This window comes from Aneurinibacillus terranovensis DSM 18919, assembly GCF_000430625.1.
GTDB classification, from domain to species: domain Bacteria; phylum Bacillota; class Bacilli; order Aneurinibacillales; family Aneurinibacillaceae; genus Aneurinibacillus_B; species Aneurinibacillus_B terranovensis.
In genome coordinates this window covers 1-96978 of the sequence record NZ_AUMJ01000019.1, presented here as the reverse complement: position 1 = coordinate 96978, position 96978 = coordinate 1, and the positions used below count along the sequence as shown (strand labels likewise).

At 44.8% G+C, this 96978-nt stretch carries 92 protein-coding genes and 1 other annotated feature; of the genes, 12 read left to right on the top strand and 80 right to left on the bottom strand.

Features of this window, described 5'->3' with window-relative positions:
* Positions 1-276 precede the first annotated feature (276 nt).
* Entirely contained in the window at positions 277-933 is a 657-nt protein-coding gene (locus tag H525_RS0105200; RefSeq protein ID WP_027415332.1) for a M15 family metallopeptidase, read from the bottom strand.
* Between the two features lie 161 nt (positions 934-1094).
* On the bottom strand, positions 1095-1739 hold the full coding sequence (gene phoU, locus H525_RS0105195; RefSeq protein ID WP_027415331.1) for a phosphate signaling complex protein PhoU: 645 nt from the start codon (positions 1737-1739) through the stop codon (positions 1095-1097).
* Between the two features lie 281 nt (positions 1740-2020).
* On the opposite strand from phoU, the gene ftsW reads away from it, so the two are divergent.
* Positions 2021-3193, top strand: a complete 1173-nt coding sequence (gene ftsW / locus H525_RS0105190; protein ID WP_035100048.1) for a putative lipid II flippase FtsW — start codon at positions 2021-2023, stop codon at positions 3191-3193.
* Between the two features lie 79 nt (positions 3194-3272).
* On the opposite strand, the gene selA is transcribed toward ftsW, so the two are convergent.
* Positions 3273-4694 (bottom strand): L-seryl-tRNA(Sec) selenium transferase, encoded by a 1422-nt coding sequence (selA, locus tag H525_RS0105185; RefSeq protein ID WP_027415329.1) that lies wholly within the window; start codon positions 4692-4694, stop codon positions 3273-3275.
* A 54-nt stretch (positions 4695-4748) separates the two neighbouring features.
* A complete protein-coding gene (selD, locus tag H525_RS22885; RefSeq protein WP_081413238.1) occupies positions 4749-5801 on the bottom strand; it encodes a selenide, water dikinase SelD in 1053 nt (350 codons plus the stop codon).
* Between the two features lie 72 nt (positions 5802-5873).
* Between selD and mnmH the strand changes: the two genes are divergently transcribed.
* Both mnmH and H525_RS28920 read left to right on the top strand, forming a co-directional pair.
* A complete protein-coding gene (gene mnmH, locus H525_RS0105175; protein WP_035100040.1) occupies positions 5874-6926 on the top strand; it encodes a tRNA 2-selenouridine(34) synthase MnmH in 1053 nt (350 codons plus the stop codon).
* A 195-nt stretch (positions 6927-7121) separates the two neighbouring features.
* Positions 7122-7253, top strand: a complete 132-nt coding sequence (locus tag H525_RS28920) for a hypothetical protein (RefSeq protein WP_281172574.1) — start codon at positions 7122-7124, stop codon at positions 7251-7253.
* 74 nt (positions 7254-7327) lie between these two features.
* On the opposite strand, the gene tuf is transcribed toward H525_RS28920, so the two are convergent.
* The 38 genes from tuf to H525_RS22880 all read right to left on the bottom strand — a co-directional run bounded on the left by tuf (position 7328) and on the right by H525_RS22880 (position 47243).
* Complete coding sequence (gene tuf / locus H525_RS0105170; RefSeq protein WP_027415327.1) at positions 7328-8518, bottom strand: elongation factor Tu; 1191 nt, start codon at positions 8516-8518, stop codon at positions 7328-7330.
* 131 nt (positions 8519-8649) lie between these two features.
* Entirely contained in the window at positions 8650-10731 is a 2082-nt protein-coding gene (fusA, locus tag H525_RS0105165) for an elongation factor G (RefSeq protein WP_027415326.1), read from the bottom strand.
* A 68-nt stretch (positions 10732-10799) separates the two neighbouring features.
* A complete protein-coding gene (gene rpsG, locus H525_RS0105160; RefSeq protein ID WP_027415325.1) occupies positions 10800-11270 on the bottom strand; it encodes a 30S ribosomal protein S7 in 471 nt (156 codons plus the stop codon).
* A gap of 41 nt (positions 11271-11311) precedes the next feature.
* The gene (gene rpsL, locus H525_RS0105155) at positions 11312-11734 is read right to left on the bottom strand and encodes a 30S ribosomal protein S12 (RefSeq protein ID WP_027415324.1); all 423 of its coding nucleotides are present in this window, start codon (positions 11732-11734) and stop codon (positions 11312-11314) included.
* 152 nt (positions 11735-11886) lie between these two features.
* Positions 11887-12132, bottom strand: coding sequence for a 50S ribosomal protein L7ae-like protein (locus H525_RS0105150; RefSeq protein ID WP_027415323.1), 246 nt, complete (start codon positions 12130-12132; stop codon positions 11887-11889).
* A gap of 83 nt (positions 12133-12215) precedes the next feature.
* A complete protein-coding gene (gene rpoC, locus H525_RS0105145) occupies positions 12216-15857 on the bottom strand; it encodes a DNA-directed RNA polymerase subunit beta' (protein ID WP_027415322.1) in 3642 nt (1213 codons plus the stop codon).
* A gap of 36 nt (positions 15858-15893) precedes the next feature.
* Entirely contained in the window at positions 15894-19421 is a 3528-nt protein-coding gene (rpoB, locus tag H525_RS0105140; protein ID WP_027415321.1) for a DNA-directed RNA polymerase subunit beta, read from the bottom strand.
* A gap of 259 nt (positions 19422-19680) precedes the next feature.
* A complete protein-coding gene (locus H525_RS0105135; RefSeq protein WP_035100031.1) occupies positions 19681-20280 on the bottom strand; it encodes a class I SAM-dependent methyltransferase in 600 nt (199 codons plus the stop codon).
* A 169-nt stretch (positions 20281-20449) separates the two neighbouring features.
* Positions 20450-20815, bottom strand: coding sequence for a 50S ribosomal protein L7/L12 (gene rplL / locus H525_RS0105130; RefSeq protein ID WP_027415319.1), 366 nt, complete (start codon positions 20813-20815; stop codon positions 20450-20452).
* Positions 20816-20845: 30 nt separating this feature from the next.
* Positions 20846-21343, bottom strand: a complete 498-nt coding sequence (rplJ, locus tag H525_RS0105125) for a 50S ribosomal protein L10 (RefSeq protein ID WP_027415318.1) — start codon at positions 21341-21343, stop codon at positions 20846-20848.
* A gap of 24 nt (positions 21344-21367) precedes the next feature.
* Positions 21368-21496, bottom strand: a sequence feature (ribosomal protein L10 leader region).
* A gap of 45 nt (positions 21497-21541) precedes the next feature.
* Entirely contained in the window at positions 21542-22237 is a 696-nt protein-coding gene (gene rplA, locus H525_RS0105120) for a 50S ribosomal protein L1 (protein WP_027415317.1), read from the bottom strand.
* Positions 22238-22357: 120 nt separating this feature from the next.
* Complete coding sequence (gene rplK / locus H525_RS0105115) at positions 22358-22783, bottom strand: 50S ribosomal protein L11 (protein ID WP_027415316.1); 426 nt, start codon at positions 22781-22783, stop codon at positions 22358-22360.
* Between the two features lie 106 nt (positions 22784-22889).
* Positions 22890-23423, bottom strand: a complete 534-nt coding sequence (gene nusG, locus H525_RS0105110; RefSeq protein WP_027415315.1) for a transcription termination/antitermination protein NusG — start codon at positions 23421-23423, stop codon at positions 22890-22892.
* Between the two features lie 39 nt (positions 23424-23462).
* Complete coding sequence (gene secE / locus H525_RS0105105) at positions 23463-23672, bottom strand: preprotein translocase subunit SecE (protein ID WP_027415314.1); 210 nt, start codon at positions 23670-23672, stop codon at positions 23463-23465.
* Between the two features lie 38 nt (positions 23673-23710).
* Positions 23711-23860 (bottom strand): 50S ribosomal protein L33, encoded by a 150-nt coding sequence (gene rpmG / locus H525_RS26045; RefSeq protein ID WP_081413237.1) that lies wholly within the window; start codon positions 23858-23860, stop codon positions 23711-23713.
* A 710-nt stretch (positions 23861-24570) separates the two neighbouring features.
* Positions 24571-25209 carry an RNA polymerase sporulation sigma factor SigH gene (sigH, locus tag H525_RS0105100; protein WP_027415313.1) on the bottom strand — a complete coding sequence of 213 codons (639 nt, stop codon included), beginning with the start codon at positions 25207-25209 and terminating at the stop codon, positions 24571-24573.
* Between the two features lie 73 nt (positions 25210-25282).
* Positions 25283-25795, bottom strand: coding sequence for an NYN domain-containing protein (locus H525_RS0105095; protein WP_027415312.1), 513 nt, complete (start codon positions 25793-25795; stop codon positions 25283-25285).
* Positions 25796-25892: 97 nt separating this feature from the next.
* Positions 25893-26639 (bottom strand): 23S rRNA (guanosine(2251)-2'-O)-methyltransferase RlmB, encoded by a 747-nt coding sequence (gene rlmB, locus H525_RS0105090; RefSeq protein WP_027415311.1) that lies wholly within the window; start codon positions 26637-26639, stop codon positions 25893-25895.
* A 14-nt stretch (positions 26640-26653) separates the two neighbouring features.
* Positions 26654-27094 (bottom strand): Mini-ribonuclease 3, encoded by a 441-nt coding sequence (locus H525_RS0105085; RefSeq protein ID WP_051330813.1) that lies wholly within the window; start codon positions 27092-27094, stop codon positions 26654-26656.
* Between the two features lie 39 nt (positions 27095-27133).
* Entirely contained in the window at positions 27134-28546 is a 1413-nt protein-coding gene (cysS, locus tag H525_RS0105080) for a cysteine--tRNA ligase (protein ID WP_027415309.1), read from the bottom strand.
* A gap of 17 nt (positions 28547-28563) precedes the next feature.
* Positions 28564-29211, bottom strand: coding sequence for a serine O-acetyltransferase (cysE, locus tag H525_RS0105075; protein ID WP_027415308.1), 648 nt, complete (start codon positions 29209-29211; stop codon positions 28564-28566).
* Positions 29212-29593: 382 nt separating this feature from the next.
* Entirely contained in the window at positions 29594-31069 is a 1476-nt protein-coding gene (gene gltX, locus H525_RS0105070; protein ID WP_027415307.1) for a glutamate--tRNA ligase, read from the bottom strand.
* Between the two features lie 136 nt (positions 31070-31205).
* Positions 31206-31688: a 2-C-methyl-D-erythritol 2,4-cyclodiphosphate synthase gene (gene ispF, locus H525_RS0105065; protein WP_027415306.1), complete on the bottom strand. Its 483-nt coding sequence runs from the start codon at positions 31686-31688 to the stop codon at positions 31206-31208.
* 14 nt (positions 31689-31702) lie between these two features.
* Positions 31703-32380 carry a 2-C-methyl-D-erythritol 4-phosphate cytidylyltransferase gene (gene ispD, locus H525_RS0105060; RefSeq protein WP_027415305.1) on the bottom strand — a complete coding sequence of 226 codons (678 nt, stop codon included), beginning with the start codon at positions 32378-32380 and terminating at the stop codon, positions 31703-31705.
* 42 nt (positions 32381-32422) lie between these two features.
* A complete protein-coding gene (locus H525_RS0105055; RefSeq protein ID WP_027415304.1) occupies positions 32423-33520 on the bottom strand; it encodes a PIN/TRAM domain-containing protein in 1098 nt (365 codons plus the stop codon).
* A gap of 111 nt (positions 33521-33631) precedes the next feature.
* On the bottom strand, positions 33632-34111 hold the full coding sequence (locus H525_RS0105050; protein ID WP_027415303.1) for a CarD family transcriptional regulator: 480 nt from the start codon (positions 34109-34111) through the stop codon (positions 33632-33634).
* A 200-nt stretch (positions 34112-34311) separates the two neighbouring features.
* Positions 34312-35040 (bottom strand): CDP-diacylglycerol--serine O-phosphatidyltransferase, encoded by a 729-nt coding sequence (pssA, locus tag H525_RS0105045; protein WP_027415302.1) that lies wholly within the window; start codon positions 35038-35040, stop codon positions 34312-34314.
* A 44-nt stretch (positions 35041-35084) separates the two neighbouring features.
* The gene (disA, locus tag H525_RS0105040; RefSeq protein ID WP_027415301.1) at positions 35085-36164 is read right to left on the bottom strand and encodes a DNA integrity scanning diadenylate cyclase DisA; all 1080 of its coding nucleotides are present in this window, start codon (positions 36162-36164) and stop codon (positions 35085-35087) included.
* Between the two features lies 1 nt (position 36165).
* Positions 36166-37536: a DNA repair protein RadA gene (radA, locus tag H525_RS0105035; RefSeq protein ID WP_027415300.1), complete on the bottom strand. Its 1371-nt coding sequence runs from the start codon at positions 37534-37536 to the stop codon at positions 36166-36168.
* A gap of 178 nt (positions 37537-37714) precedes the next feature.
* Positions 37715-40168 (bottom strand): ATP-dependent Clp protease ATP-binding subunit, encoded by a 2454-nt coding sequence (locus H525_RS0105030; RefSeq protein ID WP_027415299.1) that lies wholly within the window; start codon positions 40166-40168, stop codon positions 37715-37717.
* 23 nt (positions 40169-40191) lie between these two features.
* The gene (mcsB, locus tag H525_RS0105025; RefSeq protein ID WP_027415298.1) at positions 40192-41262 is read right to left on the bottom strand and encodes a protein-arginine kinase McsB; all 1071 of its coding nucleotides are present in this window, start codon (positions 41260-41262) and stop codon (positions 40192-40194) included.
* An 11-nt stretch (positions 41263-41273) separates the two neighbouring features.
* A complete protein-coding gene (gene mcsA, locus H525_RS0105020) occupies positions 41274-41795 on the bottom strand; it encodes a protein-arginine kinase activator protein McsA (protein WP_027415297.1) in 522 nt (173 codons plus the stop codon).
* 34 nt (positions 41796-41829) lie between these two features.
* Entirely contained in the window at positions 41830-42288 is a 459-nt protein-coding gene (locus H525_RS0105015) for a CtsR family transcriptional regulator (RefSeq protein WP_027415296.1), read from the bottom strand.
* A gap of 245 nt (positions 42289-42533) precedes the next feature.
* On the bottom strand, positions 42534-43283 hold the full coding sequence (gene pstB / locus H525_RS0105010; RefSeq protein ID WP_027415295.1) for a phosphate ABC transporter ATP-binding protein PstB: 750 nt from the start codon (positions 43281-43283) through the stop codon (positions 42534-42536).
* 15 nt (positions 43284-43298) lie between these two features.
* Positions 43299-44177, bottom strand: a complete 879-nt coding sequence (gene pstA / locus H525_RS0105005; protein WP_169728841.1) for a phosphate ABC transporter permease PstA — start codon at positions 44175-44177, stop codon at positions 43299-43301.
* A complete protein-coding gene (pstC, locus tag H525_RS0105000; protein ID WP_027415293.1) occupies positions 44177-45100 on the bottom strand; it encodes a phosphate ABC transporter permease subunit PstC in 924 nt (307 codons plus the stop codon). Before pstC ends, pstA begins: the two co-directional genes overlap by 1 nt.
* An 80-nt stretch (positions 45101-45180) precedes the next feature.
* Positions 45181-46305 carry a phosphate ABC transporter substrate-binding protein PstS gene (pstS, locus tag H525_RS0104995; protein WP_211236974.1) on the bottom strand — a complete coding sequence of 375 codons (1125 nt, stop codon included), beginning with the start codon at positions 46303-46305 and terminating at the stop codon, positions 45181-45183.
* Positions 46306-46688: 383 nt separating this feature from the next.
* Positions 46689-47243 carry an ABC transporter permease gene (locus H525_RS22880; protein WP_245590404.1) on the bottom strand — a complete coding sequence of 185 codons (555 nt, stop codon included), beginning with the start codon at positions 47241-47243 and terminating at the stop codon, positions 46689-46691.
* A 12-nt stretch (positions 47244-47255) separates the two neighbouring features.
* Between H525_RS22880 and H525_RS26040 the strand changes: the two genes are divergently transcribed.
* A complete protein-coding gene (locus tag H525_RS26040; RefSeq protein WP_425387653.1) occupies positions 47256-47921 on the top strand; it encodes an ExeA family protein in 666 nt (221 codons plus the stop codon).
* Positions 47922-48024: 103 nt separating this feature from the next.
* Here H525_RS26040 and H525_RS0104980 read toward each other — a convergent pair whose 3' ends face one another.
* A complete protein-coding gene (locus H525_RS0104980; RefSeq protein WP_155837146.1) occupies positions 48025-48273 on the bottom strand; it encodes a hypothetical protein in 249 nt (82 codons plus the stop codon).
* 34 nt (positions 48274-48307) lie between these two features.
* On the opposite strand from H525_RS0104980, the gene H525_RS29320 reads away from it, so the two are divergent.
* Positions 48308-48574 (top strand): transposase, encoded by a 267-nt coding sequence (locus tag H525_RS29320; protein ID WP_162142469.1) that lies wholly within the window; start codon positions 48308-48310, stop codon positions 48572-48574.
* Here the strand turns inward: H525_RS29320 and H525_RS26995 are convergent.
* The 5 genes from H525_RS26995 to H525_RS0104955 all read right to left on the bottom strand — a co-directional run bounded on the left by H525_RS26995 (position 48498) and on the right by H525_RS0104955 (position 56382).
* Positions 48498-48725: a hypothetical protein gene (locus H525_RS26995; protein ID WP_155837143.1), complete on the bottom strand. Its 228-nt coding sequence runs from the start codon at positions 48723-48725 to the stop codon at positions 48498-48500. The two genes, H525_RS29320 and H525_RS26995, sit on opposite strands and share 77 nt — an antisense overlap.
* Positions 48726-48776: 51 nt before the next feature.
* Positions 48777-50537 (bottom strand): methyl-accepting chemotaxis protein, encoded by a 1761-nt coding sequence (locus H525_RS0104970; RefSeq protein WP_027415289.1) that lies wholly within the window; start codon positions 50535-50537, stop codon positions 48777-48779.
* A gap of 158 nt (positions 50538-50695) precedes the next feature.
* On the bottom strand, positions 50696-52267 hold the full coding sequence (locus H525_RS22870) for a purine-cytosine permease family protein (protein WP_155837148.1): 1572 nt from the start codon (positions 52265-52267) through the stop codon (positions 50696-50698).
* A 99-nt stretch (positions 52268-52366) separates the two neighbouring features.
* Positions 52367-54337, bottom strand: a complete 1971-nt coding sequence (locus H525_RS0104960) for a hydantoinase B/oxoprolinase family protein (RefSeq protein ID WP_027415288.1) — start codon at positions 54335-54337, stop codon at positions 52367-52369.
* A complete protein-coding gene (locus H525_RS0104955) occupies positions 54337-56382 on the bottom strand; it encodes a hydantoinase/oxoprolinase family protein (protein ID WP_027415287.1) in 2046 nt (681 codons plus the stop codon). The genes H525_RS0104960 and H525_RS0104955 overlap by 1 nt, the downstream gene beginning before the upstream one ends.
* Positions 56383-56575: 193 nt before the next feature.
* On the opposite strand from H525_RS0104955, the gene H525_RS22860 reads away from it, so the two are divergent.
* Positions 56576-57763, top strand: a complete 1188-nt coding sequence (locus H525_RS22860) for a DDE transposase (protein ID WP_425387654.1) — start codon at positions 56576-56578, stop codon at positions 57761-57763.
* Between the two features lie 99 nt (positions 57764-57862).
* Here H525_RS22860 and H525_RS29315 read toward each other — a convergent pair whose 3' ends face one another.
* The 5 genes from H525_RS29315 to H525_RS22855 form a co-directional block, all read right to left on the bottom strand.
* On the bottom strand, positions 57863-58051 hold the full coding sequence (locus tag H525_RS29315) for a hypothetical protein (RefSeq protein WP_211236973.1): 189 nt from the start codon (positions 58049-58051) through the stop codon (positions 57863-57865).
* 274 nt (positions 58052-58325) lie between these two features.
* Positions 58326-58646, bottom strand: coding sequence for a DUF3870 domain-containing protein (locus H525_RS0104940; RefSeq protein ID WP_027415286.1), 321 nt, complete (start codon positions 58644-58646; stop codon positions 58326-58328).
* Positions 58647-58684: 38 nt separating this feature from the next.
* Positions 58685-60127, bottom strand: coding sequence for an aldehyde dehydrogenase family protein (locus H525_RS0104935; RefSeq protein WP_027415285.1), 1443 nt, complete (start codon positions 60125-60127; stop codon positions 58685-58687).
* Between the two features lie 46 nt (positions 60128-60173).
* Positions 60174-61505, bottom strand: coding sequence for a 4-aminobutyrate--2-oxoglutarate transaminase (gene gabT, locus H525_RS0104930; RefSeq protein ID WP_027415284.1), 1332 nt, complete (start codon positions 61503-61505; stop codon positions 60174-60176).
* Positions 61502-63223, bottom strand: coding sequence for a sigma-54 interaction domain-containing protein (locus tag H525_RS22855; protein ID WP_051330812.1), 1722 nt, complete (start codon positions 63221-63223; stop codon positions 61502-61504). The genes gabT and H525_RS22855 overlap by 4 nt, the downstream gene beginning before the upstream one ends.
* A gap of 510 nt (positions 63224-63733) precedes the next feature.
* Here H525_RS22855 and H525_RS0104920 point away from each other — a divergent pair.
* The 5 genes from H525_RS0104920 to H525_RS0104905 all read left to right on the top strand — a co-directional run bounded on the left by H525_RS0104920 (position 63734) and on the right by H525_RS0104905 (position 66984).
* Entirely contained in the window at positions 63734-64981 is a 1248-nt protein-coding gene (locus tag H525_RS0104920; protein ID WP_081413231.1) for a CaiB/BaiF CoA transferase family protein, read from the top strand.
* 43 nt (positions 64982-65024) lie between these two features.
* A complete protein-coding gene (locus H525_RS0104915; RefSeq protein ID WP_027415282.1) occupies positions 65025-66233 on the top strand; it encodes an acyl-CoA dehydrogenase family protein in 1209 nt (402 codons plus the stop codon).
* 114 nt (positions 66234-66347) lie between these two features.
* Positions 66348-66509: a hypothetical protein gene (locus H525_RS26985; protein ID WP_155837139.1), complete on the top strand. Its 162-nt coding sequence runs from the start codon at positions 66348-66350 to the stop codon at positions 66507-66509.
* 84 nt (positions 66510-66593) lie between these two features.
* Positions 66594-66755: a transposase gene (locus H525_RS26030; RefSeq protein ID WP_081413230.1), complete on the top strand. Its 162-nt coding sequence runs from the start codon at positions 66594-66596 to the stop codon at positions 66753-66755.
* Between the two features lie 46 nt (positions 66756-66801).
* Positions 66802-66984: a hypothetical protein gene (locus H525_RS0104905; RefSeq protein WP_027415281.1), complete on the top strand. Its 183-nt coding sequence runs from the start codon at positions 66802-66804 to the stop codon at positions 66982-66984.
* 177 nt (positions 66985-67161) lie between these two features.
* On the opposite strand, the gene yunB is transcribed toward H525_RS0104905, so the two are convergent.
* Positions 67162-67899, bottom strand: coding sequence for a sporulation protein YunB (gene yunB / locus H525_RS22845; RefSeq protein WP_051330811.1), 738 nt, complete (start codon positions 67897-67899; stop codon positions 67162-67164).
* A gap of 189 nt (positions 67900-68088) precedes the next feature.
* Here yunB and H525_RS28915 point away from each other — a divergent pair, with 189 nt between their 5' ends.
* Complete coding sequence (locus H525_RS28915) at positions 68089-68220, top strand: hypothetical protein (RefSeq protein WP_281172573.1); 132 nt, start codon at positions 68089-68091, stop codon at positions 68218-68220.
* A gap of 157 nt (positions 68221-68377) precedes the next feature.
* Here H525_RS28915 and manA read toward each other — a convergent pair whose 3' ends face one another.
* The 26 genes from manA to H525_RS0104755 all read right to left on the bottom strand — a co-directional run bounded on the left by manA (position 68378) and on the right by H525_RS0104755 (position 96798).
* The gene (gene manA / locus H525_RS0104890; protein ID WP_027415280.1) at positions 68378-69337 is read right to left on the bottom strand and encodes a mannose-6-phosphate isomerase, class I; all 960 of its coding nucleotides are present in this window, start codon (positions 69335-69337) and stop codon (positions 68378-68380) included.
* Positions 69338-69459: 122 nt separating this feature from the next.
* Entirely contained in the window at positions 69460-69912 is a 453-nt protein-coding gene (locus H525_RS28910; protein WP_027415279.1) for a PTS sugar transporter subunit IIA, read from the bottom strand.
* Between the two features lie 20 nt (positions 69913-69932).
* Positions 69933-71327, bottom strand: coding sequence for a PTS fructose transporter subunit IIC (locus tag H525_RS0104880; protein WP_027415278.1), 1395 nt, complete (start codon positions 71325-71327; stop codon positions 69933-69935).
* A gap of 141 nt (positions 71328-71468) precedes the next feature.
* Positions 71469-72572 carry a BglG family transcription antiterminator gene (locus tag H525_RS0104870; RefSeq protein WP_155837136.1) on the bottom strand — a complete coding sequence of 368 codons (1104 nt, stop codon included), beginning with the start codon at positions 72570-72572 and terminating at the stop codon, positions 71469-71471.
* A gap of 11 nt (positions 72573-72583) precedes the next feature.
* Positions 72584-73387, bottom strand: coding sequence for a BglG family transcription antiterminator (locus H525_RS0104865; RefSeq protein WP_027415276.1), 804 nt, complete (start codon positions 73385-73387; stop codon positions 72584-72586).
* A 410-nt stretch (positions 73388-73797) separates the two neighbouring features.
* Positions 73798-74709 (bottom strand): ROK family protein, encoded by a 912-nt coding sequence (locus H525_RS0104860; protein WP_035100012.1) that lies wholly within the window; start codon positions 74707-74709, stop codon positions 73798-73800.
* Positions 74710-74791: 82 nt separating this feature from the next.
* Complete coding sequence (locus H525_RS0104855; RefSeq protein WP_027415274.1) at positions 74792-76186, bottom strand: glycoside hydrolase family 1 protein; 1395 nt, start codon at positions 76184-76186, stop codon at positions 74792-74794.
* Positions 76187-76206: 20 nt separating this feature from the next.
* Complete coding sequence (locus tag H525_RS0104850) at positions 76207-76515, bottom strand: PTS sugar transporter subunit IIA (RefSeq protein ID WP_027415273.1); 309 nt, start codon at positions 76513-76515, stop codon at positions 76207-76209.
* Complete coding sequence (gene celB, locus H525_RS0104845; RefSeq protein ID WP_035100009.1) at positions 76515-77879, bottom strand: PTS cellobiose transporter subunit IIC; 1365 nt, start codon at positions 77877-77879, stop codon at positions 76515-76517. The genes H525_RS0104850 and celB overlap by 1 nt, the downstream gene beginning before the upstream one ends.
* A gap of 90 nt (positions 77880-77969) precedes the next feature.
* Positions 77970-78278 (bottom strand): PTS sugar transporter subunit IIB, encoded by a 309-nt coding sequence (locus H525_RS0104840; RefSeq protein ID WP_027415271.1) that lies wholly within the window; start codon positions 78276-78278, stop codon positions 77970-77972.
* Between the two features lie 275 nt (positions 78279-78553).
* Positions 78554-81301 carry a sigma-54-dependent transcriptional regulator gene (locus H525_RS0104835; RefSeq protein ID WP_027415270.1) on the bottom strand — a complete coding sequence of 916 codons (2748 nt, stop codon included), beginning with the start codon at positions 81299-81301 and terminating at the stop codon, positions 78554-78556.
* 170 nt (positions 81302-81471) lie between these two features.
* On the bottom strand, positions 81472-82218 hold the full coding sequence (map, locus tag H525_RS0104830) for a type I methionyl aminopeptidase (protein ID WP_027415269.1): 747 nt from the start codon (positions 82216-82218) through the stop codon (positions 81472-81474).
* Between the two features lie 64 nt (positions 82219-82282).
* A complete protein-coding gene (locus H525_RS0104825) occupies positions 82283-83389 on the bottom strand; it encodes a cytochrome d ubiquinol oxidase subunit II (protein WP_027415268.1) in 1107 nt (368 codons plus the stop codon).
* A gap of 16 nt (positions 83390-83405) precedes the next feature.
* Positions 83406-84743, bottom strand: a complete 1338-nt coding sequence (locus H525_RS0104820; protein ID WP_027415267.1) for a cytochrome ubiquinol oxidase subunit I — start codon at positions 84741-84743, stop codon at positions 83406-83408.
* 174 nt (positions 84744-84917) lie between these two features.
* Positions 84918-86315: an FAD-dependent thymidylate synthase gene (locus H525_RS0104810; protein ID WP_027415266.1), complete on the bottom strand. Its 1398-nt coding sequence runs from the start codon at positions 86313-86315 to the stop codon at positions 84918-84920.
* A gap of 48 nt (positions 86316-86363) precedes the next feature.
* On the bottom strand, positions 86364-87455 hold the full coding sequence (locus tag H525_RS0104805) for an HD-GYP domain-containing protein (protein ID WP_027415265.1): 1092 nt from the start codon (positions 87453-87455) through the stop codon (positions 86364-86366).
* A gap of 86 nt (positions 87456-87541) precedes the next feature.
* Positions 87542-87844 (bottom strand): YunC family protein, encoded by a 303-nt coding sequence (locus H525_RS0104800; protein ID WP_027415264.1) that lies wholly within the window; start codon positions 87842-87844, stop codon positions 87542-87544.
* 82 nt (positions 87845-87926) lie between these two features.
* Positions 87927-88181, bottom strand: a complete 255-nt coding sequence (locus H525_RS0104795; protein ID WP_027415263.1) for a DUF6154 family protein — start codon at positions 88179-88181, stop codon at positions 87927-87929.
* 20 nt (positions 88182-88201) lie between these two features.
* The gene (locus H525_RS0104790; protein ID WP_027415262.1) at positions 88202-89638 is read right to left on the bottom strand and encodes a bifunctional metallophosphatase/5'-nucleotidase; all 1437 of its coding nucleotides are present in this window, start codon (positions 89636-89638) and stop codon (positions 88202-88204) included.
* Between the two features lie 10 nt (positions 89639-89648).
* Positions 89649-90464 carry a sulfite exporter TauE/SafE family protein gene (locus H525_RS0104785; RefSeq protein ID WP_027415261.1) on the bottom strand — a complete coding sequence of 272 codons (816 nt, stop codon included), beginning with the start codon at positions 90462-90464 and terminating at the stop codon, positions 89649-89651.
* A gap of 434 nt (positions 90465-90898) precedes the next feature.
* Entirely contained in the window at positions 90899-92296 is a 1398-nt protein-coding gene (sufB, locus tag H525_RS0104780; RefSeq protein ID WP_027415260.1) for a Fe-S cluster assembly protein SufB, read from the bottom strand.
* A gap of 27 nt (positions 92297-92323) precedes the next feature.
* Complete coding sequence (gene sufU, locus H525_RS0104775; RefSeq protein ID WP_027415259.1) at positions 92324-92776, bottom strand: Fe-S cluster assembly sulfur transfer protein SufU; 453 nt, start codon at positions 92774-92776, stop codon at positions 92324-92326.
* A complete protein-coding gene (locus H525_RS0104770) occupies positions 92763-93986 on the bottom strand; it encodes a cysteine desulfurase (protein ID WP_027415258.1) in 1224 nt (407 codons plus the stop codon). The genes sufU and H525_RS0104770 overlap by 14 nt, the downstream gene beginning before the upstream one ends.
* The gene (gene sufD, locus H525_RS0104765) at positions 93986-95281 is read right to left on the bottom strand and encodes a Fe-S cluster assembly protein SufD (RefSeq protein ID WP_027415257.1); all 1296 of its coding nucleotides are present in this window, start codon (positions 95279-95281) and stop codon (positions 93986-93988) included. The genes H525_RS0104770 and sufD overlap by 1 nt, the downstream gene beginning before the upstream one ends.
* Positions 95282-95297: 16 nt before the next feature.
* Positions 95298-96086: a Fe-S cluster assembly ATPase SufC gene (sufC, locus tag H525_RS0104760; protein ID WP_027415256.1), complete on the bottom strand. Its 789-nt coding sequence runs from the start codon at positions 96084-96086 to the stop codon at positions 95298-95300.
* 229 nt (positions 96087-96315) lie between these two features.
* Entirely contained in the window at positions 96316-96798 is a 483-nt protein-coding gene (locus H525_RS0104755) for a hypothetical protein (protein WP_211236972.1), read from the bottom strand.
* Between the last annotated feature and the right edge of the window lie 180 nt (positions 96799-96978).

Below are 96978 nucleotides of genomic sequence, written 5' to 3'. Positions count from 1 at the left end.
AAATCCAGAATTGTATCTGGGTTATATCGCACATTTGGCATTTCACTGTTCAGTTTTCAAGGAACTTGTTTTGAACCGCATTGTTTTTAAATTCGTAACAGCGACTTTTTTATCTTATCAAATACACTTCGTTATGTCAACTGTTTTTTAAAACTTTTTTATCGGTGCCCTTTTTCTTTTATAAAAGCGACGAAAGATAATTTATCACGAATTACCCAACCTTTACTATAGGTAATTGGAATTAATTATTACAAAAAGCTTTTTACAGTGATTTTCTTACCGTACTTTTTTTTCAAAATGCATGTAGTCGCGGGTACTTTTCCATTCACCTCCCCAGATCCATCCTCTTTTTTTAAAAGCATTGTAGCAAACATCTCCTTTGGTTATCATCCCTTTTCTAATCACTCTTCGATTAGCGTAGCTGCTTGCAAGAGGTGGATCTATTGTCGTTCCTGTTATCTGGGGATTTTGAACAGGATTTATATCTACAGCAGCCCCGTAGCTGTGCCTTGATAACGTCCTTGTTCCAGCGATCATTCTTGTATTGAAAGCTGATGAATTATTGTTTCCCATTGATAATTCATCCGAACCGTGATAATCATCCACTAAACCGGCTTTTTCTATCGGGTATTTTTTTTGATAAAGCTCTTCAAAAATGTCGAACACTTCTTTTGCCAGCTTTTTATTGACAATAAGCTCCCCGCGGTGTTCCTTATTGTCAAACCCTATGTACCTGACCCTAACGTACGATAACTGATTCATTTTTACCGGACTGTCCTTAGTATAAGAAACTCCCCATATTTTATTTTGTATTTTTGCCGGAATTGGACCATACCCTATATTCACCGGTACTGTCCTTGCAGCAAATATAGGGTATGCTGTGGTCATAAACGTCAATGTTAAAACAATAACTTTGTATATATTTTTTTTCATGTTTTCCTCCGTTTTCTAAAAAAGTGTAATGGGAAAGATGAGATCGTTGGATTCCGATAATATTATTCCTCGCTTTGCAGTAACATCCTTTTTAATGCAAAAAAAGAGCAGGCGGCGTGAGACCGTTCTGCTCTTATACGTTTCGTTTTTAAAGATCTTCTTCAGGTATTTAAATCGGCAATGTTTCCGGTGGCAATATAGACGGTCCATTCGCCGATATTCGTCGCGTGGTCGCCAATGCGTTCCAGTGTCTGGATTAATTTGATAAGCTGGACACCTTCTGTAACATAATCAGGGTTATTTCTCATGCTTGTTTCTAAATACGTAAAGCAATTGCTGTAATACCGATCAATTACATCATCCATCATATCAAGTGACCGACTTTCTTGTGTATTGAAAGTTTCCAGCATGTCTACGCTCACCTGAATAATCTCTTTCACTTTCTCAGCCATAGCCGGAATGTCAAAAAGGGGAATTGTAAACGGCCTGGCTTCCAGACGCACAACAACCTTGGCGATTTCAACCGCCAAATCTCCAATTCGCTCCAAGTCGGTCACGATTTTCAGATAAGAACCAATGCTGCGCAAATCAGTGGCAACCGGCGCCTGTAATGCAATCAGGCTAAGACTCATTTTAAATATTTTCTCAGCAAGAACGTTTAGCTTTTCATCACGTACAATGACAGTTTTAGCAAGAGCCAGATCATGTTCTTCAAGGGATTTCCATGCCTGTGTAAACCCTTCACAAGCAACGGAAGCCATATGAGAAACTTCCTTTTTTAACTCTTCAATATGTTGCTTTTGCATACCATCCCACCATTCTGCAGTTTCTGTATTTAAGCCTATCGACTGGCTTATTCAATCAAAATAAAATTATAGAAAGTTAGGGTCGATCACATTCGTCCATATTACAACAAAAGTATTAACTGATTATTAACCCAATGTTAACCTATTAATAAAGCTTATAAAATATTATATGTTTTTCTTGTCTGTATTATTTAAAAAAATCCTGATATACAAGCAATAGTATAGTACACTAGTAGTGATAAATTCTATAGGCAAACAGCTTTACCAGTATGGAGGAATGTATGAAAACGAGGGGTAGGCCTGATTTTTTACTTCTTACGTTAACGTTTATACTTGTTGGATTCGGCATCGTAATGGTTTATAGTGCCAGTTCTGTCTATGCTCTGTATGCCAAATTTACAAACCATGATTCTACCTACTTTATGAAAAGACAGCTGTTGTGGGCTTTGTTTGGAACGGCGGGCATGTTTTTCACAATGAACATTCCTTATACTACCTATAAAAAATATTTTGCACACATTATGGTTTTTTCATTTTTCATTTTGCTTGCCGTACTTATTCCCGGGATTGGTTCTGTCCATAAAGGGGCACGAAGTTGGATCGACTTTGGTCCGGTTATGCTGCAGCCCGCTGAATTTGCTAAGATGGCCTTAATTATTTACCTTGCAGGGATCATTTCAAAAAAAGGTGAGGTTTTTCGGAGCTTTCAAAAGGGATTGCTGCCGGCGATGGTGATCGTAGGCCTGTTTTTTTGTGTCATTGTTGTTCAACCAGACTTTGGTTCTGCGGCGATTTTATTGTTAACAGCGGTTGCTGTCATTTTCGCCGGCGGGGCGAACTTAAAACATTTGTGTCTCATTGGGCTTCCACTCGCTGCGTTCTCCATTATATTTATTTTTTCTTCGGATTATCGAAAGAGCCGTCTGTTTAATTTTCGCGACCCGTGGAACGACGGATTTGGCGGACTTGGTGACGGGTATCAACTTGTGCACTCTTTCTTTGCCCTTGCCCATGGCGGCATAACCGGGGCCGGATTTGGAAAGAGCATTGAGAAGTTTCTTTACCTTCCGGAAGTACAAACTGATTTTATCTTTTCAATTATTGCAGAAGAACTCGGGTTTATCGGTGCCGCTATTTTTATTATTGTTTATCTCTTTTTTATTTGGCGTATTCTAACGATTACCCTTCGCCTAAAAGACGTATTCACCAATCTGGTCGGCATTGGAGTCGTGAGCATGATTTTTATCCAGGCCTTTATTAATATCGGTGGGGTTATCGGTGCGATTCCGATTACAGGGGTACCGCTTCCTTTTATTAGCTATGGAGGGTCTTCGCTTCTGTTGAATATGCTAAGCATGGGAGTCATTTTAAGTATCTCGCGGGAAGCCTATAAACAAAAAGTGAAAACATTGATTCCTTCCGAGCAGCCATCACACGGCTCTATCCGAGCCTAAAGGTAATTTCTGCTTTATTCATATACTAAAAAAAAGCGAACCGGCCTACAAGGCATGACTGGTTCGCTTTTTTACGTATTTACACTGCGCGGCTGATGGCCTGGACGATTCGTTCAATGTCCCGGGGCTGAACGGTCCGAAAATCAAAGATAAGCCAGTCCTCTTGTATACGTGCGATGATTGTCGGACGTCCCTGACGAAGCTTCCGTTCAAGCGATGATGTTGTGACATGGTTCAGGCGAATCGCTGCTACCCACGTTGGGAGAGTCACGCCAGGCAAGGTTCCTCCGCCTACTTCAGAAACGCCTTCCCTTATCTCCATATCGAAATCATCCATTTTATCCTGCAGCTGCACAGCAAAGGAGCGGGCCCGCTGCTTTATTTCCTCTTCTGGGCAGAGAATATCGCGCAGGACCGGAATTTCAGCAACAGACCTTTCGGGATTAAGGTAGGCAATCAGCGTTGCTTCAAGCGCGGCTAACGTTACCTTGTCCACCCGGAGTACCCGTGCCAGCTGATTCCTTTTCAGAGCTTCAATATATTTCTTTTTACCGGCGATAATCCCAGCTTGTGGACCGCCAAGGAGTTTGTCTCCACTAAATGAAATAATATCAACCCCTGCCTGAATGGAGGCCGATGCCACCGGCTCATTGCCAATCCCGTGAACCGCTAAATCGTACAACGCTCCACTCCCGAGATCTTCATACACCGGGATATTGTGGGCCTGGCCAATCTCCACCAACTCTTCCACCGTCACCTCACGAGTGAATCCCATCACTTTAAAATTGCTTGTATGAACTTTTAATAATAAGGCGGTTTCCGGTGTGATATGACGTTCATAATCATACGGATGCGTTTTATTCGTCGTACCTACTTCACGAAGAAAGGCTCCACTCTCTGCCATAATCTCCGATACGCGAAATGAACCGCCGATCTCCACAATTTGACCTCGGGAAACCAGCACTTCTTTACCTTTAGCCATTTCGCGCAAAACAATAAAAACGGCAGCCGCATTATTGTTAACCACCATTGCGGCTTCCGCTCCGGTTAACCGGGTAATTAGACGCTCCACATGGCTGTGTCTGGAACCCCTGGTCCCTTCCTCCAGATTAAATTCCAGATTCGTATAAGACTGCGCGGCTTCTACCATACGTTCAACCGCATCCTGAGACAATACGGCACGTCCGAGATTTGTATGTAAAATAACTCCTGTCGCATTGATAACAGGAATCAGATGAGGGGAATATAGTTCAAGCATTCTTTGTTCCAGAAGCGGAATCCAGTATTCCACGTTCTTATATATGTTTGATTCAGCGGAACCGGTCCCGTTCAGAATATGTGCCCGTTCTTCCTCTACGATTTGCTGAATAAACGGGAGCGTCTCGCTTGCACTCAACCCTTGACGCTCCCTCCAGCTCACAATCTCGGGCCTATTCAATAAGGTATGAACTGCGGGTAACCGGCGAAGCTGCTCCATTTGCTGCCTAGTCCATTCGCTCATACGATCATGCTCCTACACGTTCTTATCGCTACTGATTTACGTATGCCCTATCTGTTATCGAACTACGATTTTACCCGGATGTTCATCGGTTACGCTGGCGATGATGCTTGCGTGCGTTACTCCGGCGGCATGCAAAGCCGCCAGCAAGCCTTCCGCTTCATCATGCGGTACACTCAGGGCCAATCCCCCGGATGTAACAGCATCACAAAGAATCCACTGCTGAATCTCATCCAACGTTTCAGGATACGTGATACTATTCTCAATCCATGCGTGATTCGCCTTCGTTCCACCGGGAACCGAACCTTTTTCAGCAAGTTCCCTGGTTCGTGCAAGCACGGGGACTTGTTCGGCAAAGACGTTCATTCCCACCCGGCTTCCTTCCGCCATTTCCTTTAAATGCCCGAGCAGGCCAAAGCCTGTGATATCGGTTGAGGAATTCACGGTAAAATGAGCGGCCACTTCCGCAGCCGTTTTGTTTAATGCTGCCATCACTTGCGAAACCCTGTCAATTTCATCAGGCTCAAGCATGTTCCGTTTAATCGCCGTCGTTTGAATTCCGACCCCGATTGGCTTCGTGAGAATAATGGAATCTCCCGGCTTCGCGTTATGATTGGTCCAAACATTATTCGGATGGACAAATCCGGTGACAGCCATCCCAAATTTCGGTTCCTGGTCATCGATGGAGTGTCCGCCCAAGATCACTGCCCCAGCTTCCGTGACTTTATCTGACGCACCGCGCAAAATATCTGCTAAAATAGATGGGTCTAATTTTTTAATGGGGAAGCCTACAATATTAAGGACAGTCGCCGGTTTACCTCCCATGGCATATACGTCACTCAATGCATTGGCCGCGGCAATTTGTCCAAAAAGATACGGATCGTCTACAATAGGAGTAAAATAGTCTACCGTTTGGACAAGCGCCAGGTCTTCATTTAGTTTATATACACCGGCATCATCCGGAACATCCAGACCTACCAAAACATTGGGATTCACTGTGGACTGCACAGGTAAATGACACAAGACTTGTGTCAGGTCGGCAGGGCCGATTTTGCAGCCTCAGCCAGCTTTGCTTGAAAGGGACGTAAGTTTAATTAACTCTTGACTCACCCAATATCACTCCTTCCTTTGTTTACTACTATATCACATGAGAAGCTTCGTTTAAAAAGGAGATGGACTCGTTTGTTTTCTCGAGACATAACAGTAGATACAATAGCCGCAAACAACAAAAAATATGTATTGATCGATGTACGCAGCCCGGGAGAATACAAGGAAGCAACCATACCAGGCGCTGTAAATGTTCCCCTATTTACGGATGATGAACGGGCCATCATTGGAACTACGTATAAAAATGAGGGGAAGAATCAGGCCAAATGGAAAGGGATGGAGATCGTCTCTCCTAAGCTTCCCAAGTTAATGCAGGAAATTAAAAATTATGTGAACGCTGAACAGGAACCGGTATTGTTTTGCTGGCGCGGCGGAATGCGCAGTATGTCAATGGCCACGTTTGCTGCAATGTCCGGGCTTCCCATTCAACGGCTGCAAGGAGGATATCGCTCCTACCGGCAATATGTAACGGAGCATTTATCATCCGAACTGCTTCCCAGGAAAACATATGCTCTTCATGGAATGACGGGTGTAGGTAAAACCCTTATTTTAAACCAGCTTGCTCGATGGGGAGAGCCGGTGCTTGATTTGGAAGAATACGCAGGCCATCGCGGTTCCGTTTTCGGTTCTGTCGGCATTAAGGAAAAAAATCAAAAAATGTTTGATGCGCTCTTATTCACCAGCCTAATGGATATAAAAAGCCGGGGGTTTTCGCACATGTTTATGGAAGCGGAAAGCCGCCGTATCGGCCGGATCGTGGTTCCGGAATTTATGATGGAGGCGAAGGCAAACGGCGTCCACTTTCTGGTCAAAGCCCCTGTCGAACTGCGTGTAGAACGGATTTACCAGGACTATATTGAACCGAACAAGGATGAAGAATGGTTCTTCCGCAAAGTTAGTGAAGCTTACCAATTGATTGCCAAACGGATGGAAACTTCTGCCCGCAATGACTGCTATCGCTACCTGATTGAACGAAAATACCGCCATTTTATTCGTACACTGCTTACGGTTTATTACGACCCAAGATATACCCACAAAGAAGAGGCGTATTCGGGTGAATTCATATCCATTGATGCAGCTAATATCGAACGGGCAGCCAGGGAAATCCAGAGCTATGCAAAACAATAAAGGATCGCCTGACTAGCGCCAAAACCAAAGGTACAGGCGATAGTCTTAGTTGAACGCATGCGTAAAGAGGCATATACATCTTTATCCACTAAGAAAAACTCGCGGGCGTTGCCGCTCGTCCTTTTTCTGCAGGGTAGCGAAACGGCCGCTTAGTGACCGAAGGTCGGACCGACAAAACATCCGGGTATCTCAAGGATGGGGACAATTGTCGGTCTGATCGACCTTCCGGCCACACGCTCCACATCGAAAAAGAAACGTTCGGCACACCCCCGTGAGTTTTTCTCAGGTGACCAATGGAAGAAAGTATATGTTGCTTTAACACTGTAAAGCAACATATACTTTCCTTAACGATAAAAAAGATCCGGCTTTACGCCGAATCTTTTTTATTTGCCTAAGCAAAATTATTTAATGATAGTAGCAACCGCGCCGGCACCAACTGTACGTCCGCCTTCACGAATAGCAAAGCGAGTACCTTCTTCCATAGCGATAGAACTAATGAGTTCAACAGTGATCTCAACGTTATCGCCAGGCATAACCATTTCAGTTCCTTCTGGAAGTTTGATGATGCCAGTTACGTCCGTTGTACGGAAGTAGAACTGAGGACGGTAGTTAGCAAAGAATGGAGTATGACGTCCACCCTCTTCTTTAGAAAGAACGTAGATTTGTGCAGTAAACGTAGTGTGCGGTTTTACAGAACCCGGCTTAGCAAGTACCTGTCCACGCTCGATCTCAGAACGGTCAACACCACGGAGAAGCGCACCGATGTTATCACCAGCTTGAGCTTGGTCAAGAAGTTTACGGAACATCTCTACACCAGTAACCGTTGTAGTTTTAGGTTCTTCAGTAAGACCAAGGATTTCAACTTGGTCACCAACTTTTACAATACCACGTTCTACACGACCGGTAGCAACCGTACCACGACCTGTGATAGAGAATACGTCCTCTACAGGGAGCAAGAAAGGTTGGTCAACCGCACGTTCCGGGGTTGGGATGTAAGAATCAACCGCATCCATCAATTCAATGATGCGTTGTGCCCATTCGCCAGTTGGGTTTTCAAGCGCTTCTTTAGCGGAACCTTTAACAACCGGGATGTCATCGCCAGGGAATTCGTATTCAGAAAGAAGATCACGAATTTCCATTTCAACAAGTTCAAGCAATTCCTCATCGTCAACCATGTCACATTTGTTCATGAATACAACGATGTAAGGAACGCCTACTTGGCGGGAAAGAAGGATGTGCTCACGAGTTTGAGGCATTGGGCCGTCAGCAGCAGATACCACGAGGATAGCGCCGTCCATTTGAGCCGCACCTGTGATCATGTTTTTAACATAGTCGGCGTGGCCTGGGCAGTCAACGTGTGCATAGTGACGGTTGTCTGTTTCATACTCAACGTGTGCAGTAGAGATCGTGATTCCACGCTCACGCTCTTCAGGAGCCGCGTCAATTGAACCGTAATCCATAGCTTTTGCTTTACCAGACTGAGAAAGTACAGTCGTAATAGCAGCTGTTAAAGTTGTTTTACCGTGGTCAACGTGACCGATAGTACCAATGTTTACGTGCGGTTTATTCCGCTCAAATTTTTCTTTAGCCATTTGGAAAAAAGCCTCCTTAAAAGGTTGGTTAAGAAATTAAGTATAGTGACAAGAAAGGTTTAAACAGCAAGGAATATCCATTACACATTTTAAACCTTTCTTGATAAACAATAAAGGTTTTTATGTTAAAATTAAAGACCTTTAGCTTTTTTAATAATTTCTTCCGCGATGTTTTTAGGCACTTCTTCATAATGATCGAAATGCATGCTGTACGTACCGCGTCCCTGTGTACGGGAACGAAGATTTGTCGCATATCCGAACATCTCGGAAAGTGGAACGAAAGCATGAACAACCTGTGCGTTACCGCGCGCCTCCATACCTTCAATACGCCCACGACGGGAACTCACATCACCCATAATGTCACCCATGTATTCTTCCGGAACAACAACTTCAACCTTCATTATAGGTTCAAGGATAGCAGGGTTAGATTTCTTACCAGCTTCTTTTAAAGCCATCGAACCGGCAATTTTAAACGCCATTTCAGAGGAGTCAACATCATGGTAGCTACCGTCTACAAGAGTAGCTTTAAGGTCAAGGATCGGATACCCGGCGAGAACCCCATTTTGCATCGCTTCCTCAATACCAGCTTGAACTGGAGCAATGTATTCACGAGGAACGGCTCCTCCGACAATTTTGTTCTCAAATACAAATCCGGTACCAGGTTCAACCGGTTCGAATTCAACCACAACGTGACCGTATTGTCCGCGGCCACCGGATTGGCGAACAAACTTGCCTTCAACTTTGGCGCCCTGACGGAAGGTTTCTTTATAAGCAACCTGAGGAGCACCAACGTTAGCTTCCACTTTGAATTCACGCTTCATGCGGTCAACAATGATATCAAGGTGGAGTTCACCCATACCGGCAATGATGGTTTGTCCTGTTTCTTGATCAGTATACGTTTTGAACGTTGGATCTTCCTCAGCAAGTTTTGCAAGAGCCATCCCCATTTTATCCTGGTCAGCCTTTGTTTTAGGCTCGATAGCAATTCTGATAACAGGCTCAGGGAATTCCATAGATTCAAGAATTACAGGATTTTTCTCATCACAAAGAGTATCTCCAGTAGTGGTATCTTTCAGACCTACGCCTGCTGCAATATCACCGGAATAAATCGTTTTAATTTCTGCACGGTGGTTCGCATGCATTTGCAGAATACGGCCAATACGTTCACGTTTGCCCTTTGTAGAGTTGAGTACGTATGAGCCGGATTCAAGCGTACCGGAGTAAACACGGAAGAATGTTAACTTACCAACATATGGGTCAGTCATGATTTTGAAGGCAAGTGCAGCGAATGCAGCTTCATCATCAGATTCACGTGTTACTTCCTCATTTGTATCTGGAACAACACCTTTAATCGCCGGAATATCAAGTGGCGATGGAAGGTAATCAATAACAGCATCAAGCATCGGCTGAACGCCCTTGTTTTTAAATGCTGAACCGCAGGTTACAGGAAAGAATTGAACGCTGATCGTTGCTTTACGAATCGCTTTTTTAAGTTCTTCATTTGTAACCTCTTCACCTTCGAGGTATTTCATCATCAGTTCTTCATCGAATTCAGCTACTGCTTCAATCAGTTGACCGCGAAGTTCTTCTGCCTGGCTTTGATAGTCAGCCGGGAAGCCATCTGTAATTTCAATGTCAGTACCGAGATCATTTGTATAGATGTATGTCTTTTGCTCAACAAGATCGATGATGCCACGGTATTGATCCTCTGCACCGATCGGAAGTTGAATTGGATGTGCGTTTGCTTGAAGACGTTCTTTCAATGTGCGCACAGAGTACAGGAAATCTGCACCGATTTTGTCCATTTTGTTGACGAACACGATACGCGGTACACCGTATGTCGTAGCCTGGCGCCATACGGTTTCAGTTTGTGGCTCTACGCCAGACTGTGCATCAAGAACAGCAACTGCACCATCAAGTACACGAAGGGAGCGTTCTACTTCAACGGTGAAGTCTACGTGTCCGGGTGTATCAATGATGTTAACACGGTGGCCGTGCCACTGGGCGGTCGTAGCAGCGGAAGTAATGGTAATTCCACGTTCCTGTTCCTGCTCCATCCAGTCCATCGTAGCAGCGCCTTCATGAACCTCACCAATCTTATGAACGCGACCGGTATAGAAAAGAATCCGTTCTGTTGTCGTCGTTTTACCGGCGTCGATGTGAGCCATGATACCGATATTACGAGTTTTAGCTAAGGGGAATTCGCGTCCCATTGAATATTGGCCCCTTTCAAGTTAAATAAAAAGTGTGCAAGTAAAAGCGGCCAAACGCCGCTTTACTTCTACCAGCGGTAATGAGCAAATGCTTTGTTTGCTTCCGCCATTTTGTGTGTATCTTCACGTTTCTTAACAGCAGCGCCGGTATTATTGGCAGCGTCAAGAATCTCGCTGGCAAGACGTTGTTCCATTGTTTTCTCACCGCGTTTGCGCGCATACTCCACTAACCAACGAAGTCCAAGAGTAGTGCGGCGTTCAGGGCGAACTTCAACCGGAACCTGATAGTTGGCACCCCCGACACGGCGGGCACGAACTTCAAGAACTGGCATGATGTTTTTCATTGCTTCTTCAAAAACTTCCATCGCATCGCGACCGCTGCGTTCTTGAACAAGATTGAAAGCACCATACAGAATTTGCTGAGAAACTCCTCGCTTACCATCAACCATCATTCGGTTGATTAGGCGAGTTACTAATTTGCTGTTATATATCGGGTCAGGTAAAACATCACGACGAGGTACTGGGCCTTTACGTGGCATTCAATTCCCCTCCTTTACTTTCAAATTTGAATAAAAGTTTTTTATGCTTTAGGAGCTTTAGGGCGTTTTGAACCGTATTTAGAACGTGATTGCATACGGTTTTGTACACCCGCTGTATCTAAAGCGCCGCGTACGATTTTGTAACGTACACCAGGCAAGTCTTTAACACGGCCGCCACGAACAAGAACCACGCTGTGCTCTTGAAGATTATGGCCAATACCAGGAATATACGCAGTTACCTCGATACCGTTCGTTAAACGTACACGAGCATATTTACGTAAAGCTGAGTTCGGTTTTTTTGGTGTCATCGTACCAACACGAGTACATACCCCACGCTTTTGTGGAGAATTCAGGTTGGTCATCTCCTTTTTCATACTGTTGTACCCTTTAGTAAGAGCTGGAGATTTTGATTTATATTCTTTGCTTTCGCGACCTTTGCGCACGAGTTGATTAATAGTCGGCATCCGTCGCACCTCCTTCCAATGCTGTACATTTTAAGACCACAGGTCCTGGTGGTTCATGAAACTGCAAATGAAAAGTTTTTGCCTCTGTGTATTTACCGAAACTAACGGCAAATACACAGATTTAAGCAAAAACAGAATGTAGCTTACATATACTATTTTATAGCAACCACCGCTGCTCCCACATCAATTCCACATGCCGCTCCAAGACGGCGCATCGAATCAACGTAGTGAATAGGCAGACCTTTCTCTTTACAGAGCAAAATCACTTTACTTAAAACCCTTGCATCCGCATCTTTCGCAATGATGACTTCAGATACTGAATCCATCTCAATGGCCCGATACGTTTGCTTTGTGCCAATCACAACATTTTTAGCCTGCTCTACTTTTTCATAAGACATTTTCATATCCTCCAAAGTACAGGTATTAGGCACACTTCGATATCATATCACCTGTCACCATCTGTGTCAACAAGGTTTATGAATTATTTTTCTACCATCACCGTTTCCGTTTCTTCATCAAGCGAAGGTATCCCTTTGGCTTCCTCTTTATTCGGCATAAAATCATGCTTCAGCTTGATGTTGCGATACGGATTCATACCCGTACCGGCTGGTACCAGCTTACCAATGATAACATTTTCTTTCAGGCCAAGTAGGCGGTCAACTTTCCCTTTAATTGCGGCATCTGTCAGGACACGCGTTGTCTCCTGGAAGGAAGCGGCGGACAGGAAGGAATCCGTTTCAAGCGATGCCTTGGTGATCCCAAGAAGAACCGGACGGGCAACCGCAGGGCTTTTTCCTTCCCAAAGAACCTTTTTGTTAGCTTCTTCAAACTCGTGAATTTCCACATAAGCCCCTGGAAGTAAATCTGTATCGCCGTTATCAACCACACGCACTTTACGAAGCATCTGACGGATCATAACCTCTACGTGCTTGTCGTTAATCTCAACCCCCTGCATACGATACACTTTCTGTACTTCCTGCAGGATGTAGTACTGCACGCCGCGCATACCGCGAACTTTCAGCATTTCTTTCGGGTCAATCGAGCCTTCCGTTAATTCTTCTCCTATGTCGACCTTACTTCCAACGGATACCTTCAAACGGGAACCGTATGGTATCTGATATACTTTATTTTCCGTTTCTCCGCGAATTTCGACTTCACGACGGTCTTTTCCTTCCCGTATATCAATAACTTCACCCTCAATTTCAGTAATAACCGCCTGACCTTTCGGGTTACGGGCTTCAAAAAGCTCCTGAATACGCGGCAGACCTTGCGTGATATCGTCACCGGCTACCCCGCCTGTATGGAAGGTGCGCATCGTAAGCTGTGTACCCGGTTCACCGATGGACTGTGCTGCAATAATACCGACAGCTTCCCCGACATCCACTTTCTTTCCGGTGGCAAGGTTGCGTCCGTAGCATTTTTTACACACGCCATGCTGAGTGCGACAGCCGATAACAGAACGAATCATTACCCTTTTTATATCTGCGGCGATGATTTGATCGGCAATATCCTCATCAATCAATTCGTTGCGGCCAACAATCAGCTCACCAGTTTCCGGATGGCGCACGGTTTCAAACGCGTAGCGCCCAACGAGACGATCGTACAAATCTTCGATCACTTCGTTGCCGTCACGAATCGCCTGAGCCGGAACTCCTTTATCCGTTCCACAGTCTTCTTCACGTACAATAACGTCCTGGGCAACGTCTACAAGGCGGCGTGTCAGGTAACCTGAGTCAGCCGTACGAAGCGCCGTATCGGCCAAACCTTTACGGGCACCGTGCGTGGAAATAAAGTATTCCAACACCGTCAGACCTTCACGGAAGTTCGATTTAATCGGCAGCTCGATGATACGGCCGGACGGATTCGCCATTAGGCCGCGCATACCCGCCAACTGGGTAATCTGGGATACGTTACCGCGGGCACCGGATGTCGCCATCATGTTGATAGAATTAAACTTATCGAGCGATTCCATGAGCACTTTCGTAACATCGTCTTTCGCTTTACTCCAGATGGAGATAACGCGGTCATAGCGTTCGTTTTCCGTAATGAGACCCCGGCGGAACTGCTGCATGACCATCTCAACTTTTTTCTCCGCTTCATTGAGAATTTCGTGCTTCTCATCCGGTGTGGTAATATCTGCGACCGCAACGGTTATACCTGCTTGCGTTGAATATTTAAAGCCGTTTGCTTTGATTTTATCAAGGATAACGGATGTCTGCGTGGTGCCGAAACGACGGAAGCATTCCGCAATGATGGTTCCGAGGAAGCTTTTCTTAACGGCATCCTGTTCAGGCAGTTGCTTAATAAATTCCTTTACATCGACACCTTTTTCGAAAATAAAGAACTTATCCGGCACCTGTTTTTGCAAATTGCTCTTTGTCGGCTCGTTAATATACGGCAATTCCGGCGGGAAAATTTCATTAAAAATGAGTTTTCCAACCGTTGTAACGAGCAAAGCGCCCTGCTGTTCAGGTGTAAATGACGTTTTGTTTAAATTTTTAGCCGGTACGGCAATGCGCGTATGCAAAGTAATATGGCTGTTCGCATAAGCGGAAATCGCCTGATTTACATTTGGGAAGAGACTTCCTTCACCAGGGGCGTTTTTGTCTTCCATTGTAAGATAATATGTTCCAAGCACCATATCCTGAGAAGGTGTGACGACAGGTTTTCCATCTTTCGGGTTCAGGATATTCTGTGCAGCAAGCATAAGAATCCGGGCTTCCGCCTGTGCTTCGGCAGATAACGGTACGTGGACAGCCATTTGGTCACCGTCAAAGTCAGCATTGTACGCCGTACATACAAGCGGGTGCAGACGGATGGCGCGCCCTTCAACCAGTGTGGGTTCAAATGCCTGAATTCCAAGTCTGTGCAGGGTTGGTGCACGGTTTAAGAGAACCGGATGCTCTTTAATGACATCCTCTAACACATCCCACACTTCAGGGTGGATGCGTTCTACTTTGCGTTTGGCCGATTTAATATTGTGAGCAAGACCTTTCGCTACAAGTTCCTTCATCACAAATGGTTTAAACAATTCCAGTGCCATTTCTTTCGGCAGACCGCACTGGTACATCTGTAAATGAGGCCCTACGACGATAACGGAACGGCCGGAATAGTCAACGCGTTTACCAAGCAGGTTCTGGCGGAAACGTCCTTGCTTCCCTTTCAACATATGGCTGAGAGATTTCAACGGACGATTTCCCGGACCTGTTACCGGACGGCCGCGGCGTCCGTTATCGATCAGAGCGTCCACCGCTTCCTGCAGCATTCTTTTCTCATTCTGGACAATGATATCAGGCGCTCCCAGATCAAGCAGACGCTTTAAACGGTTATTCCTGTTGATCACACGGCGGTATAAATCATTTAAGTCGGAAGTCGCAAAGCGTCCGCCGTCTAATTGCACCATCGGACGCAATTCAGGCGGGATCACGGGAAGCACATCAAAAACCATCCATTCCGGGCGATTTCCGGAATTGCGGAAGGCTTCCAGTACTTCCAGCCGCTTAATAACACGGCTGCGGCGCTGACCCTGAGCTGTTTTCAATTCTTCTTTCAGATAGTCCACTTCTTTGTCGAGGTCGATTTCTGAGAGTAATCGTTTAATTGATTCAGCGCCCATTGAGGCCTGGAAAGCAGAACCGTATTTTTCACGATAGGTACGGTATTCTTTTTCCGATAAAAGCTGCTTTTTCTCCAGCGGTGTTTCCCCCGGGTCGGTTACTACATAGGAAGCAAAATAAATGACTTCCTCAAGGGAACGCGGGGACATGTCAAGGACAAGCCCCATTCTGCTCGGGATTCCTTTAAAAAACCAGATGTGAGAAACAGGGGCAGCCAGTTCAATGTGCCCCATGCGCTCACGGCGAACTTTAGCCCGTGTGACTTCAACGCCGCAGCGGTCACAAACAACGCCTTTATAACGAACACGCTTGTACTTCCCGCAGTGACATTCCCAGTCCTTCGTCGGACCAAAAATCTTTTCGCAGAACAAGCCTTCTTTTTCCGGTTTTAACGTCCGGTAGTTAATCGTTTCAGGCTTCTTCACCTCACCAAAAGACCAGGAACGAATCTTATCCGGTGAAGCCAGGCCGATTTTCATATACTCGAAATTATTCACATCTAACAAGGCGCATACCTCCCAATACTTCCCGGTTTAATCCTTTTACTCCTCAGTACCGCTCAAGTTCAGGTTTAACTTCTCACCAGATGTATCTTCATCTTCATCGATATCGCGCATCTCGATTTCCTGCTCATCGCCCGAGAGTATCTTCACGTCCATACCTAAACTTTGCAACTCTTTAATTAAAACTTTAAAGGATTCCGGTACACCAGGTTCCGGTACATTTTCCCCTTTAACAATGGATTCGTATGTTTTTACACGACCCACAACGTCATCCGATTTGACAGTAAGAATTTCCTGCAGGGTATAGGCTGCTCCATAAGCCTCAAGCGCCCAAACCTCCATCTCACCAAAACGCTGGCCGCCGAACTGGGCTTTACCGCCAAGAGGCTGCTGCGTAACAAGTGAGTAAGGCCCTGTAGAGCGGGCATGAATTTTATCGTCAACCATATGCGCCAGCTTAATCATATACATCACGCCGACGGTTACTGTGCGGTCAAACGGTTCACCCGTACGCCCGTCAAAAAGAATCGTTTTACCGGTTCGGCTTAAGCCTGCTTCTTCCAATGCATCGAACACATCCATCTCGCGTGCCCCGTCAAATACAGGTGTAGCGATATGAATACCGAGAGCCCGTGCGGCCATTCCCAGGTGAACCTCCAGCGCTTGCCCGATGTTCATCCTTGACGGTACGCCCAGCGGATTCAATACAACCTGTACAGGTGTGCCATCCGGCATAAACGGCATGTCTTCTTCCGGCAAAATGCGGGCGATAACCCCTTTATTACCATGGCGTCCGGCCATTTTGTCACCTACGGAAATTTTACGTTTTTGCGCAATATAGACACGAACAAGTTGATTGACACCCGGCGGTAATTCATCTCCGTTATCCCGCGTAAACACTTTAACGTCTACGATAATACCGGATCCACCGTGTGGCACACGAAGGGACGTATCGCGAACTTCACGGGCTTTTTCACCGAAAATAGCATGCAGGAGGCGTTCTTCCGCCGTTAATTCAGTTACACCTTTAGGCGTTACTTTTCCTACAAGAATATCGCCATCGTTAATTTCCGCCCCCACGCGGATAATGCCGCGCTCATCGAGGTTACGCAGGGCGTCTTCCCCTACATTCGGAATATCGCGGGTAATTTCTTCAGGCCCAAGCTTTGTATCACGGGCTTCCGCTTCGTATTCTTCAATATGAATCGAAGTATAAACATCTTCTTTTACGAGTTTTTCGCTGAGAAGAATCGCGTCTTCATAGTTATAACCTTCCCAGGTCATAAAAGCTACGACTACGTTACGGCCAAGAGCCAATTCCCCTTTTTCGGTGGAAGGACCGTCAGCAATAATATCTCCTACTTCTACAACTTCACCTTTTTTAATAATCGGGCGCTGATTAATACACGTCCCCTGATTGGAGCGCTCGAATTTATGAAGTTTGTATTTGTCAATATCACCCATGATTGTTTTTCCGTCCACTTCTTCCTGACGGCGCACCCAAATTTCACGTGCGGTGACACGTTCCACCACACCCGGATGACGGACAACGATAGCCACCCCTGAATCTTTGGCTGCTTTATGTTCCATACCAGTACCGATAAACGGCGCTTCCGGAATCAGAAGCGGTACGGCCTGCCGTTGCATGTTAGAACCCATGAGGGCGCGGTTTGCGTCGTCATTTTCCAGGAATGGAATCATCGCGGTAGCAACCGACACTACCTGCCTCGGAGAAACGTCCATGAAGTCAACCTTATCGCGCGGAACCGTAACGATTTCACCGCGGCGGCGGCAGATAACCGTTTCATTGATGAATTCTCCATCTTCCGTGATAGGCGCGTTGGCCTGCGCTACATTAAATACATCCTCTTCATCCGCCGTCAGGTAATCAATTTCCATCGTAACGCGTCCGGTTTCCGGGTCGATCTTACGGCGCGGCGTTTCGATAAAGCCGTACTCATTAATTCTTGCATAGCTTGATAATGAGTTGATAAGACCAATGTTCGGACCTTCCGGCGTTTCAATCGGACACATACGGCCATAGTGGGAGTGATGAACGTCACGCACTTCAAACCCCGCACGTTCCCGTGTAAGACCACCTGGTCCCAGTGCGGACAAACGGCGCTTGTGCGTTAATTCGGCAAGCGGATTGGTCTGGTCCATAAACTGGGAAAGTTGTGAACTGCCGAAAAATTCCTTAATAGACGCAATCACCGGACGGATATTGATAAGAGCCTGCGGTGTAATCGCGTTGGCATCTTGGATGGACATCCGCTCGCGAACGACACGTTCCATACGGGACAATCCAATGCGGAATTGGTTCTGGAGCAGTTCTCCGACCGAACGCAAACGGCGGTTGCCAAGATGGTCAATATCATCTGTTGAACCAATGCCATGCAGCAGATTAAGAAAGTAATTAATAGACGAAATAATATCAGCCGGCGTAATGTGCTTAACAGTTTTATCAATAATACCGTTTGCGATGACTTTAATCACTTTACCGTCCTCGATGGGCGAGAAAATTTTAATCGCCTGAAGACGGAACTCATCTTCCAGTACGCCACCGCGCGGACGAACGTTAACAAACCCAACATTTTCTTCAATGTAGGGAAGAATCCGGTCAAGCAAACGTCGATCCACAATATCACCGGCTTGCGCAATAATTTCACCGGTTGATTCGTCAACCAACGTTTCCGCCAAACGTTGATTATATAGCCTTGTTTTGATATGTAGCTTCTTGTTAATCTTATAGCGACCAACATTTGCCAGATCATATCGTTTTGGATCAAAGAACCGTGAGATTAAAAGGCTCTTCGCGTTCTCTACTGTAGGCGGCTCACCCGGGCGCAATCTTTCGTAGATTTCAATCAGCGCCTTCTCCGTAGAGTCCGTATTGTCTTTCTCCAGTGTATTTTTAATAAATTCATCTTCACCAAGAAGATTGAGAATTTCTACATCTGTACCAAATCCTAAAGCACGCAAAAGAACCGTAACGGGTATTTTCCTTGTACGGTCGATACGGACATAAATAATATCCTTGGCATCCGTTTCAAGTTCGAGCCAGGCTCCACGATTTGGAATCACCGTTGCCGTATACGCTTGTTTTCCATTCTTATCTACTTTTGTGCTGAAATACACGCTGGGAGAACGAACAAGCTGACTAACAATAACCCTCTCAGCTCCGTTTATCACGAACGTACCCGTCTCCGTCATAAGCGGGAAATCACCCATAAACACTTCTTGTTCTTTGACTTCTCCCGTTTCTTTGTTAATGAGACGAACTTTTACACGCAGTGGAGCAGCATACGTCACATCTCGTTCTTTCGATTCATCGACGGAATACTTAGGTTCTCCTAAACTATAGTCAATGAACTCCAGTACAAGATTCCCCGTAAAATCCTGAATTGGAGAAATATCCTGGAACATTTCCCGCAATCCTTCATCAAGAAACCACTGATATGATTTCTGCTGGATTTCAATCAGGTTTGGTAATTCCATTACCTCTTGAATTCTCGCGTAACTGCGACGCTGGCGATGACGTCCACTCTGAATTAGATGACCTGCCAACTTATTCACCTCTCAAACCGAGTTTTTGCACAAAAAAGAACAAAGTCTCCTATGTAGAAGACTTTACTATTATTTTGAATAACCGGTACGTAATATTATATAATGATTAACATAAAGTAATATTTCCATACCTGTTATTACTCCCTTAATTCCTAATAAAAAAAGGTTGACTTTTTATGCAATTTATTTCTCTACCTCAACACTACAGTGGCATTATATAACGATATCATAATCATTTTTATAAGTCAATAAAGAAAACTTATTCTTTTATCGCTTTAAAAACAGAATATCCTTTCTTTTTGGCGACTTCCTCTACAGAAGAGTATTCTTCAGTGAGCTTGGCGAATGCGGAAGGCGCTCCCTGTTTTTTCTGAATCACGACCCACAGCGCGCCCCCGCTTTTTAAAAACCGGTTCGCCTCTTCAAAAATACCATGAACAACTTGCTTCCCCGCCCGGATTGGAGGGTTGGTGAGAATCACGTCGAAAGTTTCCCCCTCTTTCAAAGCGGCAAACCTATCGCTGACCATTGCGCATGCATTCGTGATTCCGTTTAGCTTAAGATTGTCATTGGCAAGTTTAACGGCACGTTCATTGATATCCAACATTTTTACCGATCCATGCGGAGTAAGAGAAGCCGCCGATAAACCAATAGGCCCATATCCGCAGCCCACATCAAGAACATCCATTCCGTCCCTAATGTCCATCGATTCAATAAGCAATACACTGCCAAAATCAATGCGGTTTTTCGAAAATACGCCGCTGTCGGTTTTAAACTTAAATTCTCTTCCACGCAGTGTAAAAGTAAACGCCTGTTCCTTGCTGTCGGATTCCGGTTGATTCGTAAAGTAATGTTCCATCCACATCACCACTCTTATTAAATCGTTAATGATTTCTATACTTATTTCTATGATTACTTCTATATTATAAGCCGGTACGCCGAGCTCCAAACCTGCAGTATTCGTCATTGTTGAAATATAAAAAGTCTGACGCATAAAATGCGCCAGACTTTCTATCGTCTATAGCAAACTACTTCAGTTCTACAGATGCGCCAGCTTCTTCAAGCTTAGCTTTCATAGCTTCTGCATCTTCTTTAGAGGCGCCTTCCTTAACGTTAGCAGGAGCGCCGTCAACCATAGCTTTTGCTTCTTTCAAGCCAAGGCCAGTGATTTCGCGAACCACTTTGATAACGTTGATTTTAGAAGCACCTGCGCTAGTAAGCACAACTGTGAATTCTGTTTGTTCCGCTTCAGCAGCGCCGCCAGCAGCACCGCCAACTACAGCTACAGGAGCAGCAGCAGTTACGCCGAACTCTTCTTCAATTGCTTTAACAAGATCATTCAGTTCAAGAACGGACATGCCTTTAATGGCTTCAAGAATTTGTTCTTTACTCATTATATTTAGTCCTCCTAACAGGGTATGGAATTAGGCCTCTTGGCCTTCTTTTTGATCTGCAACAGCTTTAACAGCAAGAGCAAAGTTGCGCATAGGTGCCTGGAGCACGCTAAGCAGCATAGAAAGTAAACCTTCGCGGTTTGGAAGACTTGCGATAGCTTTCACTTCCGCAGCATCCATCACTTTGCCTTCTAATACACCAGCCTTGATTTCCAACGCTTCGTTTGTTTTGGCAAAATCAGACAATACTTTCGCAGCAGCCATTTCATCTTCCATGCTGAACGCAATGGCAGTAGGCCCTGTAAGGTATTGATCAAGTTCAGTTAACTCAACTTCTGCAGTAGCACGGCGAGCCAGCGTATTTTTGTATACTTTGAAATCTACACCTGCTTCACGGCAGAGTTTACGGAGTTGGGTAACTTGCGCTACGTTTAATCCGCGGTAATCAGTTAGAACTGAGCTTTTGCTTGCGCGGAATTTCTCAACAATCTCGCCCACGGTTTGTACTTTTTCTTCACGTACGGACATTTTTACACCTCCTGTAGCATGAGATCTTGCATCAAAAAAGCCTCCGCAGACATGCGAAGGCTTCAGAATTTATATCATTCAAGCACCTCGGAAGGAAATTAAGTTAGGCTCACACCTGACACCTTCTGTCTACGGTAACGGCATATTCTTTTATCAACAAGAAAAATTATATCATTTTAGAAAGCACAGGTCAACAAATTATTTTGCAACGCCGGCTACATTCACGCGAACACCAGGGCCCATCGTAGAGCTCACCGTAATGTTCTTCATGTACACACCTTTAGCAGCAGCAGGCTTCGCTTTAATAAGCGCATCAGTAATAGCGTTGAAGTTTTCCACGAGTTTCTCAACATCGAAAGAAACTTTACCGATTGGAGCGTGGATATTTCCTGCTTTATCAGTACGGTATTCGATTTTACCTGCTTTAATTTCATTGACAGCTTTTTCAACTTCAAAAGTTACCGTACCAGTCTTAGGGTTCGGCATTAAACCTTTAGGTCCGAGCACGCGGCCAAGACGTCCAACCGTACCCATCATATCCGGTGTAGCAACGACTACATCAAAATCAAACCAACCTTGTTGGATTTTATTGATGTATTCTTCATCACCTACATAGTCAGCACCGGCTGCTTCCGCTTCTTTGGCTTTATCGCCTTTTGCGAATACGAGCACGCGCTGCGTTTTCCCTGTTCCATTCGGAAGCACAACAGCTCCACGAATTTGCTGGTCGTTTTTACGAGGATCAACGCCCAGACGGAAAGCTACCTCAACAGTTTCATCAAACTTAGCTTTAGAAGCTTTCTTCACAAGTTCAAGTGCTTCATTTGCATCGTACAGAGCAGTACGGTCAACAAGCTTTGCAGCTTCTGCATAATTCTTACCTTTTTTAGCCACTTCTAACATCCTCCTCATTGTGGTAATAGCGGTTTTACCTCCCACGAAACAGGGTTGCGATACGGATAAAAAGCCGCAAACACAACCCCTTCGGTAGAACCTGTCTTATTCAGCAGGGAATTAGTCTTCGATTGTAATACCCATGCTGCGAGCTGTACCTTCAACCATGCGCATAGCAGACTCAACGTTTGCAGCATTTAGGTCAGGCATTTTAAGTTCAGCAATTTCACGAACTTTATCACGCTTAACAGTTGCAACTTTTGTTTTATTAGGAACACTCGAACCGGACTCAATACCTGCCGCTTTTTTAAGCAGAACAGCTGCCGGAGGAGTTTTAGTAATAAACGTAAAAGAACGGTCTTCAAATACCGTAATCTCAACAGGAATAATAAGACCGGCCTGTTCTTGCGTACGCGCATTGAATTCCTTACAAAAACCCATAATGTTTACGCCGGCTTGACCAAGCGCAGGACCAACCGGTGGTGCCGGGTTTGCTTTCCCTGCAGGGATTTGAAGTTTAACCATTTTAATTACTTTTTTCGCCATGTAATCCACCTCCTAAAAACGAACTAAAGAAAGAAAATCTTCTATGTTAAGAGAAACCTAAACAAATTTGAAAATACCATATGGGGAAAAGTATTTCAAGTCTATTTTATAATTTAGCCACCTGAGTGAAATCCAGCTCCACTGGCGTTTCTCTCCCAAACATATCAACAAGAACTTTAACTTTGCGCTTGTCTATCTGAATTTCTTCGATAGAGCCAACCATGTTGGCAAACGGCCCTTCTTTTACTTTGACCATTTCTTTCAGCACAAAGTCGACGCGGGGCGCACTGTCTTCCACACCCATTTGCTTCATAATCGAGGCAACTTCTTCAGGAAGCAGAGGCGTTGGCTTTGAGCCCGCACCTGCCGAACCAACAAATCCTGTTACACCTGGTGTATTCCGAACAACATACCATGAATCGTCCGTCATAGCCATTTCAACGAGGACATATCCCGGAAAAACCTTTTTCGTTACGACTTTTTTCTTGCCGTCACGCACTTCGGTCTCTTCCTCCGTCGGAATCATGACGCGGAAGATCTTATCTTCCATTCCCATCGATTCGACACGTTTTTCGAGGTTTGTTTTGACTTTATTCTCATAACCTGAATAAGTATGAACAACATACCAGTGTTTTTCCATGATTTGAGGACAAACAGGTGTCCTTAACCCCCCTAACGATTATTTCCCGATTTTAAACAAAAGACCTAACAATTGGGAAATACCTAAATCAATCACAGCGAAGAAGATTGCCAGTGCTGCAACCGTCACGATAACGACCAAAGTGTAAGAGATAAGCTCTTTACGCGTTGGCCAGGTGACTTTTTTCAATTCGGTTACGGCTTCTTTAAAGAAAGCCGGTCCGCGTTTGAGTTTTTCTATGAAACTCATAACGCACCCCCCATTACATTCAAGCTCATCAACTTAACCTAGCGAGTCTCGCGATGAAGAGTATGGTCGTTGCAGAATTTGCAATGCTTCTTCATCTCAATGCGGTCTGGATGCTTACGTTTATTTTTGTTTGTGGTATAGTTGCGTTGTTTGCACTCGGTGCACGCTAAAGTCACAATTACCCGCATGATGTTACACCTCCCACAGAATTAGACATGGCGTTATATCGCCGATCCTTTATAATAGCATCTAGTAAAACCGTGTTTATGACACGGCTACCTCCAATACTTTATCACAATGGAAATTTAGTGTCAAATAAAATCCGATGTCCAATTCTAACATTTACTACGTCCAAGCATCGCATGCTAAACATTGTTGCCCTTAAAAGGCTGCTTAATACGCGATAATGCACCCAATCCGTACAAGATTCATCAGAATCCGTTTATTTTTGCAGAGTTTTCTCTTGCAGAGAAGCCTTACCCGGCCGTGCTTCCCTTCCATCTGAGGCGGCCCGAAACATCTGGGTAGCTAGAAGATGCAGTCAGTCGGGCATAAAAGCACCTCCAAACTTCAGCGAAGCACTTGGTAGCGGAAAAAAAGTAAAAATAAAGGGATTTCAATGCATCTGCGAACGTCTTCCCTTCTTCCCTTCTTCCCTTCTTCTACTGCAACGTGTAGGCGTGGTCAACGTAGATTTTAGAGGTAGTCTGCAATGGAATGGGCCGATTTTATTTTTTGCTTTCTTCCCGTTACTCAGTGTAATGACAGTTTACCACCGACTCTGAAATTTACATTCAGGCTATGCCCATACGTTGCAGTAGCACATGAACGCGAACAGACGCAAAAGGTGCAAAAAAACAGGGCCATTGCCCTGTTATGTGAATAGAGAATCAATTTGTTATACCTGTGAAACTTCACGTACTTCCAGATAACGTTCAAGCTTTCTTTTTACACGCTGCAGCGCATTATCTATCGATTTCACATGACGGCTTAAATCGACAGCGATTTCCTGATAGGAACGACCATCGAGATAAAGCAAAAGAACCTGCTGTTCCAAATCGCTCAAAAGTTCACTCATTTTATCTTCGATGTCATCATATTCTTCCTGGTTAATGATAAGCTCCTCAGGATCCGTTGCACGTGTTCCACAGATAACATCCAGCAAAGTACGATCAGAATCTTCATCATAAATCGGCTTGTCCAGTGAAACATAGGAGTTCAGCGGAATATGCTTCTGCCTGGTCGCCGTTTTAATCGCTGTGATAATCTGACGAGTAATACACAATTCGGCAAATGCTTTGAAGGAAGCAAGCTTGTCTCCACGAAAATCCCGAATTGATTTATACAGGCCAATCATACCTTCCTGCACAATATCTTCACGGTCCGCACCAATTAAAAAATAAGATCTTGCCTTTGCCCGAACAAAGTTCTTGTACTTATTAATCAAGTATTCCAGTGCATCACTATCGCCCAAACGTATGAGGTCTACGATGTCTTCATCGTAAAGAATTTCAAATCGGTTATGGTCTGTGCTCAAACATCATCCCTCCGACCCGCGGCATGCAAGATAAAGACATTATACATTATGTAATCTTCCAACGTCAACCAAATCAATGTTCGCCTCGACGCCACTTTTCAAAGATTTTTTGCAAGTCTTCACTCAACACAAGCCTGCCGCCCGGAGATCCCTGCTTCGTTTCTTCTACTTTCTCACTGATATTCCGCCGGACCTGCTTTACATCATTCCACAGTTCACGGGCCGATTTACGCAGCGCCCCATAACCGAATGTAACCCTCTGCTCTGTATAATCCGACGTTGCCACATATATTTGCCGCTGGCGGTGGGATAACTCACGGACAAGGCGTTCAATCATTTCATCGGCGGTCTCTTTTTCCCGCGTATAGCGGATGTCGATTCCATACTGTTTGACCCTTTTTCCTACCCCCTTGACATTATATGCGTCAAAGATAACGATAATTCGTATTCCGGTATACCCCTGATAATCGGCAAGCATGGAAAGAAGCTCGTCACGTGCTTCCTCCAGGCTTTCTTCTTTCTTTTTCTGCAGCTTCGCCCAATCACCGATCACATTGTATCCGTCAACGATTAGTATTTCTTCCATTCCCCGTTCCCCTTTTTAGCGTGTAATAACGATATCCTTTCTTACACGCATACGTGCAACTAAGGCTATTGCCTGCGGCTTGTCAGTAGCCAAGTTTTTAGCGGGACAGGGGGTGACGCTGCCGGTATACTTCGTACATCAGCAAGGCCGCAGCCACAGAAGCGTTAAGGGATGTTACATGTCCCACCATAGGCAATTGGACAGTAAAATCACATTTTTCTTTGACCAGCCGACTCATGCCCTTTCCTTCACTGCCTATGACAAGGGCAATCCCCATATCCAATCTCGCCTCTCTGAACTCTTCTTTCCCCGAAGCGTCTGTGCCAACGACCCATATATTGCGTTCCTTCAAAAGGTCAATCGTCTGGGCAATATTCACGACACGGGCAACCGGGACATATTCAATCGCTCCCGCTGATGCTTTGGCAACGGTAGAAGTAAGGCCTGCGGAACGCCTCTTCGGTATGATTACACCGTGCACTCCGGTGGCGTCCGCTGTGCGAAGCACGGATCCCAGATTATGTGGGTCTTCGACTTCATCGAGTATGATCAGAAAAGGTGGTTCGCCAGCTTCCTCCGCCCTCCTCAGGAGATCTTCTATTTCTGCATATTGATGTGCAGCAATAAAAGCCAGAACCCCCTGGTGACTCTCACCCTCTGCCGCCTGGTCCAGCTTTTTGCGGGGAACGATTTGAACAGTGACACCCGCTTCTTTCGCCAGCACCATCACTTGCCCCGTCGTTCCCTTCTGCGAACCTTCCGCTATCCATATTTTATTAATCGGTCTTCCGGAGCGAAGCGCTTCAAGCACCGGATTCTTGCCTACAATGTATTCACTCATAATATAAACTCCTCATACTAGATGATGTTGTCCGGTTTGCCCGAAGGCTTTGCCGCTCCATGTTCTACCCATTCAAGCGCATAGGTCAGAATTTCATCCAAACGGGTCTCTTGCCCGGTCAGATAAAGCAGGCCGAGCAGCGCTTCGAATCCCGTACTCAATCGGTAGTCAGCGACCTCTGCATTTTTAGGCATGGTCGCTGACTTCGCATTCCGGCCCCTTCGGAGGACGGCCTGTTCTTCCTCACTTAATCTGTCCCATATTCCGTGGACGATAGAAGCCTGGGCCTTGGCCGAAACGTATCGCACAGCCATACGCTGCAGCTGGTTAGGTTTTACTTCCCCTGCTGCAATTAAATGCTGGCGAACCCGTAGCTCAAGAACCGCGTCTCCCATATAAGCTAGCGCCAATGAATTTAATTGGCGCGGATCCCTTTTTTGTTTATCCTGCTTCATCATATCCCCTGTTCATTCCCTATTTTCCCGGCAATTTTCCCCCTATTTACGATGCCAGCGTACGCCTTGGGGCGTATCCTCCAGCACAATCCCCATTTGCTGCAATTGATCCCTTATCTCATCAGCACGGGCAAAGTTTCGGTTTTTGCGCGCCTCTCCACGTTCTACTATTAACTTTTCAACATCTTCATCCGATGGGCCGCGGCCATTCTCTTCTGCTTCCCCAAAGGTAAATCCAAGCACACCGCCGAACTCGTCAAAAAGGGAGAGATACGCTTGAATCAGGGACCGCTTCACAGCAGGTGCCGTAAGGATTTGATTGGTTTCCCGCACCATATCGAACAGCACGGTAATTCCATCAGCCGTATTAAAGTCATTATCCATCTCTTCAATAAACGTTTGACGGAACCGCTCCAAAATTTGCCGCTCTTCCGCAGTCATTTCCCCGTCAACCGCGGTCTCTTTCCGGTGCTTCAAATTGCGAACCGCATTATCGATGCGGGTAATGCTGTTCACTGCCTGTTGGATGAGTTCTTTGCTGAAGTTAATCGGGTTGCGATAATGTGCGCTGAGCATAAAGAAACGCAGAGCCCGCGGAGAATACTCATCTCTCAGTTCTTTAACAAGCACAAAGTTTCCAAGCGATTTAGACATTTTTTCATTATCAATATTAATATACCCATTATGCATCCAGTATCTAGCCATCGGATGGCCGGTTAAACATTCTGACTGGGCAATTTCATTTTCATGGTGCGGGAAGGCAAGGTCATGTCCTCCACCGTGAATATCAAATGTTTCACCAAGATACTTAAGGGACATCGCTGAGCACTCGATATGCCACCCGGGTCTTCCCTTTCCCCACGGGCTTTCCCAGAAAATTTCCCCGGGCTTCGCCTGCTTCCAGAGCACAAAATCAAGCGGATCATCCTTTTTTTCGTTCACTTCAATGCGCGCTCCCGCTTTCAGGTCGGCAATGTGTTGGTGGGAAAGCTTGCCGTATTCCGGGAAAGAAGCGGTCCGAAAATATACGTCTCCCCCGGCTGCGTAAGCATGCCCCTTCTCAATCAACCCCTCGATAAATGCGATGATTTCCGGCATATGATCCGTTACTTTCGGATGGACGTTCGCCTGCAGTACACCAAGCGCGCGCACATCCTCTTCATACGCTTTGATAAAGCGCTGCGCTACCTCAGGGACGGTTTCCCCTGTCTCTGCCGCCTTTTTGATTAATTTGTCATCGACGTCGGTAAAATTCTGAATATACGTGACGTCATAGCCACGGTACGTTAAATATCTGCGCACGACATCAAATATAATCGCCGGACGGCCGTTTCCAATGTGAATGTAGTTATAAACGGTAGGACCGCAAACGTACATTTTAATTTTTCCCGGTTCAAGCGGAATAAGCTCTTCTTTTTTTCCGGATAGCGTATTATATATTCTTATCTTACTCATAAAATATCCTTTCTCCTTTACTCTCCTTTACTCTCCTTTAAATCCTTAATCTCCTGCCGAAGTTCATCAATTTCGCGCTGCATTGCCCGCATCATTTCAGCAATCGGATCAGGCAGGTTTACCTGGTCAAAATCCTGCTGTACCCTTACCCCGTCCTGAATAATAATCCGGCCCTTCATGCCCACAACCGTTGAATTTGGAGGAACTTCCTGCAGCACAATAGCCCCTGCTCCAATTTTTGAATTATCTCCAATCTTCATAGAACCGAGCACCTTGGCACCAGAAGCGATAAGAACATTATTCCCAATCGTCGGATGCCGCTTTCCTTTTTCTTTCCCGGTTCCTCCCAGCGTAACTCCCTGGTACAAGGTCACATTATCACCAATTTCACACGTTTCCCCAATGACAACCCCCATGCCGTGGTCAATAAATAACCCCTTGCCAATTCTGGCGCCGGGATGAATTTCAATTCCGGTAAAAAATCTTCCTATCTGTGAGACAATGCGTGCAAGCGTAAAAATCTTCTTTTCCCACAGCTTATGGCTGATACGATAAAACCAGATAGCATGAAGTCCGGAATAGGTCAAAATCACTTCAAGTGTACTTCTGGCTGCCGGGTCTCGTTCAAATATACACCGGATATCCTGGCGTATGTTTTTGAACATAGGATGTTACCCCCTTTCCGTCTTTTCACTGATCAAAACTTGGCTAGCGCCTGAGAGGCGCATGCGGTAACCTTTGTCTACTAAAAAACGCCCCCATAGCCAATGAAGGCTACAGAGGCGTACAATTACGCGGTTCCACTCTGAATCCATCACATGCAACTCTGCTTTCAACGGCCTGCTGTAAGCAGGAGCTATTTCGCGATGTTCTCGAATCCCTTAACGCGGGAAACGGGACCTCCTACTGCTCATGTTCAAAGGTCCGGCCAACGGAGGCATTTCCGGGAAAGATCGGCAGGCCACTTCCAGCCACTGCTTATGCAGCGATAGCCCTCTCTGTGCTTTTCTACTTCCCGTACTTCTTCCGTTCAATGCTGTTCAATATTTAAACAAATTGCTTATGGTTATCCGCTACATTCAGCACACGCGCAGCAACCTTGTCACGGCCCAGCAAGTAAAGCGACGTAGCAAGATCCGGCCCATGGGTTACACCGGTAGCAGCCACACGAACAGGCATAAATAATTTCTTTCCTTTATGCCCGGTTGCTTTCTGCACATTTTTCAACGCTTGTTTAATGAAGTCCGGTGTGTAGTCGTCTCCGTTCACGATTTCTTCATGGAAGGCTCTCATCACCTCGGGCACCTGTTCTTCCGCCAGGACTTGCTTCGCTTCTTCATTATATTCCAGTTCATTCGTGAAGAAAAGAGAAGCGAGATTCACGATTTGTGCGGCGTATGCCATCTGCTCCTGATAAAGTGCGATCACTTGTTCAGCCCACGCGCGCTGTTCAGGTGAAAGCTGTTCCGGAAGCTGCCCGGCTTTTTGCATATGCGGGAGGGCCAGGTCGACAATCCGTTCCAGCGGCGCCAGCTTCATGTAATGGTTGTTCATCCAATTGAGCTTTTCAATATCAAATACGGAAGGTGATTTTGACACGCGATCCAATGTGAAACGCTTAATCAGCTCCTCCATCGTGAAAATTTCTTCTTCCCCTTCAGGCGACCATCCAAGCAGAGCGAGAAAATTCACTAGAGCTTCCGGCAGATAGCCAAGTTCACGGTATTGTTCCACAAATTGGATAATCGACTCGTCACGTTTGCTCATCTTCTGGCGGTCAGGATTCAGAATAAGGGATACATGGGCAAAATCCGGCGTTTCCCAGCCAAACGCATCATATATCATCAGTTGTCTGGGCGTGTTGGAAAGGTGTTCCTCCCCCCGGATAACATGGCTGATTTTCATCAGGTAATCGTCGATCGTAACAGCAAAATTATAGGTTGGGATTCCGTCAGGTCGGGCAATGACGAAGTCGCCGATCCCGTTCGAGTCAAATGTCACTTCCCCACGGATATGGTCATGAACAACAAATTCTTTATTTTCCGGGACGCGGAACCGAATGGAGGATGTGCGGCCTTCTGCCTTAAAGGTGGAAATCTGCTCCGAAGTCAGGCAACGGCACTTTCCCGAATAACGCGGCATTTCACCGCGGGCTTTTTGCGCTTCCCGTTCCTCGTTCAACTCATCCTCCGTACAATAGCAATGGTAAGCTTTTCCTTCCTCCAATAGCTTATTCAGGTACTCCGTATAAATTTCCAGGCGATCCATGGAACGATAAGGGCCATATTGGCCTTCTTTATCGATACTTTCATCCCATTCCGTACCGATCCAGCGCATGCTTTCGATAAGTTTCGCTTCCGCATCCTCCACATTTCTCTTGCGATCCGTATCTTCAATGCGAATGATAAACTTCCCGCCATGATGACGAGCGAAAAAATAGTTGAAGAGTGCGGAGCGAGCACCACCAATATGTAAATGTCCGGTCGGGCTGGGTGCAAACCGGACGCGTACTTCTTTCGACATGACTGCCACCGTCCTTTGCTGTGTTCTATCTTTTATTCAGCGTATAAGAAAGTATAACTTTCTTATACGCATAAGTGCGACTAAGGCTATCGCCGCGCCTTCGGCTTGGCGCTAACCAAGTTTTCTTTAGAGTTTATTATAGTCCTTCTTTTTGCAACAATACAACCGCCATTGCGGCAATTCCTTCCCCACGTCCGGCAAATCCCAAGGTTTCTGTCGTCGTTGCTTTAATATTAATGCGTTCCACTTCAGCCTCAAGGCAGTCAGCGAGAACGGTTCGCATCCGGTCGATATAGGGCGCCATCTTCGGTTTCTGTGCAATAATGGTCGCATCCGCATTGCCAAGTAAGTAGCCTTTTTCCTTGATAAGCTTCCATACCTCTTTCAACAGCACCTGGCTGTCGGCATCTTTAAAAGTGGCATCCGTATCAGGAAAATGCTTTCCAATATCGCCGAGCCCCAATGCACCGAGTACGGCATCCGTTACCGCATGCAGGAGGACATCTGCATCCGAATGTCCCAGAAGCCCCTTCTCGTACGGGATACTGACCCCGCCAACGATTAATTCGCGTCCCTCCACCAGCTGGTGAACATCAAAACCTTGTCCCACTCGTATCATTCGCGTATTTCTCCTTATCTCATTCTCTGTTTCAGAATGACCTCCCCGAACAGCAAGTCCTCCGGAGTCGTTAGCTTAATGTTCGTATATTCTCCTTCTACGATAAAAACAGTTTTCCCGGTGCGCTCAACGAGCGAGGCATCATCCGTGCCGATAAACCCGTCTCTTCTCGCCCGCTCATGTGCTTCCCTGATAACAGAAAGATGAAAAGCTTGTGGCGTTTGAACAGCCCACAAGCTCTTTCGCGGGGGTGTAGAAAGGATAACCCCATGCTCACCTACCTGCTTGATCGTATCTTTTACAGGGACAGCGAGAGTGGCCGCCCCTGTGTCTTTCATTACACGAATAAGTTTTTTAAGTGTACCACGGGATACAAAGGGGCGTGCGCCATCGTGAATAAGAACATAATCAGAATGACGAAGAGCGTCCAGGCCTAAACGGACACTGTCCTGCCGCTCTGCCCCTCCCGTTATAACTCGGACACCGGGATAAGGCAGAAGCAGTACGCGTGTTTGTTCAATATCTTCTGCAGAGGTGACGACAATCGTTTCGCTCACTTCAGTTAATCCTGCAAATATATCAAGCGTATGCAAAAGCACCGCTTTTCCTTCAACTTCAATAAATTGCTTTTTTACAGTGCCGCCCATTCTCTTTCCCTGTCCGGCAGCCGCAATGACCACTCCGATTTGCATGCTGTATCCACTCACCTATTCTTATCCGTTCTTACAGAAAAGTTACAGAGCTTTCTCCATGAGTTTCGGTTTGGCAAAGATCATTCGCCCCGCGGATGTTTGCAATACACTCGTCACAATGACATCAATATATGAACCAATGTATTCCCGGCCGCCTTCTACGACAATCATGGTTCCATCGTCCAGATAAGCTACGCCTTGACCGTTCTCTTTACCATCCTTAATAACCTGTACGTGAAGAACTTCACCCGGTAAAACAACAGGCTTAACAGCATTGGCTAAATCGTTAATATTGAGAACAGAAACTCCCTGCAATTCACATACTTTGTTTAAGTTAAAGTCATTGGTGACAACTTTGCCCTTCATTACTTTGGCCAGCTTGACAAGCTTGCTGTCAACTTCGCTTATATCTTCAAAGTCCTGCTCCGTAATGATGACTTTCACGTTAAGTTCTTTCTGGATTTTATTCAGGATATCCAGGCCGCGCCGCCCGCGGTTGCGTTTCAGGGCATCAGATGAGTCTGCAATATGCTGCAATTCTTCCAGAACGAATTCCGGGATAACAAGCGCGCCTTCGATAAAGCCGGTTTTGCAAATGTCCGCAATCCGGCCATCAATGATCACGCTCGTATCAAGAATTTTATACTCAACATTGCTTGCTGACCCTTGTTTTTCTTCTTTCTTTTTCTCCCTGTTTAATCGCCCAATAGAAAAAACAGACATGATCTCATCACGTTTTTTGAGCGCCACCTGAAAACCAAAATATCCGCATAGCACAGAAATAAATAACGGCAGCAGTTTCGCAACGATTGGTATCGGGATGTTCGTAATAGGGAGGAAAAGTAAAAATGCAACAATAAGTCCGATAATTAACCCCATTGACCCAAATAAAATATCCGTAATTGGAAGTTTGGTAAGTGTTTCTTCACTGCGGCGTATGGTAGTAACAAGATAATCGGTCGGCCATGCGGTAATGAGGAATAGAACCACCGCCCCAACAATGGCTCCAATATACTCGTCGCCCGGCACTTTTCCAAAATTAAGCGAAGAACCAAGCATGTGAAATACATTTGGGCCGAACTGAAACCCAAGCCCGCCACCGACTAACAGAAAGAATAACTGTACAATTCTTTTTAACATACATTCACCTCCTTTACCTCATTATAGTCATATCTACCAATTAAAAATCGATTTTAATCAAAAAATAATAAAAAAAAAAGCTTCTCTTAGAGAAGCTCCTCTTCTTCCTCTCTAGCTATTAACAACTTCATCTAGCAAATGGGTGGCTTGTTCTTGATCAATCTCTTTCACAAGAACCAGCTCGCTAATTAAAATTTGCCGGGCATTATCCAACATTTTACGTTCGCCTGTTGAAAGCCCCTTCTCCCTCTCTCTTCGCATCAAATCACGAACAACGCGGGCCACTTCATAGATGTCGCCCGTCTTCATTTTGTCCATATTTTTACGAAAGCGACGGTTCCAGCTAATCGATAAATCGGTTTCTTCTTCACTCAAAATCGTTAATACCGTTTCAAGCGCTTCAAGGTCGATCACTTCGCGTATGCCGAGGTTCGACACTTTCTGGAGCGGAATCATGACCTGCATATTCCCTACCGGCATCTTCATTACATAATACTGCTGTTTTTCTCCAAGGACTTCTCTTTCTTCAATGGCTTCAATAACACCTGCACCGTGCATCGGATAAACAATCTTGTCGCCAATTCGAAACAACAAATCCACCCCCAACAGAGTATCCTTTCCAAATATATCATAAAATCTACCTTGTTGTCAACAATTAAGTTTAATATAATATCATAAACAAAATAAAGATGTCAACAATATCGTTAAAAAAACGTTCTAGCATACTCACGCCGCAGATCATGAAAAGGCATAGCCCGCAACCACGACAAAAGTGGTACAGGCTATGCCTTTTATGATTTCATAAATTCTTCATCCGCGTTCCGCTGCGCGCGTTTCCGCAGAAAACGCTCTGTGTTTTTTTTAAGGCCGTAAAAAGCATAGAATACAAGAGGGACAAATACTATCATCGGCACTTGAGCCGGGAATTTCATCACAAATACAGCAACAACAGCAATAATAATCGGTGTCACCCAGTAGGCTGAACGTGGAATCCCTACTTTTTTGAAATTAGGATATTTAATATTGCTGACCATGAGATAGGAAAGTCCAATCATCCCTATAATTAAATAAATGGCATGAAACGTATGGTGATAAAGTGCAAGTGTCGCAAGCACCCCGCCTGCCGCTGTAATGGGCAGACCAACAAAATAACCGGTATTTCCGCTTTTTGTTGAGTTAAACCGGGCCAGGCGAAGAGCTCCGCAAATTGGGAACAAGCCTGTTAGCGCAATCCCGATCCAGCCGATTTCCTGCAACAAAACCACGTACATAATTAAAGCCGGTGCTACGCCAAACGTTACGACGTCGGACAGCGAATCAAGCTCTTTACCGAAATCGCTCTGCACGTTGAGCATGCGGGCTAAGCGGCCATCCAATCCGTCCAGAACCATCCCAATGATGACCATGATAGCAGCATAGTTAATGTAAAGTGAATCACCATTAAAAGCTAACATCATCGCAACTATGCCTAGAAAAAGGTTTCCTAAAGTAAATACATTAGGAATTTGTTTAAATAACATACGTCCTTATACCCCCAATCCGAACCACCTTATTGTATTCTGAATTAAATGTGTCTGTCAATAAACACCTGTTCCTGGATCCTTTTCAGCCCTTCTTTAATGGCACGCGCCCGAACCTCGCCGATGCCTTCCACCTCATCTAATTCTTCAATAGTCGCCATCATCACCTGTGGAAGGGAAGAAAACTGTTCGATAAGATTCGTCACAATCGAACCCGGCAAACGCGGAATTTTACTCAGGATACGATAACCGCGCGGGAAAACAGGTTCATCACTTAAACCGGCATTTCCCGTATAGCCTAAAATTTTCAAGAGATGAAGCGGCTCAAGCAATTCATCTGCCGAAAGCTTATGCAACTGAGCGAGAACGGCCTCCGGATCGGTTTCATCCCCATCCTTGCAGTAGTCTTTAATTAGCAAATACGCATCGTCCTCAACGTTGGAAACGAGCTCTTCCAGCTGCATACTAATTAGTCGGCCTTCTGTCCCCAGTTCATTTATATATTTAATAATTTCTGCCTTTATGCGCAGCACCATTTCAATCCGCTGAACGACCATCGCCACTTCGTAGAGAGTGACTAATTCCTCGAATTCCAGCGCTCCCAGATTGGTCAGAGCCTGGTCGAGAACGGATTTATACTTTTCGAGCGTCTGAATCGCTTGATTAGCCTTAGTGAGAATCACCCCGATATCTTTTAGCGAATACCGGTAAGGACCCCGGTAAAGAGTGATCACGTTTCGCCGTTGAGAAATCGAGATCACCAGCTGCCCTGTTTGTCTCGCTACGCGTTCCGCCGTACGATGCCTGATCCCGGTTTCCGTAGAAGGAATGGAGGAATCAGGGATCAACTGGGTATTGGCAAATAGTATTTTTTTAACATCGTCACTTAGAATAATCGCCCCGTCCATTTTGGCCAGTTCATAAAGATGAGCCGGTGTAAGCTCGCAATTAATAGAAAATCCGCCGTCAACAATCGTTTGAATCAGAGGAGAATTCCCTACTACAATGAGGGCTCCTGTTTTAGCGCGCAGCACATTCTCCAGCCCCTCGCGCAGTGGCGTTCCCGGAGAGACCATGCGGAGAACCTCAGCAATAAATTGTTCGCGTTTATTGTCCGTTACCATGTTATCCCCCCAACGTTTCCCGCAGTGCATCAGACACCGTGTGTATACTAACAATCTCTACACCTTCCGGATACTCCCAGCCTACAGCATTTTTTGCCGGAATAATCACCCGTTTAAACCCAAGTTTTTGCGCTTCTTTCACCCGCTGTTCGATGCGGGACACTCCTCTTACTTCACCCGTCAGACCAACTTCCCCAATCACCACGTCATACGGCCGGGTCTGCCGGTCACGAAAACTGGATGCCAGGCTGACAGCTATCGCCAGATCTATCGCCGGTTCATCCAGGCGCACCCCCCCTGCGACGTTAACATAAGCATCCTGATTCTGCAAAAGCAGCCCGACCCTTTTTTCCAGTACGGCCATAATCATGGAAATTCGATTATAGTCCACCCCGGTTGCCATTCTTCGGGGAGTTGCGAACCCGGTTGGCGTCACCAGCGCCTGCAGTTCAACAAGTACGGGCCTTGTGCCCTCCATGCTTGCCACTACAGTGGATCCTGCAACACCCAGCGAACGTTCAGACAGGAACATCTCGGAAGGGTTGCTAACTTCGACAAGGCCTTTCTCGGCCATTTCAAAAATTCCAATCTCATTCGTGGAACCAAAACGGTTTTTAACCGCACGCAAAATGCGGTATGTGTTGTGCCGCTCGCCTTCAAAATACAGAACAGAATCCACCATATGCTCTAAAAGCCGCGGGCCCGCAATCGCGCCCTGCTTCGTAACATGACCGACAATCATAATCGCAATGTCTTTTGTCTTGGCAAGTTTCATTAGATGGGCCGTACATTCACGGACCTGCGCCACGCTGCCCGGAGCAGATGTAATGTCAGGATAAAAAATAGTCTGAATAGAATCAATAATAACAACCGATGGCATCAGCTCTACTATTTGCTGTTCCAGAAGGAAAAGGTCGGTTTCCGCCAGCACAAACAAATTTTCACTTTCGGCGCCAAGCCTTTCCGCACGAAGTTTAATCTGTTTTGCCGATTCTTCCCCTGATATATAGAGTACCTTGATTCCGTTACCGGCTAACTGCTGTGAGGTCTGAAGAAGGAGCGTAGATTTCCCGATTCCAGGGTCACCGCCCACAAGCACAAGTGAACCGGGTACAACCCCGCCCCCAAGCACACGGTTTAATTCACTCATGTTCGTATCGAGCCGGGGCTCTTCCTCGCTGATAATCCGGGTTATAGGGGCAGGACGCAAAGAAGATGCCGATATCGTACGCATTCCCGGACTTTTCTTATCTTTATCCTCCAGTTCCTCAACGAGCGTATTCCAGCTTCCGCATCCGGGACACTTCCCCATCCATTTTGGTGATTCGTATCCACATTCTTGACATACATATTTTGATTTATATTTCGCCATTCCTACATTTTTCCCTTCCTACCCCGGCCAAAGCCATTTTACTTGTAATTTCTAGGGTGCCGCTTGAAAATCCTGCTAGCGGCAATTTCTTGAGCATAGTTAAGCATAGTAAAGAAGGCTCCCCTGAGGAGAAAGCCTTAGGAGGAGCCTTGTGTGTGTATTTCTATTATACACAATTTTATGCGTTAGGAGATACCGATTCTTTTTCAACCTTTTGGACCGTCAGCTTACCATCCGCCGCATCAATTTTTACCATATCGCCTTTTTGGATATTGCCCATTAATAGCTCTTCAGACAAACGATCCTCGATATGACGCTGGATCGCCCTGCGAAGCGGACGAGCGCCGTAAGCCGGATCAAAGCCTTCTTTTGCGAGATACTTCTTCGCTTCATCGGTCAGTACAAAGTCGATCTCCTGCTCATTCAGGCGTTTGCGGAGTTGTTCAGTCATGAGCAGCACAATTTCGGAAATGTGCGTTTCCTCAAGCGAATGGAATACGATGAGTTCATCGATCCGGTTGATGAATTCCGGGCGGAAGCTGCGCTTTAATTCGCCCAGAACACGGCTCTTCATATCTTCATAATCTTTGCTTGTGTTAGGCGTTGTAAACCCAAGCGAGGAATTCTTTTTAATCATCTCAGCCCCTACGTTTGAGGTCATGATGATAACCGTATTGCGGAAATCCACTGTGCGGCCTTTCGAATCAGTCAGACGCCCGTCTTCAAGAACCTGCAGCAGGATATTGAAGACTTCCGGATGCGCCTTCTCAATTTCATCAAGCAAAATAACCGAATAAGGCTTCCGGCGCACTTTTTCCGTTAATTGCCCTCCTTCATCAAAGCCGACATATCCCGGAGGTGCACCGACAAGACGGGATGTTGAATGTTTTTCCATATACTCAGACATGTCAATTCGGATCATCGCATCTTCCGCGCCGAATAACGCTTCGGCAATCGCGCGGGCAAGCTCCGTCTTACCCACACCAGTAGGACCAAGGAAAATGAAGGAACCTATCGGGCGTTTCGGGTCTTTCAGGCCAGCGCGGGCCCGGCGAACGGCACGGGAAATCGATTTAACTGCATCTTCCTGGCCAATAACGCGATTATGCAGAATTTCTTCCATCTTTAACAAGCGCTCGGTTTCTTCTTCTTTCAGCTTGACGACAGGAATACCCGTCCAGTTGGCCACAACAGAGGCGATATCTTCGGGTGTTACTTCCGAATCCGTTTGTCCCTGTTTCTCCTGCCATTCGTTTTTCGTTCTCTCCAGTTCTTCACGCAGCTTCTGCTCCTTATCGCGCAGGGAAGCTGCCTTCTCGAATTCCTGGCTCTGTACAGAAGCATCTTTTTCTTTGCGCACTTCTTCCAGACGCTGTTCTAATTCTTTAAGATTTGGCGGAATCGTATATGATTGAAGGCGCACTTTCGATGCCGCCTCATCAATGAGGTCAATCGCCTTATCAGGCAGGTAGCGGTCGGTAATATAACGATCCGATAAGCGAACCGCTTGTTCAACCGCTTCATCGGTAATTTTTACCCGGTGGTGGGCTTCATAACGGTCGCGCAGTCCAAATAAAATTTGAATAGCCTCTTCCGGTGACGGTTCATTAACTTGAATCGGCTGGAAACGGCGCTCAAGCGCAGCGTCTTTTTCGATATATTTGCGGTATTCATCGAGCGTTGTCGCACCGATACACTGAAGCTCACCACGAGCAAGAGAAGGTTTCAAAATATTGGAGGCGTCGATGGCACCTTCTGCGCCACCCGCTCCAATCAGCGTATGAAGTTCGTCGATAAATAGGATGATGTTTCCCGCCTGGCGAATTTCATCCATAATTTTTTTCAACCGATCCTCGAATTCACCACGATATTTCGTACCGGCTACTACCGTCCCCATATCGAGGGTCATGACGCGCTTATTACGCAGAGTTTCAGGAATTTCATTATTAATGATGCGTTGGGCCAATCCTTCTGCAATCGCTGTTTTACCTACACCCGGTTCCCCGATAAGAACAGGGTTATTTTTCGTACGCCGGCTCAAAACCTGGATAACACGTTCAATTTCTTTTGCCCGGCCGATAACCGGGTCAAGGCCTCCTTCACGAGCCACGGCCGTTAAATCACGGGCAAGGCTGTCAAGCGTAGGCGTGTTAGCGGCAGGATTCGCCGCGCTTTGCTGGTGGGAAGACATCGCTTCACTGCTGCCGAGAAGCTGAAGCACTTGCTGGCGGGCTTTATTCAGGCTTACGCCAAGATTATTCAGCACGCGAGCCGCCACACCTTCCCCTTCCCGAATCAGACCTAACAGGATGTGTTCGGTACCGACATACGTATGGCCAAGTTTTCTTGCCTCATCCATCGAGAGTTCAATGACTTTTTTTGCTCGCGGGGTATAGTTAATATTGCTCGGCTGCTCCCCGCCGCGTCCGATTAGTGATTCTACCTCCCCTTGAATCTTGTCTAATCCTAGCCCCAGCGCCTGCAGCGCTTTAGCGGCAATTCCGTCCCCTTCACGAATGAGGCCGAGAAGAATATGCTCCGTTCCGATGTTTTTGTGTCCCAGACGGACAGCTTCTTCCTGGGCGAGGGCTAAAACTTTCTGTGCTCTTTCCGTAAAACGACCAAACATCATAATATAAACACCTCCATAAGTAATTAAGAGTTCTTGGATACTTGCAATCGTTCACGAATTAAACGGGCGCGCCGTTCATCCCGTGAATCCGGTGTCAGCTGCTGCCCTGCGTACTGCTGCAGGAAACCCGGCTGGGTCATAATCATTAATTCATTAATCACACTGGCTTCGATTCCCTTTACGATGTCAAGGTCGATGCCAAGTCTTACGTCAGATAATTTCTGCGCCGCTTCCTTGGATTCAATAATCCGGGCATTCGTCAGTACACCATAGGCGCGGCAGAGGCGGTCTTCAAGCTGAAGCCGGTTATTTTCAAGCAGGAGGGTACGTGCTGCTCTTTCCTGCTCGATAATTTGTCTCGCTACGCTGTATAAGTTGGCAACAATTTCATTCTCTGATTGACCGAGCGTAATCTGATTTGAAATCTGAAATAAGTTTCCGGTCGCTTCGCTGCCTTCCCCGTATAGGCCCCTTACCACTAACCCGACATGCGTAATCGCAGATAAAATCCGATTAATCTGTTGGGTCATGACCAGTGCGGGAAGGTGCATCATCACAGAAGCGCGAATGCCGGTTCCCACATTGGTCGGGCAGCTGGTAAGAAAACCCCGCTGTTCATGAAAGGCATAATCGAGATGCCTTTCAAAAGCATCGTCTATGGTGTTGGCAATGCTCCATGCTTCCTTTAATTGAAGGCCGGGAAACAGGCATTGAATCCGAATATGGTCTTCTTCATTAATCATGATGCTAATTTCTTCATTCGTACTAACGACCGCTGCACCTTTGCGGGATTCGCCAGCCAAATTCGGGCTGATAAGATGTTTCTCAACAAGCACGCGCTTTTGCAGAGAAGTAAGGTCATCCATTCTTATCATTTCGAACGGACCAAGTTCCTGAAAGGTTTCATCCTCCATCGCCTGCTGCACTTTCTGTATCACCTGTTCGGATTGCGAATCCGTCGCAAGCATCGGGAATGGGTGTTCCTGCAAATTCCGGGCCAAGCGGACACGGCTGCTAATTACGATATCGGCATCCCCCCCCCCTCCATTCATCCATTCACTAACCGGATTGGAAATAAATCGTTGGAAAGACATTGCACTCCCTCCTACAATTCTGCTATTTTCTGCTCCAACTCGCGAATGCGATCGCGAATGGTAGCCGCTTCTTCAAACTTCTCGTGTTCAATACACCGCTGCAGGTTTCTTTTCAGGTCTTCCAGTTCTTTTTTCAACTTAATACTGCCCCCGGAACGCTCCGGTACTTTCCCGCTATGGCGTGTATTACCATGTATGCGCCTAAACAGCGGATCAAGTTTTTCTTCAAACGCCCGGTAGCAATTACTGCAGCCAAAACGCCCGCTTTTGCTGAATTGGGAATAAGTTAACCCACACGTATCACAGTGCAAAGGATTTTGCTCTTTCACCTCAACTGGACTGGTCGGTTCATGATTATTCAGCATCAAGCCGGATAATAAATTGTGTATGGAGAAATTATTCATAGCACCCGGAAACATTTCGCCTTTCTCCTGTGCGCATACTTCACAAAGGTGAGATTCTGTTTTCTCTCCATTAATAATCTTTGTAAAGTGAAGGGTGGCCGGCCGTTTATGGCATTCCTGGCAGATCATCACAAATCTCCTCCTGACACTTTATAGTTCCAGGCTAAAAAATAAATAGCGCTGTAAGCATGGTTTTTAAGATTTCCGCACGATAAAAGTCACGGTTCGCCAGAGGGATATTGGCCAGAATTCTTCCTGTAGCGGCTCTCATCAGCCTCATTTCACGCTGATTGATCAACCCTTCTTCCATCATGCGTTCAATTATATTTTCACATACAGTGGATGAAATACACTCTCCTATACTTTCCATTAACTTGTGATAAAAGTTCTCTTTGTCAAGAATCCCAACTTTGCGTATTCGGATGTACCCACCGCCACCCCGTTTACTTTCAACCAGGTATCCTTTTTCCACAGTAAAACGGGTGCTAATGACATAGTTGATTTGCGACGGAACACATCTGAATTTGTCTGCTAATTCACTACGCTGAATTTCAACCGCACCATTGCTCTGTAGTAAAATCCTCTTAAGATGCTCTTCAATGATGTCGGATACGTTCCTCATCCAGGCACCTCCTTCATAGCCGAGTCTGGGTTTGACTTTGACTTTCTTTGACTTTAATTATACTGATATTTTCCAACCTGATCAAGTCATAATATTATTCTTACACTTTATTCGTGTTTGTATTCCTCTCCTGTAATAATCTACCCCTTTTTGCAGCAAATAAAAAGCAACCTTCAAAAATTTAAAAGCTTTGCTTACGCAAAAAAACAGACCCACATGTGATAGCAGGCCTGTTTTATAAATTTTTATCCAAAGCGTCCGGAAATATAATCTTCGGTTCGCTTATCCTTTGGATTGGTAAAAATCGCTTCTGTTTCGTCAAATTCAACCAACTCACCCAGCAGGAAAAATGCGGTATAATCCGACACGCGGGCGGCCTGCTGCATATTATGGGTCACCATAATAATCGTATACTTTTTCTTCAGCTCTGTGACCAGTTCCTCTACCTTTTGCGTCGAAATGGGATCGAGAGCGGAAGTAGGTTCATCCATCAGAATCACATGTGGTTCGACGGCAAGCGTCCTGGCGATACATAAGCGCTGCTGCTGTCCGCCTGAAAGCCCCATGGCATTCTTATTCAAGCGGTCTTTAACCTCCTCAAATAATCCCGCCTGTTCCAGGCATTTTTCAACGACTTCATCCAATTTCTTTTTATTTCGCATGCCGTTAAGACGTAAACCGGCCGCCACATTATCGTAAATAGACATCGTGGGAAATGGATTGGGCTTCTGAAATACCATTCCAATTTTATGACGAACAGTAACCGGGTCTTTGTCCGGTCTGTAAATATCTTCGCCTTCGACGGTGATCTGCCCACCAACTTTTGCCCCTTCGATCACTTCGTGCATTCGGTTGATGGCGCGCAGAAAAGTTGATTTCCCACAGCCCGAAGGTCCAATAAAAGCGGTTACCTTATTTTTTTCTATGGTTATATTGATATCTTTAACAGCATGAAAATCACCGTACCATAAGTTAAGCTGTTTAGCTTCAATCATTTTATCTACCTCTGCTTATGACCGCTTTTTTGTAATCAAACGAGCGGCAACATTTAGTATGATAACAATCAGTATCAGCGTCAGAGCTCCTGCCCATGCCTGAGCCTGCCATTGTTTATACGGTGAAATCGCATAATTAAATACCTGAACAGGCAGCGAAGCAATCGGCTCCTTTAGCGTAGTGTTCCAATACATATTCCCAAAAGCCGTAAAGAGGAGCGGGGCTGTTTCCCCTGACACGCGGGCGATGGCAAGGATAACTCCGGTAATGATACCGCGCATCGAGGTAGGAAGAACAATAAAGACAATGACTCGCCACTGCGGGATTCCTAGTGCTAATCCTGCTTCCCTAATACTGCTGGGAACAAGCTTTAACATTTCTTCCGTCGTTCGTGTCACCGCAGGTATCATAATAATAGCGAGAGCCACACCACCCGCATACGCGGTAAATCCACCCATCGCAAGGACTAAAAATGTGTAAACAACAATCCCCACCACAATGGAAGGAACACCGAGCAAAATATCCGTTAAAAAGGATACGATACGTCCAAACCTGTTTCTCCCGTACTCGGACAGAAAAATCCCGGTCATAATGCCAAAGGGTATGCCAATGACAGACGCAATTCCAATCAATACAAATGTTCCAACAATTCCGTTGGCCAATCCCCCACCCAGCTCACCAGGCGGCGCAGGAAGTTTCGTAAAGAAATCTAAATTGATTCCCCCGATCCCCTTCACTACAACATATCCCAAGATGCTAAACAGCGGCGTAAGGGCTAACAATGTAGCTACAATCATAAGCCCGATCATCAACGAATTTTTGAGTTTGCGCCGCTTTAAAAGGTTGGATTCCCGATAATGTTTAACTTCCATTCTGTCCATTGCATTCTCCATTATTTAGCCCCCTGTACGCCTCTCGAAGTCGACCATACTAAGAAGCGGGCAAACATATTCACAATAAAAGTTACAGCAAACAATAAAAACCCTACTTCAATTAAAGCAGACAGGTATAAGTCAGAGGAAGCTTCCGTAAACTCATTTGCGATAACACTCGCCATCGTATAGGCCGGGTCAAAGATTGATTTTGGAATTTCCGGGCGGTTTCCGATTACCATCGTTACAGACATAGTCTCCCCAATAGCACGGCCCAAACCGATAATCATTGCACCCAGAATTCCGGATCTGGCATAAGTGAGAACCGCCATACGAATCATTTCCCATTTTGTGGCCCCAAGAGCCAGCGCCGCTTCCCGTTGAGCATCCGGTACGACAAGAATCACTTCTCGGGAAATAGCTGCAATAGTAGGTATAATCATGATAGACAGAATGACACCGGCCGTGAAAATCCCAGGGCCGAAAGACGGGCCTTTAAAAAATGGAATAAATGCGCCAAGTGTATTAATAAACAAAGGAGCGATATGATCACGAATAATAGGCCCAAGAATAAATATTCCCCACAGTCCGTAAATAATGGAGGGGATAGCAGCTAGCAGTTCAATTAAAAATCCTACTATATTTTGAAACCATTTCGGTGCGATTTCCACAAGAAAAACAGCAATCCCTACACTAATCGGCGTTGCGATAAGCAGGGCCATAATAGAAGAAACAATCGTTCCATATATAAAGGGCCACGCCCCAAACTTTTCTCCAACAGGATCCCACGTTTGGCTAAAAATAAAACCAAATCCAAACTTACTGATCGCCAGGCTTGAGCCCCGGTACATTTCCCACAGCATGAGCAGCAACAATCCGATTATCGCGAAGCCAAAAACATACGCAATGATTTTAAAAACCTGATCTCCATATCTTTTTCCCAAAAGAGTTGCACTCCATTCATGAAGAAAACCTGGCTGTCGCCCGCCCTTTTCGCACAGCGACAGCCAAGCATGCCTTTATGTTATTTAAGAACCGGTTGCCCGTTTACCTTTACATTTTTCAATTGTTCAACATCTAAATCCTGTACATTTTTAGGCAGTGGAGCATATTCTAAATCCGTTGCAAACTTCTGTCCATCGGTTACTACGTATTTCAATAAGTTTACTACTTTTTCTGTTTTGTCCTTATCTGTATTGTTTTCATACACTAACGCCCAGGATGTGCCAACGATTGGGTAGCTGTTCTTACCTGGCTCGTTCACTAAAGAAATTTTCAAGTCTTTCGGCATATTTCCTGTAGCCTGTGAAGCTGCCGCAGAAACGGTATCAAGGGAAGGAGCGACAAACTGGCCATCTTTATTTTGAACTTTTGCCGCACTCATATTGTTTTGAATGACATAAGCCAATTCCACATACCCGATGGCACCCGGAGTGTTTTGAACTTGGCCGGCTACCCCTTCATTTCCTTTTGCACCTGTACCAACGTTAGCCCAGCTAATGGACTTTCCTACCTGATTCTTTTTCCACGCATCAGGTGCAGCAGCATTTAAATAGCTGGTAAAGATAAAAGATGTACCCGAGCCGTCTGAACGGTGTACCGGGAAGACAGGCTTATTCGGAAGGTTAACGCCCGGATTAATCTTCACAAGCGCAGGGTCATTCCATTTTTTAATTTTGCCGTTGTAAATATCAGCGATGATTTGCGGGGTGATTTTGAGATCTTTTACTCCATCAAGGTTATAGGAGATGGCTACTCCACCAAGTGTTACAGGAATATGAAGCACGTTTCCGCCGGCCGCTTTTAATTCATCAGCTTTCATCGGCGCGTCGGAAGCTCCGAAGTCAACGGTTTTAGCAATCAATTGCTTGATACCGCCGCCAGAACCGATAGATTGATAGTTTACTTTTATTTCCGGATGTTCCTTTTGATATTCATTAAACTGTTTAGAAAACAACGGATTATCGAAAGTAGAACCTGCACCATTTATTAAAGTGGAACTGCCGGCCGCGGCTCCGCTATTTGTTTTTCCAGCCGCTTGATCTTTGTTTCCGGCCGGTTGTAAACTGCCGTTTGAAGAAGAACAAGCTGACAGAGATAAGGCTACAGCTGCTGACACCGCGAGAACACCTATTTTTTTACTATTCACTTTCAAAAATCCCCCTTAGAATTTTTAATGAATGTAGAGCATGCAACATGTGTAATTTGGCTGGATTCATTTCTCAAGGCTCTCCACTTTGCTTCTTAGCTTCTTCTTTGTCGAATTGAATCCCGACCACGGGATCAATCATATAGCACGAGTCCAAGGGGGACAAGGAGTTTAACATGATCTTTATCTTTTCTTTACATATCATTTACACCGTTAAATTTAATTGATTTTGACGCTTTTTGTCACAAGTTTTTGCGCTTTACTTTGTATGGGGATAGGCGATTTCTTTTCTAATTGTTAAGTTTTTATTAAGAAAGTAAATAAAAAGCCAGTTATACGTTCCGGCAAGAAACGCACAGCTAGCTTTGATTCACATATGTTACTTATTTTTGTTTCAATGGGATTCGTGCAAGACCCTGTACCAGAAAAAGAAGAATGGTTCCGCCAATTAGCAGGGTAGAAGCAGCAGCAATCGTGGGATCAACCTGTGTACGCATGTTTTCCCACATCACCATCGGCAGCGTTTTGGTTGTTGCACCCGAAATAAAAATCGACACCACGACCTCATCCAGTGAGGTTATAAATGCAAACAGCACGCTAGCGATGACTGCCGGTCGAATAAGCGGCAATGTAATTTTAAAAAATACTCCAATCGGTGTTGAGCCGAGGCTAAGCGCTGCCAGTTCGACATTGCGATCAATTCCGTTCAACCCAGCAAATATTGTAATAAAAACGATGGGAATGGCGAGGACGGAATGGGCCAGTACCATTCCGGTTATCGTATTAACTAGCTTATAATTCGAAAACGTATGATACATAGCAATGCCCGCTACGACCACCGGAATAACCATAGGAGCGATAATCACATTGGTAAATACTTTTTTCCCGGGGAACTCCTGGTGGTTTGAATCGAAAGGAAAAGCGTACTTTCGATTCAAACCACCAGAGAAATGGGGAATATTATGGTTTCCTCAATGCTTCAGGTTGCCCCCTCATCTCGCATTGGATGGAGTGCTACTTGTTCATTCGGTTTCCAATTTCTTGTACCACGCGCCCAACGCTCTGGATGCTTTGCCTTCGCTGCTTCGTATACGGCGGAACGCCAGTTATTTGCGGTATTGACTGGCCATTGCGGTACGAGGAAAACTACCACGATTCGAAGGTTTGTGGATCGGCTGGATCGCGGAAAATTTCAAGTGCTTTATTTATCCGATTCGACCCCGCGTCATTTTTATAAAGGAATGCTGGAAAGTTGGGCTCTGAAGCAAGGTTTTATAGAGGGGATGCCAAACGGCAATTACAGTCGGGAGATTGAGCTGATGAAGGGAATTCATGATATTCAACCCGTCGTAGTCGTAGATGAGGCTCACCTTTTAGACCGTGAGATGCTTGAAGAAGTGAGGTTCTTACTCAACTTCAAAATGGATGCCCAAAGTCCAATGGCCCTCATTCTTGTAGGTCAGAGTGAATTATGGGATCGCCTACGTCTTCAATCATTTGCGGCGATACGCCAAAGAATCGACCTACAATGCAGACTGGGTTATTATGATCGTGCACAGGTTGATGAGTATGTCGCGGCATCTTCACTATGCAAATCTTTTCTGACGGTGCCTTAGATGAGATCCACCGTTTTTCCGGAGGGGCCGCAAGGCTCATAAACAAGGTATGTACGCACTGTTTACTTTATGGAGCACAGAACGGACATCGAATTATTGATGATCACATGGTCAAACGGGTTATTGAGGGAGAATTATCATGATTCTCCCTTTTTTCAAATGGCAATTGAATAATAAATTTGTAAATTCCCGGACAATGAATACCGTCAATTTCAGGACTATATAGTATGTCATTAACAGTTGACGTTTGAAAGAAATCAAAGAAGTAACTCATATAATCCCCCATTTCTTTTTCTTCGTTTTCGATCTCCACCTCATTCTCACGCATTTGCTGCCCTTCTCGTTGCTCCAAAATAAGTTCCGGTACTTTCCTCCATAAAAAACTGTTGGATGAGAAAACCGTATTATTATCGCAAGATGAAAGCCATATCCGAGCGTATCAGGCCCTTCGGGCCGTCTGGACATTGAAAGGAAGCGAAAAAAAATACCTATATTTGATCAAGGTCAACCTGTTTGGAACCGTTGATATGCAAACCGGCAACATGTTCTGCACGTCAGCAGAGAAATGCAATGCAGCTACCTTCCTGCACTTTTTACAAGAGCTTCTGACTCGTTATGCGGATAAGTTTGTAATTTTGATAGTCTCAAAATAGTTGAAATACGTTGATAAATGTAGGATATTTTTTCTAACATTATCAAAAATTCTTTATCACCATATGAACCAGAATGAAATAATATACGAACTATAATCATAGCTTCTTCTTGTAATGCGGCAACATTGTGACATTTATCAATCTTCTTCATAAATTCAGTACTCATTATGTTTTCCAACTTTCTACTGCGAATACAATTTGATTATAGTTTGAATTTTTCTATAGATATCTGTAGTTCTTTAGCAAGGTTTCTAAGTGTAGAAGTAGAATTTGAGAGTCCCTTCATTGAGGACAATTGATTTTCAGTGGCAGATGCAATATTTTCTGAACCTATTGCCACTTCCTTAGCTACGCTGGCCATTTCTTGTATGGAAGCTGTTACTTGTTCTGCACCTGCAGATAACTGTTGGGAAGCTGCTGATACTTCTTGAATTTGATTATTTACATGTTGGAAAGCCTTTTTAATTCTTTCGAAAGATTTACCTGCTTCGTGAATAACGATTACGCCTGATTGAACTTCTGCATCTTCCTGCTGCATACTAGATATCGCTTTATCTGCGTCTTCTTGCATCTGTTTAATAAATCCTATGATTTTTTCTGCCGATCTTTTCGATTGTTCAGCGAGTTTTCTTACCTCATCTGCTACAACAGCAAAACCTTTTCCATGCTCACCAGCACGTGCAGCCTCGATAGCAGCATTTAAGGATAGTAAGTTTGTTTGGGATGTAATTTCCGCTATAACATCAATAATTTTTTCTATTTCTTTAGAATGATTTCCTAGTGTTTTTACCAGAATGGTAGAATCACCAACTAATTTGTTAATAAAGTCCATCTGTTGAATTGCTTTAGATAGAGCTTCGCTTCCATTTTCAACTTCTCTTATTGATTCTTCAGAAGTTTCAGCTACTATCGAGGAGGACTCGGCAATACGTTGAATTCCTATCGACGTTTCTTCCATTGTACTTGCAATTTCTTCTCCTGTTTGAGAAGAAATCTCTGCACCTTGTTGTAATCCTTCGACAGTGGAAGCAATTTGCTTTCCTGATTTGTTTGTTGCTTCTGTATTTTTCATCAATTGTTCTGATAAAGAGGTAATATGAGTACTAGCATCGGTTACCTTTGTAATAATATTCTTTAGCCCTGTTATCATTTCATTAATTGCACCAGCCAAGTTTCCTAACTCATCTTTAGAAGCTGTGTTAATGGGCTCTACTGTTAAATCTCCCTCACTTATTTTTTTAGCTATGTCACTAATATGTAAAATCAGTTTTAGTTTTTTGTTAAATAGCCAGATAAATAGGCCCATACAAATGAGAGAGAATAAGGCAATACCACCAGCAATAACCCCCTTTATAAGAGGGAGAGAACCATAAAATTCTTCTGGATAAACAGCAATACCAAGAGTCCAACCCCATGGTTGATAATAATCGACATAGCTCATCTGTGGTCTCTCTTTTGTTTCACCTTGATTTTTCCATTTATAGGTTAGCAAACGCTCATCTTGATTTTTATTCTTGCTTAATTTTACTAGTTCTTGTAATAAATATGTGCCATCTTCAAGTTGAAAATCTTTTTGATTTTGGCCTTCATATCCCAATGGATGCATAACTGCGAGGCAGTCATCATTATACGCCCACATATATCCTTCTTTTTTGTAAACAAAATGAGACTTACTCAAATCACGTTTCTTTTTATCTTGTAGTAGTGGGCCATCAATGTAATCCTTTGCTTTATTTTGAGCTTCTTCTAATGTAAGATGTCCATGTATAACTTCATCATTCAATGCTTGAATAACAGCAATTGAACCATTAACAATTTGATGTAAGTTCTGAACCCCTGCCTGTGTAAGTTCATCTTTCGCTGCTTGATACGTTACAATTCCAACTAATGAACTTGAAATAATGATCAAAATTGTTACTACTATGATTAATTTCCATCGTATACTAAATTTATTTATTTTCACGATATTATCCTCTTTCAACAATTGATTTTTTTATCTAAGCGTTTTGCATAATTTTCGCTCTTAGAGCCGCAAGGCTCTTTTAGCCACAAGAAAGGACTTCACCCCAACTTGTAGAAGAATACAGGTGACTAAACCCATTCCACTTTTGATAAATGAAGTTAGGTAGTAGCGACTATATTGCTCGCTTTTCTTTTGCAAACCGCATGGCAGGTTGACTCGGCCGCACAGCACTGCGAGCAGATATCCCGCTGGCTAAATGGACAGTAAAGCATATCTTCACTGATAAACTCTCCGTCGCATGTGCCGCAGGTGTGTACATTCTCGTTGTACATATTGGAGTGACCGAGTGATTCAAGTTCCTGTACAGGACGAGAAGTAAGATATGTCCTTCCCTTTGTGGCGACCGCAATAAGGATACTGATTGCGCTTGCCAGCAAACCTGCAATTAGCGCCGCAAGCCCGGACAGCATGGGACCGAACGCGCCAGACGCCAATACGGTGCCTGCAATGCTTGCGATGATGATAGATACTACACCGACCGGATTCCATTCCGGCAGAAAACCGCGACGGTGTTCGATATGAAGTTGCCCAAGCTTGAGCCATTTTTTAATGACGATAACATCGGTGACGAGGATAGATGCCCAGGCGAACAGGAATACCCCCTGGAATGTTAGCATCGGACCGATATAGTCAAGCACACCTGCCATCATACATAGGATGGCGATGACGGCTGTAGTTGTCACCCAGAAGACACGGCCGGGTGTAAAGTGAAAGACGCGAGCGAAGAAGTTGGCCAGCGAAATCGAACCACTGTACAGGTTGGTCACATTGATACGAAGTTGCGTCAAAATCGCGAATAGAGCTCCCCAGGCACCCATAGCTGTAACGAAATATATGCCAGGGTTGTCGATCATATACCGTACTCCGAACCAGATGCCGAGCAAACCGGAGAGGAAGAAACAGATAAGCGGAGGAATAAAACCAACGGCAAATACACCGATTTTAAATTGCTCCGGTTTGATGAAGCGCGCGTAGTCCGAGATAAGGAGCGCAATGATGCCTACAAGACCATTGATGATGCCGATGCATGTAACAAGACCGATGCCGCCGACTTCCTGACCCTGTGGAAGGAACGTAAGCCAACCGTCCGCATTGACGAATTCGCGTGTAGCGGTGAGATAGATGCCGACGCCGAGAAGAGCGAGATAGACGGGCAGTGAGTATTTCTGAAATTTATCCAGCTGTTTGACACCGTACCAATTAAGCGGCACGACTGCCAGGCCGAAGAATACCATAAGCGCCCACAACGGCACAGCTTTGATATACTCATGTACGGCGAGCGCCATAATCGAGCCTTCAATAGCACAGTACATGATAAAGTTAATCGCGTAAATAAAAGAAGTAAGCGAGGACCCAATGAAGCCAAAGCCTGTGCCGCGTGACATCAGGTTAACGTTAAGACCGTTCTTGGCAGCGAAGTAGGCGATAGTAATGCCCAGAAATCCGGCGACCAGCGTGGCATAAATTTCTGCCAGAAACGCATTAACACTGCCAAATTGGATAGCCATAAGGCTGCCCATCTGCATGAATACCATAGCGGTCGCGACGCCGACGGCCACGTTGGTGATGTTAGGCCAGGACATGCGCCAGTGTTTGGGTACACGCTGAAGTGCGTAATCCTCTTTTTGCTCGTTTTTCTGATCCTGGTTGACGCGGATGATTTCTGCCATACGTATCACTCCTTTATTAAAAAGTAAGAATAATGTAAGAGATTATATTTTATGGTTTTTAATTATGAGAGGCCGCTATTCGGCCCCTCATATAAAGAATTACGACCAGTAAGCAAGTGTACGTTTACGCAGCATGGCACGGTATTGTTCGGTAGAAGTGGGCAGTGCTTTACCGGTAGTGTAATCGATAATCACGCCATAACGACGAATGACATCCAATTCATCGATTTCCCCGCTTTGGTATTTGTCCTCTACCGATACGATATCTTCCTCAAGCCATGCTTTGCGCTGGGAACGAATGTATTCGCGTTCCTTGCGCGTATCCTCTTCATCAATCTCAAACAGATCAATTTCGCGGTCGATTTCTTTGATGATAACGCCATAATCTTTGCGGGCACGTTTGATGGAGACGTACTGATCAATAACATCTTCGAGCACGAGGCGCGGGTTCCGTTCCAGCGGGTCGCCCAGTCCACCGCCGCCAGCGGAAGGACGGTCAAAGGATACCCCAGATTCTAACGGAACATTGGAGAAAACGGTGCCGAGGAAGCGCTCTTCTTCTGTGCCTGGATTGAGGCGTGCTCCGTGTGGAAGTGAAGGCAGTCCTCCTTGAATACCCCACGTTACTGAACGAGAGCGATCGCAGCAATAGGACATAACTGTATTTTCGCAATCTGTCAGTGTTCCGCCTTTGCGTACGCCGGCGCCGCCACGGAATTTACCTGGTCCTGCCGAATCGGTAACGATTTCATGGTGCGTCGTAATAACCGGCGACAGGCGTTCCTGACCTTCGCAAGGCTGTATGCTCAAGCCTACGCCGAATACCGGCGAGAGGGCATTGGCTCCGTCTTTATACGAGCGACCTCCATGACCACCCGCCATCCAGTCGTACCACATGAAGTAATTGTCATAGCCCGAGCGGCGGTCCCATCCGCCGATTAGCAGATATTCCAGATTGAACGAGCAGGCGAGCGCACGTTCCGGCATAATCTCTGACCAGAGTTCAAAAATCGCATTCATGATTTTCTCATAGGCGCCGGAACAGAATCCGGTTACAGCAACCGGCCAGGGCGCGTTTACCACAGAGTTCTCCGGCAGATCTACATGTACGAAGCGATAAAAACCGGAGTTGAGCGGGATATCCGGGAAGAACGTCTTCGTACCTGAGACGACCGCCGAGAAAGAGGCACCGAATCCTGCATTCAAGAAGCAGCTAATATACGGATGTGAACCGTTTAAATCATAGTAGAGTTCATCATTTTTAATCGTCATTTTAATATGAATAGGGATAAGCTGATCACCGATTTTCGGGTCCATATCAATATAGTCGGTTGTTTCCCATGTGCCGTCTGGAAGTTCGGAGATACGGGCGCGTCCCAGGCGCTCTACGTAATCCTGTACTTCTTCGAACGCGATGAGAACCGTCTCCAATCCATATTTCTCAATCAGACGAGCAAGTTGCGCTTCCCCAATTTTTGTCGATTCAGCCTGCGCACGCAGGTCGCCGAGTCGTTCTTCCGGTACGCGCATGTTAGCAACCATTAAGTTTGCCACATCTGCGAGATACCGTCCTTTGCTCCAGAGACGAACCGGCGGAATTCGCATCCCTTCACCGTAGTGATCTTTGGATTGTACGTTAAACGAGCCTGGCACCGTACCGCCAACATCGGCCCAGTGGCCGTTTGATTGCATAAATGCAATTAACTGCCCATCGTAAAACACCGGGCGTACGATTCGGACATCACAGAAGTGGGTGCCGCCCCGGTACGGATCATTAATCAAGAAAACATCGCCGGGATGGATATCATCACCAAAATCTTCAATGACGGCTTTAGCTGTTAGGTGCAGGGTGCCAACATGCACCGATATATCCTGCGTACCTTGCATGATTGTATTGCCCCACGCATCACAAATGGCAGAACTGAAGTCGCGGCTGTAGATAACGAATGAGTAGCAGGTGCGGAGGATTTGCTCAGACATCTGGTCAACAAGATTGACGAATGCATTTTTCAATACTTCAAATGTAACCGGGTCCAAACGGTTAACAACGGACGGAGTTTGCTGTGCCATTATTTCGCCCCCTCATTTTTATAAGTCAGAATAAGATTTCTGTAAGCGTCTACTTCAGCCGTGAATTCCGGCGGTATTACGACGGTGGAATCTAGTTGTTCAACGATAGCCGGTCCTAAGAAAACGGAGCCGGTCGGAATCAGAGCACGGTTGTAGATGGTTGTGTCAATGAAACCGCCGCTCTCTTCAAAATACACTTTGCGTGTGCCTTTTACGGCATCTTTCAAGCTGCCTTCGGGTTGAATCATTGGCAAATTCGGCTTCGGTACAACGCCGGTGGCAGCTACGCGCAGTCCGTAAATTTCCACACCTTGATCCGGGTTGGAGAACGCGAACTCGCGCTCATGCTCCTTGTGAAATTGTTCAAGCGCTTCTTCAAGGGAGTGAATCGGACGAGAAATCGGGACGGATAGCGAGCGCCATTGCCCGGTATAGCGCATATCGATATAGCGTACCAGCTCAATTTGGTCATCCGACACACCTTCTTCCGTAAGCAGTTCGGCAGCCTCGACTTCCATGTTGATATATTCCTTTTCGAGTTCTGTTAAAGACGCATCCTTAACATCGACAAGATACGTCTTGGAGATATCGTGACGCACGTCGACCAACAAGCAGCCCATAGCAGATGTAATGCCGGGATGCGACGGTACGATAACTGTCGGAATCTCCATTTCTTTTGCCAGATGTGCACCATGTAAGGCTCCAGCGCCACCGAATACCACCAGAGCAAAATCACGCGGATCATAGCCGCGGCGAACCGAAATAAGATGAAGCGCATCACACATATTGGCGTTCGCTACTTTGATAATAGCGTTTGCGGCTTCTTCTTCCGTGTAGCCGAACGGCTCGGAAATTTTGCGAATTGCGTCACGTGCCTTTTCTACATTTAATGTCATTTGTCCGTCCAGAAGCTCGGTGCCGAGACGGCCGAGTATCAGATTTGCGTCACTGTTTGTCGGCTCGGTGCCGCCGCGTTCATAGCAGGCCGGTCCAGGTGTAGCACCTGCACTCTGCGGGCCGTTGCGCAGCGAACCGCCGTCATCGATCCAGGCAAGGCTTCCGCCGCCTGCGCCGATAGTCAGAATTTCAATGCTTGGGAATCCGATCGGATACCCGTATTCAATATACCAGTCTTTTGTGATACGCAGTTCACCGTTGTACATAAGGGAGATGTCCGTGCTGGTGCCGCCCATGTCCAGTCCGATAGCGTTCTGGAAACCGCAGAGTTTGGCAATATGGGCGCTGGCAATGGCACCCGCCGCAATACCCGAGCTTGCCAGGCGTGCCGCATAGCGTGATACCGTCTCCGATGTCATTACACCGCCGCCGGAATGCAGTACAAGTACGTCCCCGTTATAGCCGTCTTTGTTTAAGGAAGCCGACAGTTCCTGTATGTATCGACTGACGATAGGGCCCAGTACTGCATTGACGATGGTTGTACTGAACCGTTCGTGTTCGAAGATTTCTGGAAGTGTATCACTGGACGTACAGACATATACATCCGGCATCTCTTCCTGAATAATTTCTTTCATACGCTGTTCGTTTTGCCCGTTGACATAAGCGTTCATAAAGCAGATGGCTACTGATTCTACGCCGCGCCGCTTAAGGATGCGGACAAGATCATACGCTTCAGCTTCATCAAGCGGTGTAATAAGTTGTCCATTATAATCGATGCGTTCCGTTACTTCAAAACGATCACGTCGTCGAATATACGGCGGTGATACGTCCTCGTATGCATCCCACAATTCCAGTTTGGTACCACGGCGAATTTCTGGTACGTCACGAAATCCTTTTGTCGCAATAAATGCGGTTTTTGGCAATCGCCTTGTAATCAAGGCATTTGTTCCCACCGTTGTTCCGTGTGAAAACAAAGAGATATTTTCAAGAGGTACGGCAGAATTCTTTACGCCCTCTAGAATGCCTCGAGTCGGATTATCAGGAGTGGAAGAAACTTTGGTAACTGAAATTCCCCCTTTTTCCTCATCAAATACAAATACGTCGGTGAATGTTCCCCCTACGTCTACGGCTACACGATATTTGCTCACTTTGTTATCCCTCCTGTATATGTTATTAAGCTATTCGGAATTAACTTTTCCTTGAAAACTCTAACTTTTGGGCCAGGGTCTTTTTATGTTTCACCCCCAAAGTAAAGGGGGAACAAACTTTCCTCTTGACATTTTCAAATCGCCCAAATAATCGCCGAGAAGGCATTTTTTACTGCCTATCTCTATTAGTGTGGTGGATCTGACCATGATTCCTGTTGCCCGTTCTCATGAAGCTTATCTGCAGTTTGTCGTCGAACAATTACACCTTCAGTACGGAGAATCGAAAGCTTTTCTCCAGCAGTTCTATGCGGATCTCATTCTTTGGATCACGCCCGTGGATCTTTCCCTTACCTCCTCTCTCATGAAGGATCAGTATTCTCCAAATCCCAAGGGCAGTAAGCCTCGCGACCCCACTGACCTTCTCCGCAGCTTGCTCCTCATGAATAAACTGCATATCACCAAGAAGAAACGCAAGCTCAAGAAACCGAAAAAGAAAGGGAAGAAGAACCAGAAACAAGAACCGAATAATCCCAATATCACGGAAAAACTTCTCGGCCGCATCCAGCGGCAGGGACAAATTCATGGAATTGCGACGGTAAGCGTGAATTCTCTGATCCCGATGCCAACCGGGGTTGGGACAGTTAGACGGGAACGCTACTTTTATGACCGTCATTTGTACATGTTTACGGCAGCCGATAGTCACTACCATCTGCCGCTGTACCCTCGATTATTCAAGGCCAGCCAGCACGACGCGGTTTCTTGGGTGTGCGGATACCATGAATTTCTTCATTGGTATCCGCAATGGAACATTGGGGAGATGATCTTGGATTCGGCCCACGACGCCTCCCCCATCTATAGCTGCCTGGAAAGCCATCATGTTTCCACCATCATTGAGCTTAATCCCAGGAAGGCTACCCAATTTACTTACAACGAAATGGACATTGGTCTCGACGGCGTTCCGATTTGCCCGATCGGACGAAAGATGATGAACTGGGGCAAGGAAGCCAAACGGTACCGCCGCAAGTGGCGCTGTCCCGCTAAAGTCGGCAAGTGGGAATGTCCTCACCCGTGCTCGACTTCCGATTACGGCAGAACGTTTCACACATCTACCGCCGACAATCCCAGGCTCTTTCCGCGCGTTCCGCGCGACAGCAAAGAATGGCGCAATCGCTACAAGCTGCGAACTGGAGTCGAACGCTGCGTCAAACGCCAAAAGATCGATTACAAGCTAGAAGATTCGAAAGGACGCAGTTCGCGCCATTGGAACATCCGTATCTATTCGATCGCTATGTGCCAACATGCCGATGCTTGGTTCGAGGAAGCCAAGAAACAAAAGCTTTCCTCGCTAGATCAATGGTTCGCAGCCAACCAAGCTGCCTAAATTTTAAAAAAAGCATCGGTTTAGCTTTCTTTGGCATGCACATTTTTGAAAATGACTTTCAAACGCGGTTCCAAATCTCTGTCTTGTCTCTCTCACCCCTCACTCAAAGTCAAAATTCATCGGTTTATTCCGAGCTTCTACATTCAAATCAACATTGTCAACCGCTTTAAAATGCCCAAAGTATTTAGTAGCATCTTTAATCGACAAATTCATACCTCCAGCCAAGCTCTCACCACTCCTTTCATGTTTACCGCCCTCATTCAAACGTTGTTTTATTACACTTTGCAACAATTAAAAAGCCAGACGTATCCCAAGCGGATTTCTTCTGTCTTGAGATGCGACTGGCTTGTTGGCTGTGAACTTATTTCGGCTAAGAAATAAGGACAGACATTAACAGTCATATTCCGTAAATTCAAACTTTTTATTTAAATTAATTATATATTGTTATAATACTTTGTCAACGTTTCTTGTCAGAAATTCTCCTATCATTTCATTGAATTTTGTGAAATTTATATATCCCAATTAAATAGTAAGAGCGGCAGCGAGTTTTTGATCTCTCTTTTCAACTATTTTTATAAATTACATACTGATTGTGCAAATCGCGCAGGGCTGCCACCAGGGCATTTTGGGCTTTCCCTAAGTAATAATCTGTCACCCGCTGAATGACTTCATCCATCCCATCCTGCAGGCTGCACCCACGTAAAAGTTGACCAATAAAGTTTCGCCCATGCTCAGTTGCCAGCGTACAGGATGCTTCAAGAATGACATGGTATTTTGTATCCGCCTCGACAGTAATAGTCAGCGTATCGAAAATGCTGCGCGCAGCCATCCCCTGTGGCAAACGCGCATGCCCGGCAATAAAGTATGTTTTTCCCGTATGCATAAGTACCCACCACTTTCCAGAAGTACGATATCTGCTTACTACATAGGATCCAGATACACCGTTTTGACCTGAGTGTAGAATTCAATAGCTGTCTTACCCTGTTCACGGGAACCGCTGCTGGAATTCTTACACCCCCCAAAAGGAACCTGCGGCTCTGCGCCTGCTGTTTCCGAATTTACATGGACGATGCCTGATTCAATATCTTCAACAAATCGCTGTACAAGCGTAAAGTTATTGGTACAGATAGCTGCACTCAGGCCAAATTCAGTATCATTAGCCAATTCTACAGCTTCTTCATAGCTGTTCACTTTAAACAATGCAATGACAGGACCAAAAATTTCCTCCCGTGCAATCCGGGCATCACGTGACACGCTATCAAAAATCGCAGGTTGAATATAGTAACCTTGTGCTGTCTCTTCATCTTGAAGCAGATTTCCTCCACATAGGAGATTTGCTTCCTTTTTACCAGCCTCGATCATCGACCAGACCGTATCCCTTTGCGCTTTAGATACGCATGGCCCCATAAAGGTCTCTTTTTCAAGCGGGTTCCCTACTTTAAGCGCCTTTGTACGCTCGATAAGCATGTCTCGGAATTCATCGTAAATTCGGGCTTCAACAATCACACGGCTTGTGGCAGTACACTTTTGACCTGTGGAAGAGAATGCTCCCTTAATCGCTATTTCTACTGCTTTATTTACGTCGGCATCCGCCAGAACAATCAATGGATTTTTACCACCCATCTCTAACTGAACTTTCTTGCCCCTCGCAGTGGCACGTTCCTGAATCTGACACCCAACCGAATTGGACCCTGTAAATGAAATTGCTTTGATATCCGGGTTCTCTACCCATTCCGCACCTACAATTGAACCTCGTCCAAACACACAGTTTACTACTCCTGCCGGTATGCCTGCTTCATGCAAGGCATTTACAACATGATAAACCGATTTGGGTGTACTGTCTGCAGGTTTAATGACCACTGTATTTCCATAAATAAGAGCAGGAGCCATCTTCCATACCGGAATGGCGATGGGGAAGTTCCATGGAGTAATCAAACCGACAGGGCCTACAGGGACTCTGGTTGTATACAGGAACGTTTGTGCATTTGCCGATGGTATTACGTCTCCTAACGGTTGGCGGGCTTCTCCGGCATAGTATTCAAGAATACTGATTGCACGCATCGTTTCTCCGATACCCTCTGCCAGCGTTTTCCCTTCTTCCAATGTTAAATCCCGACCCACTTCCTCTGTCCTTGATTTTAAAATAGCAGCTGCCTTCTGCAAATACGCTGCACGCTGCTGGAAAGAAAGCTTTTTCCATGCAGGAAATGCGGCTTTCGCTGCAGCTGCCGCTTCCCGCGCATCTTCCCTTGAACTTAAGGGAAATTCTCCTAATATCTCTCCGTTGTGCGGATTGATATTTGCTGAATAGTTCGTGGAAGCCGGCTCTTTCCACTGCCCATTAATATAATTTGAATATCGCATGATACCCTCCCTGCGTTTATTTGCCTCTTTTTTTCGTGACAAATGTTTACTGCGTGGCTTTTACAATCGCGTGTTCAAGAATTCCCAATCCTTTGTCAAGCTGTTCGTCTGTAATTACGAGAGGCGGAAGGAAACGAATCACATTGCCGAAAAGACCCGCAGTCAGACCAATTAATCCATTGTTCCAGCATTCTGTAACAATCTGACCAGCCGCTTCCTTCGCAGGTTCTTTTGTTATTGGATCTTTAACAAGTTCAAGTGCCATCATCGCCCCAAGTCCACGAACATCTCCAATGACATGATACTTCTGCTGCCAGCTATGGAAAGCATTTCGCATCCGGTCACCAATTTTCTGCGCGCGCTCTATCAAATTTTCCTCCTCAATTACTTCTAGCACTGCTAATCCTGCTGCACAAGCGACCGGACTTCCTGCAAAAGTCCCCCCAAGCTGTCCACTTCCCGGTACGTCCATTAAATCAGCGCGCCCGGTAATTGCACTGAGTGGCATACCTGCAGCAATCGATTTTGATAGTGTGGTAATATCTGCGGCCACTTCATAGTGCTCCATAGCAAACAGCTTACCGGTACGGGCAAATCCTGTTTGGATTTCATCTGCAATCATAATAATCCCGTACTTGTCACAAATACGGCGAATTCCCTGAACAAAGTCAGCGGAAGGAACAACAAATCCCCCTTCTCCCTGTATTGGCTCTAAAATTATGGCTGCGATATTATCAACCGCTACTTCACCTACGATAAATTGTTCAAACTGATTTAGAATCTGAGCGTCCACCTCTTCCTGTGTCATGTTCTGCGGCGCACGATAGTAGTAAGGATACGGGAGTTTATAAGTTTCCGGAGCGAACGGGCCAAACCCATGCTTGTATGGATTTACTTTACTTGTCAAAGACATCGTCATCAAGGTTCGTCCATGATAGCCACGTTCAAACGAAACAACCGCACTCCGTCCCGTTGCCTTGCGCGCGATTTTCACTGCATTTTCCACCGCTTCTGCTCCACTGTTAGCGAACATTGTTTTCTTCTTAAAATCGCCCGGTGTTTTCTCATTCAGTTTTTCCGCAAGTTCGATATAGCTCTCATACGGCATCACATGAAAACAGCTGTGAATCGAAGCTGCCGCTGATTCTTGTACCGCCTTTACAATTTTCGGATGACAGTGACCGACATTCTGCATGCCAATTCCACCGGCGAAGTCAATGAATTCATTGCCATCGACATCTACAACAACAGCGCCTTTTGCAGATTGTATGTAAAGAGGCGTTACATGATAGGGTCCCTGGGGTACAGCATTCTGACGGCGGGCATGAAGAGCCTCTGATTTTATGCCCGGAAGTGTTTTTATATCGGATGGTGTCATAATTTCTCTTCCCTTCCTGTTCCTAAGTATTTATTCATTTTTCTAACAACAGTCGACTGGTTAACCTTTAAAACTTCGGCACAGCGATACGTATTCTCGTATTTCTTATAGGCCATGGTAATAAGCTGTCGTTCTACTTCTTCAACCGCCTGTTTTAACGGATACAGCTCCTTAATTTTGATCAACGGTGTCAAACGCGGCTGGCCTCTCTGCTCCTCCCATATACTTGATGGAAGATGTTCCGGAAGTATTTCCGCCCCTTCACTCGTAACCATTAATCGCTCCACCATGTTTTCCAGCTCACGCACGTTTCCAGGCCAATCATAGGACTTAAGGATTTCCAATGTGTCCTTATGGAAATATTTAAACAACTTGTATTTTCTCGTAAAATTAGCTAGAAAGTGCTGCACCAATGGCGGAATTTCTTCTTTACGCTCGCGTAAGGGTGGAACAAAAATAGGAATTACATTCAACCGGTAGAATAAATCTTCCCGAAAACGCCCCTGTTTAATTAATTCACGCAAATCCCGGTTAGTAGCTGCAATGACTCTGGTGTTTATGGTTATCTGCTGATTGCTTCCAAGTCTGCGGAACGTATTTTCTTGAAGAAACTGCAGCAGTTTGACTTGTACATTCAATGGCAGTTCGCCAATTTCATCAAGAAATACCGTTCCACCGTCCGAAATTTCAAGTACACCTTTTTTCGTGACGTGCGCTCCTGTAAAAGCTCCTTTTTCATAGCCAAATAATTCGGATTCAATTAAAGTTTCAGGGATTGCTCCGCAGTTTATATGGACAAAATTTTTATCAAGCCGGTGACTTGCACGGTGGAGTTTCTGTGCAATCATTCCTTTTCCGACTCCGGATTCCCCGACGATGAGCACGGTAGAATCAATGAGAGCCATTCGTTCTGCCAGCTGATAAATTTTTCGCATTTCCGAGGAAAGCACGACCATATCGGTCTGGGGCTCCTCATTTGTTTGTCTAAGTTTCTTCAATTCACTGCGATATGCGTCTAAAAGATTTTCTGTTGTCTCCAAACGTTCGCGAAGTAACTCGGCTTCTTCGTATTCACGGGAGTTAAAAATAATCCGGCGAATACTGCCGTCCGGATTAAATACCGGATTTCCAATGACATGGAGCTTCTGCCCACTTGCCGTTATTTGTACCCCTGAAACTCTCGCACGTTTATCAATAATCTCCTGGGTAAAGCTTGGTGTAAAAGCTCCTTCTCCTGCAATTTCAGTTGTTTTTTTGCCTAACATTTGCTTTGCTGAACAATGATATAACTGTTCACTTTTTGACCCGACCCTGAGAATGCGCCCATCCCCGTCGGTTACCAGGATCTCATCAAACGAGGTATCAAAAATATTTTCCAGCTCAAAATACTGATCATCCTGTCGCAGAACAAGAAAATCAACGATATGGATGCCATTTTCTTTGTAGCGCTTCCATTCCCCACGCAGCGCATGCATATGTGATTTTAATTCTGTCTCCCAGTAATCTTCTCCAATTTGACAAAATGATTTGTAGGAGGCGTAAATGAAAGGAAGCACATCGAACAAGGATTTTTCAAAGATTTCGTCTTTCTTATATACAAACCAATTTTCCATCTCCCCTTCCCAACCTACAATCAGGGCATCAGGAGTTACAATTAGCATACCGTATGGCAGTTGGTTCCATAAGATATTACAGTTTGGTACCTCATAAGTACTCATTATTCCACCTACTTTCCGGTCCCTCTGCTTGTTCTCCATTACTTTTTCTACCAAGCAATTACTATGCCAACTAAGGACGCTTTATTTATAGCAAAATACCTGAAAAAGAGGGGGGTAAAATCATGCAAGTTTGCATTTGATCAAATAATAATATATGGAATTTTTATAATCCACATTTTATTTATAATATTTAAATAAAATACTGCATTTTAGCATTAATGAATGCAATAACGCATTAAATTTTCACAAAAGATGAGGATTGATAACTGATTATTAAAAGCGTTTCTCTAAAACGACATATTGACAAAATATTATAGTAAATTATAATAAATATACGAATTGATTAAATTTATAAAGTAAGACTGTTAATGTCTGTCCTTATTTCTTTACCGAAATAAGCTCACAGCCAAAAGGCCAGTCGCATCTTAAGACAGAAAAGATCTGCCTGAGATACGTCTGGCTTTTTTATTTATTATGGGAATTGCAAACGTCACCAGAGGAGGGAAGCACATGGATAATGCGCCACCTAATCAGTTGAGAAACACTCCACATTCTTTATCCTCGTCATTCCGAAAAGGTATATTGGCGGGAGTAAAAGTCATTGATTTAACCCGTGTTTTAGCCGGCCCTTACTGTACAATGATTCTTGGTGATTTGGGTGCGGATGTAATTAAGGTGGAAGCACCCGGAGGCAGCGATGAAACCAGAGAATGGAGACCTCCGGAAAAAGGAGGAGAGAGTGCCTATTATCTTTGTACAAATCGAAACAAACGAGCAATCACCTTGAATTTAAAAAATCCGGTTGCTAGAGACATTTTAAAAGATCTAGTCAAAGATGCGGATGTAGTGATTAGCAACTTTAAGACAGGAACAATGGAAAAATGGGATTTGGGTTATGATGTGTTATCCTCACTAAACCCGCGCTTAATTTATGCCTCTATTAGTGGCTTTGGAAAAACGGGGCCTTATAAAGATTTGCCGGGATACGATTATATTGTCCAGGCAATGGGAGGCATGATGAGTATTACAGGTAATGAGGAAACAGGACCCATGAAAGTAGGTGTTGCCATTGCGGATATAGCAACAGGCCTGTATTCTACAATTGGAATTTTAGCAGCCCTGCATGAACGGGAAAAATCAGGATATGGGCAGAGCATTGACCTTGCTTTATTTGATTCCCAAATCTCCCTTCTGGCTAATGTCGCCAGCAATTACCTTATTTCCGGCACCATTCCAAAGCGCTATGGCAACCAGCACCCTAATATTGTTCCCTATCAAACTTTTGCAGCATCGGATATGGACATGGTTGTGGCAGTAGGAAACGACCAGCAATTTAGTAAGTTATGTGCCCTCCTCAAAAAAGAAGAGTGGAGTACGGATCCACGTTTTAGGACGAATTCCAGCCGTCTGGCACATAGAGAAGAACTGTGCACGCTTCTTCAGAAGGAATTCACAACACGCCCTGCAGCATATTGGCAATCCCTTCTGAATGCTGCCGGTATACCGAATGCGCCCATTTATAATATGGAGCAATTATTCTCTAATCCTCAGGTGGAAGCCAGAGAAATGAAAATAAACGTTCCTCATCCTACGGCAGAAATGGTAGCGCTGGTTGGAAGTCCTCTTAAATTTTCACGAACGCCTATCTCAGTGCAACGCCACCCACCTCTTGCAGGTGAGCATACACGGGAGATTCTTAAAGAACACGGTTTTGAAGAGGAACAAATTGAAGAATGGATCCTCGACGGAATTATTTGAATTAACAAAATATACAGCTCATATCAAGGAGGAAAGAATGATGATGAATTTTTCTTTAACGGAAGAACAGGAAGCGGTAAGAAAAATGGTGCGCAGTTTCGTAGACAAAGAGATTAAACCCTTTATCCAGGAGTGGGATGCTAATCAGCATTTTGAACAAAGCATTATGACACGGCTGGGGGACTTAAATTTAATGGGGGTATGTATTCCCGAAGAATACGGCGGTAGTGGTATGGATTATAACACGCTGGCCATTGTATGTGATGAATTGGAACGCGGGGACACAGCTTTTCGTACAGCAGTATCGGTTCATACAGGTTTAAATAGCATGACTCTGCTTCAGTGGGGCAACGAAGAACAAAAACAAAAATATCTCGTACCCCAGGCAAAAGGGGAAAAGATAGGTGCATTCGGCTTAACTGAACCAAATGCGGGATCCGATGTAGCCGCAATGAAGACCACAGCGGTGCGGGATGGCGACTCATACATTTTAAACGGCCAGAAAACATGGATTTCATTGTGTGATGTGGCCGATCATTTCCTTGTATTTGCCTATACCGATAAAGAGAAGAAACATAACGGTATAAGCTGTTTTATTGTAGAGCGCACCTATAACGGCTTCTCTTCAAAAGCAATTAAAGGAAAGCTAGGTATCCGCGCCGGTAATACGGGGGAAATTTTCTTCGATAACGTTCGCATTCCCGCAGAGAACCGTTTAGGTGAAGAAGGAGAAGGATTTAAAATCGCGATGTCTGCCTTGGATAACGGCCGTTTTACTGTTGCAGCAGGCGCCTGCGGCTTAATTAACGCTTGTTTGGAAGAAAGCTTAAAATACTGCCATGAGCGCAGTACATTTGGCAAAGAAATTGGCAATCATCAACTGGTGCAGCAGATGATTGCCAAAATGGCGGCTAACCTTGAAATCTCCCGTCTGCTCGTATATCGTGCCGGTTGGTTGAAAAATCAGGGAAAGCGAAACACCCGTGAAACATCGCTAGCCAAATGGCAGGCATGTGATGCTGCATTTGAAGCGGCATGCGATGCAGTACAAATTCATGGGGCCTATGGTTACTCAAACGAATACCCCGCGGAGCGGTTTATGCGCAATGCGAAAGCGCCGGTAATTTATGAAGGTACAAGGGAAATTCATACCGTGATGCAAGCGGAATATGCGCTTGGCTATCGGCAAGATAAACCACTTCGGAAAATGTTGCCGGCCTGGCCGTTTTCCGAAGAATTAGTAGAACTATAATTTACTTCATCCAACAAAGGCCTATGTCTGAATAGACCAAAAACTTATATATTGTGTGAATAAAACTTCACCAGCACCAAGCCAAAGATGGAGGCGCTAGCCTTAGCTGCACGTATGCGTATAGGAAAGTTATATATACTCTCCCGTACGCTGAGAAAAACTCGCGGGCGTTGCCGCTCGTCCTTTTTCTGCAGGGTAGCGAAACGGCCGCTTAGTGACCGGAAGGTCGGACCGACAAAACATCCGGGTAACCAGACCAATACCTTAAATGCGTAGAAGAAAAATGGCTTAATCAACGATTGTGTTAGTTAAGCCGTCTAAGTTTTTTTTAAAAATCTTATATGTAAGAGGGGCAGGTTAATGAAAAAGCAGTATTCTTTAGAATTTAAGCGTCAAGTTATTAAACAAGCATTAGAAGCGGACAGCGTAGGCACAATTGCCAGGAAATATCAAATAAACAGCATTACAGTTTGTCGGTGGATTCGTGAATTTAAACAAGGGAAATATGCGTACGTTAAATAGGTGAGTTGGGGAGTAAGAAAAAATCGTTTTCAAAGGGGTGGCACGTATGAGTCTGGATGTATTTAAAAAAAGAATCGATAATGATGAAGATGATAGTTTGTTAGAAGAAGCCCGTATTCTTGTCCGGATATTGGCCGGGGAATTAGATAAAGGAAAAGAAATTGATAAAACGGCTATCAAAGATACGATGGAAAGATTGTTTTACATCTACAATGCGAGAAAGCCATGAAATTTTTTAGAAAAAAATGTAAAAGGGTGATGTATGATAAATCGAATGACTATCGATTTTAATGAAAAATATTAAAGAGCTTGCCTTCGGTATATTCTGTTGCTCATCGTCGGCAAGCCATATTTGTATTCTTTTTATCTTCATGATGACATTTCTTTCATTTCCCCATAAGGTTCGTTAATTCTGTATTTTTGTTGAATTGATTTGCATCGGGGGTACGATATTAGGGACAGAAGCACCAGGAACTTCACTTCCCACTGCCTTCCCATTTCCATCATAATAAAATTGTGGAACATTGCCGACAATCAAAGCGTTTGAAATTGGAATTTCGGATTTAACAACAGCCGGATCGGTTGAAAATGGAATGACAATTTTCACTTTCGCCTGTATGACCACTACAACCGTGATGAGAACCATGTTAATCCCCGCCTCCTGCATCTTGGTGTTCAAATCGACCTGTACGCTGCCATACGGTACCAGTGTAATGGGAATATTGGGACCGGTTTGAGCCAGTAAATTACTGCCGAGAGCCTGCCCAAGCGGAATGGTTTGCGGCATCTGCTCCAATTCTTCTAATGTGTTCGTAACTCTTCCAGTGGTTTCTCCTACTATTCGCGAATACTCATTATAATTAAATAAAGCGGCCTGGATTTTGCCATTCTGGTCTTTTTGAAATTCAACCAATTCTTTAAAATTCGTTCCCTGTACGATTTTTTTGTTAATAGCATCATTAATAGCACGGGTGGCCAACTGCTCGACACGAAAACGGGCAATTTCACGGATGGCAGGCTCTAAATTTCGCTCAATATAATAGAACGTCTGCAGCGTTAAACCCAAAAATACAACAATGGATAAAATAAACATGTATTTGCCGGGAATCGGAGCTTTTGATTTTTTCTTTCCGAATCGCTTCATTCCTCCACCTCCCATGATGCAAATATATGCAGCATCGGACACGGATAGGACTGATACCAATCAAACAAGCCATCTGAACCTCACAGAAAATGAAGACGGAATTTTACTCCCCATAATTAGTCATTTGCTCATACAACCCCTCTTCCTTCTGCATACCTTACTAGTGTACAAAACAAAGGAGGGATTTGTATGGCAGGATTTGCTGGTGGTTTCTGGGCAAATGAAGTTGGGGTCATTCTTGTTCTCTTCATCTTGTTAACGGTTATCGCATGTGGTTGCGGTAGTTTTTATGGAGCTCCCCCAACCGGAGGAAACATCTAATTCTACACCCCAAAAAAAGAGGCTGTCCCATAAGTCATGAAAATGACTAAGGGGCAGCCCCTTTTTTTAACCGAAAAGTGAAAGTAAGTCGGCCGTATCTCCTCCATTAAGCTGACCTTTTAGTTAATCATCATCCCTTTTGTCTAGTGAAAATCATTTAATTCCCTGATGACCGCGAAATAATCATTTTAGCTTTTCCTGCGAGAGTGAATACCCCAAATCCATAGGGAAGAATAAAATGGTCACCTTTTTGGAAACCAAACTGTTTCCGATCTTTTTCGATTTTTCCTTCTCCCTCCAGCACACTGACCAGAAGGTATTTATGTTTTTGCTCCAGTGTCGCTTTTCCTTCCACTTCCCACTTGTAAACGGCAAAATAGTCAGCCTCGACAAACGTAGTCACGCGCAAGCCCCCATTTTGCTCCACCTTTTTTTCAGTTTTTACGTCCTTGTGCGGAACCGTGGTAACAGCAATGGATTTTTCAATATGAAGGTCACGCAGGTTTCCCTGGTCGTCCCGCCTGGCGTAGTCATATACCCGGTAGGTGGTATCGGAGTTCTGCTGGGTTTCTAAAACAAGTGTCCCTTCTTTTAACGCATGAATAGTGCCGCTTGGTACATAGAAGAAATCCCCGGGTTTTATATTGACGGTTCGAAGAAGGCTATCCCATTCACCATGTTCGATTTTCTGTCGCAGTTCATCTGTCGTCCGGGCGGTGTGGCCAAAAATTAATTCCGCATCTTCCTTACAGTCGATAATATACCAACATTCCGTTTTCCCCAATTCCCCGTTTTCATGTTTTTTAGCATAATCGTCGTTGGGGTGTACCTGGACGGATAAGTCATCATTGGCATCCAAGATTTTTGTAAGAAGCGGAAACTTGTCTCCTGATTCATTTCCAAATACCTCCCGATGCTTCTCCCAGAGTTCCCCTAACGTTTTTCCTTGATACGCACCGTTTTTTATGGTGCTTTGCCCATGCGGATGGGCGGAAATCGCCCAGCATTCCCCTGTTTTTGCGGATGGAAGCTGATAGCCAAATTTTTTTTGCAGCGCGTCACCTCCCCAGATTTTTTCTTTAAAAACAGGTTGTAAAAACAAAGGTTCTTTTTCCATTTTCCGCACCCTTCTCTCCTATAAATTCTCAGGTGACCCATGGAGGAAAGTATATGTTGCTTTAACACTGTAAAGCAACATATACTTTCTTTAACGGCAAAAAAGGCACCCGCCCTTTTTGTTTAAATCGTATCTAACAGTTTCATTACATCATCTTTTGACGGAGCCCGTAAAAGAGACTCTCTAAATTCATTATCAATTAGTTTTCGAGACAAAAGTTGAAGAATTTTCAAGTGTTCATCTCCCGCATTCTTTTCGGGAACGGCAATCATGAAGAAAAGCGTTGCGTCCTCTCCATCCAGGCTATCCCAGTCGACTCCGGCAGTCTTTTTGCCAAAAACAACCGCCGTCTCTTTTACCGCATCTGTTTTTCCGTGCGGGATGGCAATGCCAAAGCCGACGCCTGTACTTCCCTGCGCTTCCCTTTCATCCACAGCCTTTTTGAACGCTTGTTTATCGTTGAGCAGGCCGTTTTGATCGAGCATTCCAATCAGTTCGTTTAGTATCTCTTGTTTTGTGCTTCCATCCAATTTTAATTTTATCAGGTTTTCGTGTAAGAGGGATGTCAGTTTCATAAAATGTTATCCTCCTTATGTTACGCGATATCTTTCTTTAGTGCATTAGCCATAACCGCGGTTACAAGAACACCCGCAATAATAGCAACAAAGAACATAGGAACATTGTCTACCGCTTTCAGAACCGCTACAACAGGCCCGCCATGTGGAACATGGTCTGTTACTCCACTAAGCATGGCAATCACAGCACCGACCATGGCACCAACCATATTCGATGGAATCACGCGAAGCGGGTCTTTAGCAGCGAACGGAATCGCACCTTCTGTAATTCCGACAAGCCCCATAGCAAGAGCAGCTTTTCCAGCTTCCCGTTCTTCTTTTTCATATTTTTTCTTATTAAGCAGGGTAGCTAATCCCATTCCAAGAGGAGGAACGCAAATCGCTACAGCAATGGGCCCCATGATATAAACATTACCCGAAGCAATCATCGCAGAACCAAACAGAAATGCCACTTTGTTCACAGGTCCGCCCATATCAAATGCAATCATTCCACCCAGGATAAGAGCAAGGAGAACTTTACTTGTACCCTGCATGCCAGCTAACCATGTTGTTAATCCGCTAAATATCGATGCCACAGGATGGCCAATAATGAAGATAAATGCCAAAGCTACTACAAGAGAAGAAAGCAACGGAATAATCAGGATTGGCATAATCGGTTGAATCATTTTTGGAACATTCCACGATTTAATCCACTTCGCAACATACCCTGCGATAAATCCGGCAATAATCCCGCCTAAGAATCCAGCGTTCGCCTGACTGCCATAAAACTCGCCGTGCGTAGCAATCCAGCCGCCAACCATACCGGGAGCAAGGCCTGGACGATCCGCGATACTCATCGCGATGAAGCCTGCCAGTATCGGAACCATAAAGCCGAAAGCGGATGCCCCGACATTAGAAATCGTGTTCCAAATCGATGAAGGGTCAATTTTCAAGCCCTGCAGCGTTGGATGACCTCCGATAGCAAGGGATAAGGCAATTAAAATCCCACCAATGACCACAAACGGAATCATGTAGGATACGCCGTTCATCAAGTGGCGGTAAACCGGATTTTGTTTCGATTTTCTTTCCTGCTTGACTTCTTCAATGCTTCTTAACTTCTCACCGTATACAGGCGCATCACCCTGTTGAAAGCGGGCAATCAGCTCATCCGGTTTTTTTATCGCGTCGGATACAGCAACCTCAATTAGTTTTTTGCCTTTAAAGCGGCTTTTATCCACCGCTTTATCGGCCGCAATGATAACCCCGTCCGCAGCAGCTATTTCTTCATCGGTCAATTCATTTTCAACCCCAATAGAACCTTGTGTTTCAACCTTCATTTCAACGCCCATTTTTTCTGCTGTCTTCTGCAATTTTTCTGCAGCCATATACGTATGAGCAATTCCGTTTGGACAGGCCGTAATCCCTAATAGTTTCATTGATTTTCACCCCTTATAAATTTGAAAACGTTTTCTATATCTATATTATCGCGCTAAAAAAATCGAAATAAGTGTAAATTTTTTACCGTATCTTCCGGTAAAAAAAAATTAATATAAAGAAAAACGCCCTGTTGCAGGGCGTTAAAACATTTCATAGATATCTTCTATTGTTGTTTTTTTCTTTACTTCTTCCAGAAAATTGTCCTGGTCCATCAACTGATTCATCTCTTGAAAGAGGTACTTATTCCTCTCTTTTTCCTCTTTCTTTAACGCCAACATGAATAGAAGCCAAACCATTCCCTCCCCCCATTGAACCGGCGTTTTCAACCGGGCGCAGGCGATTCCGGTGGAATACACCCATTCAGGATTTCCATGGGGAATGGCGATTCCTGAGCCAATATACGTAGAAGATATTTTTTCCCTTTGTTTAACGCTTTCTATATATCCCGGAGCGACGATTCCTTTTTGAACCAGTTTATCCGCCATAACTGCTAGTAAATCCTCGACGTTTTCTCCATCCCAGTTAAGAAAAAATAATTCTTTATCCAAACATTCCTTTAGGAAAGGAAACGTGTTTTTCTTATAGGGGTTTTGTAATTCGGCAACAAAGTCCTCCAATTTCTTTTCTTCACTTTCGGATAAAAGAGGATTTATCACAATAGAAGGGCATTCAATTTTTTCAATGGGCACCGTACTAATTACAAAATCCGGTTTTCTTTCCCGAATCATTTTGTGGCTCTCAGCCTCAGAGACAACATCAATCACTTCAATCGAGTCAAATTTACGCTGGACTTTCGCCTGCAAAAGTTGAGACATGCCGATCCCCATGGTGCAGACTATAATCGCTTTTTTAGCATGGGAAAGCGCTTTTTTCCTTTCAAGAGCCGACTGAAAGTGCAGGACAATGTAGGCAATTTCCTCTTCGGGAATCGCTATTCCTGTTTCTTCTTCCAACAAAGGAAGTATGGAAAGAATCATTTCGAATGTGTACCTGTACATTCGTTTAATCTCTTCTGTCATAGGATTAAACAAAGTGAGACCATTCCTTAACCGATACAGAGAAGAATGAAGGTGTACGGATAGATTCACAAACAATTCTTCATCTTTTTCCAATGACTCTCCCATTATGTCAGATAGATATGAAATTAACTTGCCGGAAAATTGTAAAGCAGCAGGATCCACATGGGAAAGAAGGAACCCATGTTCTTTCCCATGTTCATCAGGCAACCGAAGCTTCGCTCCCAATAAATGGTGAATCAGGTAGGCAATTTCTGACCGGGGGAAAACGACAGAAAATGAACGCTCAAGTTCCTTGATAGCCGTCTCAATAAAAACGCTTTCTTTTTTTTCAATAATCTTTGAATCTCTTCCGGTTTCATTTGAATCTTTTTTCCCTGCTTCATCCGCTTTATCGAAATTAGAATATGAAAGACTAAATTTTTCCTGGATTCGTCTGTAAAAGAGAAAGGCCATTCTGTTTCCAGACGGTTTATCACCTCTTTGACAAGAGCTTGTTCAAAGGGTTCAAACCATCTGCTGTTATCCTGCCCTTGAGAAAAATGCCGAGTCATACTAAGCAGGGCCGTTCGCCAATTTTCTTCTTCCCCTTCAATTTTGACACCCAGATTTTGTTTTCGAACCAACCGTAATCCGAACAGTTCAAGCCACTTTTCAACCTTTACCAAATCATCACGAATGAGAACTTTATTGGTATAAAGTTCATCCGCAAGCTCCTGAATGGTATAAGTCTCCGCACCTTCCAGAAGAAGTTTGAGCAGTTCATATTTTCGTCCCCCTTCCCTGCTTTTTTGTTTGTTGGTTTTAATCATTTCCAGAAGCTGCTGTTTTTTTATTTCTTCTCCCTCAAGCCAAACCCCCAGACTTGGCTTGCGTATAATCGTCACTTGAGGTGAATGTACTTTCAACCACTCATCTAAAAATTTCAAATCGTTGCGGATCGTTTTCTCCGAACAACGTAATTCTTTTCTTACTTCTTCAATCGAATAATGGCGCGATTCTGCTGCTAACACTGCTACTAATTTTCTTTGACGCTCATTCATATCATCACCTGACTAATCATCCACCTGGTTATTTACGTATTACGTACAAATAAAAGCGCCCACCTTCCAAATCAAGCAGGTTTACTTAACAATCATACATTACTATAATCCCAACTTTTCCTCCACTATGATTTTTTGAGCACTCCAATGATAAGCCACGAAAGTTTCCTCCTGAAATCACCCTGCCGTTATCCGAAAAAATCAGCGGAGCATCCGTTACGTTTTCGCTAGCTCATAATCTGCTGAAGAAGGCTGCAGTAGATCAAAATCTAAGAGCAGTCAGGCGAGGATGACCCGCTACCCGACTGCTCTTTTTAATAAATGGACCAAAGATTAATGAACGTGGGGCTGCCCTCCAGTTGAAAAACTACTTATGGAACAGCCCCTCCTCACGAAAGAAAAGCGGACTTTTATTCAGGTAAAAGTCCGGCACCAATGACCCCCGCTTTCGTTCCTAATTTGGCGGGTTCAATCTTTAGAAACGGCTGTAAGCTTGGATAAAGATATTCCGTGGTTTTCTCTCTGATAATAGGCAGGATGAATTCTTTAGATTTCATCACACCTCCGCCCAGTACGACCAGCGACGGATTCAACACATGGATAAGGTTTGCGATTCCCATTGCAAGATAGGTCATCGCTTCGTCAATGATTTTTTCTGCTTCCTTATGTCCATTCTTCGCCATTTGAAAAACGCCGGCTGCATCCACTTCAGTTCCGAGTCGTTTGCTGCCTTCCCGGGCAATGGCTGTCCCTGATGCCACCGCTTCTAAAGCTCCTGCGTTCAGATTCGATTGTTTCGGTCCGCCGGGTAGAATAATCATATTGCCTATTTCGCCCGCGTTCCCCTGTTCCCCCATAACTAACTTGCCATCAACCACAATGCCAGCCCCGATTCCGGTACTTACCGTGATATAAAGAACACTTTTATACCCAATACCCGCACCGGAAATAGCCTCAGCGAGCGCAGCCGCGTTGGCATCATTATTCAAAACAACAGGGACAGCAAATTCCCTTTCAATTAAAGACGTTAGCGGTACATGGTTCCACCCAGAAAGATTTGGGGGATCAAGGATAACCCCTTTAAAAGGATCAAGCGGCCCCGGTGCTCCAATTCCGATTCCCCTAATGGTATGTTCGGATTTTACCTGTTTAATCATTTCAATGATGTGGGCAATGACGTAATCCGGTCCCTGATTCGCCTCCGTTTTCGCATGTATCTCCCGAATAATCGTTCCATTTCCATCAATAAGCGCTATCCGAACGTTTGTACCTCCCAGATCAACCCCGATTGACAATAGAGTTCCATGATTTCGATCAATCATAACAGCCATTCTCCTTTGGAAAACCGGATCTGATCCTGCATCTCTGTCAGGCCCGGTTTCATCCTCACTCTTTTTACTTCTCCTATTCTGTAAAGCCATTATTTTGGGACGTTTCTTTGATCCAGTAGGCACTTTTCTTGGGCGTTCTTTTTTGCGTCTGTAAATCTATTGAAATAAATCCATATCTGTTCTTATACGCATTTGACCAGGACCAGTTATCCATAAACGTCCACATGTGATATCCTTTAACATTTGCTCCCTCTTCGATTGCTTTATGCAGCCATTTAAGATGCTCTTTTACAAACTGAATGCGGTAGTCGTCGTTTATCATGTCGTCCTGAATAAATCTTTCTTCGCCTTCAACACCCATGCCATTTTCGGAAATAAAAGATTCGATATTATCATAATTTTCTTTTATATTAACCATGATATCATAGATTCCTTTTTCGTAAATCTCCCATCCTCGGTAAGGATTCATTTTTCTACCCGGCATTTCATAGTTATCGAAAAACCACTCCGGCATAAACGGCGATTCCGGATTAGGAAGATGTGACTTCGCTTTAACCCTTCTAGGCTGATAATAGTTCACCCCGAGTATATCCACTGTATTGCTTTGCAGCAGTTCCCGGTCTCCCTCTTCAACCTCTGGCATCTGATCATACTCTTTTAATAGAGCGATCAATTCTTCAGGATATTTTCCTTTGACTGCCGGATCCAGAAAACTTCTGTTGAAAAATAAATCAGCAATTTCAGCCGCTTTAATGTCTGCCGGATGACTGCTTCTTGGATAAGAAGGAGTTAAATTCAATATAATTCCTATTTTTCCATTGGGAATCTGAACCGATCTAAACTCTTTAATGGCTTTCGCATGAGCGATGATTGTATGGTAAGCGACCTGAACGGCTTTTTTAAAATCTACGATATTCGGATAGTGGAAGTCATATAAATATCCGCCTTCGACAGGGACGATAGGTTCGTTATGTGTAAACCATTTTTTCACCCTATCGCCAAACAATGTAAAGCAAGTTTTCGCATAACGGGCGTACGCCTCTACCACTTCTCTGCTTTCCCAACCACCCAGCTTTTGCATTTCAAGCGGCATATCAAAATGGTACAAATTTACAAATGGTTTGATATGATTGGCAAGCATTTCATCTATCACATCATTATAAAACTGTATGGCTTGCTTGTTGATTTCACCGATTCCATCCGGAATTAACCGCGACCATGATATAGAGAAGCGAAATGTATTATGACCGATTTCTTTCATCAATTGAATATCTTCTTTGTAGCGGTGGTAAAAATCAGAGGTCGTGTCGGGGCCGACTCCATTAAAGAACCGATCGGGCTCTTTCTCATACCAGTAATCCCATATATTTAATCCCTTTCCACCTTCTCTGGAAGCGCCTTCTATTTGCGTAGCAGAAACCGCACTCCCCCACCAAAAACCATCGGGAAATTTATACTGCACAGTCATCCTTATCTCTCCTTTATCTCCTATTTATTTCTGTAGATTTCGATGATTTCTACCGCCAGATCTCTTAGGGTAAGAGCTGTCATAAGATGATCCTGAGAATGGATTAAAAAGACATTGATTTGATTGGCTTCCCCGTTAGCCTCCTGCTGAAGTAACTTTGTTTGAAACTCATGAGCCTGTCCTAATTCTTTTCCGGCTTTTTTTATGAGGTTATCCGCGGATTCAAAATCGCCTTTCTTAGCTGCCTGAATTGCCTCCATAGCAAACGATTTTCCATTACCGGCAAACAAAATCAATTGAAATGCAATATCATTAATCGTAGTATCCATTATTCATGCACCGCCTGTTGTTCACTTTTATTTTGTGTTTGCATTTCACTTTGTTTTAACTTTGCTTGTTCCTCCTGTTCGGAACGGTAGTACTGTCGATCAGCAATGATTACGAACGGAAGCCAGATAACCATGACAACAGCAAAATTAACAAGCTGTAGAATTCCACCAGCGATTGAGTTTGTTGCCAGCATTCCACTAAAGAAGATAGGAACGGTCCACGGTACTGTAACACCTATAGGATAAGGCACCAATCCAATCGACATAGCAAAGTAGGTTAAAGCCGTAACGATCATAGGAGCTAGAATCCATGGGATAATAATGAGTGGGTTTAGCACGATCGGTAATCCAAAAATAATGGGTTCGTTCACATTAAAAATGCCAGGTGCGGCTCCTAACTTAGCCAGATCCTTTAGCTGTCTGCTTTTTCCTACAATAAAGATGGTCGCAATAACCGCCAGGGTCATGCCTGTCCCGCCCATCCCAACAGTAAACGTATCCATAAACTGCTTGTTTACAATATGCGGTAATTTCGTCGCCCCATGTTGGAACGCTTGTAAATTCTCTAAAGATAAGGATTGCCAAATTGGGTCTAATACAGAGTTGACAATAATCTGGCCGTGCAAACCAAAAAACCAGAATAACTGAATGAAGAAAATCTCAACCAATGTAGCTGGCAAACTGCTTCCCAGAGCCATCAACGGCGTTTGAATAATATTATAAATAAAGTCATGGATATTTCCCCACGGTGTGAAGGAAAATGCAATTCGAATGATTAGAAATACTGTTAAAGTGACTACAGCAGGAATTAAAGAACTAAAAGATTTTGAAACGGCTTCCGGAACACCTTTCGGCATTTTAATCGTCCAGCCTTTTTGGATAACCTTCCGATAGATTTCAACGGACAAGAAGCCGGCAAGAATGCCCACAAACATCCCTTTAGCACCCAATCGGGGAACCGGAATGACACCCGCAATTGTCTGTTTGACTGGATCCGTCTGGTCAAGGATAAACGGTGTTAAAAGGAGAAAAGCCGCGATGGCAATAGTCGATCCATAGATGGCTTCTACCTCGTACTGTTTGCTTAAATAATATCCAATTCCTGCTACCGTGAATAAGGCCATAAGAGATATAGTAGCATCAGGCGCAGCTCCCAATAATGCCTTGAATTGATCCAACCCTGTCTTGCCGAGGAGCACGTCTAAATATGGTAAGTTTGATATAACCACAAAAATGGAACCAAATATAATTAACGGCAGTGCGAGCATAAAAGAGTCCCGTAGAACACTTAAGTAAACATTGTTATTTAACTTATTGGCAACTGGCATTAAATAGCTATCCAGCACATCCGTTATTTTTGCCATACTAACACCCCATTTGTATATAAGTTGCACTTATGCGTATAAGAAAGGGTATGCTTTCTTATACGCTATAAAAAATGTTTATATAACTACTCACGATTCGTTTACCAGTTGTACAGCTTTATTTAAAACTGCCTTGCCGTCACATCTTCCATAAGCCATCGGCTCAATCACATCCAGCGGTATCCCGATTTCTTTCGCTTTTCCTTTAAACTTGGACTTTAAAAATCTCATTTGTGGACCAATTAACAGGACATCCGCTTTTTGCATTTCCTCCTCGGCCTTATCCTGAGAAACAGCCCAAATTTCACAATCCAATCCTGTGTTTTCAGCAGCCTCCCTCATTTTAGAAACAAGTAAACTTGTAGACATACCTGACGAACACGCAAGTAAAATTTTCATAGTGAAACCTCCTAATAGATTAATATGTGCCTGACACTTCTCTAATTACGCAAAACCCATGCCAACTTTTTTATCTACGATAAAGAAAGGTTGATTAGCGCCGCTACGCTATCCGGTAGCTGCAGTATACAGATCAAAAAAGACAAAACCGTAGCTTTGTCTTTTTTGATCTGTATACACATTCAATATATATTTATACACATCTACAAATTCTCACAGCAAAATCGAAAATATTTTATACACATCCATGCCTTCCCTATACGTTCAAGTTCAATTCACTCCGAAATTTCCGCAATAATCATCGTAATAAAACAAATTTCGTCATCTGGAAAAGTGATTTGGTAGAAATTCTCCATTTGTTTCACAACCATTTTTATACACATAAAGGCTTGTGTATCATTCTTTAGAATTTGTGTCTTTAACGGGCACTCTGGAGTTCTTCCTCCCTGCACCAGTCTTTCAACGGCACATACGAGGTGCAAAATTAATCCCGCTACTTTATAGGTATCGAACTCCGTATGAAGTATTTGTTTGACCCTCGTTAAAAAGTCCATAAACAAAGGCTTAAAATCACTTATCTGCAAATTCGTTGCTTTCTCCGTCAATGAATCAAATATGTCATCATAGAAACCGTCTTCCGGTTCTTCAATTGTTTGGACTCCGTTGACAATTTCCTTAAGCCTCGACACCTGGGGATCAGTAAAAAGCTCCGAAGTTGAGATGAACGGCAGCCCATATATATTAGGATTAAATGTCCCCACAACCGCCAATACTTTTCTTTCCTTAGAAAGTTTATTAATGCGGGTATACAAGTCCTTTTTGCTTTCAAGTGCCACCGGAATAACCTGGACGTTTTTCTCGCTTAGATCGACTTTGTCCTCAATGATATTCTTTATCTTGATCGCACTCCCCTCGCCTGTTGTGCAGATCGTTAATATAATATGATCTTTATTTGGGATAAAAGATTCCGTTACGCTTGCGCTGCTTTGATGAAAATAACCGAGCGATTGCCTTGCTTCTTCACTGATCTCATGAATGTTTTTATCCATTAATGCCTTGCGTGCGCATTCAATCACCACGATCGTTGTGACCATATCGATCACTTTAATTTGTATCCCTGTCTCTTCGCTTATGAATTCACCAAACATAGCAAGAGAACCCATGTCCACTAGCAATAACACGCCGGCTCCTTGATGATTTTTTACAATTAAATCCTTAATTTCCTTATAGGCATGCTTTGGTTTCTGGTCAAGCCCCATATCGTACGCGTATACATTGCCTCCGCCAATTAACTTATTCGCAACTTCCGCCATGGAAGAAGCTGTACTTCTTCCGTGCATGGCAACCACCACAATAGGTTTGTTTTTTATTTTTTCTTCCATCGGGTCGTCTGCGCATAAAAACATCGCGATAAAGCCAACTTCATCTAATGGCATCCTTATTTTGTATTCATCTTCGATGGTATGAGAAAAATGCAGAGCCAAGGCATATTCATCCGGATATTTTTCAATAATTTCCCGCAAATTATGGTTAATGATTTTTTTGTCTTGCTTAATCCTTTCGATACTGGAACTCAAATGGAGACAAAGGCCATAAAACACCTTGTTTGAAAAAACTTTATGAAGTTCATTGGAGGCTGTCTCTAAAAAGCTTTCGACGATCGAAATGATTTTACTGTCGACGACTTTGGAAAGTTCCTCTTTTCTCACGCCCTTTTCAAACCTTCTGATAAATTTTTTAAAGTAATTTTCAATGTCGAACGCCATAATAAAGGTAATTTCTGTTTCCTCTATTCCCCGTCCCTGAAGCTCCTGAATTCTTTTTTCGATATCCTCGTAAAAACTCCCCGGCAGAGAGTAGTCATCCGCCCTCACTTCAGTTGTCCGGCCTCTGGCCGTAAAATTTAATTTCATATCCTCGTTTATGATTTTATCGATCACCTGACAGTTGCTTTTATAGAGTAACAATCCTTCTTTTACTTCCCTTGAAAAATCGGTGCTGTGGACCTCGATTCTTTTTTTTCCTTTCGAGATACATTTCAGGAAAGCATTGGCACATCCCAATTGTATATCGCTTTTTAATTGTCCAACATTGCCTGCACAATGATAGAGAGCCAGACTTCGTAAGGCATTGGCTGAGACTGTGATATCTTTGCCGATTCTTCTGGATTCAATCTTAAAAAACTCGCATATTAACTCATATCTTTCTTCCAGCGTTCGTTCGGTCAGCGACGGCAAACTAATCGTCATAGGAATTCTTCGCGTAAAGGTGGTCAATAAATGGCTGTCCACATCTTCCGTCGTTGCACAAATAATAAGGACTTTGCTATGCTTCTTGTTATCCATGTCACCCAATGGAGTAAAAGTCCCCTTGTCAATTAACATAAACAGCATTTCCTGAGCCTCGGGAGGCAATCGATGAACTTCATCCAGAAAGAGAATGCCACCATTTGCTTTTTCAACGATTCCTTCCCGATCCCTGTCAGCTCCGGTAAATGCCCCTCTTTTGCTGCCAAAAAGATGAGACAGCAACAGCTGTGGATTATTCGCATAATCCGCACAGTTAAAAGAAACAAACGGCGCCTGCAGGGCAAGGACACCCTTTTCTATAGCAAACTTGTACATCAACTCAGCAAACATCGTCTTCCCTACACCGGTTTCACCCAACAGCAAAGTGTGCAACCCATCGGGAGGATATAAAATTGCAGCTTTCGCCTGCTGGATGCTTTTTTTCAAGCTATCGTTATTTCCGATTAAAGTATCGAACGTAACAGCTGTCTTACTTCCATTCTCACCGCTATCAGACAAATTCATTGTATAAATAACGGGCTTGCCTTTAATTTTTACAATCTTTCCTTCTGAAGAAAGCTTATTCAATACAGCGCTTACATTGGTTCGCTGAAGAGACAAAGCATCCGCTACTTCGTTTGTCGTACATCCAATTTTTTCTGTTTGTCCACTTGCTTTCTGCTTCTCGCATGCCTCTTGCAAAAAATTATAGATAACTCTCTCCGCATTCTTCATAGTTATCTTTACCGCCTTGATTGTAGACTTATAAAAAAAGTTAGCCAACATATTCGTTTTAAATTATATCATAGAAAAAAACAAAACCTCCTTATCCATTTTCTGGACAGGAGGCATTAAACGAAATGACATTATACTCCCGGTACGGCTACGGGAAACATAAATCCCGCCTACAACTCTGTCAAAATAAACGGCCCGTCTTCCGTAATCGCAATGGTATGCTCATACTGGGCAGACAAGCTTCGGTCCCGCGTGCGGGCGGTCCAACCATCCGCATCCACTTTCGTATGGAACTTGCCGGTGTTCAGCATCGGCTCAATGGTAATCACCATACCATCCTTTAGTCGCGAACCTTTGCCGGGAGGTCCGAAATGCGGGACAAACGGGTCTTCATGCATTTCCCGGCCGATTCCATGGCCCGTAAAATCGCGCACGACGGAAAATCCGTTCGATTCGGCATACGTTTGTATGGCGTGCGAGATATCGCCTAAGCGGTTCCCGACGATCGCCTGTTCAATTCCGAGAAACAGTGATTTCTTTGTTACATCAAGCAATCGCTGTGCTTCTTCCGAAATGCTGCCTACCGCATACGACCAGGCCGAATCTGCGAGCCAGCCGTTTAGATTAACCACCATGTCAATGGTGACAATATCCCCTTCCTGCAGGGGTGTTTTGCTTGGAAAACCGTGACAGATCACATCATTAACCGAGGCGCATGTCGCATACGGGTAACCCATATACCCTTTCTGTTCCGGCTTTGCTCCATGCGCTTCCAGAAACTCCTCCACAAACCGGTCAATTTCCGCTGTCGTAACCCCCGGTTTAATTCGCCCGGCAATTTCCCGGTGACAGGCCGCCAGTATTTTACCCGCTTCCCTCATGAAAGAAATTTCCTCTTTCGTTTTCAATACAATCATAAACGTGCACCTCCATCCTCCCCATCTTATCATATTCAGGGAAGAGGTTCATTTCTTCAGCCGCCTATTTATTTGTCACATAGCGGTCGTTCATAAACAACCGCCAGAAGAAAATGAACCCCGGAAGCAGAATCACAATCCCTATTAGATAGGAAAAGAGAAGCGAACGGAGCATCGGCGTATTGGTTATGCTTGCCTCAATCGTACTATTCGGATACACAACATACGGTAAATGAGCGGAGCCATACGCGTAGCTTGCGATGGCGTACTGAATAATCACACTGACTACCGTTACCCGTGGTCTCCCTACTTTCATTTGTCCTGTTTTCATCTGCGCAGCTACGTCTTGTCCTGTTTCAGCTTTTTCTGTTTTAGTTTCACCCGTTTCCTCTTCTACGTGTTTTCCCGGCCACCATAAGGCACTATAACCGATAGCAAACGCAATGATGGATAACGCAAACCATACCTTCTGCCGGTTCAGATTCACAAGAAGCCAGTTAGTCTCCTGATTAAACGTTAGAATAATTAAGAACGCCATAAAAATGGAGGTCGGTCCGAGCCAAATCGCATGCTTTCTGTATAAACGGTAGCTGGATTCGTCCCCTGCCACCCGTGCATAATCGGCCAGCAGAATCGTGGAAAGAAAAAGCGTACTGCTCACGCCAAACCCAAGGTAGGCATACTCCCGGGGAGAAGTAAACAGTTTTCCAAGCAGCAGCCTTTGGATACCATTCGGATCCGTTTCAATAAATCCGCCTTGAATAATCGGCAGAACACTAATCAACAGCCCGGGAATCAGCAACCCGGTTACACCTGAAATGATACGCAAGACCGCATCATACTTCTTAACAACATGAGAATAGACCATGAAGGCGCTGCGCAGTGTCAACAGGATTAAAATAAGGCTTCCCGGCACAAGCAGGACCGTTCCAAGCGTAAAAAGGGCTTTTGGAAAAAATGTCACTAAAGCTACGACAATGAGAACAAGGAACACATTTGTCACTTCCCACGAAGGAGAAAGGTACCTGTTGGCAAGCGCAGCAGCCCGCACATCTTTTTTAATTCCATACAACATTGCCCAGAATCCGGCTCCAAAATCAATAGAACCCCCGATAGAATAAATAAAAATAAACGTCCATAGAAGAGTGATAGCAATCCACGAAGCAGTCACAGTCTGACTCCTCCTTTCATTCTTTGACTTCAACCCCGGCTAATTCACTTGCCAGTGGATGTCGTTTGAAATAGTAACGAAACACGACGAGTGTTGCGGCACACAGGAGTAAATACATTCCAAGAAACAGGACAAAGAAAATCCCTACATTCTCTGTCGCTGTCGCTGCGTGCTTTGTCAATTGAATGCGATAAATGGTCCAGGGTTGACGGCCGACACAGCTGTAAATCCAGCCAAATTCAATAGCGAGCACGGAGAGAATCCCTGAAGGGACAAAACACCACAGCACCCAGCGAGGAAACTTCTCATACCTGTAAATTTTTTTCAGCATCCATGGAACAAGCGGTAAAAAGATCAGGAGCCCGCCAATCATTACCATGCCGTTAAACATAGAATGGATATACAAAGGCGGCCACATGTTCCGTGGGAAATCATAGAGCCCTTTGACGACGGTGTCAAAACGGTTGTTTGCCAGGAAGCTTAACATCCAGGGAATTTCAATCGCGTATTTTACTGTGCCTGTTTCCGGGTCGGGAATTCCTCCGAGTGCCAATGGCGCATAGGCGGTTGTACGGAACAGCCCCTCACCGGCTGCGAGCCTTTCCGGATTGTGCCGGTAGAGTACCTGTCCGGCTTCGTGTCCGTTTAATGCCGTAAGCAAAGAGGAAATCGAACCAACGACAATGGTCATCATGAGAGCTTTCTGATAAAAGTTATATTCCTTAGGCGAAGTCTTGTGCTGCAGCATTCGATAAGCAGCAATGGAAGCAAGCACGAATGCACCCGTCATATAAGCGGAGAATATGACATGCAGCGCGTTTGTAAAAAAGCCGGGGTTAAAAAAGGCAATCCACGGATCCACATCGGTAATCTGGCCGTTTTTTATTGTAAATCCCTGCGGAGTTGACTCAAACGTATGAACGTCGGTAATCAGAACAGCGGACAGTGTTGCCCCAATAGCCACTAATGTAACGCTCACAAGGCGCATCCTGGATGAAAGGCGAGCCGCTCCATAGACGTAGATGGATAAAAACAGCGCTTCCAGGAAGAATGCAAAAATCTCGATTTGAAACGGAAGGGCGATAACTTCTCCTACTACTTTCATAAAACCAGGCCATAGTATTGAGAGCTGAACACCTGCGATGGTACCGGACGGGATGGCTACCCCTATCAGGACACCCAGACCTTTTGTCCAGCGTTTCGCCATCGTTGCGTAATCTGAGTCTTTCGTGCGCAAATAACATATTTCCGAAATCATAATCATTAGCGGCAATCCCACTCCAAGCGTGGCAAATATAATATGGAAGGCCATGGTCATGCCGAATAGGGACCGGGTTAGCAAAATATGATCCACCTGTGTATCATTCCTTTCCAAAGAACTTCTTCTCCAGGTTATCATCTACTAATTTCCAGTTTTTATACGCCGTTCCACCGGTTACATAAATATGATTGGACATAAAAAAAAAGACCGCCCGGGTGTTGAGCGGCCGTCCCCTGAACGATTAAGAAACAGGAGCAGGTTCAATGCTTATTTACGTAAATGTCGATCCCATGCAAAACCCTCAAGGTCGGTTTCTTCTTTTTTATAGATATTTTCGAGCTGAGTGGCTACACTGCGAATTTCATCCTGGGCGTACTCTTCTTTGCGAAGGGTGATGAAATGGGCAAGTCCGTACATATTCGCATAAAAGGGAAGGCGGCGGGCATTCCCGTTTAACACGACATAAGGTGCCGCCCCTTTTAACCCTGCGGACCACAACTGTTCATACAATTCATGGGATTCGTTACGCATGGCAAGCAGTGAATCGATAATCGCATCCGCTTCTGGTTTCCCCACCGACTCCACCACTTCCCGCGGCAGAACCAAACCGTATCTTGTGTCCGGCAGTTGAATCTGGAAGTCAAAACCGCGGTGGCGGATCATCTGGTGATGGCAGCCTTCGGAACAAGTAACAGCAACCATTTTACCGAACGCGCGAAAGGCCGATGGCAGTTCACTAAACCGGTTCATTTCGAACGGGTCTCCGACTGTAATCCCTGCGTCATTTCGATAAGGCAGACCGCCTGCATCATCCTTGATTTCGACAAAGGGTCCGCTGTATACAGGAAGCCCTTCCGTAATGTCTGAGCGGCGATAAAAAGCGGCAGCATAAGAGCGCAGATAAGGCGTTGATTCCGTATGGCTAATTAAGGACGGAAGAACCTCCGTCGTATGGGTGCGTATTTTTTGAGCCGTTTCCACAATCTCGTGGCTGAATCCCTCATGAGCCAGCAGTTCTGCGATCGCATCGGAAATCGCCCGGGCATTCCCGGTGACGGCTACATTGGATCGGGTTGCAAGCGGGAGAACGTTGCGCGCGTTCTCATAAGCCAGCTTCTCTGCCGTCCCGTCCTTCACGTCCGGATTTTTCCCTTTGATTAAGCGGAAAAAAAGCGGGACAAGCTCTTCATATTTCTCAAAACATCTCTCTCCAAATGCCAGGTAACGTTCTTTTAATTGAGGGTAATCGTCCAATTCTTTCGGTACAACAAAGTCCTCGGGGCGCTGGTAACGGAGGCTGAATTCCGTAAAAGAAAGCCATTTCGCCGCCTGGACCGTTTCGAGCACTTCCGTAAACCAACGGGAAACCCCCTCAATACAGAATTGGGCAAACGCATGCTCTTTAATGCTGGAGTGTCCATAGTCTACGCCCCATTTTTTCATAAATCCGCCGGCATGGGCAGCCGATTGTTTAAACAGTGCAATCATATCCACATCCGGAAGATTGAGCATATCTTCTTTAATCAAATCATATAAATTATCACGGAAGCTTTTCGGGCTGCGGCTCACCTTCGCAAAAACGGTTCCAACAACCTCTGTCGGCACATTTTTAATCGCGTATACATTATCTTCCGTACTCGTTACATAGTTATTTAACGGGTTCATTGTTTCTCCTCATTCCATCTAATGTTCCAATTCGTGATCTTTCGAAATCTATAGTAAGGTCTCGCATTCCGTAATCATCGTATGCAATGATTTCGATAAATCAATTTCATAAAAGGCTTCTACATCGCTTCCATCAGGGTTTTTCAAAATCCTGACAACCGGACGAGCCGGGATTTGGCGGTTATAGTCGACAACGACCCCGAATTCCCCTGTACTGAGGCGAACGGTAAGGCCGATCGGATACAGCGCAACAGTTTTACGAAATCCAAGCACGTACTTTTCTTCAAAGTGCTTGTTTGATTCTCCGTAGAGAATCTCCATCGCTTCGTGCGGCAGCATCGCTTTGCGGTATACCCTGTGGGTCGTTAACGCATCAAACACATCGCACACACCCATGATTTTGGCAAAATGATGGATTTCATTACTTTTTAACCCGCGGGGATATCCGCTTCCATCCATTCGTTCATGGTGCTGAAAAGCGCAGTGCGCCGATAACAGGGGAACCCCTTCCTGGTTGCGCAGGATGTCAAACCCGTATTCGGCATGCTTTTTAATGACTTCATATTCTTCGTCGGTAACTTTACCGGGCTTGTACAAAATTTCGCCCGGAATCATCATTTTTCCGATGTCATGAAGCAAAGCTCCCAATCCCAGCTCTCTAAGTTCCTTGTCTGTTAAACCCTGCTCTATGCCAAGCGCGGTGGCATAAATCGCAACATTAAAAGAGTGGGAGTAAATATAATTATCGTATGTATAAATATTGGTTAACAAATTCAAAGCTTTTCTGTTTGCCTTTAAATCGCTAAGAATAGCCTCAAACGTATCGCGAAAGTTCTGCAGGATCTCCCCCGAGAACCTTGTCCGCCACTTCACTTCGGAACGGGCAATTTCCGAAAATCCATCATGAATCGTTCGCAGCGCCATCCGCCGTGTTTCATCTGAGATCACATCTTCTACAAGTAAATCTTCCGTCGCCTTATCACGTATGTATAGCGTATCAATTCCCATCTGGTTTAGCCGCTTTAAGATTCCACTGGTAAGCTCCACATCCTTCCCCAATAATACGGAGCCTGTCTCAGTGTAAATCGGTTTTGCTAGAAGCATCCCCGGTTGACAGCGGGAGGTTGCAATTAGTCTCATCTCTTTTCCCCTGGCCTTTTTCTATATTTTGAAAAAAATGTAAAATTATTCTCCCTTAGAAAAAAAGGCTCCCAACAGGGAACCCTTTATAACATAGCAAGAATAGCGTCCTTTCCCTTCATCCCGGGCACTATGCCTAATTGTTCCGCCGTGTTTGTCACCGATTCAAGCGGGGCTTCCAATAACTCTTCAATGGTTCGCACACCTACAGCCCGGCCCGCAATAATATTCCGACTTGCTAGTCTTTCATTTAGTAAAGAGATATCAAGCGCTCCACACATAATATACCCTTTGTCAGTAGTTACGACAAGTAGGGTTGTCTTGGGAAGCTGGACGGAAATAGCCACTACCTGCTGATTTTCCATCCATAACGGCTTCATTTCAACCATATTAAGATAAGCCTCCTCTACCCGTAAATCTTGCTCTCAAAAGTAGGGTATGCATACGGGATGAATCGGTTCCTTATTCGTTTTAATGGTATCTTTCCGGCTTACTGCCCATTGGCGGGATGGAAAGTCCCTCCTCAGCCAGCTTGAGCCGCAGCATCTCCATCAGATAAAGCCCAAGCATCTGATATATTTCACTCTCCTGCATTTCATTAATCCACTGGAGCATTTCTTCCCGATTCTGTTCCTGTAGGATACTTAACACGATAGCCATTACATCTTCTTCGTCTCCGATAAAGCGATCGCGATAAAAGTTGTAAATCTCGTTAATGAGTTTCAATCAAAATGCCCCCTCTGTTTCTATATGACTGGATGCCAGCGTTGACTGGTACATTTTTTAAGCGATCGTTGTTTCGTAAGCTCCACTTCTAACACATCACGAAGAAATTCGGGCAAGTAAAACTCAACATCAATCCCCTGCGTAAAAGTTGGAAAAACGATGCCGAATGTGAACATATCGATGGTGGCGACTGTATAAATAGCACGCTCATCTATAGACTGCTCCCCTATTATTATTTTATCAATTTTTTCCCCTGTCGGCCGGTTTGGGTGATAATAAACGTCGAGGCCGTCCAGGCTCATTCTCCCAAGTACCTTCCCGCGAAACCCAAACCCGCGAATCTGTCTCCTTGTTATATAAGGTTCAAGAGATTCTTCCAGAATGGTTTTAAGCTGCTGTCCGGTTATCTTCATCTTACACGGATTAATCGGATGTGGACAGAGAGAAAGCATGTCTTTTCGCGTGACAGGGCCCTTTGACAGGGAAAAAAGTAACGTTCCCGAATTAACAAGGGCAATCTCTGCATCCACCCAGCTTCGCAGCCCTTGGGCAAGCAGGTTTGCAAGCGGGGATTCCTCCTCCCACGATACGGGAACGTCCCGGTTCAGTTCCGCAACAACCTCCTGCATAATGGTTTCAGATTGACGGTGATAATAAGTAAGTATTTCCTGAATCCTGTTATCTTCGGGAAATTGTTTCGAAGGAATACAGACGGCCTGCATGGTATTAATGACCTTTTTCTCAACGTCATATTCGATTTGCACATGGCCGAAATAGTCCCCGAATTTGCCCGTCTGGCAAATAAGTGTGCCGTTTACCCATTCTCCGACCGGCAAGTAGGTGTGGGTATGGGCTCCAAGGATTAGATCAATCCCATTCACTTTGCTGGCAAGCTCTATATCATGATTATAACCCACATGGGATAACAATACGACAATGTCTACATGCGGCCGCATCTGCTTTACGAGGGACGACACCGTTTGGAAAACATCCGTCGCCTCCAGGCCCATTAGTTCGTAAAAGTGAGTAAACGGCGCGGTTACACCAATCCAGCCGACCGTGATTTGCCCGTATTTTTCAATCGTACAGGGATGCACCCCAGGAAGAAGTTTTTTTGTATGCTGGTCACGTAAATTGGCGCAAAGGACTTTAAAATTAGCCCTGTTGTACAGGGAATCCAATTTTTCACGCGGAAATGTTAATCCTTCATTGTTGCCAATGGCAGCCAAATCATACCCTGCTTCGTTTAGAACTTCTATATTCACCTGTCCCCATGTGGCTTCGGTTTGCAGATGCATGCGGTCCATATGGTCGCCCAGGTCGGCTGTAACAACATGGGAGTTCGGTCGCTGGAGGGAATTCCTCAACCGTCTCATCCCGGTTGTGATGTATTTCATTTCTTCGAGGTGGCTGTGCAGGTCATTCGTATGTAAAATATGTAAGAACTCTTTAGCCATTTTTACCTCCTTACATGATTCCTTCCCATAGCATGCGCAATGCTATTAATAAAAGCGCATAACGAAGGAGTGTTTCAAGTCCATTGCCGGTGAATCGGCGAGATAGAGCAGCCCCCAACTTGCCACCAAGCCATGCTCCGGGAGCCGTGGTTAGCACAAGCTTCCAGATAACATTCCCATACACAATGTGTGAAATGCTTCCCACGATGGACGAAAAAAAGATTAAACACATGGAAGTAGCGGTTGCGATATGTGGAGGAAAACGAAATAAAACGAGCAGAACAGGCATAAGAAGCGAGCCCCCGCCAATACCAAATAAGCTTGATAGAATACCCAGGATTAAAGCAACCACAACCGCAAAGATTTTAGAATACCCATAAGTATGTATGTCTCCGGCTTCGTCGGTGTACGTTTTTATTGTTTTCCAATGAATATTTTTCTGGGAAAGTTTTTTGCGAATAAACAGCATAAAAACCATTAGGATCATAAAAAGTCCGTCGTATATACTAAACGAAGTTTTGTTAAAAAAACGAGTTAAATACGCACCGATAACGGCTCCCGGTGCACTTCCGATAAAAAACCACAATACACTCTGGTAATCAATAAGTTTGCGTTTGGCATAGCTCAGGGTAGAGGAAAACGCCGTAATAATAATTAACATCAGCGAGGTTCCAACTGCACTCTGAGGAGTTATCGCGTTATTGCCAAGCAGCAGAGGAGTAAGATAAAGCAATGCAGGTACGAGAATAATGCCGCCGCCAAGCCCGAGAAGACTCCCAAATGCGCCGGCAACAATTCCGATTAAAATAAAAAGTAACCACAACATGGTACGCAATCCACTCCTATGTGCTCTCTATAATATGTATTCATCCTACCATACCCATCAGTAAAAAGGTATTAGAAACCGTAAGCGAGATGCATCTGCGAACGTTTCTGTTTCTTGATTAGTTCCTGCCTAGTGTTGCGAAGAAAGGGGGACGTCTTTCTGCCCGACTGTCTCCATCATTGAGATACCCGGATGTTTTGGGCAGGTTCCCCTTTCTTCGTAACACGGACAGTCTCTACTTCCCTGCAAGAAAAAACCGGAAAAAAATCAAAAACGGACCATTCCATTGTCGCACCGCGCTCTTAAGGTTTTACGTTCGGTCACAAACAACGCTTCAGGAAGAAATAAAGAAACAGGTAAGTTGATGACTGAATCAAAAAATAGCCCGAAATCCACTTAAAAAGTGGTACGGGCTATTTTTTGGCATTCTTGGATTAGCCGATTGAACCTTCCATTTCAAACTTGATCAGACGGTTCATTTCTACAGCATACTCCATCGGTAATTCTTTTGTGAACGGCTCAATGAAGCCCATGATGATCATTTGTGTTGCTTCGTCTTCTTTCAGGCCGCGGCTCATGAGATAGAAGAGCTGTTCTTCGCTCACTTTGGAAACCGTTGCTTCGTGTTCGAGCGTAATGTTATTATTTAAAATTTCATTATATGGAATCGTGTCAGAAGTCGACAGCTTATCAAGAATAATGGTGTCGCACTTAATATTAGACTTAGAACCTTCGGATTTCCGCCCAAAGCTGGAAAGTCCGCGGTACGTAGTCTTGCCGCCGTGCTTGCTGATACTCTTTGATACAATGGTCGAACTGCAGTCAGGTGCTAAGTGAATCATTTTTGCGCCGGAATCCTGGTGCATCCCTTTTCCTGCAACCGCGATGGAAATAACGACTCCTTTTGCACGTGGTCCCTTCATGACAACAGCAGGGTATTTCATCGTAAGTTTACTTCCAATATTTCCGTCGATCCACTCCATGGTTGCATCTTCTTCGGCCACAGCCCGTTTTGTAACAAGGTTATAGACGTTTGGCGCCCAGTTCTGGATCGTCGTATACCGGGTACGTGCGCGTTTCTTCACCACAATCTCCACTACGGCGCTGTGCAGGGAGTGTGTACTGTAAATCGGAGCGGTACAGCCTTCCACGTAGTGTACAAAGCTGTCTTCGTCCGCAATAATCAGCGTACGTTCGAATTGACCCATGTTTTCAGAGTTAATGCGGAAATAAGCCTGCAGCGGAGTCTCGCACTTTACCCCTTTCGGCACATAAATAAAGCTGCCGCCCGACCATACCGCGCTGTTTAAAGCGGCGAACTTATTATCTGTCGGTGGAATCACTGTACTAAAATATTCGCGGACAATCTCAGGGTATTCGCGAACAGCCGTATCCATATCGCAGAAAATAACGCCCATTTCCTCAAGATCTTTCTGCATGTTATGGTATACAACTTCGGATTCGTACTGGGCGGAAACCCCTGCAAGGAATTTTTGTTCAGCTTCCGGAATTCCGAGGCGGTCAAACGTGTTTTTAATTTCTTCCGGCACCTCGTTCCAGTCACGGCCTTGTTTTTCAGAAGGTTTGACATAATAGGTAATGCTGTCAAAATTAAGTTCTGTCAAATCGCCGCCCCAATCAGGCATCGGAAGCTCCTGGAAAATTTCAAGTGCCTTCAGGCGAAAATCTAACATCCATTGTTCTTCGCCTTTAATTTTGGAAATTTCCTCGACGATTTCCCTGGTTAACCCTTTCTTTGCACGGAAAACAGAAACATCTTTATCGTGAAAACCATATTGATACTCTTGTAACTCTGGTGCTTTTTTGCTCATTTTCGCATCTCCTCCTAAAGGCGGTTGTTACGCCTTATCGTGGTACGGCTGCTCGCTGACGCCTTTTTTCATGGCTTTCCAAGCAAGAGTCGCGCATTTAATACGGGCCGGAAACTTACATACACCCTGCAGGGCTTCAATATCACCTAAGTCCAACTCTTCAAGTTCATCCTCGACGTCTTCTCCCTGCATCATCCGGGAAAAAACATCAGCCATGTTCAATGCTTCATCAACTGGTAAGCCTTTGATTGCGTCCGTCATCATCGACGCCGATGCCATGCTGATTGAACAGCCCTCACCGGTAAATCTGGCATCACTTACTTTGCCATTATCGATTTTCAATTGGAGTTGAATACGATCTCCGCAGGTTGGATTATTCATATTAATAATGACCGCATCATCATCAAAACTTCCTTTGTTGCGAGGATTTTGATAATGATCCATAATCACCCGGCGGTATAAATCATCAAGAGAAGACATTGCCGAAATACTCCTTTGTTTTTAGTAATGCTTTAATCAATGCATCTACATCTTCCTCCGAATTGTACAAATAAAAGCTTGCACGTGCGGTGGCCGATGCGTTCAAAAATTTCATAAGAGGCTGCGCACAATGATGACCGGCACGAATGGCAATCCCTTCCGTATCAAGTACGGTAGCGAGATCATGAGGATGAACCCCTTCTACATTGAAGGTAACAAGTCCGCTGCGCTCTTCCGGTCCATATATGACCATACCGTCAATAGAGCGCATCGCATCCATAGCATATGTTACAAGCTTATGTTCATGTTCGCGTATTTCATCTAAACCGATGGATTCGATAAAGTCAATCGCCGCGCCAAGGCCGATTGCTCCGGCAATAATCGGCGTTCCTCCTTCGAATTTCCACGGCAGCTCTTTCCACGTTGAATCATACAGCTCCACAAAATCGATCATTTCACCGCCGTATTCCACCGGTTCCATTTTTTCAAGGAGGCTCTGCTTTCCGTACAACACCCCGATACCGGTAGGGCCGGCCATTTTATGCCCGGAGAAAGCAAGGAAATCGCAGTCTATATCCTGAACATCCACTTTAATATGCGGAGCAGCCTGAGCCGCGTCGACCACCATAACTCCCCCGTTGCGGTGAACAATCCTGGCGATTTCTTTTACAGGGTTAATGGAGCCAAGGACGTTGGAGACATATCCCATTGCCACGAGTTTGGTATTAGGTGTAATCGTCTGTTCAGCCGCTTCAATCGTAATCGTACCGTCCGCCTGCAGAGGAATATACTTAAGAGTAGCTCCCGTTGCTTTTGCCGCTTGCTGCCAGGGGATAAGGTTGCTGTGATGCTCCACCTGGGTAATCACAATCTCGTCCCCTTCACCGATAAAGCTGCGAGCGTAGCTTTGAGCCACAAGGTTAAGAGAAGTGGTCGTTCCGCGTGTAAATATGATTTCTTCCATCGCTCTTGCGTTTATAAATGTACGAACTTTTTCCCGCGCCCCTTCATATCCATCGGTCGCGCGCGTTCCGAGGGTATGAACACCGCGATGAACATTCGAGTTATACTCACGGTAATACCGCTCGATCGTTTCAATAACCTGCACAGGCTTTTGCGAAGTCGCGGCACTGTCGAGATAAACGAGCGGGTGACCGTTTACCTCCTGATTTAATATCGGGAACAGTTTGCGTATTTCTTTTGCATTCATTAGGATAACTTCCCTTCAATAATCGATAACAGCCGTTTCTGCATACCCTCAATAGGCAGATGGTCAAGTACCGGGGCAAGGAATCCGATAACGATGAGGCGTTCCGCTTCCCGGCGGCTAATCCCGCGCGACATTAAATAGAATACCTGCAGCGGATTCACCGGTCCTACGGAAGCCGCGTGGCCGGCCATGACGTCATCTTCATCGATGAGCAGAATCGGATTCGCGTCACCGCGCGCCCGCTCACCAATCATCAGAATGTTTTCCGCTTGCTGGCCGTTTGCCTTCTCGCAACCTTTTTTCATTTCGGTAATGCCGTTGAAGATAGCGGTGGATTCCTCACGCATTACACCGCGAGTCAGAACATTGCTCTCCGTATTTCTGCCGATATGGAGAACACGGGCCACAAAATTCTCCTTCTGGCTGCCAGATCCAACCGCAACGGACTTCAAATCAGTGGAAGAACCGTTTCCGTTAAGCAGGGTAGTCGTATTGGAGACCGTATTTCCGCTGTTCATGTCGCCTAACAGCCATTCAACCCGCGCATCCTTATCTGCCAACGCCCGCCGGTGTGTATAATCTGTTGTATTGGCGGATAAATCTCGAACCGATGAGTAGCGGATATTTGCCCCGTCCGCCGCAAAAATTTCTACCATGCTGTTAATGACGTTCGGTTTGGAAAACTCGGCACCGACCACATTTTCTACGATGGTTACTGAACTATTAACATCAGCCGCTATCAGAACATGCGGAAATACCGCTATCTCCTCTTCAGCCGCCCAGAAAATAACCTGAAGCGGTTCTTTGATTTCCACATTTTTCGGCACATAAACAAACACGCCGCCGCTCCATAACGCTTGGTGGAGCGCTGTAATTTTATGTTTTTCAAATCCACTCTGGAATAAGTATTTTTTAACAAGCTCCTCGTGTTCACGCACCGCCTGCGGCAGCGGCATAAACACCACACCCTGATGTTTCAGCGATGCTGAAACATCTGTGTACACACAAGTAGAATGCTTTTGGACAAGAAGGTTCCTGCTGGTCTCATGCAGAATATTTGTTAATGACTCCGGAAACGCATCAACAGAAGAAACCGGCGCTTCTTCTTTGAAAGGGATAAAATGGTCCACGTTCCACTTGTCAATTTTGGTCTTTACCAATTTAGGAAGCGGAAGCTGCTGGTATGCGGCAAGGCCTTCTTCACGAAGCTGTGTAAGCCACGCCGGCTCGCTGCTCTGTTTCGACAATTGAATAATGGTGTCCAAATCAAATTGCACATTGGCTTCTACGCTCATTACTTTCCCCCCTGCCTTACGCTTCCGCGCCCACTGTTTCGTCCTTAATGCCAAGTTCCTCTTTGACCCAATCATATCCGTTCGCTTCAAGCTTCTCAGCGAGTTCAGGCCCGCCGGATTTTACGATTCGGCCCTGCATCATAACGTGGACGAAGTCTGGTTTAATGTAGTTGAGCAGACGTTGATAGTGGGTAATCATAAGTACACCCATTTCAGGGCTGCGCAGTTCATTGACACCTTTTGCTACAACTTTTAACGCATCTATATCAAGGCCGGAGTCAATCTCATCAAGAATCGCAATCCGGGGCTTAAGAATCATCATTTGTAAAATTTCGTTACGCTTCTTCTCACCGCCTGAAAAACCTTCATTTACATAACGGTGGGAGAAGGATTCATCCATGTTTAAAAATTCCATTTGTTTATCCATTTGACGGATGAATTTAATAAGGGAAATATCTTTCCCTTCTTCCTGGCGGGCATTCAGTGCACTGCGCAGGAAATCTGCATTCGTTACCCCGCTAATTTCACTCGGGTACTGCATAGCAAGGAACAACCCTTTGCGAGCGCGCTCATCCACGTCCATATCGAGAAGGTCTTCATTATCGAACGTAACCGACCCTTCAGTAACTGTATATTTCGGGTGCCCCATTAAAGAGGAAGCGAGGGTGGATTTACCTGTTCCATTCGGTCCCATAATCGCGTGTACTTCGCCGCCCTTAATCTCAAGGTTAAGACCTGTAAGAATTTCCTTTTCATCAATGGATACGCGGAGATTTTCTATTTTTAAGTGTGGTGTTCCAGCCATAAATACATCCCTCCAAATGAACGTTTATACCTTAACTTAACATAAATGATGTAAAATTATGCTTTATTGCTTATTTCCATGTTATATAATATAGTATACCATAGTTGAAAATCAAGGAAAGACCTGTAAGCATATTTTTTAAACAAATTTGTATAAAAAGTTGCCTGTCTTCGCCTGCTAACGGCACACCCCACAATGTTTCCTATTCATAATCAATGTTTCCTCTTCATTATGATTGAGGAGGAAAGGCTGCTGCCCCTTTTTCCGCTCGCGAAGAAATAAACTTCGCCTTTCGGGCAAGTTTCAAGAGTTGTTTTTCCGAACCCCCCCGCATTTTGACATAGGTTGGCTCACCGTTTATTCCACGCATCTGAATCGACACACTGTCTCTTGCATATGTAACCCGGATAATATCTTTCGCGTTTATATTTACAAACGGGAAGCCTTGGGAAGCAAACCCGACAAAAATGCTTTTGCTATAAACAATAACATCTAAATCAGCTGTTTGTACCGCATCATTGTGAATCACTTCTTTGATTTTTCCCTCCCATAGCACGGCATCAAAAGACTCCGGCCCGATGGTTACTACGTTCTCTTCCTGTTCTTTGTAGCGCAAAAAAGAGAACCACGCAAAAATAAGCAACGACACAGAAATAGACATGGCAATCGCAATAAATATGAGGGTTTCTTTCACGATATATTCCTCGCTCACGGTTACATATATGTACCATCTTAGCACGTTTATCTTGTTCCATTGCCTCTGTCCACAATATTGTCACCTTTCGTATTCCATATAATTTAAGAAAAACCGGGCAAAAACCGCCCGGTCCTTTTTTGTTTAGAGAATATCCGATAGTCTGTACTTTATGCCATGTACTCCCTCATAATATTC

What these genes read in the sequence shown, in the direction of transcription:
- H525_RS0105200 (WP_027415332.1), bottom strand. Translation starts at nt 933, where the DNA reads ATGAAAAAAAATATATACAAAGTTATTGTTTTAACATTGACGTTTATG.
- phoU (WP_027415331.1), bottom strand. Translation starts at nt 1,739, where the DNA reads ATGCAAAAGCAACATATTGAAGAGTTAAAAAAGGAAGTTTCTCATATG.
- ftsW (WP_035100048.1), top strand. Translation starts at nt 2,021, where the DNA reads ATGAAAACGAGGGGTAGGCCTGATTTTTTACTTCTTACGTTAACGTTT.
- selA (WP_027415329.1), bottom strand. Translation starts at nt 4,694, where the DNA reads ATGAGCGAATGGACTAGGCAGCAAATGGAGCAGCTTCGCCGGTTACCC.
- H525_RS28920 (WP_281172574.1), top strand. Translation starts at nt 7,122, where the DNA reads ATGGGGACAATTGTCGGTCTGATCGACCTTCCGGCCACACGCTCCACA.
- tuf (WP_027415327.1), bottom strand. Translation starts at nt 8,518, where the DNA reads ATGGCTAAAGAAAAATTTGAGCGGAATAAACCGCACGTAAACATTGGT.
- fusA (WP_027415326.1), bottom strand. Translation starts at nt 10,731, where the DNA reads ATGGGACGCGAATTCCCCTTAGCTAAAACTCGTAATATCGGTATCATG.
- rpsG (WP_027415325.1), bottom strand. Translation starts at nt 11,270, where the DNA reads ATGCCACGTAAAGGCCCAGTACCTCGTCGTGATGTTTTACCTGACCCG.
- rpsL (WP_027415324.1), bottom strand. Translation starts at nt 11,734, where the DNA reads ATGCCGACTATTAATCAACTCGTGCGCAAAGGTCGCGAAAGCAAAGAA.
- H525_RS0105150 (WP_027415323.1), bottom strand. Translation starts at nt 12,132, where the DNA reads ATGTCTTATGAAAAAGTAGAGCAGGCTAAAAATGTTGTGATTGGCACA.
- H525_RS0105135 (WP_035100031.1), bottom strand. Translation starts at nt 20,280, where the DNA reads ATGGAACATTACTTTACGAATCAACCGGAATCCGACAGCAAGGAACAG.
- rplL (WP_027415319.1), bottom strand. Translation starts at nt 20,815, where the DNA reads ATGAGTAAAGAACAAATTCTTGAAGCCATTAAAGGCATGTCCGTTCTT.
- rplJ (WP_027415318.1), bottom strand. Translation starts at nt 21,343, where the DNA reads ATGTCCGTACGTGAAGAAAAAGTACAAACCGTGGGCGAGATTGTTGAG.
- rplK (WP_027415316.1), bottom strand. Translation starts at nt 22,783, where the DNA reads ATGGCGAAAAAAGTAATTAAAATGGTTAAACTTCAAATCCCTGCAGGG.
- nusG (WP_027415315.1), bottom strand. Translation starts at nt 23,423, where the DNA reads ATGGAAAAACACTGGTATGTTGTTCATACTTATTCAGGTTATGAGAAT.
- secE (WP_027415314.1), bottom strand. Translation starts at nt 23,672, where the DNA reads ATGAGTTTCATAGAAAAACTCAAACGCGGACCGGCTTTCTTTAAAGAA.
- rpmG (WP_081413237.1), bottom strand. Translation starts at nt 23,860, where the DNA reads ATGCGGGTAATTGTGACTTTAGCGTGCACCGAGTGCAAACAACGCAAC.
- H525_RS0105095 (WP_027415312.1), bottom strand. Translation starts at nt 25,795, where the DNA reads ATGGAAGAAATACTAATCGTTGACGGATACAATGTGATCGGTGATTGG.
- H525_RS0105085 (WP_051330813.1), bottom strand. Translation starts at nt 27,094, where the DNA reads ATGATGAAGCAGGATAAACAAAAAAGGGATCCGCGCCAATTAAATTCA.
- cysS (WP_027415309.1), bottom strand. Translation starts at nt 28,546, where the DNA reads ATGAGTAAGATAAGAATATATAATACGCTATCCGGAAAAAAAGAAGAG.
- cysE (WP_027415308.1), bottom strand. Translation starts at nt 29,211, where the DNA reads ATGTTCAAAAACATACGCCAGGATATCCGGTGTATATTTGAACGAGAC.
- gltX (WP_027415307.1), bottom strand. Translation starts at nt 31,069, where the DNA reads ATGTCGAAAGAAGTACGCGTCCGGTTTGCACCCAGCCCGACCGGACAT.
- ispF (WP_027415306.1), bottom strand. Translation starts at nt 31,688, where the DNA reads ATGATACGAGTGGGACAAGGTTTTGATGTTCACCAGCTGGTGGAGGGA.
- ispD (WP_027415305.1), bottom strand. Translation starts at nt 32,380, where the DNA reads ATGCAAATCGGAGTGGTCATTGCGGCTGCCGGACAGGGAAAGAGAATG.
- H525_RS0105055 (WP_027415304.1), bottom strand. Translation starts at nt 33,520, where the DNA reads ATGTTAAAAAGAATTGTACAGTTATTCTTTCTGTTAGTCGGTGGCGGG.
- pssA (WP_027415302.1), bottom strand. Translation starts at nt 35,040, where the DNA reads ATGTTATTTAAACAAATTCCTAATGTATTTACTTTAGGAAACCTTTTT.
- disA (WP_027415301.1), bottom strand. Translation starts at nt 36,164, where the DNA reads ATGGTAACGGACAATAAACGCGAACAATTTATTGCTGAGGTTCTCCGC.
- radA (WP_027415300.1), bottom strand. Translation starts at nt 37,536, where the DNA reads ATGGCGAAATATAAATCAAAATATGTATGTCAAGAATGTGGATACGAA.
- H525_RS0105030 (WP_027415299.1), bottom strand. Translation starts at nt 40,168, where the DNA reads ATGATGTTTGGTCGTTTTACGGAAAGAGCACAGAAAGTTTTAGCCCTC.
- mcsB (WP_027415298.1), bottom strand. Translation starts at nt 41,262, where the DNA reads ATGTCTTTCCAACGATTTATTTCCAATCCGGTTAGTGAATGGATGAAT.
- mcsA (WP_027415297.1), bottom strand. Translation starts at nt 41,795, where the DNA reads ATGATCTGCCAGGAATGCCATAAACGGCCGGCCACCCTTCACTTTACA.
- H525_RS0105015 (WP_027415296.1), bottom strand. Translation starts at nt 42,288, where the DNA reads ATGAGGAACGTATCCGACATCATTGAAGAGCATCTTAAGAGGATTTTA.
- pstB (WP_027415295.1), bottom strand. Translation starts at nt 43,283, where the DNA reads ATGATTGAAGCTAAACAGCTTAACTTATGGTACGGTGATTTTCATGCT.
- pstA (WP_169728841.1), bottom strand. Translation starts at nt 44,177, where the DNA reads ATGGAGAATGCAATGGACAGAATGGAAGTTAAACATTATCGGGAATCC.
- H525_RS26040 (WP_425387653.1), top strand. Translation starts at nt 47,256, where the DNA reads ATGGGGAATATTATGGTTTCCTCAATGCTTCAGGTTGCCCCCTCATCT.
- H525_RS26995 (WP_155837143.1), bottom strand. Translation starts at nt 48,725, where the DNA reads ATGAAGAAGATTGATAAATGTCACAATGTTGCCGCATTACAAGAAGAA.
- H525_RS22870 (WP_155837148.1), bottom strand. Translation starts at nt 52,267, where the DNA reads ATGGCAGAAATCATCCGCGTCAACCAGGATCAGAAAAACGAGCAAAAA.
- H525_RS0104960 (WP_027415288.1), bottom strand. Translation starts at nt 54,337, where the DNA reads ATGGCACAGCAAACTCCGTCCGTTGTTAACCGTTTGGACCCGGTTACA.
- H525_RS0104940 (WP_027415286.1), bottom strand. Translation starts at nt 58,646, where the DNA reads ATGCATACGGGAAAAACATACTTTATTGCCGGGCATGCGCGTTTGCCA.
- H525_RS0104935 (WP_027415285.1), bottom strand. Translation starts at nt 60,127, where the DNA reads ATGCGATATTCAAATTATATTAATGGGCAGTGGAAAGAGCCGGCTTCC.
- gabT (WP_027415284.1), bottom strand. Translation starts at nt 61,505, where the DNA reads ATGACACCATCCGATATAAAAACACTTCCGGGCATAAAATCAGAGGCT.
- H525_RS22855 (WP_051330812.1), bottom strand. Translation starts at nt 63,223, where the DNA reads ATGAGTACTTATGAGGTACCAAACTGTAATATCTTATGGAACCAACTG.
- H525_RS0104920 (WP_081413231.1), top strand. Translation starts at nt 63,734, where the DNA reads ATGGATAATGCGCCACCTAATCAGTTGAGAAACACTCCACATTCTTTA.
- H525_RS0104915 (WP_027415282.1), top strand. Translation starts at nt 65,025, where the DNA reads ATGAATTTTTCTTTAACGGAAGAACAGGAAGCGGTAAGAAAAATGGTG.
- H525_RS26985 (WP_155837139.1), top strand. Translation starts at nt 66,348, where the DNA reads ATGCGTATAGGAAAGTTATATATACTCTCCCGTACGCTGAGAAAAACT.
- H525_RS26030 (WP_081413230.1), top strand. Translation starts at nt 66,594, where the DNA reads ATGAAAAAGCAGTATTCTTTAGAATTTAAGCGTCAAGTTATTAAACAA.
- H525_RS0104905 (WP_027415281.1), top strand. Translation starts at nt 66,802, where the DNA reads ATGAGTCTGGATGTATTTAAAAAAAGAATCGATAATGATGAAGATGAT.
- yunB (WP_051330811.1), bottom strand. Translation starts at nt 67,899, where the DNA reads ATGAAGCGATTCGGAAAGAAAAAATCAAAAGCTCCGATTCCCGGCAAA.
- H525_RS28915 (WP_281172573.1), top strand. Translation starts at nt 68,089, where the DNA reads ATGGCAGGATTTGCTGGTGGTTTCTGGGCAAATGAAGTTGGGGTCATT.
- manA (WP_027415280.1), bottom strand. Translation starts at nt 69,337, where the DNA reads ATGGAAAAAGAACCTTTGTTTTTACAACCTGTTTTTAAAGAAAAAATC.
- H525_RS28910 (WP_027415279.1), bottom strand. Translation starts at nt 69,912, where the DNA reads ATGAAACTGACATCCCTCTTACACGAAAACCTGATAAAATTAAAATTG.
- H525_RS0104880 (WP_027415278.1), bottom strand. Translation starts at nt 71,327, where the DNA reads ATGAAACTATTAGGGATTACGGCCTGTCCAAACGGAATTGCTCATACG.
- H525_RS0104865 (WP_027415276.1), bottom strand. Translation starts at nt 73,387, where the DNA reads ATGAATGAGCGTCAAAGAAAATTAGTAGCAGTGTTAGCAGCAGAATCG.
- H525_RS0104860 (WP_035100012.1), bottom strand. Translation starts at nt 74,709, where the DNA reads ATGATTGATCGAAATCATGGAACTCTATTGTCAATCGGGGTTGATCTG.
- H525_RS0104855 (WP_027415274.1), bottom strand. Translation starts at nt 76,186, where the DNA reads ATGACTGTGCAGTATAAATTTCCCGATGGTTTTTGGTGGGGGAGTGCG.
- H525_RS0104850 (WP_027415273.1), bottom strand. Translation starts at nt 76,515, where the DNA reads ATGGATACTACGATTAATGATATTGCATTTCAATTGATTTTGTTTGCC.
- celB (WP_035100009.1), bottom strand. Translation starts at nt 77,879, where the DNA reads ATGGCAAAAATAACGGATGTGCTGGATAGCTATTTAATGCCAGTTGCC.
- H525_RS0104840 (WP_027415271.1), bottom strand. Translation starts at nt 78,278, where the DNA reads ATGAAAATTTTACTTGCGTGTTCGTCAGGTATGTCTACAAGTTTACTT.
- H525_RS0104835 (WP_027415270.1), bottom strand. Translation starts at nt 81,301, where the DNA reads ATGAAGAATGCGGAGAGAGTTATCTATAATTTTTTGCAAGAGGCATGC.
- map (WP_027415269.1), bottom strand. Translation starts at nt 82,218, where the DNA reads ATGATTGTATTGAAAACGAAAGAGGAAATTTCTTTCATGAGGGAAGCG.
- H525_RS0104810 (WP_027415266.1), bottom strand. Translation starts at nt 86,315, where the DNA reads ATGAACCCGTTAAATAACTATGTAACGAGTACGGAAGATAATGTATAC.
- H525_RS0104805 (WP_027415265.1), bottom strand. Translation starts at nt 87,455, where the DNA reads ATGAGACTAATTGCAACCTCCCGCTGTCAACCGGGGATGCTTCTAGCA.
- H525_RS0104800 (WP_027415264.1), bottom strand. Translation starts at nt 87,844, where the DNA reads ATGGTTGAAATGAAGCCGTTATGGATGGAAAATCAGCAGGTAGTGGCT.
- H525_RS0104790 (WP_027415262.1), bottom strand. Translation starts at nt 89,638, where the DNA reads ATGGCTAAAGAGTTCTTACATATTTTACATACGAATGACCTGCACAGC.
- H525_RS0104785 (WP_027415261.1), bottom strand. Translation starts at nt 90,464, where the DNA reads ATGTTGTGGTTACTTTTTATTTTAATCGGAATTGTTGCCGGCGCATTT.
- sufB (WP_027415260.1), bottom strand. Translation starts at nt 92,296, where the DNA reads ATGAGCAAAAAAGCACCAGAGTTACAAGAGTATCAATATGGTTTTCAC.
- sufU (WP_027415259.1), bottom strand. Translation starts at nt 92,776, where the DNA reads ATGTCTTCTCTTGATGATTTATACCGCCGGGTGATTATGGATCATTAT.
- H525_RS0104770 (WP_027415258.1), bottom strand. Translation starts at nt 93,986, where the DNA reads ATGAATGCAAAAGAAATACGCAAACTGTTCCCGATATTAAATCAGGAG.
- sufD (WP_027415257.1), bottom strand. Translation starts at nt 95,281, where the DNA reads ATGAGCGTAGAAGCCAATGTGCAATTTGATTTGGACACCATTATTCAA.
- sufC (WP_027415256.1), bottom strand. Translation starts at nt 96,086, where the DNA reads ATGGCTGGAACACCACACTTAAAAATAGAAAATCTCCGCGTATCCATT.